Genomic DNA, 114,232 nt, shown 5'->3' on the forward strand with positions numbered 1-114,232 from the left:
CTGCTGGACTTCGCCGCGTGGGCCGCGGGCCTGGTGACCGTCCCCGTCTACCCGACCTCGTCCGTCTTCCAGACGCGCTGGATCCTCCAGGACTCGGGCGCGGTGGCGATCGCCGTCGAGCATGTGTCGCAGGCCGCCGCGCTCGGCCCCGAACGCGACCGGCTGCCCGACGTCCAGCACGTGTGGATCTTCGAGAAGGGGCACACGGACCGGCTCGCCGAGCTGGGCCGGGGCGTCCCCGACCAGGAGGTCGCCGTACGCCGCGGGGTACTCGGCCCCGACTCGCTCGCGACGGTCATGTACACCTCCGGCACCACCGGGCGCCCCAAGGGCTGCGCGCTGACCCACGGCAACTTCTTCGCCGAGGTCGACAACGCCGTCGAACTGCTCCACCCCGTCTTCAAGTCCACCTTCAAGGAGCCCGCGTCCACGCTCCTCTACCTCCCGCTGTCGCACGTCTTCGGCCGGATGGTCGCCGTCGCCTGCATGCGCGCCCGGGTACGCCTGGGCCATGCGCCGAGCATCCGTACGGAGGAACTGCTCACGGACCTCGCGGGGTTCGCCCCGACCTTCCTGCTGGCCATCCCGTACGTCCTGGAGAAGGTCTACAACAGCGGCCGCGCGACCGCCGAGAGGATGGGCCGCGCCGCCTCCTTCGACCGCGCCGCCCGGGTGGCCCGCGGCTACGGGGAGGCGCTGGAGGCCCAGCAGCACGGCACCGGCTCCGGGCCGAGCGCGAAACTCAGAGCGGCCCGCGCCCTCTACGACCCCCTCGTCTACCGCCGTATCCGCGCGGCCCTCGGCGGCAAGGTCCGCCAGGTGGTCTGCGGCGGCTCCCCCCTCGGCCGCCGCCTCGCCTCCTTCTACGCGGGCGCCGGCATCCAGGTGTACGAGGGCTACGGCCTGACCGAGACGACGGCCGCGGCGACCCTCACCTACCCGCACCGGCCGCGTCTGGGCACGGTCGGCTGGCCGCTGCCCGGCACCCGGGTGCGGATAGCCCAGGACGGCGAGATCCTGCTGAACGGCAACCAGGTGTTCCGCGGCTACTGGGACCCGCAGGCGGGCGGACTGGTCCCGGCCGCCCAGGACGGCTGGTTCGCCACCGGCGACATCGGTGAGCTGGACGACGACGGCTACCTCACGATCACCGGCCGCAAGAGGGACATCCTGATCACCACCAGCGGCAAGAACGTCGCGCCCGCGCCGCTGGAGGACTGGCTCCGCGCGCATCCCCTCATCAGCCAGTGCGTCGTCATCGGCGACAACCGCCCGTACATCACCGCGCTGGTCACCCTGGACGGCGAGGGCATGGCCCACTGGTGCCGGATGACCGGCAGGGCGGAGGTCCCGCCGGCCACGCTGGTCACCGACCCCGATCTGCTCACCGTCCTGCAGCGGGCGATCGACGACGCCAACCGCCTGGTCTCCCGCGCGGAATCGATCCGCCGCTTCACCGTCCTGCCCCTCAACTTCACGGAGACGGCCGGCCATCTGACCCCGACGATGAAACTGCGCCGGGCGGTGGTGACCCGGGAGTTCGCCGGGGAGATCGAGACGATGTACGACGGGGCACTCGGCAGCGAGTAGCCGGCAGGGAGGAAACGGGGGAGCGCGGGGGAAAAAGGCAGGAGCCCCTTCACCTGACGGTGTGGGGCTCCTTGGGTCTTGCTTCTAGTTCCGGATCAGAGTGCCGGGCTCGCGGAGCCCGGACTCAGCCGAAGGATCAGACGGGGGTGACGTTCTCCGCCTGCGGGCCCTTCGGACCCTGGGTCACGTCGAAGGTAACCGCCTGGTTCTCTTCGAGGGAGCGGAATCCGCTCGCGTTGATCGCGGAGTAGTGGACGAAGACGTCCGGGCCGCCGCCTTCCTGGGCGATGAAACCAAAGCCCTTTTCGGCGTTGAACCACTTCACGGTTCCGGTAGCCATAAGCCCTCCTTGGGCCCAAAGGGTTGCCCTGCTCCAGAACCTGCAAGGTGTAAACAAAAGCTTGTGAACAAAACCTTGTAAACAACCGCATTCGTCTGAAAACGACGAGAGCCCGCGGTCACATGCTCCGCAGGCTCTGTACTGCAAGGGAAACCAAACTGCAACTTGCGGACGACCTTACCCAGGAGGGCAGCCGAAAGCAATAGAGGGCAAGATCACGTCACCCGGAAGTTTGGCGGGTCCGCCAAAGGGGCTGACGTAGCGGTATCACTCGGTGTCACAGGGGTTGACACGGGAGGTTGAAGCGGTTTCGTACTCCACTCGGGCACCCTGGATCCTGCACCGTACCGCATGGGGGCTAGCCTCGCGATGTGGACAATTCTCCTGAGTCTCCCGAGGGGCGTCCCGACGCCCGCCGCTCACGGCCGCGCGTCGGCCACATCCAGTTCCTGAACTGCCTGCCCCTGTACTGGGGGCTCGCGAGGACGGGCACGCTGCTCGACTTCGAGCTCACCAAGGACACCCCGGAGAAGCTCAGCGAGCAGCTCGTGCGGGGCGATCTCGACATCGGGCCCATCACCCTCGTCGAGTTCCTCAAGCACGCCGACGAGCTGGTCGCCTTCCCCGACATCGCGGTCGGCTGCGACGGCCCCGTGATGTCCTGCGTGATCGTCTCCCAGGTCCCCCTGGACGAGCTCGACGGCGCCCGGGTCGCCCTCGGCTCGACCTCGCGCACGTCCGTACGCCTCGCGCAGCTCCTCCTGTCCGAGCGGTACGGCGTCGAGCCGTCCTACTACACCTGCCCGCCCGACCTCAGCCTGATGATGCAGGAGGCCGACGCGGCGGTGCTGATCGGCGACGCCGCTCTGCGCGCCAATCTGCTGGACGGCCCGCGCTACGGCCTCCAGGTGCACGACCTCGGCGCCCTCTGGAAGGAGTGGACGGGGCTGCCCTTCGTCTTCGCGGTCTGGGCCGCCCGCCGCGACTACCTGGAGCGCGAGCCGGTCCTCACCCGCAAGGTGCACGAGGCCTTCCTCGCCTCCCGCGACCTGTCGCTGGAGGAGGTCGGCAAGGTCGCCGAGCAGGCGGCCCGCTGGGAGGCCTTCGACGAGAAGGTCCTGGAGCGCTACTTCACGACGCTCGACTTCCGCTTCGGCGCACCGCAGCTGGAGGCGGTCACGGAGTTCGCACGCCGGGTCGGGCCGACGACCGGTTTCCCGGCGGACGTGAAGGTCGACCTGCTGGAGCCCTGAGCTGCCTGGCCCTGAGTGCGCGGGGCGTGCGGCACTACCCTGCAGGAGTGCGTGCGGCTCGTCCGGGGGACGACACCCGGGGACGACGGACAGACGCACACGGGTTTACGGGGCCATGGGTCCACGGGGGACGGGGGAGGTGCGGGCGCATGCGGCCGCTCGATGTCGATGAACCCACGGTGGTGGGGCCCTACCGGCTGCTCGGCCGGCTCGGCTCCGGCGGGATGGGCCGCGTCTATCTGGGCCGCAGCGCGGGCGGCCGTACCGTCGCGGTCAAGATCGTGCACCCGCATTTCGCGCTCGACGAGGAGTTCCGCGCCCGGTTCCGCCGCGAGGTGGAGGCGGCGCGGCGGGTGGGCGGCGCGTACACGGCCCCGGTCCTGGACGCCGACCCGGACGCCCGGATCCCGTGGGTGGCGACCGGTTACGCCGCCGGCCCCACACTGACCGCCGCGGTCACCGACAACGGCGCCCTCGCGGACCACTCGGTACGCGTCCTCGGCGCCGGCCTCGCCGAGGCGCTGACCGCCGTGCACGGCCTGGGCCTGGTCCACCGCGACGTCAAACCGTCGAACGTGCTGCTGACCCTCGACGGCCCCCTCCTCATCGACTTCGGCATCGCCCGCGCGACCGACGGCACGGCGTCCCTCACCTCGACGGGCGTCTCCATCGGCTCGCCCGGCTACATGTCGCCCGAGCAGATCCTCGGCAAGGGTGTCACCGGCGCGGCCGACGTCTTCTCCCTCGGCGCGGTGCTGGCGTACGCGGCGACGGGCTCGTCCCCGTTCCCCGGCGACTCCTCGGCCGCACTGCTCTACAAGGTGGTCCACGAGGAGCCCGAACTGGGCGCGCTGTCCGGCGCGTTGCGGGAGACGGTGGCCGGCTGCCTCGCCAAGGACCCGTCGGCCCGCCCCTCCCCGGCGGACCTCGCGACCGCACTGGCCCCTCAGGGCGCGGCCCGGCTGGTGGCGGCGGGATGGCTGCCGGGCCCCTTGGTGGAACAGGTCAGCCGCAGCGCCGTACGCCTGCTGAACCTGGAGGTGGCGGAGGGGGCGGCGGAGGGGGCGCCTTCGGGGGTGGTGGACTTCAGCAGGCCTTCGGTGGACAGCGCTTCGGAGGACGGTCCTTCGGCGGCCGGGGCACCCGAGGCACCCGAGGTGCCTGGGGTCTTCGGCCCGCCGGACCCCTCGTACGCGTCCTACTCGCCCTCGCCCTCCCCGTACTCGCCTTACGTCCCCGGTTCCCACAACGGGCCGCACACCCCGTACCCGGGCGCCGCCTCCACGTACGTACCGGAGCCGCGGGACGCCCCCGCTCCCGCCGCCGCTCCCGGCAAGGTGTCCGTCAGTGTGGCCGCGACCTCCGTGCCGGGGGCGGGCGGCCGGGGACGCAGGCTGAGCTGCACGGTCGCGCTCGCGGTGGCCGGTGCGCTGGCGGCGGTGACGTTCGGCTCGGTGTTCGTGTTCGACCTGCTGCCGGGCAGCGGCTCGGACGACACCAGCGACGCGGGGCCCGCCGGGACACCGCCCACGGCCAGCGCCGGGCCCTCGGCCGGGCGCAGCGCCGGCCCCAGCGGCAGCCCCACCACCGGTGAGGGCGCGATCCCGACGTCGTACCTCGGCACCTGGGAAGGCGACGGCTACGCCCTCGACGGGAAACTCCCCATGGGCACGTTCCGGGTGACGGTCGGCCAGGCGGCGAAGGGCGACCGGCTCGGCACGTTCCGCCAGACCGACCTCATCGGCGGCACCTGCGACACCGACCTCTACCTCAAGAAGGTGGCGGCCGGACAGCTGATCGCCACGAGCGTGGCCAAGCCGTCCACCACGTCCGAGTGCACGACGGGCCGCCACGAGGTCCGCCTGATCCCGGTCGGCGACGACCTGCGCTACGAGACGGACAACGCGGACGCGGGCGATCCGGTGGCTCGGATGTCGAAGGTGGGGTAGCGGGGGCGGCTGAAACGGCGGTGGGCCGGAGCGGTGTCCTGTGCGACACCCCTCCGGCCCACCGCCGTCTCCGGCCACCCGTCGTCTACAGCGGCACGGTGACCGTGATCGTCTCGCCGTTGCCCAGGTGCAGCATGCCCTTGCCGGGGGTGACCGGGCCGCCGACCATGCTGCGGGTCGTCCGGATGCCGATCAGTTCACCGGCGCCGGAGTCCTGCGGGGAGAGCAGCAGGCCGCGGCGGCCCTTCTTGGCCTCGACCTGCCAGCCGGAGAAGCCGCTGCACACCTCCTCCTCGTCACCGCCGATGACCAGCGCGAGGCCGCGGTCGGCGCCGCGCTGGACGAGCCGCTTCAGCTCGCGCTCGCAGTCCGCGTCCTCCAGGACCTCGCCGTCGTCGACGATGAGCACGACGGGCTCCTCGGGGCTCGCCGACTCGATCGCCTCGTTGAAGTCGTCGCTCTCGATGTCGTCGTCGGTGAAGACCTTCAACACGCCGTCCTGGCCGTCGAGTTCGCGCAGCGGGGACGGGCGCGGGGCCGCGATGACGAGCCGTACGCCCTGGAGGAGGTACGAGCGGGCGAGGTTCAACAGGGCCGTGCTGCGGCCGGACTTCGCCGGGCCCGCGACGACGAACGTCGGTACGCCCTGTGAGAGGTCCGGGCCGAACGCCATGATGTCGTCGCCGCCGATGCCCGCCAGACCCCACAGCCTGGACCGGGCGACCGCCGGATCCCGCATCTCCCAGGCCTCGGCGAAACCGATCCGGGAGGGCAGCGAGTCCACCCTGAACGGCCGTCGCGCACGCGGCACTTCGGTGTCCCGGGCCGTGGCCGCCTCACCGATCGTGGCGAGCGCGGCGGCCTGCCCCTGACCGCTCACGTCGTCGGAGAGCAGCGCGAACTGCGTCTCGATGGCCGACTCGTTCTTGAAGCCGCGGCCGGGCGGGATCTCCTCCGGCACCTTGCGCGCGTTGATGCCGAGCATCGTGAAGTCGGAACGGTCGGCGAGCCGCAGACCGTACTTCTCCTCGGTGAGCGAGGCCATCCGGCCGAGCAGCACCTGCCGGTCACCGGTGACGACGAGGTGGATGCCGACGCTCGCGCCCTCGCGCATCATCGTCTGCAACTCGTCGGTCAGCTCACCGTGGTTGTACTCGCCGAGCGTCGGCAGCCAGCCCTCCCACCGGTCGAGCAGCACGACGACGTGCGGCAGCCGCTCCTCCTCGGTGACGGACGCCCGCTGTTCGCCGATGTCGGCGAACCCCTTGTCGGACAGCAGGTCCTGACGCCGGGTCAGCTCGCCCTTGAGGCGGGTGATCAGCCGTACGGCCCGCTCCGTCTGGTTGCGCGCGACGACGGCTCCGCAGTGCGGCAGCCGCGTCAGGGCGTTGAGGGCGCCGTTGCCGCAGTCGATGCCGTAGAGGTGCACGTCCGCCGAGGAGTGCGTACGGGCGATCGAGCCGGCCAGGGTCCGCAGGATCTGCGAACGGCCGCTGCGGGGCGCGCCGCCCACGATGAGATGCCCGAAGGAGGAGAAGTCGACGACGACAGGGCGGCGGGCCTGGTCGGCGGGGATGTCCTCGACGCCGTACGGGGCCGGGGGGAGCTTCCCCGGTGCGAGCGCCGCGGCGGCGGGCACCTCGACCTCGTCGAGCAGCAGCGTCTCGGAGAGCGCGGGCAGCCAGGGGCTGTGCTGCGAGGGGATGCCGAGCGAGCGGTTGGCGTCCCGGACGGCGTCGACGAGCACCTTGAGGTCGGTGATCTCCTCTTCCTCCCGCGCCTCGACCTTGGGCTTGACCAGCGCGGCCCGTCCCAGGTCCGCCCACTCCAGCGGGCCCGCCCAGGGCGCGAGGAGCCGGGGGTCGGCGGCTCCGGGCCGCCGGCCGCCGACCCGTCCGGACTGGAAGGGCACGAGCGAGGCGTGGCCGAGCCGGACGTACGCGCGGCCGGGCGTGTTCTTGGAGATGTGTCCGGCCTCGGGGGAGTCGATGACGTCGCTCGACTCGCCGCCGTCCGTGACGCGCAGCGCGATACGGAGGTTGGTGTTGGCGCGGATCTCAGGGGAGACGACACCGCTCGGCCGCTGGGTGGCGAGCAGCAGGTGGATGCCGAGCGAACGGCCCCGCTGAGCGATGTTGACGAGCCCCGTCACGAAGTCGGGCAGATCGCGCACCATCGAGGCGAACTCGTCGATGACGATGAGCAGACGCGGCAGCGGCCGGTGGGACGGCTCCCGGCGTACGAGGTCCTGGTAGTCCTCGATGTCCTTGGCGTCGGCGGCCGCCAGGATGTGCTCGCGGCGGTGCAGTTCGGCGCCGAGGGACTCCAGCGCGCGCTCGACGAGGTGGGCGTCGAGGTCGGTGACCATGCCGACGGTGTGCGGCAGGTTGACGCAGTCCTTGAAGGCCGCGCCGCCCTTGTAGTCGACGAGGACGAACGTCATGTTCTCCGGCGTGTTGGCCACGGCGAGGGCCGCCACGATGGTCTGCAGCAGCTCCGACTTTCCGGAACCGGTCGTACCGGCGATCAGGCCGTGCGGCCCGTCCCGCCGGATGTCGATGCCGAAGGGTCCGTCGTACGACTCACCGACGACGGCCATCGTCGACTGCCCGCCCATGCGCCAGCGTGCGGCGACCGCGTCGCTCGTCGGCGGCTCCAGCTGGAGGACGTCGAGCAGCCGGCTGGAGCCGGGCAGCGCCGAGTCCTCCGTCTCGCCGCTGATGTCCCGGATGGGGGACAGGGCGCGGGACAGGCGCGCGCACCAGGCGGACGACACGAAGTCCGGCCGTACGTTCCTGACCCGGGCGGTGCCTGTCTGCTCGACGCGCAGCCGCAGTTCGAGCGGCTTCTCCTCGCCCTCCTGCCGGTCGTCGGCCTCGGCGGTGTGCCAGGCCTGGAAGGAGGGGAAGCCACCTGGGCCCGCCTGATAGCCGAGGCCGGCCGGGGCGGCCGGGACGCCCCCGGAGGCGCCGCGGTCCTGCGACTTCTCCCGTTCCCTGGGCTTCGGTTCGGCGATGACGATGGCCTGGCACTCGCCGGGCAGGAACCGCTCCTCCGCGTCCAGGCAGATCGCGTACATGCTGACGGCGGGGCCCTCGCGCAGCAGCCGTACGACGCCGGGCATGGACCGCAGACGGCGGGAGCCGTCCCAGACGACGACGATGTCCGGGTCGGTGAAGTTGGTCTGGCGGCCGTTCTCCTTGGCCGCCTTCTGGCGGGCGTCGAGGAGCTGGGTCAGCTCGCCGATGCGGGCGCCGACGGTCTCGGCGTCCGTACCGATCAGGACGTTGGTGTCCTGGGCGCCGGAGGGCCGGGAGTGCGGCAGCCACCGGACCCAGTCCCAGGTCTGCTGGGCGCTGTTCTCGGTGAGGACGTAGAACTGGACGTCGAGGGGGCTGTGCAGGACGGCGCTCTGCGCGACGATCCACCGCCCGATCGCCTGCGCCGAGTCGCCGGGTCCCGCGATGCCGACGACACCGCGTTCGCGCAGCGGTACGGCGACGGGGGCGTCCTCGATCTGCCAGGTGACCTCGCGCTTGTGGTCGTCCTGCTCGGGGTCGTCGAGCACGACCTCGGAGGGCAGCTGGCCCGTGCCGACCCTGAGGAGCAGATGGTCGGCGTCGGTGCGGCGCCGTTCCCACAGGCGGGTGCGAGGGCCGGTGCTCAGCGACAGCACGGAGGCCGGGTCGGGCACGGCCTGCCGTCGGTCGAGGCGTTCGTCGAGGAGGGCGTCCTGGGCGTCCTTCTCGATCCGCTCCTTGTGCTCCTTGTACTCCTTGACCTGCTTCGCATGGGACTTGCGCCCGTGCTTCTTGTCCATGAAGTAGTTGCCGAACAGGATGACCGGGCTCAGCAACGCCATGATCAGGTAGTACCAGCGCCCGAAGATCATCACGGCCACGACGGCGCCGACGAGCGGGGTCACCGCCATCAGCCAGGGCAGCGGCCGGGCCTCGAAGTCACGTGGCTTCGCCGGCAGCTTGAACCGGGTCTGGCGCTCGGGGGGCTGGAGCCGGGGCGGCCGGTTGTAGTCGAGGCCGGTGCCGTCCTCGGACCACTTCAGGGCGGCGTTCGGCGGGGAGTAGCGGTCGAGCTCGAAGAGGGTGTTGCCGACGGCGATCTGAGCGCCGAGAGGCCAGTCGGTCTTGGTCTTCCCGTCCTTCTCCTCAAGGGGCTCACCGTCGAGGGTGATGTTCCCCTTGTCCTCCCCGTGGAGGGCGACCTGGCAGGTTCCGTCCGTTGCAACTGACAACGTGAGCGCTCGCGCGGCCAGCTCGGGGTCGTCGACGCGGATGGAGGAGGCGGGGCCGCTGCCGATGTCGTACCGCCCGATGCCGAGCCGGTGCACGGCGCCCGCGGTGGGCCCGCTCGCCACGCGCAGTTCGACGAGCCCGGTCGGCTCGCCGGGCAGGCAGCCGGCGGGGTCGTACAGGCTGACGACGGCGCCTTCGCGCAGTGCGGAGGTCCCGACGGTGGCGCCCGGGTCGACGGGATGGCCGTCGACGTAGACGATCGGCGAGCCGCCGCCGGCCGGGGGCGTCCCGTGCTGCTGGCCGATGGGGATGATCTGGGCCCCACCGCTGTAGCCGACGTGTGAGGCCAGCTCCTTCGCTATGTCCCCCATGGAGGACTCAGGATCCGCGTCGAGCACCACGTCGGCGCTGGCGCCGCCGAGCGGATCGACGACGGTCAGAGTCAGGCGCACGATCGTCCTCCCGTATACCCCTGCTGCCAGCTCGGGGCTGCCGAATACCGCCCCGTGCACTGACCCGCGTACTGACCCGTGACGATATCCGCTCCACCCTTCCCACAGGCAACGGCGTATGTGCCGGTTCCCTGAAGGCTCTTGCCGGAACCGGGGTGTGCTGCTGCAAGCGTCCTGCGTAAGCTGCATGCTCAGCGGACGATCGCATCATCCGCAACGGGAGCCACGGGGGTTGGCCCTGCGGCAAGTCGAGTTGTTTCGGAGGACGCCACATGGCCGGCGGCAAAGATGCAGATATCACTTATGACGAGATGCACAAGGCGGCTACCAAGCTGACCGACGCCAAGGACAAGATCGACGAGAAGCTCGACGCCCTTGAGCGCTACATCCAGGGCCTCGTCAAGGACGGCTACACCACCCGCAAGGGCTCGCAGGCCTTCGAGGACTCCTTCACGGAGTTCAAGAAGGGCGCGAAGGACACGATCGACGGCCTGACGGGCATGTCCAAGTTCCTCACGAGCGCCGCGAAGGCGTACCAGGACCTGGATGACGAGCTGGCCAAGGGTGTCAAGGGCTGAGGCTGCTTTTGGGTGGTTTGCCGCCTTCGGGTGGCTGGGACAGCCCGGTGATCGTGTGAACTGGTGCGGTTGGGGCACGACAGTGCCCTGCCGCACCAGTTTGCGTTGGGGACGATGCGTTGACGGCAGGGCGCGAAGCAGGGGGTGACTGTGGGCGAATATACGCGAATCGAAGACCTTGAGGTGATTCGCGGCATGGGTCGAGGGCTCGGCAGCATCAAGAAGTCATTCGACGGCCTTGAGGATCTCAAAGGAAAGTATGACGAAGATTTCGGGGAGAACGATCTCAAGGAAAAGTTCGAAGATTTCGTCGACAACTGGAAGCTCAGCCGGAAAGAGCTGACGGAAGAGATCGACGCGCTGTCCCAGATCGCGAAAGCTGCTGCGGAGGCGTACGAGGCCATCGATCAGCAGTTGGCGGATGCGATTCGCGGTGCAGAGGAACCGAAGAAGAGTAAGCGGGGGTAGCGAAGATGAGTGGGCGACCGCGCGATTGGCATCCTCTGGCGGATGCCGACCCTGTTCCCGGCGATCCGGATCAGCTCGTGGGGCTCGGAAAGAAGCTGCGGAAGACAGCGGACGAGCTCGGTCGACAGGTCAGAAACCTCAAAGCGATCTCGAAGGTCGACTCGTGGGATTCTGATGCCGGAAAGGAGTTCCGAAAAAAGGCCGAGGGCAGCCAAGGGAAGCTGGAGGCCGCCTATAAAAGGTACGATGCGGCGGCCGTCGCAATCGGTTCCACCATCCACGAGGTGGGTGGCGGCTATCAGGACCAGTTGCATGCCCCGTCGACGAACTATGCATCCGATCTGAATCGAGCGCAGAAGATCGCCGATTCGGCGTTGAGGGAAGCGCGAGAAGCGGATGAGAGGAGGAGTGCGACCCGGAAGAGTATCGACGGTCTCTCGGGCAGTAACGTAAAAGAGGACAAGGAAAAGCTGGAAGGCAAGCTGGATCTGGCGTCCGGAGAAATCGAGGCGGCGCGAGAGAAGGTCGAGTCTGCGAAACAAATTCGAGATGATGCGGCAAGGAAAGCTCGTGAGGCCATCGATGGCATCATCTCTCACGATTCTTTGAAGGATGGCTATTGGGACAGCTTCCTTGATGAAGTGAACAACTGGTCGGCGAAAATTGCAACGGCTTGCGGTGTCGCTGCCATGCTTGTGGGCTGGATTCCGATCATCGGGCAGGCGCTTGCCGGGGTTCTGGGGACGATTGCCATGACTGCGAGCCTTATCGGGCTCGTCTGCACGGTGATTCAATTTGCCAGAGGTGACGCGGACTGGATGGACCTTGGGGTTGCCGCTCTCGGGTTTCTCGCGGCAGGTATCGGTAAGGCTTTCAGCAAGTATGCCGGAAAGTATCTCGCCAAGACGCTGCCCAGACTTCAGAGAGCCGTCAGCAGGCCAGGAGCGCGTGCAGCGGGAAATATCGCCAAGCGAGACAGGCAGAAGCTGAACCGACTTGCCGGACAGAGATCAAGCCTCACTGCCAGGGAAAAACTCAAGGCATTCGGAGAGCCTTTCAAGGATCATCTTCTCTCGCCGTCCGGACTCAAGGACTCTTGGAGCAACATCAAGGTTGTAGGAAGGCCTGAGTCGTGGAGAGGCATGAGACAGACTTTCGGAGCGCAAGGAGGATTCAAATCTTTCACGTTCCTGGATTCCGGAGTGGCCGCTGAGGTGAACGCGGCAAAAATTGCCGCGAAGGAGCTTCCAGAGATCTCTGCCATCAATAAAATCTCCAGTAAAGCAAGTGCTATTTCTCTTACTGGATCCGTGATCACTGTCGGTGGCCTTGCGGCCGACCCGGAAATCAACCCCCTACTGCCCGGCTGAGAGCTGAGAGGCGTACATGAGTAGCGACGACCTTGAGTACAGGTATTCACTTGACCTTGCGCCGGGCTGGGTGGACCTTACTTTGCCCGATGGATCCAAGGCGACAGCCCAGAAATTGGCTGCTGCTCGGGTTGCTCAGTTTAATCCGTTGAGTCTTGCTGTTCAGAAGACGTCGCTGGTCGACAGTATGGCTCGCGTGGCGATGAAGGCCCACGAGAGCGGCGCGGTCGTAGCGGGGACTTACTATACGGACTCGGGGGTCAGTATCGCCGATCTGGAACTCGCCGTCTTCGGTGATGATGGGGTGCAGCCCACGCCCGGGGATATTCAGCCCATGCTTCTCGAATGGGAAAACATGGAGGTGGTCGGCGATTCGGACGTGCGTTACGTGGATCTGTCGGCCGGGCCCGCGGTGCGGGTGCAAGCGGCCATGAAGGAGAAAAAGCTTTTCGGGCGAGGTCGGTTGTCCGAGTTCATCAGGTACGCCGTGTGCCCTGCGGTCAATGACGACGTGGTGTTGGTGACGGTTCGATGGACGACGGTCCAGTATTCCGAGGAGCTCGCACGCATGGTGGACAGCATGATTGACTCACTGAGTGTCGCACCGGTGCAGTCCGACGGGGAAGATTTCTGTGCCTGACGCAATCGAATGGGATTCCCCTCCCAAAGACTATGGTCTGATCGTCCCGGACGGCTGGTTCAAAATCCGGCTGGAGCCCGAACTCCGAGACCAGGGAATTGTTGCCCTTGCCGATCAGCAGTTCCGCGGTGTGGACAATGCTCCGCACGTCAAGGAACGGGTGATGCGTGATCTGCAGAAGCAGGCGAAGACGGCATTCCGGCGCGGCGGAATCGAGCTATACATTTCGACTCTGACGGTAGGAGATGTCCCTCTGGCCTCCTCGCTTCTGGTATCCATTTGCCCGCCTGATTCCTGGCCTCGCAACGCGACCGTTCATCAGCTGGCGGAATATCTGGAGGCGCCCGCCAAACACGTCGCACTGGTCGACCTTCCGGTGGCCGGAAAGGCTGCACGGGAAAGATACCGGGAGGATCCCGACCCTGAGGTGCAGATGGGTAACACCTTGCCCACCACAACCGTCGCCTTCCATATTCCCATCCCTGCCACCCGCAACGTGCTCAGCATGACCTTCTCGACGCCTGTCGATCCTTTGGCCGACCAGATGGTGGAGCTGTTCGACGCGGTGGCGGAAACGCTGCACTGGATCTGACGTCAAAAGGTGAACGTGTAGGGCAGTTCTGTTGGTGCGCTGACGACGTCGGCTCGGCAACCCGACTGTCCAGTCCGTCCGTCGACTGGTGGTCGGCCAATGTTCGGTGGCGACGTCCCTGTCGCCGACGGCCCTGCCTCATGGTCGCCCTGGCCAGTTATCCTCGTCCGAACCCCGTGAGGAATGGGAGAGTCCATGTCTGTCGGATCAGGGGCCGGGAAGCCCCGGGCGCAAAGCTCCGGGCGGTCGGTCGCGGGGAACGTCGCCTTCGGCGCCGGGCTGCTGCTCGTGCTGGCGACCATGACGCTCGGTGGCTATGCGGGCGTCGCCCTGGCCCTCGGCCTGGCCGACGACTCGTTCCTGTCGGCGGCGGTGCCGGACGACGGACGCAACGCCCTGGTCGTCGGCGGCATCGGCGCCGGCGGTCTGGCGGGCCTGCTGGTGCCGCTGATCCTGTTCGCGGCGGTCCGCGGGACCGAGGAGAAGCCCAGGACCGGACCCGGCGAGGCTCTCTTCAAGGTGATCGGCACCCTCCTCCTCGGCGTCTATCTGCTGCTGGTCTCCTTCGTCGTGGCGCAGCTCGGCCGGCTCCTGCCCGAGGGAGCGACCACCCTGGTGAGCGTCTTCGTCGTCGGCTTCAGCTGGATGCCGCTGGCGCTCGTGCCGTGGGAGCGGTTCGGGCTCGACGGCGTACAGGGACTGCTGGGTACGTCGCAGGGCACTTCCCGGGGCCGGGGGCGCGGGCAGGGCGACGCTTCAGACGAGTCGCACTGACTGCGCCAACTCGTCCGCCATCCGGCCCAGTTCCTCACCCAGCCCCAGGGCTCCCCAGAGCAGGCGGCACTCCAGTGCCGTGGGATGCGCCCGCGGCAGGACGTAGTGCGCCACACCCTCCAGTACCGTGCCGCTGTCGGCGCCCGGATCCGTCGGCTCCAGGCGGTGCACCCGCAGTGCGGCCCCCAGCGGCAGCTCCACCTCCGTGATCTCCGGCGGCCGGAAGAACGGCCCCTCGGCGCTCTCCGCCTCCGCGCGCAGCACGTCCAGGCGCAGCGACCCGGCGGGGATGCCCGCCAGTTCCCGTACGCAGTAGAAGGCGGCCACGCCACCGTCCTGAGGCGCGAGGAGCGCGGCGCAGAGCGCTTTCTGGCGGGCGGCGACATCGCGGTACCAGAGCACGTCCTGGGCGAACGCCGTACGCAGGTCGTCGGGTACGTCCGCCGCGAAGTGCTCGTCGGCCGCGGACCGGGCCCACTCACCGGGGCGTGGGGTGGCGAGGTCCAGTACGAGCCAGTTGTGCGCGGCGGGCAGCGTGACGCGGCACTGGTGCCAGTCGGCCGCCGCGGTCTCCGTGGCCGTGTCGGTGGTGGGCATCGGTGGCTACCTTCCCGCCAGTGAGGCGTCGGGGCCGGTCACGTCGATGTCGTCGCCCCCGAAGAGGCCGATGAAGCTCTTGGTGTCGGAGGTCGCCCCCGTTCCCGTCGCCCCGAGCGCCCACGAGTTGTACTGCATGGCCTGCTTGAACGCGTCGGGCGTACCGATGATGCTCAGGTCCGACGGGTCGATGTTCTTGATCCGGGAGAGCTCGTCGACCATTCCCGGGCCCACGTACATGCTGGCCAGGCCACGCGCACCGCCCGCGCGCCAGGCGTCACGGACGGCGGAGACGTTGTCGCCGACCTTGAGCAGGTCCCGCCAGTTGCCCCGGATCGTGCCGAGGTCGTCGGCGAAGGAGGTGCCGAGGCCCCTGAAGGCGGCTCCGAGGCCCACGTTGGGCGCGGCGGCCGACGCGGTCGCTCCGGCGCGCGCACCGACCATCTCGACGACCAGCGCGCGCCGCGCGGCCGCGTTGAGACCGGGGTTCCAGCCGCGTACGTACTGGGCCGCCGCGGTCCACACACGGCTGCGGCCGGCCGTGGCGGCGAGTTTGGCGCCGGCGGAGAAGACCCGGCCGATGCCGAAGGTCGCGAGGCCCAGTACGTCCATGGCGACGTCGCCCCACGATCCGTCGCCGTTGATGGCGAGGAGCAGATGACAGACCAGGGAGATGGCGGTCGCGATCAGTGCGATGGTGCCGAGGACACCTGCGATCGCCTGCCCGATGACCGGGATCCAGCCGACCAGGAGCGCCACCAGCCCGCAGACGGCCGCGACGGCTCCCGCGATGTCGGCGACGATCTTCAGGGTGTCGCGCAGCTCGTCCAGCCAGGAGTCGTTGAGGTCGTCGCCCTCGGTGATCTGGTGGATGCGTTTGGCGGCGGTGTTGCCCGCCGTGTCGTGACGGGTCTTGAGCGGGGCGAGTTTGTCGCGCAGGCCGTCGAGGTCGCCCTGCAGATCCGTCACTGCTCCGTCGAGCTTCTTCTGCCCGGCCTCGTCGGTGTCCTTGGGCGGGGTGTCGGCCTTCGACCTGGCGGTCGTCAGGTCTCCGCTCTTCGTCTCGGCCTGTCCGAGGAGCCGGTCCGCGTCCTCCTGGATCTCCTCAAGGGCCGTGTGGTACTCCTTCAGCGCGATACCGGCTTCCTCGTACCGCTTGTGCGCCTTGCTCACCGTCTTCGCGGTGTCGTCGGCCTTCTCGGCGAACTCCCGGCCCGCCTTGGAGTCCCAGCTCTTCTGGTCGCCGAGGCGGCGCAGCGCGGCGGCGGAGTCCGAGATCGTCTTCGCGGTGGCGGTGAAGCGCTTGGCGAGCGCCTTGAGGTCGTCCACGTCGCCGGGCACCGGGTCCCCGCTCTCGCCCAGCGCCTCCCAGCGGTGGTCGGCGGGGCGCGTCACTTCTTGTCCTTGCCGATGAGGGCTTTGTAGAGCTGATCGTCGATCTCGGTGTACGCCTCGCCCGCCGTCTTGGCCACCTCGCCGAGCCCCTTGATCTCCTCGATCATCTTCTCGCGGTTGTCGTTCCAGCCGTCGGAGAACTCCTGCAGCCGTTCCTGCAGCAGTTTGTGGCCGACGGTCCGGCGGTCGTACGCGTCCAGGAGCTTGTCGAGCCCCTCGAACTCCGTGGCCACCGACCGCAGTCCCACGCCTGCCGTGTGCAGATCGTCGGTGGAGACTCTGAGCCGCTCGTCACCCATCCGTGCTACCCCCGTGCTTCCACTGTTTTGCCAGGTGTTTTGCCTGCTGATTCGCCTGCTGATTCGCCTGCTGTTCTGTCAGGCCTTTTTCTGCCAGCGCAGAGTACTGGCGACCGCGTCGAAGAGTTCCGCCATCGCGTCGGCGATCGGCTCCAACGGGGTGCTGAACGTCAGCATGAGCACCTCGTCCCGGTCCGGTACGGGGACGAAGTACTCCACGACGGTGTCCTCGAACTCGGAGCCGAGCCGCCGCGCTTCCCGGGTCCGTTCCGTACGCCGCCGACGGACGGCCCGCCCGGCGGCCGGCAGGCGCACCTGGGAGGTCTCGCCCTTGTCGGACAGCGCCGAGACCGTGTCGAGGGCGTCGAACCGCCGCTGCAGGCGCGAGATCAGTAGGGAGGCCGACAGCGGAATCCCCGCCGCCTCCAGGAACGACAGGTAGAGCACCACTCCGCCCTGCTCGACGCCCGCCTCGGCCGCGCCCAGCAGCTGCTCCTGCGCCTGCCGCCGAAGCGCGGGCTGGTCGTCCACGCCCGCGAACTGCCTTTTGACCAGTGCGCTCACGGACGCTTCCCGACGGTCCTCGGGCTGGAGCGGGATGCGATACCAGTCCTCGGGCGTGATGAGCCCGAAGACGTTCTCACTCCCGGCGGCTTCGTTGCCGTCGTCGCTCCCGGGATTCTCTGCGCTGTCGGGGCTCTCGGCGCTCACGGCACTCCGGCTGGACGGCGGGGTCTGCTGCATGCCGACCGACGCTAGCCGTGGGGGGTGTGTTTTCGCCACAGCGAACTTTCCCGCGAGGAACCGCATAACGGCTCAATTCGGACTGGCAGGGCTGGTGGGGCTGGTGGGGCTGGGATCACCGTTCCGCGTACGCCGCCCGTCGAGGACCATGGCCACGGTGATCCACAGCGCGGCCGTGACGACAGTCGCCACCAACCCGACGGCCCACAGCCACGGCTGGGTACGGAAGGTCCAACTGGGCGGACTCGATACCCCGCGGCCCCACTTGCCCGTGTCCTGGGCGACGAAGATCAGCGATACGAGTTGCAGCATCACCGCTCCGCACGCGACGGCCAGCAGCGTGCGGCCGATCGAGCGGGCGGTGTGAGCCTTCCAGAACTGCCTGTTCAGCGGGGAGAGGGCCTTGATGAAGAGCACCAGGACGCAGGGCACGAGCGCTCCCATGAACACTGCGAAGCCGTACGTACCGCCCGGCCACTCGTCGGCGGCCCACTTTCATGTGTCGTCGCCCCAGTAACCGCTCGAAAGGGCGAGCAGGACGAACACGGCGGTGCAGGAGAGGAACACGAGGCACCCGAACAGTGTGCTGCTCTTGCCGGATCCCTTTTCCTCGCGCACCGACCTGCTGCCGGGGCGGTGTTCGTACTGCAGCGAGGCGGCGGCCGCTCTGCGTCGGCGGGGTTTGGCGGATCCTGCCATCTTGTTTCCCCCTGGATTGAATTCGTTGGAGAAGCGTCCTTGGAGGCTTACAAGTCGCCGGGAGCCGGTTCCGCCGCCTCTCCGGAGGCGTCCATCAGGATCGTTGACGTACTGAATACACCTTTTCCGGCTTTGGAGCGGGTTGGGACTTCGACGAGGACGATGCCGCTGGGCAGCCTGATGTACACGGGCGGGTGTGCGGTGCCGCGCAGGTGCGCCACGAATCGTGAGACCCGCTGGCGCTGTGCTTCCGTCAGGGCGCTTTCGGGTAGCGCCTCCATTTTTCCGCTGAGGATTCCGGCGAGTTTTTCGGCGCTTGTCGGGTTGCCGGTGAAGAGGCGGATCCAGGACTGGTCGGCGAAGGTGATGCGCACATCCGCGTTGATCTCGCTGAACGTCATCTGCCGGGCCGCGGTGACGGATTCCCGCGGAAAATCGCCCAGCACCTCGGCCTCGTCAGAAGCGCCGCTTCGGACGCCGAGGATGAGCAGTCGCCTGTTGGTCAGAACGAGATGTGTGCTGTATCCGTCCGGGCGGCGGCCGGGGTCCAGTTGCCACGGCACCGTACGTGCGAGGGTGCCGGGGGCGGCCCACAGCACGGGGAAGTCGTGGACCTCATTCTCCGGTTCCTCGGGTTCTCCTTGCCCGGACACGCCGCCGAACGGTGAACCCAGGGCTCCACCGATGTTGGCTACGAGGTTTGCAATGGCAGGGATGACGGTGAGGAAGCCACGGCCGGCACGCCGGGCGGTCCGGGCGCCCGCCGTACAGGGGGTGAAGACTGGGCCGGTGGGCCATCCCGTCAGCTCATTCTGGATGTCGTTGCGCTCGGTGTCCCGGAACCATCTGCTGCCGGACACCGCGGGTGACACACCGCTGGCGAACTTGACGGGGATACGGAAAAGAAGGTCTTCGTCGGGGGCGACATGCCAGTCCATCAGTGCGTCTCTCCTGCGTTGTCCCACAGTTCCGTGGATGAACTTTCGAAAATCTCGGAAAGAGGCCCGACGGAGACTGCGACGTAACTGAATCGGGTGGTGACGAGACCTACCGCCTCACCGCTCAGCCTGCTTCAACCGCGCTCCCCGGTGAATCCGCGAGCGGATCCGTGAAGGACACTGTCCGGAGCACGGCCCCCATCAGGTCGCAGAACTCCGCCCAGTAGTCCGTGGACGCCGTGTGGAGTGTGAAGACCGCAGTGAAGGGACCTGTGGGGAAAGGAACATGGACCTGGATCTGTCCCGTGAGGAGATCCACCGGCTCTCCGCTCTCTGTCAGTTCCGGCTTGATCTTGTACTCGCGCAGAGTTACGCAGGACACAGCAGGTCCACACGGCAGGTCGAGCCAACGGGCGTCGTTATGCGGGTCACCGGAGAGAATCGCGAGAATGCCCTGGGCCACGACATCGGTGTCGTCACTGTCCTGGTCCGTGGGTACCGCCGCGACAGTGAGGGCACACTGGGCGACACCGGCCGAGCCCTCGTGCCTGATCACCTCGGCGTCCGGCTCCTCGCTGTCTTCCTCCACCGTGGAGAACAGCCCCATCGCCGAGTACGAGATTCCTGTACCGGCCATGAGTTCGGCCATCGCCGCATAGTAGGGAGCGGCGGGCTCCCAGATGTTCTCGTTGCCGCGGGAATAGAGCTCCCGGACGAAGGAATGGGAGAGTTCGGCCCGCTCTTCGGGAGTGGCGGCGAGGGGGAGGGCGAAAAAACCTTCCGGTGCCAGGAACCAGATGGGTGGGGGTTCCTGGGCGTCGGAAGTACCGGGAAGGATGTCGGCGGGGCCGCTGGGCTGGGTCATACGGGGCGAGGCCGTTCTGTTCAAGTACGCAGGTGAGGGTCAGAAGTCTTCCGGGTGGTATTCCTCGGTATTCAGTTTCTTGCCGTCGGAATCCATGCTCAGAGAGCGACTGCCCGCGCCGAAAAGGGAAGTGAGCTCGCTGGGCACCAGAGCCTCGGCCCTGAAGTGACCACAGGGCCGACGAGTCACCACGGGCGTCCCGATGTCCGGCGCATGGGCAGTAGCCAAGAAGTCCTCGACAGCGCTGCGCTGAGCTGGTGTCAGGGCGTCCAGCGGGATCACTTCGAGAGGGCGCCGAAGATACCGAGTGAGTCTGGCCCGCTGGAAGCTGCTCAGCCTGCACCACGAGGCGTCCGTGAAAGTGATCTTTACATCGTGCCCGTCCTTGAAGTCCCGGTGCTCCACCCCGCTGATCGCGGACAGAGGCGTCTCCCAGAGAACTTCGTCCTCAATGATTTTGTCGTTCTTCTTCAGGTGAGGAAGGCCCACGATGACCAGTCGGCGGTCCGTGACAATCGCGTGCGTCCGGTAGTGCTTCTCGTCAGATCGGCCGGGATCCAGCTGCCAGGGCAATGTGCGGGCCGTCGTGCCGAGAGCGGCCCACATGACCGGAAAGTCCTCGACCTCGTTCTCGTGGTCGTCCGGCGTGTCCTTCCCGGAGTCGGGGCCGGAGCTGCCGCTGACGTTTCCGCCGGCGGAGCTGAGCACTGCCATGACGGCGACACCCAGAGCTGTTGCCGCGCCCTTGACGCCGATGCGCCCGATCGACTCGCCCGTTGAGCGGGGCACGTACACCGGACCCTCTGGCCAACCGGGCAACTCGCCCTGGATGTCTTTGCGGTCGGTGTCGCGGAACCAGCGCATGCCTTTGACGCGCGTGGCCGCACCGGACGCAAAGGTGACCGAAGAACGACTGAGGAGTGTCTCATCCGGTTCTGGCTGCCAGACGTTCATGTTCGTACGCGCCCTCTCACCTGGCTTGCTCGGCGAAACTGAGTCCGCTGTCCTGTGGGCCACTCTGCCATCCGCCGCAGGCGGCTCATCCACCCGAGGCTGATTTCTCGAACTGGTCACCGGGGAAGAGAGCCTCGCCGACATGCTGATGGATACTGGTGACCTTGGGCAAGATTTTCGCTCCGGCATCGATCGCGATTCCGGCGCCCAGCGGATTGATCGCCACTCCGGGCAGCAGGTTGAGTCCCTTGGAACCGAGCCACTGCCCCTCGTGATAGCCCGCGGCGGCAAGGCCCCCCATGCGGGATTTCAAACCGCTGGTCGCATGTTCGACTTTCCATACGTCGCCGGATTTTCCGCCGATCTTGATCAGACCGGCTTTGCCGAGACCGTGTTCAAGGCCCCGCGAGTTCTTGCCGAAAGCCATCAGGATGCGCGAGCTGCCGATTTCAGTGTATTGAAATCCCTTGCCGAGAGCGCCGGCGACTTCCACGGCTTTGGAGCCACCGACCACTTTGATGCCCTTGCTGAACATGCCGATACCCGGCATCATCCCCACCGCGTCGAGCCCCATTTGCATCCAGCTCACATCTGCACCGCCCCACTTGGCCAGCCCGTGGGCCGCCAACGCCAGGCCACTCGCGATGAGTGCCGCAGTACCGAAGATCGCCGCGAGCGGAGGGAAGGGAAGCGTGATGATGGCGAGCAGTCCCAGAACCGCGCTCAGGTCGCTCAGTAGGTCGCCGATCAGTTTGATCATGTCGGCGTGGTCCTTGACCCACTGACCGGTGGCGTCCCAAGCGTCGGCGACCCCCTTCGTGAGCTTGTCCCAGAAGCCCGGCTCGTCCGGGGCGATGTCGCCCGCCTTGTCGAGTTCCTTGCTGATCGCGCCGGCGGCCCGCTTGTAGCGGTCCTCCAGGTCGTGGACCTTGCCCGTGACCTCGTCGACCGCGCCGGAGGCCTTGCCCAGGTCCTCGCTGCCCTTGCCGTCGCCCTTCGCGTCGGCCTTCTGCTGGGCCGTCTCGCGTGCCTCCAGCTTCTCGCCGGCCGACTTCTCCAGGCGGTTCGCCTCGTCCTGGAAGTCCTGGAGTTCGTTCGCCCACCGGTGCAGGGCGCGCGAGGCCTTGTCGAAGGAGTCGTGGCTCTTGCTGATGAGCGGCGTGACGTCCTGGCCGACGTACTCGGTGAAGGCGACCGCGGTCTTGCCCTTCCAAGCCCCCGCCTCGATCCGCTCCAACTCCCGCAGAGTCGTGCTCAGATCGCTTGCCAGGCCCCCGAGCTTCTTCGCGAGGTCCCGGGTGTCGTCGACGTCTCCCGGCGTCGGATCCCAGCCTATGTGGGGGAAGGCGGGTCGCTTGCCGGCCACGTCTACTTGTCCTTCTTCTTCGTCTTGAGGGACTCGGCGAGGTCGTGGTCGAGCTTGCCGAACTCCTCGCCGATCTTGTTGATCATCTTCACGGCGCCCTGGGTGTGCTTGCCGAGCTGCTTGATGCCGTACCCCCAGTCGTCGGCGAACTCGTGCACGTCCTCGATGAGCCCGCTCTCGCCGACCGAGGAGCCGTCGGCCCCGCGGAGCGTGCGGCGCGCGCTGTCCATCCGGTCGCTGATCGTCGAGAAAGTCTTCTTCAGATCCTCGAAGACGGTGTCCTCAAGGCGCAGGTCACTCATGGGTACTCATAGCCCTTCACAGCCACTCATGTGGGGATGGACGGTCGGGCGGGGGAAGAGAGTCAGCGGTTCACCGACTGGATCTCCTCCACCGTGATGTTCTGCGTGGCCTCGATCGTGCCGTCCGGCATGCCGACCGCTCCCGCCTGGCCGGTGCCCGTCCAGCTGATCTCCCAGGTGAGGGCTGCCTTGAGGGGGAGCGTCTCGCCACCGGAGGAGCGGCGGTAGATGATCCCGCAGGGCGGTGTCTCCCCGGCCTTGCCCTTGGCGTAGGGCTCGCCGATCCTGCCGTCGACTATGGGGCAGCCGCCGTCGGCCGGGATCGTCGTCGCGTCCGCCGTACCCGGGCTGAGCGTCAGCGACTTCGGCTTCGCCGTCGTGGTCGCCTGGATGTTGAAGCCGGGGACGTTGATCGCGGCCGTCGCCTGGACCTCGTCGAACACCGCCTCGTCCAGCCACGCCCACGTCGGCAGATTCACCTTGGTGATCGCCTCAGGGGCGAGCGTCACCTTGGTGCCGGGCAGTTCCATGTGCTGGTACGCGAGTGCCGCCAGCATCTCCGGAGTGATGGCCTCCTCGTACTGCGGCGGCGGGGCCTCGCCGTTGTCGACCCAGAAGGGCAGGTCGCTGCACGAGGTGCGCTTGAGGTAGTCCGGCTCGTTCGGGTTCTCGACGCCGGCCCAGAACATCCCCTCGCCGTCCTTGTCGACGTTGTAGTCCTTGTAGCCGGGGGTGTCGGTCCAGCCGTAGTCGTCCTCGTAGTGGCGTTGCGTCTCACCGAGCGCCGCGCCCGCGTGACCGGTCATGCCGGGCTTGCCCATCTCGGTCTTGAGGTTCTCGGACATCTCCTTCTTGAAGTCCTTCGCACCCAGGTACGGGGCGTACCAGCAGGAAGGGGGCGTCCAGTTGACGTCGGCGGACGATACGTTGCCGGTGCCGCCGCTCTTGGTCACGGCTCCGGAGAACTGGACGCTGGCGGCGGCGTAGATGCCAGTGGAGTCCTTCCCGCCTTTTTCATCGGCGCTGGCGCCGGTGCCATCGCGGGGTCCTCCCGCCGCATGGGCCGGTGCCGCGAGGACAAGAGTGCCAAAGACCAGAGTCAAGGCCGTCGAACTGATGCCGAGGGATGTGCGCCGCGCTGCGTTCACTGGCACTTCGTCGCCTCCTCCACGAACACCTTGGACGCCTGCCACAACTGGTCGCTCGTCGGGTACTTGACCATGATGATCTTGAAATAGCTGAAGTCCTCAAGACTGGGTTCGGTCTTCAGAACCTTTCCCGTCTTGACCTCTTTGGCGTAAAACTTGCTGGAATCAGTACAAAAGGCTACTTCTACGGAATTGCCATTGGCGGTGGAGCGCGTAGTGGCGTCGTAGTTACGTCGGGTGCCGGTAGCGGTCCAGTCGCCCTTGAGCCACTCGTTGATCTGGACTTCCGCGTAGCGCAGTCCCTCACCGGTGGAGTAGGCGGTTACGGCTGCATCCTCGGCGGTGCGCTTGCCTACGCCCCGGTAGAGGGCGCGAACGTAGTTGGCGGCGTCGTCCATCGCCGCTACCTCGTTCTTCGCCTTCGGTTCGTCCCAGTCGAAGACCAGGTTCAGCTTCATGTCCTTGGGCAGGGACACGTCCACCCCGTCGGGGCTGTCCTCGCTCGACCCCGCCGGCTCCGCCGACTTCGTCGGCTTCTTCGATTCCTGGTCGGCGCCCGCGATCTTGTCGTTGTCGCTGGACTTGTCGTCCCCGCCGCCGCACGCCGTGAGCAGCAGGGCTGCGGTTGCGGCGAGCGCGGCAGCAACGGGCAAAGAGCGGCGCGTCACAGTGAACCCCCGTGAGATTTAGATGCATTCAAGAGCCACGACGGTATCCGTGGGGTGCACGCTTTCGCTACCGCGAACTTCCCGGTGCGGACGGTCGGACCTGGAGGAACCGGGGCAAGTCGATGGTTCGAGTGACCCGATCGTGTCTGAGTGCACAGCGGACCCGGACGTGCTCCCGGGTACGCCTCGGGCCCCGGACGCCGGCCTGCGTCCGGGGCCCGACGCGCCTCAGTTCTGCTGAGCCGCTCCGCGCTCCGGCGCCCGGCAGCGCGGGCACCCGCACGGCGGATACGCCGACGTCTGCGGCAGTGGCGGCGGCAGCGGGCCCGCTCCTCCGCCGGTCCGGATCTCGACCCTGCTCCGCTCTCCGGTCACGGCGCCCCGCGCGTCGACCGTGTACACGCGCAGGGTGAGGCGCGCGCTCCGGTGAGGGGGTCGCGTGAGTTCCGGTACGTCCGTCGTCGGCGGGTACTGGTCCGCGCACTCCGGGCACGCGTACACGTTGAAGCCGGGTCCCGTCGCCGCGTATACCTCGTGGACCAGTACCGGCTGGGCCGTCACCCGGTGGCAGCGGGCGCACATCCGCACCGCGGGGCGCGTCATCGGGCGGCCACCGGGACGCCGTGAATGCCGTGTTCCGCTGCGCGGCGGCTGCGGACCGAGGCGAAGCGGGGCGGGGGGACCGGGATGAATCGGAGGGGTGGGAGTGACCCCAGGCGGTGACGGCCGCTCGGGCGCGGGGTGCACAGGTTCAGCACCCGGGCGAGGAGGCGGAGAGTAGGGTCCAGCACGTTGACGCTCCTTGGAGGCGTTGGCCAAGCCCCGGGACGGTTGCCGCCGTCGCCGGGGTTCTTCACGTAACAAGCACGCTACAGGGTATAGCTGGGCAGTGTATAGCGGTTTGCAGTGCTCCAAGGAGCCGTGCAGTTGCCTGCTGTCGTACGTTGTTCGATATGACACCAGAGGCAGGGCAGTCGCCGATCGACCCGACGAAGATTGCTTACGTCTATATGCAGATGGCGGACCACATCGAGGCCCGCATCCGCTCCGGGGAACTGTCGCCCGGGGCGCGCCTGCCGGGTGAGCGTGACCTGGCGGAGGAGTACGGGGTCGCGCACCTGACCGCTCGCCGGGCGACGCGCGAACTCCGCGAACGCGGCCTCGTCGTCACCCTCCCCGCCAAGGGCACCTTCGTCGCGTACCCCGAGACGACAGGCGACGGCCAGGAGCCGTAGGGGAGCCGGAGGAGTTCGCGTTCACCGCACGTGGGCACAAAACAGGCATGCCATGCTGCCTCGCCGCCCCGCACGCCCTCCTCCGAGCCCTCCACTCCGCAGCCCGCCGCGGTACGGCGCAGGCGCGCCACCTTCACGACCCCGACCCCGACCCCGATCACGCCCCCGACGCCGTCTCCGCCGTCAATCTGGAACTCGTGACCCTCACCGAGGACCGGGCCGTCATCACCTGGCACACCGGTGTGGCGGGCAGCGACGACGGGTTCGGGCGGATGCTCCCCGCGGTGACCGAGGGCGAGGTCGTCTACGGCACCCATCCCGCCCACCTGAACCGGACCGCCGCCGAGGACCGCGACACCGCACACCACTACGTGGAGCTGACGGACCTCGAACCCGGCCAGACGTACTACTACCAGGCCCGTTCCCGCGGATCGGCGGCCACGCCCACACCCCTGCACCTGGTGAAGGGGAACGCCGTCGGCACCTCCCTCCACGGCTTCGGCACCCACGCGGGCCCGTACTCCTTCACCACGCCCCAACCCCCTCCCGGCCGTCACCTGTTGTCGATCGCCCTCTGCAACGACCTCCACCTCGGCGAGACCACCGCCGGACTGGTGACGGGCATGCCGTTGATGCGCGGCATCTCCCAGCGGCTCGGCCTCGGCCCGTACCCGGAGATCATGGGCAGGGCCCTGGTGGAGGAGGCGCACCGGCGCGGTGCCCGCCTTCTGCTGGCCGCCGGGGACATATCCGCTGGCGGGGCGCCGCGCGATCTGTCGGAGGCCCGGCGGCTCCTGGACGGATTCGGCACGCACGGACAGGACTACTTCGTCGTACGCGGAAACCACGACCGGCGCGGTCGACAGGGCCTTCATGAAGAGGGCGGGGACAACTTCCTGGACGCCTTCCCCGCCTCCGACGGCGGCTCGGGCGACGGGCCCGCGTACTTCGCCCGCGACCTCGGCGGCCTGCGCGTCCTCGGACTGGACACGTACGAGAAGAGAGGGAACGGGGCCGGGTCGGGCGGGCTCTCCGACGAGCAACTCGCCTGGTTCCGGGCCGACGTGCGGGCGCACAAGGACCAGCCCACCGTGGTCTTCGGGCACCACCCGCTGACCGTACGCAACTCGCCGTTCCCCGTGACGAGCGGACAGCGCCTCAACCGCCGCCAGGCCCGCGCGATCCTCGACGCGTACGCCGCCGCCCCCGGCGTCTTCCTCCACCACGCGGGCCACACCCACCGCAACAAGCGCACGCTCCTCCCGCAGGCGCGGCACGTCACCCTGCAGGAGGTGGGCGCCGTGAAGGAGTACCCGGGCGGTTTCTGCCTGCTGCGGATCCACACGGGCGGCTACGCCCTCAACTACTACAAGACCAGCAGCGCCCCGGCCCGCGAATGGAGCGAACGCAGCCGCCGCGTGGCGGCTGGCCTGTGGCCGCAGTACGCGCTGGGCCGCTCGGTCCGCGACCGCAACAGCGTCACACCCCGCGACCTGTCGGGCATCACACCGGCGGCGGCGAGGATCTCCGCCGCACAGGGCTGACCGTCCGGGCCGAGGGCGTCGTTGGCCTACTTCGGCGAACCGCCGAGCGCGGAGGGCGGGAAGTGGCGCAACCTCCGCAGCTCCTCCTGTTCGTCGGGCGAGTAGTCCTCCCAGTGGTACTCGACGGGCTCGACCTCAGCGCCTTCGGCGTCGATGAGTACGTCCCGCTCGGAGATTCCGAAGAACCCGTGAGCGGTGCTCGGCGCGACCGCGGCCACCCGGTAGCAGCCGCACAGGTTCCGAGTGATCACCGGAGCTCCGGCATCCGGTGCCCGCGCGGCCACGAAGGCTTCGGCCGTGTCGCGCTGGGCCGGCGTGAGCGAGTCCAGCGGTACGAGGTCGGGCTGGTCGACGATGTGACGGGTGAGGCCCTCGCGCTTGAAGCTGTTGAGCCGGCACCAGGAGCCGTCGGCGAAGACGATCTTCACGTCGTGGCTGCCCTTGAAGTTCCGTCGCTCGATCGTGCTGATGGCGGACAGCGGGGTCTCCCACAGCACCTCGTCCTCGACGGTTTCCGAGTTCCTCTCCTCGAAGGGCAGGCCCACGACGACCAGACGGCGGTCGGTGACGATCGCGTGGGTGCGGTAGTGCTTCTGCTTCGCGCGACCGGGGTCCAGCTGCCAGGGGAGAGTGCGGGCGACGGTGCCGGGAGCGGCCCACATCACGGGGAAGTCGTCGATCTCGTCGGCGCGGTCGTCGGTACGGTTCGAGCTTGGGCTCCCGTCCACGGTCAGTCCTCCGAAGGAGCTGATGACGCCCACGACGAGGTTGCCCAGGGTGAGCGCGACAGCCCTGAGAATGCCGAGCCCCAGCGCGCCGCCACCCGAACGCGCCGCGTACCCCCGGCCTGCGGGCCAGCCCGGTAGCTCGTTCTGGATGTCATTGCGCTCGGTGTCGCGGAACCACCGCATGCCTCTGACGCGCATGGCGGCACCCGAGGCGAAGGTGACCGGGGTACGGGTCAGCAGGACTTCTCCCGGACCGGGCTGCCAGTAGTCCATCTCCGTGCGCACGCATCCTCGGGTTCGCGGTCGACGGTCCGGGGCCCCCGGACCTCGCCTCACTCTGACACTTCGCCCGGTACGTCGCCGGGGCCGGGTCCGGACCGGCACACGACCTCGTAGGCTCTCCCGGGGTTACGGACGTCAGTTCGCGTCGTGGCCTTCGCAGACTTCGTGACCGTCATGCCCGACCGGGGGAGTACAGCCGACATGGCCCGCTACATGGAAACGCTCACCATCGAGCGCGGTGGTTTTCGGATCAAGGTGCCGGAGTCGTGGTGGGAGTTCGACGTGCGGCCCGAGTCGCGGGGCGACTCGATCCGGCGCATGGTCGACGAACGCGTGCGGCAGCAGCCCGAGGTGCGCAAGTACAAGGACACTTACACCGCCTTCCTGCAGAAGGCCGCGGCGGACGCCTGGAAGTCGGGCGCGCTGTACTGCGGCTGCATGGCCGAGAGCTTCGGCGGTGACGTCCCGATCACCGGGTCGATCACGGTCTCCCTCGTCGGCGGCCGTACGAAGGACGGCGAGCCCCTCTCCACCGACCCGCAGGTCATGGCGGGCCAGCTCGCCGTGCGCGAGGCCAAGAAGGAGGGTGACGCGTGGCGCAAGGTGACCACGGTCGACATTCCGGACGTCGGCCCGGCCGCGAGGACGTACGGCATCGAGGACATCCCCGTACCCGACGACGCCCTCAAGCGCACCATCCGTGCCGTGCTGATGCAAACGTTCATTCCCGTCCCCGGCCAGGAGGGCAAGGTCGCCCTCGTCGCCGGAAGCAGCCAGGTGCTCGACCTCGCCGACTCCTTCTTCGACATCTTCGACGCGATCACGTCGACGTTCCGCTTCGCGGAGTAGGGCGACTCCCGGCAGACATCGTGGCCTTTTCACCGAACGCCTGGATCGATGTGGGTCGGAGAGCATGAACTCGGAAGTCTTCGTCAGCCTTGTTCGGCGTACTACACAGGAAGACCCACGGCTGCGTGAAAGGGCGGCCGATGAGGTCACTGACCGGGTGAACGGCTATTCGGAGGCCGAGGCTGTGACACTTGCGACGCTGCTTTCGGCGAGTGCGGCCCATGAAGCGAACGCCACCGTCCTTGAGGCCCAGCTCCACGCGATTGTGGAACTCACCTCTACGGGGCATGTGAAGGTGGAGCATCTCCACTATCTGCGTGAGATCGACTGTTCCAAAATTCCCACTTCTCTTGGGGAATATGTTGTAGATCTGCTTGAAGAGTAATGAGATGATGCGTGACTTGAATGCCGAACTGAGTCGGATGTCCGACCTCGGCCAGCTCACCGGGCAGGCCGTGGAGTCGGTTCTCGTTGCCTGCGGCTGGGCGGGGGAGCGCAGGAATCCGGCGAAGGAATGGGCGACCACCTGGAGTCGTGATGGCGCCGCCGCGTGGATTCAGAGTGACGGGCCGTCCGTGGAAGTGGAGTTCACGCTCTGGTACCGCGAGGTCGGCGAGGAGCGGCTTGACCTCGACGCGTACATGGACGAGTTGTACGACGCCGCTGTCGCCGAACTGCCGCCCGTCGTGGAGCGACTGCTGTCCGGGGCACTCGTGCCCCGGCTCGAAGCCTCCGACGAGGACCTGACCGGTGGCGCGGACTTCATCGAGCACTCCGCGTGGAGAGTCGCGGACAAGGTCGTGCTGGCCGGAGTGAAGCAGGACGACACGGATACTCCCGTGCAACTGGTCGTCGTGCTGCGCGAATACGGCACGGACCAGGTCCGCCGCTCGCGTGGCGGCGTCCGTGCCGCTTCGGTCAGCCCCGCTCCCGCGCCGCCTCCTCCTCCAGCAACCCCCGCAACGGCGCCGACAGTTCCGGTACGGGCGTGCCCGTCGACTGGGCCGCTGTGAGGGTCCGTACGTACTCCAGTGCCGCTTCCCGGAGGCGTTGGCGTTCGCGGCCCTGTCTCGCTCCTGCCAGCCAGGTCGTCAGTGCGAAAGCGGTGGCGAGGGTCGCGGCCAGGTAGCCGGCCGGGTTCTCCTCGGAGTAGGCCCAGGCCGCGCCGCCGATGGCTGCTAGCAGCAGCAGGCAGCCCGTCTCGTCGTGCCAGCCGCCCTCGTCCGCCATCGCCTCGTACGCCGCGACCGCCGCGGGCTTCGCGGGCACGGCCGCGGGCACCGGAGGGGTATCCGGCACCGCGACCGGCGGCGTCACCCTTTCGACTGGTTGGGCGGACGCCGACTCCGTCGGCAGCGTCGCCACCTCCCCGTACACCGGAACCGGCACCGTCTCCCGGTTCCCGCTCAGTGGGCGGCCCACCAGCCAGTGTGGGACGTGTGTCACCGGGACCCCGTGTGCGCGGGCCAGGCCCAGGACGTGGCGGTAGCCCGTCAGTCGCGGGTGCAGCAGCTCGCGCTTCCAGCGGCGCCGTACGTACGTCAGGCACGCCACGGCCGTCACGAGCAGCGGGCCCGCCGGGCCGTACGCCAGTTCCGGGCGGCCGTCGAAGGCGGGCATCGCAGAGCCCGCGAACGGCCACACGACAGCCGCGACCAGCAACAGCGCGCCCAGCCACATCAGGGGCCCGTGTTCCGCGGCGGCCACCGTGCGCCGGTGGCGCTCCAGCAGGGCCGCCGTCGCCGCGTCGTCCGTGTAGTCGAAGTCGATGCCCGGCCGGGTCCCGACGTCACGCACGGAGGCGAGGAGCCGGGGGTCCCTGGACAGGGCCGCACCACTCACGGGCAGAAGTCCCGTCACCGCCACCGCACACCAACTCCCCGTCTCCCCGTCACCGGCGGACACCCGCCGGCCACCCATGGCTGAAGATCGTCCCACGGCCCCCGCCAGCCCCCCGTGAGCATGTCGTGCAGGGACCATGGACACAGCGTGACCGGGACCCGGCGGGGCGGGGGCGGGTGATTCGCTGGTGCACAGCGGTGGTCCGGGATGCGATCCCGTGCGCGGCACCTCGCGTGACCTGGAACCGAACGCCCCGCGTTGCGCGTGGACAACGTCGTGGAGTGTGAGGTTCGCGGTCGTGGTCGAGCCTTGAGGGGCTTATGTGCTGCTGATACGGTGCGGTGGCTTGACACTCGTTCCGGCCATGGCTATTCGGCAGCATTTCGACGGCTGTCCGACCAGGTCGGGCGGTACGCCCGGTGAGGGCCCAGTGCTCGAAGTGCGTCAAGCGTGCCAGATGTGCCAAGTGTGCCAAGTGTGCCAAGTGTCCTGAATGACGAAAACCTTCTTGGGTGTACGGGGAGCGGTTGCGTGAAGATCCAAGAGCGTACGGGGGCGGGCAACAACCGTTCCTCCGCGCCGGTTCAGCCGACGATGGGGGAGCGCCTTCCCTCGCCGCCTCGCGAGCGCAAACCGGCACTGGCCGCGCTCGCGGTGCTGCTGATCCTCGTGGGTGCGCTCGGGGCGACCATGCTCGTACTGCGCGCCGGTGACCGCATCGAGGTCGTCAAGGTGACCGCCGACATCCAGGCCGGTGAGTCCGTCGGCAACAAGGTGGAATCGGTGCTGGTGGCCGACGACGCCGGGGTCAACTACGTCAAGTGGAACCAGATCAACGCCCTCAAGAAGCTCAAGGCCAAGTCCACGATCTACGCGGGCACCCTCGTCATCGGCCAGATGTTCGGCACCGAGGCCAGCGTCCCGGCCGGCAAGGCCGTCGTCGGTCTCTCCCTCAAGGAGGGGCAGTACCCGGAGGGCATCGAGGTCGGTGATCTCGTGGCCGCCTACCAGGTCGGCAACAACTCCTCCTCGAACTCCGGCTCGGACGACAAGACGGGCTCCGGCGCCACCGGTTCCACCGACACCGCGATCGTCGACGACGCCCGCGTCACCAAGGTGCCGGACGGCAGCGGCGACAGCACCATCAGCAGCACCAACCAGCGCGTCACCGTGACCGTCGACGAGAGCGATGCCGCCGCGCTGACCCGCGCCGCCGCGGCGAACCAGGTCGCCCTCGTCAAGGTCCCCGGCAACTAGCGGCGGAGAGTCACACACACCATGGCCCTCATCGCCCTCGCCGCGGACAAAGGCTCCCCCGGCGTCACCACGACCGCCGTCGCCCTCGCGGCGGTATGGCCGCGCCGCGTGCTGCTCGCCGAGACCGACCCGGCCGGCGGCGACCTCGTGTACCGCAGCGCCGCGGCCCACGGCGGACCGCTGAACCCGAACACCGGCATGCTGTCCATAGCCGCCACGGCCCGCCGCGGCCTCGTACCGGACCAGATCTGGGACCACGTACAGCCGTTGAGCGGTGGGCTCGACGTGCTCGTCGGGCTCGCGCACGCCGAGCAGGCGGCCGGACTCGCCGGGCTGTGGCCCACCCTCGGCCGCGCCTTCGCACAGCTCGCCGACTCCGAGCACGCGCCCGCCGACGTCATCGCGGACTGCGGACGGATCAGCGGGGACTCCCCGGCCGTCGAGATGTTCTCGCAGGCCGCGCTCGTCCTGCTGGTGTCGCGCACCGAGCCGGAGGCCATCGCGCGGGTGCGCGACCGGGCCGCCGCGCTCACCGTCAAGCTGCACGGCGGACCGCGTGGCGCGGGCGCGCTCGGCACGCCCCTCATCGGCGTCCTGCTGATCACCGACCCGGGCGACTCCGCCAAGATCGTCCACCAGGTCGACGACATGCTGATGGCCTCGCAGGCCGGCGCCCGCGTCGTCGGCACGATCGCCGCGGACGCCACCGGCGCCGACCAGTTGGCCGGCCGCAAGCGCGGACGCCTCGACAAGTCGCTGCTCATCCGCTCGGCGCGCAAGGTGACCTCGGACCTCTACCAGCAGTTCGGCGCGGCCTGGTCCGTACCGGCGGGCGGTTCCCACGGGCAGCCCACCGCCGGAGCCGGCCGATGACCGCCGTCGACCATCAGCTCGTCAAGCGGTTCCGGCAGGACGCCGGTGACCGGATCGCCGAGCAGCGCCGCCTCGACCAGGTCTCCGGCGTCACGCCGATGTCCAACGAGGACGAGCGGCAGTACGCCCGCGCGGTCATCGCCCAGATCCTGGAGGACTACGCCCGCACGGAGATCAACTCCGGGCGTACGCCGCTGGACGCCGAGACCGAGGAGCAGTACGCGGCCGCCGTGCACGCCGCGCTCTTCGGGGTCGGCCGCCTGCAGCCCCTGCTGGACAACCCCGAGGTCGAGAACATCGACATCAACGGGTACGACCAGGTCTTCGTCGGCTACGCGAACGGCGAGGAGGTCAAGGCCGAGCCGGTCGCCGAGACCGACGAGGAGCTCATCGAGCTGATCCAGATCCTCGGCGCGTACTCGGGTCTGTCCTCCCGGCCCTTCGACTCCGCGAACCCGCAGCTCGACCTGCGGCTGCCGGACGGTTCGCGACTGTCCGCCGTCATGGACGTGACCCGCAGACCCGCGCTGTCCATCCGCCGTGCCCGCCTGGGCAAGGTCTTCATGTCGGACCTCGTCGGCAACGGCACGCTCACCCCCGAGGTCGGGCACTTCCTCGCCTGCGCGGTCCGGGCCCGTAAGAACATCATGATCGCGGGGGCCACCAACGCGGGAAAGACGACGCTCCTGCGCGCGCTCGCCAACGAGATCCCGCCGCAGGAACGCCTCATCACCGTCGAGCGCGCCCTGGAGCTGGGCCTCGACACCTTCGCCGATCTGCACCCGAACGTCGTCGCGTTCGAGGAGCGGCTGCCCAACTCCGAGGGTCAGGGCATGATCTCGATGGCCGAACTGGTCCGGCGGTCGCTGCGTATGAACCCCTCGCGCGTCATCGTCGGTGAGGTCCTCGGCGACGAGATCGTGACCATGCTGAACGCGATGTCGCAGGGCAACGACGGTTCGCTGTCCACGATCCACGCCAACAGCTCCCACGAGGTCTTCAACCGCATCTCCACCTACGCGCTCCAGGCCACCGAACGCCTGCCCATCGAGGCCAGCCAGATGCTCGTCGCGGGCGCGGTGAACTTCGTCGTCTTCGTCCAGCGGCGCAACAACTTCGAGTCGGGCGGCCGCCTCCAGCGCGTGGTCACCTCCATCCGCGAGGTCAACGGCGTCGACGGACGCGTCCTGTCCAGCGAGGTGTTCGCCGAGACACCGGACGGCCGGGTCCTGCCGCACGCGCCCATCGCCTGCCTCGAAGACCTGATCCAGTACGGCTATCGCCTGCCCGGCGGGAACTGGGGGTGACCTGACCATGCACGAACCGACCATGACACCGGCCATGACCACGGGGCGGCCGAGCATGACGCTGGCCGCTCTCGACTCGCTCGGCTCCATGGGCGGACTGTTCTCCACGACCGTCCTGTACGCGCTCGCGTGCGGGATCGCGGTGGGCGGCGGCCTCGCCCTGCTCGCCGTCGCGGTCCGCGGCCTGCCCGCCAAGCCCGAGCACGAGAAGCAGAAGGCGAGCGAACGGGCCTCCGAGCTCGTACGGTTCGCCGGCCGGCGCGGTTCGATCGCCGCCATCGCGGGCATCGTCGTCCTGCTGCTCACCCGGTGGGCCGTCGCCGGAATCGCGACCGCCGTCCTCGTCTTCTTCTGGGACAAGCTCTTCGGCGGCGCCTCCGAGGAGAAGGCCGCCATGAAGCGCGTGGAGGCCCTCGCGTCCTGGACCGAGTCGCTGCGCGACACCATCGCGGGCGCGGTCGGCCTCGAACAGGCCATCCCCGCCTCCGCCCGCGCCTCCGCGCCGGTCCTGCGCCCGCACCTCGACGCCCTCGTGGACCGCCTGCGCTCCCGTACGCCGCTGCCCGAAGCCCTGCAGCAGCTCGCCGACGAGATCGACGACGCGTCCGCCGACATCATCGTGGCCGCGCTGATCCTCAACGCGCGGCTGCGCGGCCCGGGTCTGCGCCAGGTCCTCGGCGCGCTCGCCAAGTCGGCGCGCGAAGAGGTCGACATGCGCCAGCGCGTGATGGCCCAGCGCGCCTCGACCCGCCGCTCGGTGCAGATCGTCGTGGCCGTGTCGATCGCCTTCGTGCTCGGTCTGTCCATCTTCAACCGCGAGTTCGTCGAACCGTACGGAACGGCCGTCGGCCAGCTCGTACTCGCGTGTGTCTGCGGTCTGTTCGCCCTCGGCTTCTGGTGGCTGCGCAAGCTGTCGACGATCGAGACGCCGGAGCGGTTCCTGGTGCGGGACGAGTCGTCGGTCCAGTTCGTCCGCCCCCGCACCGCTCCCGGCTCCCAGCCGCCGTCCCCGCAGCAGTCGCTGCCGCTGTCGTCGCCGGAGGAGGGGGTACGCCGATGAGCTCGACCCTGACCCTGCCCATCCTGGTCGGTGCCGTCCTGGGCCTGGGCCTCTACGTCCTGGTCCGCGCGCTCATGCCGACCAGGCGCAGCGCGGTCGCCCAGGTCGCCCGCATCGACGCGATGAGGGCGCGGGGAGCGGCGTACGAGTCCGCGCACCGCACCTCGGACGGCGACGGCGGACGGCTCGCCGGCGTACGGGCCCGGGTCGGACAGCGCGTCGCCGAGCTGTACCTGCAACAGGGCTGGGAACAGCGCTCGCTGCGGGCCGACCTCGCGGTGCTCGACCGGAGCTGGGAGAACTTCCTCGCCACGAAGGTCCTCCTCGGGGCCGCGGGGGTGTTCTTCGGGCCGCTCATGTTCGCGGTGGTCTGGACGCTCGGCTTCGGCCGCAGCCCCGCCATCCCGGTCTGGCTCGCCCTGCTCTTCGCGCTCGTCTTCTTCTTCCTGCCGGACCTCGAAGTGCGGCGGGACGCGGCCGAGAAGCGGCGCGACCTGCGGCGCGTGATCGGCGCGTACCTCGACCTGGTGTCGATGAGCCTGGCGGGCGGACGGGGTCTGCCCGAGGCCCTGATGGCGGCGGCCGAGGTCTCCGACGGCTGGGCCACGCAGCGCATCCGCAACGCGCTCGCGGACGCCCGGATCACCGGCATCAGCCAGTGGCAGGCCCTCGGATCGCTGGGGGAGGAGATCGGCGTCGAGGAGCTGAAGGACCTGTCGGCGTCGCTGGCACTGGTCGCGGACGACGGCGCGAAGGTGCGCGAGTCGCTCGCCTCGCGCGCCGAGACCATGCGGCACCGCGAACTCGCCGAGATCGAGGGCAGCGCGGGCGAGAAGTCGCAGTCGATGCTCGTGGCGCAGCTGCTGCTCTGCGCCGGTTTCCTGGTCTTCCTGATCTTCCCGGCGGCGATGCGCGTGTTCCAGGTCTGAGCCCGGCAACCGCTTCCGCGACAACTGCATCCGTGAACTGCCCCGCACTGTCTTGAACTGTTTCGAGAGGACAACTCACCATGAACGGACGGAACTACAGCACCGGGATCCCGGGGGTGGACTTCCTGATCACCTTCCTCCAGGGCCGGGTGCAGCGCGCCCGCTCCGGCGAACTCGACCGCGGTGCGTCCGCGGTGGAGTGGGTCATCATCTCGGCGGTCGTCGTGGCGATCGTCGGCGTGGTCGCCGCGATCATCAACGCCGCGCTCAGCGACGGCGCCAACAAGGTCGGCGACTGCATCAAGGGCGCGGACGCGGGCAGCACCTGCTGATCCGGTTGCCGCCGATCGGCAGCTCTCGCTGCCGACTTCTCTCACGTACACGGGGTTGCTGGTGAGCGCACGACGCCTGGTCCGCTGGGTACGCCGCCGGGTGGAGGCCGCCTCCGCCCGCGGTGACTCCGGCATGACCGCGATCGAGTTCGTGCTGCTCACGCCGGTCCTCTTCTTCATGATCTTCGCGACGGTGCAGTTCGCGCTGTACTTCTTCGCCGACCACGTGGCCCAGGCGGCGGCCCAGGCCGGTGCGCGCAAGGCCCGTGCCACGGCCGACGAGTCCCCGGGCGCGTGGCGCGGCGACGCGCGGGACGTCGTGGACAGCTACATCGCGCAGCTGGGGCCGCAGCTGGTGCTCGGACCGGACGTGAAGACGCTTCAGCCGGACCCGGACTCGGTCGGGGTGGAGATCACGGCGAAGGTGCCGTCGGTGTTCCCCGGGCTGGATCTGACCGTGCACGCGCAGTCGGTGGGACCGGTGGAGCGGTTCGTCGAGGATGACGGGAACTAGATGCGTCCAGTGGTGAGGCGACTGCTGTCGCGCGGCGCCGACCTCGGTGACCGGGGGCTGTCCACCGTGGAGGTGGTGATCCTCGCCCCGGTGATGATCCTCTTCATCCTGGTGCTGGTGGCCTTCGGGCAACTGGTGGACGGGCGTGGGGCACTGGACGGGGCGGCCAGGGACGCGGCCCGCTCCGGTTCGCTCCAGCGCGACCAGGGTTCCGCGATGGCGGAGGCGCAGAAGGCCGCGGACGCCGACCTGGCGGACGTGTGCGCGGGTCCGGTGACGGTGAACAAGACCAGCGCCGGTTTCGAGGACGCGGACCTCTTCACGGTGGAGGTCAGCTGCGAGGTGCGGGGGCTCGCGATGCTGGGTCTGGACGTACCGACCCGCCTTGAGGCGTCGTTCACCTCGCCGCTGGACCCCTTCAAGAGGAAGGCGTGACGGTGCGCGTGAAGGACACCTTGGGCGCGTGGGCGGCGGCGCGCCGCGCGCGCCTCGACGACCGCGGGTCGGGCGCCGGCGCGGTCATCATCTTCGCGCTCGTGTTCCTGTCCCTGTCGGCCTTCGTCATCGACGGCGGCCTGTCCATCTCCAAGCGCGAACGCGCCGCCGACATCGCGGAACAGGCCGCCCGGTACGCGGCCCAGGACGTCGACCTCGACGCGCTGTACGAGAACGAGGGCGGCGGCGCCCCGATCCTCTTCGAGAACTGCGGCGCCCGTGTGAAGGCCTTCGCCCAGGAGATGGGCATGACCGGCGCCGACATAGCCGCCACGAACTGCGTCGCCGCCAACGCCGACCAGGTGGAGGTGGAGGTCCAGCTCACCTACTCACCGGTCTTCACCGGCATGTTCTACGGCGGCGACGTGACGGTCCGGGGGCGGGCCGTGGCGGAGAACGAGGTGGGCTGACCCGGCGGAGGACGCCCGCCGGGCCGGCGGGCGGCACCCCTCGGCCGCCCCGCGGGGCGGCTACTCGCCGCCGTCCTTCTTGCCGCCCTCGCCGCCCTTGCCGTCGGACTTCACACCCTCGGAGACCTGCTTCGCCAGGTCGTCGTCGAGCTTCTTGAACTCGCGGACGATCGCCTCGGACATCTGGGCCAGGGCGTCGAGCTGCTGGTTGATGTCCTCGCGGCCGTCCTCCCAGTTGGACTCGAAGTCCTCCAGCTTGTCGTAGACGCCGCCGTCGCCGATGTCGTCCCTGTAGGACTCGAAGAGCTTCTTGGTGTGGTTCATCCGCGTCTTGATGTCACGCAGCCGGGTGCCGTAGTCCTCCAGGTCACTGAGCGGCAGCGCGAGGTCGGGCTTTCCCATGAACGATCCCCCTGTCGTGTCCGTGCCTCGGCGTCACGCGTCCGTGCGCCGTCCGACGCCTGCGCACGAGGTGACGCCTGCGCACGAGGTGACGCCTGTGCACGAGGTGATGCCCGTGCACGGTCCGACTATACGAAGCGGAGGCGCACCGGCTCCGGGGGATTGTGTGGGGATCGTGAGGGGTGCGCCCGTGGCAGTTGCGAAGCCGTACCGATTCGGACGGCGTCGGACAGGTCGCCGACCGGGCGAATCGGGCTTAGGTCGCAGATGGTGATGAACCCGCCGCGGTGGGGGCTCGCTCCCTCTCCTTACCCTTCGACAGGCTCAATACGATCTAAGTAGGCTCAGCACACCCCCGTTCTCCCTCCCTCCCCACACGACATCAGGACACCCGCCATGGCGCGACGTACCACTTCCAACTCGTCGGGAAGCTCGCCGGGCTCGGCGGGCTCGCCGGGTCCGAGGAATCGGACGCCGCAGCCCCTGCCCCGGCGCCGCCGCACGGCGGGGGACTTCGTCAAGGCGTTCCTCGCCTTCGTCGCCCTGCTCGTGCTGCTCGTCGGCGTGCCCGGCGCGCTCGCCCTGCAGATCGGCTGGCCGCTGCCCTCCGGGGCGCCGTCGACGGAGTGGCTCCAGCAGGAGATCACCGTCGGCACGTTCATCAACGTGCTGACCGTGGTCGTCTGGCTGGCCTGGGCCCAGTTCACCGCCTGTGTGCTCGTCGAGATGAAGGCCGCGCTGTCCGGTGTGGGCCTGCCCAACCGCGTGCCCGGGGCCGGCCCGAGCCAGCTGCTCGCACGGCAGCTCGTCGCCGCGCTGCTGCTGGTCGGCGCCGCCGCGGCGAGCTTCACGCCGGGGCTGTCGCAGCTGGGCCAGCAGTTGGAGGGGAACCAGCGGCCCGCCGTCGCCGCGGCGGCCCAGCAGACCCCGGGCGGGCTGCTGGCGCAGCAGCAGGCGCAGACCGCCGCGAGCGCCGCCGCGCTGGCCGAGCAGGCCGCCGACGCCGCCGCGCACGCGGAGAGCGGCAGCGGCCAGGTGTCCGAGGACGCCACGAAGTTCTACCGGATCCAGCCGCCCGAGGGCCGCCATCACGACTCCCTCTGGGAGGTCGCCGAGCGCCACCTCGGTGACGGACGCCGGTACAAGGAGATCTACCAGCTCAACAAGGACCGCGCGCAGCCCGACGGTTCGAAGCTCTCCGAGGCCAGTCTCATCCGGCCCGGCTGGATCATGGAGATGCCCGGCGACGCCCGCGGCGGCGAACTGGTCGAGATGCCCGACGAGGCCCCGAAGGTCTCGCCGGACGTCCAGCGGCAGATCTCCGACTACGCGAGGACCGGCGCGCAGGAGCAGGGCAGGCCCGGCCAGCAGGGGGCGGGACAGCAGGGCGGCGGGTCCGGTGCGCAGGACCGCGACACCGCGCACATCAGCCTTCCCGAGCAGCGCCCCGGTCAGGGACAGCAGGGACAGCAGGGCGGGCAGGAGCACGCCGCGCCCGCCGCCGGTGAGGGCAGCGGGTTCGGGCTGCCGCAGGCACTCCTCGGCGCGCCCCTCCTCGCCGCCGGGCTGCTCGGCGCCCTCGGCAGGCGCCGCCGCCAGGCGCTGTGGCAGTCCGCGCTCGGTGCCGTCGGCGGGCGCCGCGGCATGGAGCCGCCCACGCCCACCGGTGCCGCCGCCGACGCGCAGGACGCGCTGCTGGTGGGGGCCGACCCCGAGGGCGTACGGCTGCTGGACCGGTCGTTGCGCGGGCTCGCCGCGTCGCTGGCGGGGGAGTCCCGTCCGCTGCCGACCGTGTACGCGGCCTGGATGGGCGGCAACGGCGATCTGCACCTCCAGCTCGCCCAGCCGGCCGGCCGACCGCCCTCGCCGTGGCAGCTCGGGCAGGACCAGACGTTCTGGATGCTGGCCCGCGCCGACGCCGAGCGGTACGAGGACGTGGACACGGCCGCCCCCTACCCCGGGCTCGTCAGCCTCGGCACGATGGACGACTCGCGGCTGCTGCTCAACCTGGAGTCGGTGCCCGGCATCGTCTCGCTGAGCGGCCGCAAGCAGGACCGGGCGGGCGTCTTCGCCTCCGTGGCCGCCGAGCTGGCGACCAACGGCTGGTCCGACCGCATGACCATCACCCTCGTCGGCTTCGGCGAGGACCTGACGCCGCTCGCCCCCAACCGGCTCCGCCACCTCGACGACGTCGAGGCGCTGGTGGAGACCATGGAGGCCGAGACGCGCCAGCGGCGCGGCGCGCTGGGAGCGGCCGGTCAGGACTCGGTGCTCACCGGACGTACGGGCCCGGCCCAGCACACCCGTTGGGCCCCGCACCTCGTCCTGCTCGCCGCCGAGCCGTCCGCCGAGGACGCCGTCAAGCTCGCCGAACTCGCCGCCGACGCCAGCCGGCTGGGCATCGGCTACCTCGTCGGCACGCAGTCGGGCGACCTGCCCGGCGCCGCCTGGGAGATGGAGATCACCAGCGAGGGCAAGCTCCTCGCACCGCTCCTCGGCCTCGAACTCGACGCGCAGCTCCTGCCGGTGTCCCAGCAGCGTGCCGTCGTCGAGCTGTTCACCGACGCCGACCCCGAGCGCGACGACGACCGCCCGGCCACCGCGCCGCCGTTCCTCGTCGACATCAGCGAGCAGGGGCGTCCCGCGGTGTACGCGCGACTCGTCGGCCCGTACGAGATCATCGGGCTCGACACACCGGACGGTGAGCGCAGCCCGCTGCTCCACGAGGCGCTGGCGCTGCTGCTCCTGCACCGCGAGGGCGTGCACCCGCGGGTGCTGTCCTCCGCGCTGTGGCCGCGCGGGGTCACCGACGACGTACGGGACGCGCTCGTCGAGCGGCTGCGCGCCTGGCTCGGCGCCGACCCCGACGGCACCCCGCGGCTCGCCGCCGACGCGACCGGGCGGCTCAAGCTCGCCAAGTCCGTGGTGTCCGACCTGGACGTGCTGCGCTCGCTCTACCACGAGGCCACCCAGGGCCGGGGCGCCGGCAGCCGTGCGGTGCGCGGCCGGCTGCTCACCGACGCGCTGGTGCTCGTACGGGGTCCGCTGCTGGCCGAGCGGCCCGAGGGGCGGTACGGCTGGCTGACCCACGAGATCATCGACGCCCAACTGCCGCTGCTCGTCGCCGACATCGGCCTCGCCCTCTCCGCGTTCCACCTGGAGAAGGACCGGGCCGAGAAGGCGATCGAGGCGCTCGACGCGGCGCTTGGCTCCGCGCCCGGCGACGAGCGGCTGTGGCACGAGCTGCTGCGGGCCACGCACGCGACCGGCGACAGTGACCGGCTGAAGCGGCGCGCGGCGGACCTCGTCGCCCGCAGCGGCGCGCGCGGGCTGCCGCCGCGGACCGAGGCGCTCCTCGACGAACTGCTGCCGACCTGGCGCAGCGGCGTCGCCGCCGCGGGATGAACGGTCTCGCGCCGATCGACCTGATGGTGATCGCCGGCGCCGTCCTGTGGGGCGGCGCCGCCGGTCTGTTCGTGCCCCGCCCCGCGTACCGCTTCTCCGTCGACCCCGACGAGCCGTGGGCGGACCGGTGCCCCGAGGGGCATCCCGTCGCCGGACGGTTCGGCGGCTGGATCGGCCTCGCCCGCTGCCGGGAGTGCGGCGGGCGTACGTACGGGCCCGGCACCCTCCCCGTCGCCCTCGCGACCGCGCTCGTGTGCGGTGCCCTCGCCGCGGCCACCGGTACCCGGCCCGAACTGGCCGTCTGGCTGCTGCTCGCGCCCCTCGGCGTCCTCCTCGCCGTCGTCGACTTCCGCGTCCAGCGCCTGCCGGACGTGCTGACGCTGTCCCTCGCGGGCGCCGCGCTGGTGCTGCTCGCGGGCGCCTGGGCCGCGCCCGAGCACGCGGGCCACTGGCCGACCGCGCTGTACGGCTCCCTGGCCCTCGGCGGCGGCTACTTCGTCCTCTTCCTGATCAGCCCCAACGGCATGGGCTTCGGCGATGTGAAACTCGCCCTCGGCCTCGGCGCCGTCCTCGGCTGGTACGGCTGGGGGACCGTGCTGCTCGGCACGTTCGCGGGATTCCTGTACGGCGGGCTGTACGGGATGGCGCTCGTCGTGGTCCGCAGAGCCGGACGCAAGACGTCCATCCCCTTCGGCCCCTTCCTGATCGCGGGCGGCTTCACGGGCCTGCTCATCGGGGCCTTCGCCGCCTGACGTCGAGTGATCGTTCGGGTGTGCACCGCCTGACGTCGGATGATCGTTCGGGCTGGCGTACGCTGGATCAGTCCGTCCACACCCCTATGAAAGGGACCGCTCCGGTGACCGAGAAGGCCGACCTCCAGTCCGTCCTCGACCGTGCCGCCGAGGGTGGGCGGATCACCCCGGAAGAGGCGCTCGACCTCTACCGCGACGCCCCGCTGCACGCGCTCGGCTCCGCGGCCGACGCCGTACGCCGCCGCAGGTACGCCGGTACGGAGCACATCGCGACGTACATCATCGAGCGGAACATCAACTACACGAACGTCTGCGTCACGGCGTGCAAGTTCTGCGCGTTCTACGCCCCGCCGAAGGCCAAGGACAAGGGCTGGACGCGCGACCTCGACGACATCCTGCGCCGCTGCGCGGAGACCGTCGAGCTGGGCGGCACGCAGATCATGTTCCAGGGCGGGCACCACCCGGACTTCGGCGTCGAGTACTACGAGGAGCACTTCTCCGCGATCAAGGCCGCGTACCCGCAGCTCGTCATCCACAGCCTGGGGGCGAGCGAGGTCGAGCACATGGCCCGGATCTCCAAGGTCAGCGCGAAGGAGGCGATCGAGCGCATCCACGCCGCCGGTCTCGACTCCTTCGCCGGCGCGGGCGCGGAACTGCTTCCGGCCCGTCCCCGTAAGGCCATCGCCCCGCTCAAGGAGAGCGGCGAGCGCTGGCTGGAGATCATGGAGATCGCGCACAACCTGGGTGTGGAGTCCACGTCCACCATGCTCATGGGCACCGGCGAGACCAACGCCGAGCGCATCGAGCACCTGCGGATGATCCGCGACGTACAGGACCGGACAGGCGGCTTCCGCGCCTTCATCCCGTACACGTACCAGCCCGAGAACAACCACCTCAAGGGCCGTACGCAGGCCACGCTCTTCGAGTACCTGCGGATGATCGCCATCGCGCGGCTGTTCATGGACAACGTGGCCCACATCCAGGGCTCCTGGCTCACCACCGGCAAGGAGGTCGGCCAGCTGTCGCTGCACTACGGCGCGGACGACCTCGGCTCGATCATGCTGGAGGAGAACGTCGTCTCGTCGGCCGGTGCCAAGCACCGCTCGAACCGCATGGAGATCATCGACCTGATCCGCAAGGCGGGTCGCGTCCCGGCGCAGCGGGCCACGACGTACGAGCACCTGGTCGTCCACGACGACCCGGCGAACGACCCCGTCGACGACCGGGTGCAGTCGCACATCTCGTCGACCGCGATCGCGGGCGGGACCGCTCACCCCGAGCTGAAGCTGCTCGCCTCCAACTAGGTCCGCGGCGGAGGGGTTTCGGTCCGGTGGCGCTGACCATCCACGCGGCGGACGAGCTGCGGTACAGCTGGGACGACTCCGGTCCCGGCTCCGGCTCCGGTCCCGGTTCCGTCATGGGTGGGGCCGTCGCGGTGAAGGGGGACCGGGTCGCCGCGACGGGTTCCCTGGCGGAGCTGCGTGAGCGGTTTCCCGGTGCGCGGGTGCGGGTGTGGCCCGGGGTGCTCGGGCCGGGGCTGGTTCACCTGGGGCCCGTGCCGGACGCGCCGACCCCGCGTGAGCGGGTGCATGCTCTGCTGAAGTCGGGGGCGGTGGCCGTGCTGGCCGAGTATGCCGATGCGGCGGGGTTGCGGGCGGCGGCCGAGCGCACGGACGTGGTCGTGCTGGCCGGTGCCGTGCCGTGCGTGATCCGGCCGGCGGGGCGGGCCGATCTCGCGGTCTTCGGCGAGGACGGGGAGTGTCTGGCGACTGTGTGCGCGGGGCGGCTTGTGCATCGGCGCCGTTAGCTCCGCGGTGCGCTCCGCTGGTTGGGCCTGTGTGTTGGCTGCGGGTGCGTCGTGGCTGGTCGCGCAGTTCCCCGCGCCCCTGAAGGCGCGCCCCTAGGGGGCCTCTGTCGGCGGGGTGAAGAAGTTGATGAGGTTGCCGTCCGGGTCTCGGAGCAGGAGGGAGCGATTGCCCCAGGGCATCGTCGTGGGCTCGGTCACGAAGTCGGTGACGTACCCGGTCAGGTTCTTGTGGACGGCGTCCACGTCGTCGACGAGGAACTCGGTGATCACGCTGTGGTTCTCCGCCGGGCGCGCCGACCCCGGGGCGAACAGCGGAACCGTGCGGGTGCTCGCGATCGCGAGGGTGGCAGTGGGCGTGCTCAGCTCGGCGAAGTCGTCGTTGGCCCAGGCCGCCTTCAGCCCCGTGACCCGTTCGTAGAACGCGACGAGGCGGGCCACGTCGCCGGTGATGATGCGGATCGAGACGAAGTTCACGGGGGTCTCCTCAGGTGTGCTGCCGGGGCGGTACGTCTCGCAGGCTAGGACAGATAGAGGACAGATTCGGCCCGGTATCGGCGCTAGGCTGCGGACATGCCCAGACCCGCCGGCCGTGTACTGACCCTCCTGGAGCTGCTGCAGTCCGGCGGCACCCGGACCGTGGCCGAACTGGCCGAGCGGCTCGGCGTCGACGGACGTACCGTGCGGCGGTACGTGGGTCAGCTGATCGACCTCGACGTGCCGGTGGAGTCGGTGCGCGGCCGGTACGGCGGCTACCGGCTGGGCCCCGGACATCGCCTCCCGCCGCTCATGCTCAGCGACGACGAGGCGCTGGCCGTGCTGCTCGGCCTGGTCGCCGGCCGCCGGACGGGGCTGGTGACGGCGGGGCGCACCGCGAGCGAGACGGCGTCGGCGAAGATCCGCCGGGTGCTGCCCCGGCAGGTGGCCCGCCGGCTCGACGTACTCCTGGACTCGCTGGCCTTCACGGACCGGCCCGGTGAGTTCGACACCCCGGACGCCGACGTCCTGCTCACCCTCGCCGACGCGGTGGGCCACCGCCGGCCGGTCGCGATGAGATACACCGGCGGCGACGGCCGGCGCAGCGAACGCACGCTGCACGCCTACGGGATCGTCGCCCACGCGGGCCGGTGGTACGTCACGGGGCAGGACGCGGCCGGCGGCGAGGACCGTACGTTCCGGCTCGACCGCATCGCGGACGCGCGGACGCTGCCGGGCTCGTTCGAACCGCCCGAGGGGGCGGACCCGGCCCAGCGGGTGGTGTCCGGGTTCGCGACGGCCGAGTACCGCTACGAGGTGGCCCTGCGGATCCAGGGGACGACCGAGCAGATCCGCGCCCGCCTTCCCGCGAGCGTGGCCACCCTGGAGGAGGCCGACGAGGGCTGGCTACGGGTCCGGATCCGGGCAGAGCACCTCGACTGGCTCCCCCCGGTCCTGGCCTCCCTCGACCGCCCCTTCGTCATCGAGACCCCGGATGAACTACGCACCCTCACCACCGAATTCGCCGCCCGCCTGACCTCTTACGCCGGTCACCCCTGACCCAAGGGGCGCAGCCCTGAAGGGGCGCGGGGAACGGCGCAGTCTTTCGGTTTTCAGGGGCGCGGGAAACGGCGCGATCTTTTGTCTTTCAGGGGCGCGGGGAACTGCGCGACCAGCCACAGCGCACCCGCACCCGAAGAACCACGCCCAGCCGCCCCAAGACCCCGGCTCACCCCGTGAACGCCTCCGCGAACGCCCCCGCCTCCTGCTCGACCCCGCTGCAGTTGGTCGCCGCGTCGTCCGAGTCGGCGTCGTCCCCCTCGCATCGCTGGTCCCGGAACGTCGACCACATCGACACCCACGCGATCCCCTTCTCCTCCGCGAACGCCCGTACCTCCGCGGCGTCCGCCAGGGAGAACGTCTCGTTGTCCACGTCGTTGACGCCGAGCATCGAGGTGAGGGCGAGCCCCTTCCACGCGCCCTCGTCCGACAGCCCGAAGACCTCCTCCAGCTGGTCGTGTGCCGCCCGCGCCGACGTCTTCGCGTAGTCGCCCATGTCCTCGTCGTACGAACTGCCGTAGTTCATGGTCATGATGTTGACCGTGGAGACCACGACACCCTTGTCGTTGGCGGACTCCAGCAGCGCCACGCTGTCGTCGTCGAGGCCGGACGGCATGACGGGTAGCGTGAAGGTGACCGACAGGTCCTCGCGCTCCTTCTGCAGCAGCGCGATCGCCTCGGAGCGCAGCGCCACCGAGGCGGAGTCGGTCAACTGCGTGCCCTCCACGTCGAAGTCGGCCTCCGTGGCCCCGGCCGCGTCGAGCGCCTTCCCATAGGCGGCGGCCAGCTCCGAGGCGCTGTCACAGGTGGAGGCCAGCTCCTTCCCGGACGCCCCGCCGAAGGAGACCCGCACGGCCGAACCCGCATCCGTCAGCGCAGAGATACGGGATTTCACCGCCGGGTCGCCGATCGCGGTCGTGCCGTTCCACGAAGGCGTACAGGCGCTGCCGTCCGCGATGACGAAGGCGAGGTTGTACGTCGACGGGGAGCCGGCCGAGTCGTTGTCGGAGGCGGTGGTGGCGCTGACGTACGGGGCGTACGCGGTCCCCGACGAGCCGGCCGATGCGCTCCCGGAGGGTGACGGGCTGCTCTGCGGACGGCTCGTGGAGGACGAGCCGGAGGAGTCGTCCGTCCCCGAGGAACACCCCGCGGTGGCCAGGGCGATCACACAGACGAGCCCGGCAGCCGGCTTCAGGAAAGTCCTCATCGCGCATGCTCCCACTCTCGTGATTCTCGTCTCAGGATGGAAACAAACCGCGTTTCCGAAAGGGAAATGTCTCACGGGCGGCCCCGCCGCACGAAGACAGCGAATTCAGGGGAAGCGCACGGAAACGGCCCGGCAAAAAGGATCAACCGGGCATCTATATGCGGACATTGGGCATCTTCTCGGCGGGCCACGCCCTGTCCGGCGATCAAGGATTCTCTCAGGGAAAAGACAGACTCGGTCGTTTCTCATGGCCGTCTCACAACAGAATCAGAGTTTCGGACACATAAAGGCTCCCTAATATCCGGGGAATGCATTCCGAGCCTGCCATCGAATCCCGCGCCGCCGTGCGCGGCCGCCGCCGCAAACGCGGCAACGGGCCCGAGGACGGTCCCGTGTTCGTTGACAACTCCGGCCGCAGGGCCAGGTTTCTGCGCCGGATCGGCATCCTCCTCGGCGTCGTCTGTATCGGGTACGCGGTCGTGCTCGGCATGGCGTTCATGGGGTGGGGCCCCTCGCTCACTCCGTCCTCGCTGCTGCCCTTCGGGGGCGGCGGGCCGAACGGCGGTCAGAACTCCGGACCCGGCGGCGGGCTCCAGCCGCAGGGCGGTACCGGCAGTCCGCCCGCGCGGCCCACCGGCGCCCCGCCCTCGGGCGTCGCGACCGGCGCGGCACCCACCGCCGCCCCGTCGGCGTCCGTCTCCGCCCCGTCCGCGTCCGCCTCCGCGGCCGCCAACTGACCGGAACGGACCCACACCCATGGCTACTACGACGCCCTCGCGCGGCCGCCGGCGGGCCCCCTCCCGCATGACCCGGGCCGCGGGCAAGGCAGCGGCGCTGCAGAAACCTCGTGTCATCCTCGCCCTGCTGCTCCTTCTCGCGCTCACCAGCGTGATGCTGCTGGACGGCTATCTGCGCTCGGAGGTCGGCGGCGACGAGCGCGTCCGCAGCGACGCCAGCTCCAGCGAGGTCCCGGACTCCGTCATCGACGGCGGTCCGATCCTCTCCTTCAGGAACGGCGAGGCCCGGTCCCGGTCCGTCCCGGAGAAGACCATCGCGCTCACCTTCGACGACGGCCCCAACCCCACGTGGACGCCGCAGATCCTGAAGATCCTGGAGGAGAACGACGTCCCGGGTACGTTCTTCCTGGTCGGCTCGATGGTCTCGCGCTACCCGTCGATCGTGAACGACCTGGTGGACCAGGGCAACGAGGTCGGCATCCACACCTTCACGCACGTCGACCTCTCGTACCAGAGCAGTGCCCGGATCGAGCGGGAGATGGACCAGACGCAGCTCGCCCTGGCGGGTGCGGCGGGCATCACGACGACGCTGTTCCGTGCCCCGTACTCCTCGGAGACGGACGCCATCGACAACTACAGCTGGCCCGTCTACAAGAAGCTCGGTGCCGAGGGCTACACCAGCGTCTTCGTCGACACCGACAGCGACGACTGGAAGCGGCCCGGGGTCTCGAAGATCATCAAGTGGGCCACTCCGTCGAAGAACAAGGGCGCCTCGGTGCTCTTCCACGACGCGGGCGGCGAGCGGTCGCAGACGGTGAAGGCGCTCGGTACGTACATCAAGAAGATGAAGGCGAAGGGCTACACCTTCACCACCATCAGCGGTGCCACCCAACTGGCGGACGCCGCCGAGGCGCCCGGCGGTCAGCAGGGTCAGGGGCCGGAGGGCCAGGGCCAGGGCCAGGGGCAGCAGGGCCAGGGCGGCAACGCGCTCCAGGCCGCCCACCGCACCGCCACCGGCACCACCCTCTACGAGGGCAAGGCGCTCGTCGCGGCGGTCGCCGTCGCCGAGTGGACCGTACCGGGGCTCGCGACCGGGCTCGCGATCGTCGGCGTCGCCGTCATGGGCCGCTTCGGGATGATGCTGGTCCTCGCCCGCAGGCACTACCGCAAACGCAACAGACGCCGGTTCAGCTGGGGGGAGCCCGTCACCCGGCCGGTCAGCGTGATCGTGCCCGCGTACAACGAGAAGGAGTGCATCGCCAACACCCTGAGGTCGCTGGCGCAGAGCACCCATCCGATCGAGATCATCGTGGTGGACGACGGTTCCACGGACGGCACCAAGGAGATCGCCGAGGCGCTCGGCATGCCGAACGTGCGCGTCATCCGCCAGGAGAACGCGGGCAAACCGGCCGCCCTCAACAACGGGGTGCGCAACGCTAGCTACGACATCGTCGTGATGATGGACGGCGACACCGTCTTCGAGGCGGACACCGTACGCCAGCTGGTCCAGCCCTTCGCCGACCCCGGCGTGGGCGCGGTCGCGGGCAACGCCAAGGTCGGCAACCGCAACACGATCATCGGCGCCTGGCAGCACATCGAGTACGTGATGGGCTTCAACCTCGACCGACGCATGTACGACCTGCTGCGCTGCATGCCCACCATCCCGGGCGCGATCGGCGCGTTCCGCCGGGAGGCCGTGCTCGCGGTCGGCGGGATGAGCGAGGACACCCTCGCCGAGGACACCGACATCACCATCGCCATGCACCGCGAGGGCTGGCGGGTCGTCTACCAGGAGCACGCCAAGGCCTGGACCGAGGCGCCCGGCTCCCTCAAGCAGCTGTGGTCCCAGCGCTACCGCTGGTCGTACGGGACCATGCAGGCGCTGTGGAAGCACCGCAAGTCCCTGACCGACAAGGGGCCCTCGGGCCGCTTCGGCCGGGTCGGGATGCCGCTGGTGGTGATCTTCCAGATCGTCACGCCCGTCTTCGCCCCGCTGATCGACGTGTTCACCGTCTACTCGATGATCTTCATCGACTTCAAGGCGTCGCTGCTCGCCTGGCTGGCCGTCCTCGCGGTCCAGCTCGTCTGCGCGGCGTACGCGTTCCGGCTCGACCGGGAGAAGTACAGGTATCTGCTGATGATGCCGCTGCAGCAGCTCGCGTACCGGCAGATGATGTACCTCGTCCTGATCCACTCCTGCATCACGGCCCTCACGGGCGGCCGGCTGCGCTGGCAGAAGCTGAAGCGCACCGGAGAGGTCGGCACACCGGCGGGGGTGGGCTGATGGGCTCGCACCGTCGGGGCGGCCCCCCGGTCGCCGGGTCCGCCGCGGTCGCGGACACGGCCCGCCTGCCGCGGGTGGAGCCGGAGCCCTTGCCGCAGTCCCCGTCGGAAGCCCCGTCGGAAGCCCCGTCGGAAGCCCGGTCGGAGGCCCCGCCCAAGGCGCGTACCGGGAAGGGGCGCGACCGGTACTTCGACACCCTCCGGGCCGTCGCCCTCGTCCGTGTCGTGACCTACCACACCTTCGGCTGGGCCTGGGCGGGCATGGTCCTGCCCTCCATGGGGATCATGTTCGCGCTCGCCGGCACCCTGATGGCGAAGTCCCTGGAGCGGCCCGCCCTCAAGGTGATCAGGAGCCGGATCCGCCGGCTCCTGCCGCCCTTCTGGTTCTGGGGCTTCTTCGTCGTCGTCGCGATGCTGATCCACGGCTGGATGCCGGGCCGGCAGATCGTGTACTGGGTCGTGCCGCTCGGCGACCCGCCGGGCAACGCGTGGGGCGAGCAGGCCTGGGAGATCCTCTGGTACCTGCGCACCTACCTCTGGTTCGTCCTGCTGTCGCCCCTGCTGCTGAGGGTCTTCCGGCTGGCCCCGGTCGCCGTCCTGGTCCTCTCGCTCGCCCCGATCGTGGTCCTGCAGTTCCTCTGGGAGCCGCCGGACGACCGCTTCGGCGTCGGGCTGCTCGACCTGGCCACGTACCTGTTCTGCTGGGTCCTCGGCTTCGCGCACCGCGACGGCGTCCTGGAGCGGCTGAAACCGTTCGCCGTCGTCGTCCTGTCGCTCGCCGCGATCGGGTACGGCGGCTGGTACGCCTTCACGCACCAGGCGGAGACCGGCTCGTACGACCTCGACGACATCCCGTACGCGCAGGCGTTCTGGTCGGCCGGGTTCGTGACCCTGCTGATGTACGCGAAGGCCCGCCTCGGGATCGACTTCGCGTGGCTGGCCCGCTTCAGGCGCCTCGACCGGATCGTGCGGATCTTCAACGCCCGCGCGGTGACCATCTACCTCTGGCACGAGCTGGCGCTGATCCTCGCCATCCCGCTGATCGACCAGTTCTGGAACGTCCCGGCCTTCGAGACGTATCTGCCGCTGGAGAGCCAGTGGTTCATGTTCGGCATCGGCTGGATCCTCATCGGCGTGTTCGTCCTGCTGTGCGGATGGGTGGAGGACGTGGCGGCGAAGGCGAAGCCGAGACTGCTGCCCTGAGCCGTGTTCCTGGGATGCGTACTGCCACAATGGGACCGTGACCCGCGCATCCCTGAACAAACAGCCGCACGAAGTCGCCTCGATGTTCGACGACGTCGCGGAACGCTACGACCTGACGAACGACGTGCTGTCGCTGGGCCAGGACCGGGTGTGGCGCAAGGAGGTCGCGAAGGCGGTCGACGCGCGGCCCGCGCAGAAGATCCTGGACCTCGCGGCGGGCACCGCCACCTCCTCCCTGCCCTTCGCGCGCACGGGGGCGTACGTGGTCCCCTGCGACTTCTCCCTGGGGATGCTCAGGGTCGGCAAGAAGAACCACCCCTGGCTGCCGCTCACGGCGGGCGACGCGACGAAGCTGCCGTTCAAGGACGACACCTTCGACGCGGTGACGATCTCCTTCGGGCTGCGCAACGTGCAGGACACGGACACCGCGCTGCGGGAGCTGTACCGGGTGACGAAGCCCGGCGGACGTGTGGTGATCTGCGAGTTCTCGCACCCGACCTGGGCGCCGTTCCGCACGGTCTACACCGAGTACCTGATGCGCGCCCTGCCGCCGGTGGCCCGCGCGGTCTCCTCGAACCCCGAGGCGTACGTCTATCTCGCCGAGTCGATCCGTGAATGGCCCGACCAGCCCGCCCTCGCCGAGCGGCTGATCAAGGCCGGCTGGTCCAAGGTGGCCTGGCGGAACCTCTCGGGCGGCATCGTCGCGCTGCACCGCGGCTTCAAGCAGGGCTAGAGCTTCTCCGGGCGGCCGCCCGGCGCTCACCCGAGGAGTGCGAAGGGGTCGTGCGGGGGGTCGAGCTCGCGTTGCAGGCCGCCCGACGGCGGCTGGGGCAGTCGCGGTTCGCGCACCCCCGCGCCCCCGCCGCCCTCACCCTCGCCGAGATCGAACCACACCGTCACGACTGCCCCGCGCGGCACCTCGGAACCGGGCAGCGGGTACTGGCGTACGACGTAGTCGACGACCGTCAGGTCGAAGTCGGGCCGGTCGGGCGCGGCGAGGAACACCCCACGCGCCTCGGCCGTCTCGCGCGCGTCCACGGCCATCAGGCCGACGAGCCGCGGTACGCGCACTTCGGGTGTCTTGCGTGGTATGCGCACAGACGTCACCCCCAGCGGTACCGGCAGGGTAAGCCCATGCCGGGCCCCGCCGGAAGGCGTCGTCAGGGCGGGCCGCCGGTGGCCCGGGCCCCTCAGAGAGCCAGCCGGTAGCAGTGCCCGAACTGCTTCGACGTCGGCGTGGTGAACGTTTCCGCCAGCTCCATGCCCAGGCGTCTGGTCACGGCGATCGAGCGTTCGTTGCGGGAGTTCACCATGGCCACCACGCTCGTGACGCCCGTCGCGCGCACCCGCTCCAGCGTCGACTGCGCCGCCGCGGTCACGTACCCCTTGCCCCAGTACTCCCGGCCGAGCCGCCAGCCGATCTCGATCTCGCCCTTGGGCCCCCACTCGTGGGGCCACGGCTGGGCGCCGGTGAAGCCGATGACCCGGCCCTCCTCGTCGAGCATGGTCCAGAAGCAGAAACCGTGCTCGGCGTCGTGCCGGCGCTGGCGGGCGGTCAGCTCCTCGTACACGGACAGTTCGGCGGACTTCCCTCCGTGGAACTCCATCACGTCCGGGTGGTCGAAGGCCCGGTGCCAGGCGAAGGCGTCCTCGTCGGTGGGGACGCGCAGGTGTACCACGGGGAGAGCTCGGTTCACGGGGCAGCCCTTCAGCCAGGTGATCAGTACCGCTGCATAGACTGCCCATGTCCCGTGCCCGTCAGCACGCGGATTTCGAGACTTCGCGTTGTGAGATTTTCGAGCCTTGGGGAGACCCTGCCGTGACCGAGTCCCAGTCCCAGCCCCTCTCCGAACACGCCGCGCCCCTGTCGGAACACTCCGCCGACGTCATCGTCGTCGGGGCGGGGCCGGCCGGTTCCACCACGGCGTACTACCTGGCCAAGGCCGGACTTGATGTCCTGCTCCTCGAAAAGACGGCGTTCCCGCGGGAGAAGGTGTGCGGCGACGGACTGACGCCCCGCGCCACCAAACAGCTCGTCTCCATGGGGATCGACATCTCGGAGGAGGCGGGCTGGCTCCGGAACAAGGGGCTCCGCATCATCGGCGGCGGCGTCCGCCTCCAGCTGGACTGGCCGGAACTCGCCTCCTACCCGGACTACGGACTCGTCCGCAAGCGCGACGACTTCGACGAGCAGCTGGCCCGCCAGGCGCAGAAGGCCGGCGCGCGGCTGTACGAGCGCTGCAACGTCGGCGCCCCGATCGTCGACGACCGCACGGGCCGTATCACGGGCGTCCACGCGAAGCTCGGCGACGCCGACTCCAAGGAGAAGCGCGAGGTCACCTTCCACGCGCCCCTGGTCGTCGCCGCCGACGGGAACTCCACCCGGCTGTCCCTGGCGATGGGCCTGCACCGCCGCGAGGACCGCCCGATGGGCGTCGCCGTGCGTACGTACTTCACGTCCCCGCGCCACGACGACGACTACCTGGAGTCGTGGCTGGAACTGTGGGACCGCCGCGGCCCGGGCGAGGACCGGCTGCTGCCGGGCTACGGCTGGATCTTCGGCATGGGCGACGGCACGTCCAACGTCGGTCTGGGCGTCCTCAACACCTCGGCCGCCTTCAAGGAACTGGACTGGCGCGAGGTCCTCAAGGCGTGGTGCGCCTCGATGCCGGCGGACTGGGGCTACACCCCGGAGAACATGACGATCCCGATCCGCGGGGCCGCCCTGCCGATGGCCTTCAACCGCCAGCCCCACTACACGAAGGGCCTGCTGCTCGTCGGCGACGCGGGCGGCATGGTGAACCCCTTCAACGGCGAGGGCATCGCGTACGCCATGGAGTCCGGGCAGATCGCCGCGGACGTCATCGTCCAGGCGCAGGCCCGGGCGACCCCCGCCCAGCGCGAACTCGCCCTCCAGCGCTACCCGAAGGTCCTCAAGGACACCTACGGCGGCTACTACACGCTCGGCCGCGCCTTCGTGAAGCTCATCGGCAACCCGAAGGTCATGAAGATCGCCGCGCAGCGCGGTCTCACGCACCCCATGCTGATGAAGTTCACGCTGAAGATGCTCGCCAACCTGACGGACCCGACGGGCGGCGACGCGATGGACCGCATCATCAACGGCCTGACGAAGGTGGCCCCGAGGGCCTGACGGGACCGGGGCCCGACCGGGCCCCTTTCTCGTGTCCCCGTACACGCGCATGCTTGTGGGCCGTTTCCCCCGCCGGGGAAACGGCCCACAAAAGCATTCAAAAGGTGTGACCCAAGGCGTGTGACCGAAGGTCAGAGCACCCGGACCGCACCGCTCGCCGGGTAACCCGACAGGTCCTGGATGACGACGCCCTTCGAGGGGTTCGCCGCGTCCAGGTACTGGCCGCCGCCGATGTAGACGCCCACGTGGTACGCCGAGCCCGCGCCACCCCAGTACAGGATGTCGCCGACCTGGATGTTGGACAGCGAGACCGGGGTGCCGGCCACGGACTGGTCCTGGGAGACGCGCGGCAGGTCGACACCGACCTGCTTGAACGCCGCCTGGACCAGGCTGGAGCAGTCCCACGCGTCGGGACCGGAGGCGCCCATGACGTAGGCGTCGCCGACCTGAGCCTTCAGGAAGCTGATGACGGTCCCGACGCTGCCGCTGGCGGGAGCCACGGCGTCGCTGCTGGCGGCCGTGGAGGCCGTCGTGAGGGTCGTCCGGCCCGCGGAGCGGGTGGCGCGCTCGGCGGCCTCCTTGCGGGCCGCCTCGGCCTTCTCCTTGGCCTCGGCCTTCTTCTTCGCGTCCGCGAGGTCCGACTTGGCCTGCTTCGCGGCCTTCTGGGCGGCGGCGTCACGCTCGGCACGCAGCTGGTAGTCGGCCGCGGCCTGCTGGGTCACCTCCGCGGACTCGGCGACCTGAGCGGTCATGTCTGCCGTGAGGGTGGGCAGCTCGATGGTCTGGGTCACCGGCTCGGCCGCGTTGGCCGTTCCGGCGGCACCGGCCACTGCCAGGGTGCCGAGGACGCCACCGGCAACTCCGGCGCGCATCGCGAGCGCCGAACTGCTGCGAGGCCGGGGTTTCCGGTGGCTTCGTATGTGAGCGGTGTGGGACATAGGGACAACCGGTATCAGGGGCTCCTCCATACCTTCAAGAAACGTGTGGTGCGCCACAATTGTTCAACGGACGCGCGAATCGGGGTCGTGACGCCCTTTATTGACGCCGTAACGGGCAATCTGGACAGTGCCCGACGCGCCTGTGATCACGGCCTTTTCGCGTTACGTCCGAATTGCCCGCGACCTACCACTCGTTGAGCCGGTTGGCCAAGCCCGGTTGTTTCCGGCCTGTTACCCATGTGACGCACGTCACGGAACGGTAGCCCCGGCGACCGCGTTGCGCGTGCGGATCGTGGGGAGACTCGGCACCGATCCGGAGGGTGACCCGCGATCGGGCCGACACCGGCCCCCGCTCGTGAACGGATGCACGCACCCGCGCCGTCCACAACGGACATCCCAACTCCCCCCGAGGTGTGAACGAGTTCCTCTATCAAGCGACCCCGTCCAACGCCAATTTGCCTTGGATCCGCCTGGCTTGATAGTGCGCCAAGGCCCGGACCAGCGGCGACGATCGGGAATGTCACCTCTGGTGATCACTCGGACGCTTCTCGTACGAAGATCGGCACTCATCCGACTTCATGATCCTTCACCGGGTGGTGGAGATCACAAAGGCGTTGTCGTACCCCGTGTCGCAGATCACAGACCGGCAGGCATAGGATGCGGGGCAGTTGGGCTTGTGACCTGCTTCACATGTGCGCGATCTTCGTGTGAGCCGCACGGGGTTCCGCACATCTCACGACGGTCGTGAGGTTCGTGGAGCGGGGGCGACGCCTGATGCAACCGCCAGCAGTCAATGCCGACTGAGAGGAGCGAGGAGCGGTGAACGCGTATGCGCCCATCCTCGTACTGGGAGCCCTCGGGGCAGGCTTTGCGATCTTCTCCGTGGTCATGGCCACGCTTATCGGTCCAAAGCGATACAACCGGGCCAAGCTTGAGGCCTACGAGTGCGGGATCGAGCCGACCCCCACGCCGGCGGGCGGCGGGCGGTTCCCCATCAAGTACTACCTGACGGCGATGCTCTTCATCATTTTCGATATCGAGATCGTCTTCCTCTATCCCTGGGCCGTCACCTTCGACGCGCTCGGGGTCTTCGGGCTCGTGGAGATGCTGCTCTTCGTGCTCACCGTCTTCGTCGCCTACGCGTACGTGTGGCGGCGCGGCGGCCTGGAATGGGACTGAACCCCGCATGGGACCGACACCCGCAAGGGCCCCGTATGGGACTGACCCCCGCAAGGGACTGAGCCCCGTATAGGGGACAGAGGAGCCATTGAGCATGGGACTCGAAGAAAAGCTGCCGAGCGGCTTCCTGCTGACCACCGTCGAGCAGGCCGCGGGGTGGGTGCGCAAGTCGTCCGTCTTTCCCGCCACCTTCGGCCTCGCCTGCTGCGCCATCGAGATGATGACGACAGGGGCGGGCCGCTACGACCTGGCGCGCTTCGGCATGGAGGTCTTCCGCGGCTCGCCGCGGCAGGCCGACCTGATGATCGTCGCCGGGCGTGTCAGCCAGAAGATGGCACCGGTTCTGAGGCAGGTCTACGACCAGATGCCGAACCCCAAGTGGGTGATCTCCATGGGGGTCTGCGCCTCTTCGGGCGGCATGTTCAACAACTACGCGATCGTGCAGGGCGTCGATCACATCGTCCCCGTCGACATCTACCTCCCGGGCTGCCCGCCGCGGCCCGAGATGCTGATGGACGCGATCCTCAAGCTCCACCAGAAGATCCAGTCCTCGAAGCTCGGCGTGAACGCCGAGGAAGCGGCCCGTGAGGCGGAGGAAGCGGCGCTCAAGGCGCTCCCCACCATCGAGATGAAGGGGCTGCTGCGGTGAGCGACGCGAACGGCAACGGCACGAACGGCGCCAATCCCGAGAAGGACCTCGGCGCCTCCAACCTCCCGGGCCAGCGCGGCGACGGCGGCGAGGAGATCCGCGTCCAGCGCGGAATGTTCGGCGCCAACAACGGCGGGGACACCTCCGGATACGGCGGCCTGGTCCGCTCGGTGCGCCTCCCCGGCCCGGCCTCCCGCCCGTACGGCGGCTGGTTCGACGAGGTCGCCGACGAACTCGAAGGCGCCCTGGAGGAACAGGGACTGGTCCCGGAGAACGCGATCGAGAAGACGATCGTCGACCGCGACGAGCTCACCTTCCACGTCGAGCGCGAGCATCTGCTCCAGGTCGCCCGGACCCTGCGCGACGACCCGGCCCTGCGCTTCGAGCTCTGCACCGGAGTGAGCGGGGTGCACTACCCGGCCGACAAGGGCCGCGAGCTGCACGCCGTCTACCACCTGCGCTCGCTCACCCACAACCGGCTGATCCGCCTCGAAGTCAGTGCCCCCGACAGCGACCCGCGCATCCCGTCCCTGGTCGCGGTCTATCCGACCAACGACTGGCACGAGCGCGAGACGTACGACTTCTTCGGCATCGTCTTCGAAGGTCACCCGGCGCTGACGCGGATCATGATGCCGGACGACTGGCAGGGCTTCCCGCAGCGCAAGGACTATCCCCTCGGCGGTATCGCCGTCGAGTACAAGGGCGCCCAGATCCCGGCTCCGGACCAGCGGAGGTCGTACTCATGAGCACGCAGTCAACGAGCGCGCAGTCGGCGGACGCGCAGTCGGCATCGGCGCGGGAGACCACCGAGGGGACCGTCTACACGGTCACCGGCGGCGACTGGGACGAGGTCGTCGAGACCGCGGCCAGGGCCGACGACGAGCGCATCGTCGTCAACATGGGCCCCCAGCACCCCTCCACCCACGGTGTGCTCCGGCTCATCCTGGAGATCGAGGGCGAGACGGTCACCGAGGCCCGCTGCGGCATCGGCTACCTGCACACCGGCATCGAGAAGAACCTCGAATACCGGACGTGGACCCAGGGCACCACCTTCGTGACGCGCATGGACTACCTGACGTCCTTCTTCAACGAGACCGCGTACTGTCTCGCCGTCGAGAAGCTCCTCGGCATCGAGGACCAGGTCCCGGACCGCGCGACGATCATCCGGGTGCTCCTGATGGAGCTGAACCGGCTCTCCTCGCACCTGGTGTGCATCGCCACCGGCGGCATGGAGCTCGGCGCCACCACGATCATGATCTACGGCTTCCGTGATCGTGAACTCATTCTCGACATCTACGAACTCATCACCGGCCTGCGCATGAACCACGCGTTCATCCGGCCCGGCGGCCTCGCCCAGGACCTGCCCCCGGGCGCGGTGGACCACATCCGCGAGTTCGTGAAGAAGATGCAGAAGAACCTTCCCGAGTACGACAAGCTCGCCACCGGGAACCCCATCTTCAAGGCCCGTATGCAGGACGTCGGCCACCTGGACCTGACCGGCTGCATGGCCCTCGGCGCCACCGGACCGATCCTGCGGTCCGCCGGCCTCCCGCACGACCTGCGCAAGGCCCAGCCGTACTGCGGCTACGAGACGTACGACTTCGACGTCCCGACCACGGACACCGCCGACGCGTACGGGCGCTTCCTCATCCGTCTTGAGGAGATGCGCCAGTCCCTCGCGATCGTCGAGCAGTGCCTGGACCGGCTCCAGCCCGGCCCGGTCATGGTCACCGACAAGAAGATCGCCTGGCCCGCCCAGCTCGCGCTCGGCCCCGACGGCCTCGGCAACTCGCTCGACCACATCAAGAAGATCATGGGCACCTCCATGGAGGCCCTGATCCACCACTTCAAGCTGGTGACCGAGGGCTTCCGCGTCCCGCCGGGACAGGCGTACGCGGCCGTCGAGTCACCCAAGGGGGAACTCGGGGTGCACGCCGTGTCCGACGGAGGCACCCGCCCCTACCGGGTCCACTACCGGGACCCGTCCTTCACCAACCTGCAGGCCATGGCGGCGATGTGCGAGGGCGGCCAGGTCGCCGACGTCATCGTGGCCGTCGCCTCCATCGACCCCGTGATGGGAGGCGTCGACCGGTGACCACCATTCCTTCCGGGCCGGGCGTACAGCCACAGGGCAGCACACAGCCGCAGGGCCCGGGGCCGCAGGGCGTCAGCCTGGGCATGCCCCAACTGCCCGCTCCCGACTATCCGGCCGACGTCCGGACCCGGCTCGAAGCGGACGCGCGCGAGGTCATCGCCCGCTACCCGGACTCCCGGTCCGCCCTCCTTCCGCTGCTGCACCTCGTGCAGTCGGAGGAAGGCCATGTCACGCGCACGGGGCAACGGTTCTGCGCGGAGATGCTCGGCCTCACCACCGCCGAGGTGACCGCGGTCGCGACCTTCTACTCCATGTACCGCCGCAAGCCGAGCGGCGACTACCAGGTGGGCGTCTGCACCAACACGCTGTGCGCGGTCATGGGCGGCGACGCGATCTTCGAAGCCCTCCAGGAGCACCTGGGCGTCGGCAACGGCGAGACCACCGACGACGGCAAGGTCACCCTGGAGCACATCGAGTGCAACGCGGCCTGCGACTTCGCTCCGGTCGTGATGGTCAACTGGGAGTTCTTCGACAACCAGACCGTGGCCAGCGCGAAGGGCCTCGTCGACGACCTGCGCGCGGGCACCGGGGTCGAGCCGACCCGCGGCGCCCCCCTGTGCACCTTCAAGGACACCGCCCGCATCCTGGCGGGCTTCCCCGACGAGCGCCCCGGCGCGGTCGAGGCGAGCGGCGGCGCGGGCCCCGCCTCGCTGGTCGGCCTGCGGCTGGCCAAGGGGGAGACGGGTCCCGCGCGCGTGGTGCATCCGCGCGGGTCCAAGACTCCCGGATCGTCCGCGGCCCCCGGCTCCTCCCGTGACGGGGCTCCGTCCGACCCGTCACCGGCCGACCCGTCGCCGTCCGGCCAGCCCTCGTCCAAGCACCTCAGCTCGCACGACGCACCGCAGGACACGTCGGCGTCCGACCCGGACCACCCGGCCGGGCCCGCCGCCGAGGAGGGGGAGTGATGACCTTGTCCACTCAGTACGGGGGCACCTCCCGGCCGGAGACCGGAGCGGACCCCGAGAAGGTGCTCGCACCGGTGCTGTCGGCCTTCTGGGACGAGGACAAGTCCTGGACGCTGGACACCTACCGGCGGCACGACGGGTACGAGGGCCTGCGCAAGGCGCTCGCCATGTCACCGGACGACCTCATCGCCTATGTGAAGGAATCCGGACTGCGCGGCCGCGGCGGCGCCGGATTCCCGACGGGAATGAAGTGGCAGTTCATTCCCCAGGGCGACGGAAAGCCTCACTATCTAGTTGTCAACGCCGACGAATCGGAGCCCGGGACCTGCAAGGACATCCCGCTCCTCTTCGCGAACCCGCACAGCCTCATCGAGGGCATCGTGATCGCCTGTTACGCGATCCGGTCTTCGCATGCGTTCATCTATCTGCGGGGTGAAGTCGTCCCCGTACTGCGGCGGTTGCACGAAGCTGTGCGCGAGGCCCACGAGGCGGGCTACCTGGGGGAGAACATCCTGGGCAGCGGACTCGATCTCCAGCTCACCGTGCACGCGGGCGCGGGCGCGTACATCTGCGGTGAGGAGACCGCACTCCTCGACTCGCTCGAAGGCCGCCGTGGGCAGCCGCGACTCCGTCCCCCCTTCCCTGCGGTCGCGGGACTTTATGCCTGTCCCACTGTGGTGAACAACGTCGAGTCGATCGCGTCGGTTCCCGCGATTCTCCACAAGGGCAAGGAATGGTTCCGCTCGATGGGGAGCGAGAAGTCCCCGGGCTTCACGCTCTACTCGCTCAGCGGCCATGTCACGAGCCCCGGCCAGTACGAGGCCCCGCTCGGCATCACCCTCCGTCAGCTCCTCGACATGAGCGGCGGCATCAGGGCCGGACACCGCCTCAAGTTCTGGACGCCGGGCGGCTCCTCGACCCCGATGTTCACCGACGAACACCTCGACGTCCCCCTCGACTACGAAGGAGTGGGCGCCGCGGGTTCCATGCTCGGCACGAAAGCACTCCAGTGCTTCGACGAGACGACCTGTGTCGTTCGGGCCGTCACCCGGTGGACCGAGTTCTACGCCCACGAGTCCTGCGGCAAGTGCACACCCTGCCGCGAAGGGACGTACTGGCTCGTGCAGTTGCTGCGCGACATCGAGGCAGGCAAGGGCGTCATGTCCGACCTCGACAAGCTGAACGACATCGCCGACAACATCAACGGCAAGTCCTTCTGCGCCCTCGGAGACGGCGCCGCCTCACCGATCTTCTCCTCCCTCAAGTACTTCCGCGCGGAGTACGAGGAGCACATCACGGGCCGCGGCTGCCCCTTCGACCCCGCCAAATCGACGCTCTGGGCCGACAAGGACAAGCACACGGAGGTGAACGCATGACCGTGACCACCAGCGCTCCCTCCGGAGGCGGGGAAGCGGCGGTCCCGCCGGAGGACCTCGTCTCGCTGACCATCGACGGCGTCGAGATCAGCGTGCCCAAGGGCACCCTGGTCATCCGCGCCGCCGAACAGCTCGGCATCGAGATCCCCCGCTTCTGCGACCACCCCCTCCTCGACCCGGCCGGCGCCTGCCGCCAGTGCATCGTCGAGGTCGAGGGCCAGCGCAAGCCCATGGCGTCCTGCACGATCACCTGCACGGACGGGATGGTCGTCAAGACCCATCTCACCTCTCCCGTCGCCGAGAAGGCCCAGAAGGGTGTGATGGAGCTGCTGCTCATCAACCACCCGCTGGACTGCCCCGTCTGCGACAAGGGCGGCGAGTGCCCGCTGCAGAACCAGGCCATGTCGCACGGCGACTCCGAGTCCCGCTTCGAGGGAAAGAAGCGGACGTACGAGAAGCCCGTCCCGATCTCCACCCAGGTACTGCTCGACCGTGAGCGGTGCGTGCTCTGCGCCCGCTGCACCCGCTTCTCCAACCAGGTCGCGGGCGACCCGATGATCGAACTGATCGAGCGGGGCGCCCTCCAGCAGGTCGGCACCGGCGAGGGCGACCCCTTCGAGTCGTACTTCTCCGGGAACACCATCCAGATCTGCCCGGTCGGAGCCCTCACCTCGGCGGCGTACCGATTCCGCTCGCGCCCCTTCGACCTCGTGTCCTCGCCCTCGGTGTGCGAGCACTGCTCCGGCGGCTGCGCGACCCGCACCGACCACCGGCGCGGCAAGGTCATGCGGCGCATCGCGGCCGACGACCCCGAGGTCAACGAGGAGTGGATCTGCGACAAGGGGCGCTTCGGCTTCCGGTACGCGCAGCAGCGGGACCGGCTGACGACCCCCCTGGTGCGCGGCGGATCCGGTGAGCTGGAGCCCGCCTCGTGGCCCGAGGCACTGGAGGCGGCGGCCCGGGGACTCCTCGCGGCCCGCTCCCGCGCCGGCGTCCTCACCGGCGGCCGGCTGACCGTCGAGGACTCCTACGCGTACAGCAAGTTCGCGCGCGTGGCCCTCGACACGAACGACATCGACTTCCGTGCGCGCGTGCACAGCGCCGAGGAGGCCGACTTCCTGGCCGCCCGCGTCGCGGGCCGCGGCCGGGACCTCGACGGTACGGGCGTCACGTACACGGCACTGGAGAAGGCGCCCGCGGTCCTGCTCGCCGGATTCGAGTCCGAGGAGGAGGCGCCCGGCGTCTTCCTGCGGCTCCGCAAGGCCTGGCGCGGACACGGGCAGCGCACCTTCTCGCTGGCCACGCACGCGACCCGCGGCCTGGAGAAGGCGGGCGGCACCCTGCTGTCGGCCGCCCCCGGCACCGAGACCGCGTGGCTGGACGCGCTCGCCTCCGGCACCGGTCTGGAGGACGACGGGGCGAAGGCCGCCGAGGCACTGCGCCTGGCGGGCGCCGTGATCGTCGTCGGTGAACGGCTGGCCTCCGTGGCGGGCGGACTCACCGCCGCCGTACGGGCCGCCGCCGCCACCGGCGCCCAGTTGGTGTGGATCCCGCGCAGGGCCGGGGAACGCGGCGCGATCGAGGCGGGGGCGATGCCCTCGCTGCTGCCCGGCGGACGCCCCGCCACCGACCCGCGCGCGCGGGACGAGGTCATCGGGGCCTGGAGGATCGGCGCGCTGCCGCACCGGCACGGCCGCGACACCGGACAGATCGTCGAGGCCGCCGCCACCGGTGAACTCTCCGCGCTCGTCGTGGCGGGCGTGGAGGTCGCCGACCTCCCCGATCCCACGCGCGCGCGTGCCGCCCTGTCCGAAGTGGGCTTCCTGGTGTCGCTGGAACTGCGTCCCAGTGAGATCACCGAACACGCGGACGTCGTGTTCCCGGTCGCCGCGGTCGCCGAGAAGGCGGGCACCTTCCTCAACTGGGAGGGCCGCGCACGTCTCTTCGAGGCCGCTCTCAAGCCCGACCAGATGACCCGCCGGGTGGCGCCCACCGACGCGCGCGTCCTGCAGATGCTGGCCGACGCCATGGACGTCCACCTGGGCCTGCCCGACCTGCGGACCGTGCGCGCCGAACTGGACCGGCTCGGCGCCTGGGACGGGCCGCGGGCCACCGAACCGCTGGAGACCGCGGCGCAGTCGCCGCGGCCCGCCGCCGGGGAGGCCGTCCTCGCCGGACACCGGCTGCTGCTCGACCAGGGACGCCTCCAGGAGGGCGACGAGGCGCTCGCCGGGACCCGGCACGACGCCCACGCGCGCGTGTCGCCCGCCACGGCCGCCGAGGCGGGCGTCAAGGACGGCGACACGCTGGCCGTCACCGGGCCCTCGGGAGCGGTCGAACTCCCGCTGCGGATCACGCAGATGCCCGACTGGGTGGTCTGGCTCCCGCTGAACTCCGCCGGGGGAGGCGTCGCCTCGGACACGGGCGCGACCCCCGGCGCACTCGTCCGCATCGGACCGGCGACGCTCGCCGGCGAGGCCCCCAAGGAGGTGGAGGCATGACCCCGAACCTCACCGCGTCGGTCCACCTGGCCGCGGAGGACCTCTCCGTGTTCGGCCGGGACGTCTGGTGGCTCGTCGTCATCAAGGCGGTCTTCTGCTTCGCCTTCCTGATGCTGACCGTGCTCTTCTCCATCGTGTGGGAGCGCAAGGTCGTCGCCTGGATGCAGCTGCGCATCGGCCCCAACCGGCACGGCCCCTGGGGCATGCTCCAGTCGCTCGCCGACGGCATCAAGCTGATGCTCAAGGAAGACCTGATCGTCAAGCGCGCGGACAAGGTCGTCTACATCCTCGCGCCGATCGTGGCGGCCATCCCGGCCTTCATGGCGATCGCCGTGATCCCCTTCGGGCCGGCCGGCAACGAGATCTCGATCTTCGGCCAGCGCACCACGATGCAGCTCACCGACCTGCCGATCGCGATGCTCTACATCCTCGCGGTCGCCTCGGTCGGCATCTACGGCATCGTGCTCGCGGGCTGGTCCTCCGGGTCCACGTATCCGCTGCTCGGCGGCCTGCGCTCGTGTGCGCAGATGATCTCCTACGAGATCGCCATGGGCGCCGCGTTCGCGTCGGTGTTCCTGTACTCCGGCTCGATGTCCACCTCGGAGATCGTCGCCCAGCAGCAGGACCGCTGGTTCGTCGTCCTGCTGCCGGTGTCGTTCCTGATCTACATCGTGACGATGGTCGGCGAGACCAACCGCGCCCCCTTCGACATGCCGGAGTCCGAGGGCGACCTCGTCGGCGGCTTCAACACCGAGTACTCGTCCATCAAGTTCGCGCTGTTCATGCTCGCCGAGTACGTGAACATGGTGACCGTCTCGGCGGTCTCCGTGACGCTCTTCCTGGGCGGCTGGCGGGCCCCCTGGCCGATCAGCACCTTCTGGGAGGGCGCCAACCACGGCTGGTGGCCGATGCTGTGGTTCGTCATCAAGGTGCAGCTGCTGCTGTTCTTCTTCATCTGGCTGCGCGGCACGCTGCCCCGCGTCCGCTACGACCAGCTGATGAAGCTCGGCTGGAAGGTCCTGATCCCGGTCTCCGTGGTCTGGCTGATGCTCGTGGCGACCGTACGGACCCTGCGCAACGAGAACTACGACTTCGCCGACATCGCCCTGTACGTGGGCGGCGGGGTCCTCGTCCTGCTGCTGCTCTCGTTCGTCGCCGACATGTTCCGCGAACGCAAGGACGCCGAGGGCGCCCGCCAGGCGCTGGACGACACCGCCGCCTTCGACCCGATGGCGGGCGGCTATCCCGTGCCGCCGCTGCCCGGACAGGAGTTGCCGCCGGTGCCCCGGCGCCGCCCGCGCCGGGAGCGGGAGTTGATTGTCAGTGGTGGCGTGAATACTGACAGTGACGGATCCGATGGACCTCGTGACGGAAAGGAGGCGTCCGATGGCTGACGAGCAGAAGGAGACCAAACCCGGTTTCCAGAATCCCGTCGCAGGCTTCGGCGTGACCTTCAAGGCCATGTTCAAGAAGCGGCTGACCGAGCAGTATCCGGAGCAGCAGAAGACCACCGCACCGCGCTTCCACGGCCGGCACCAGCTCAACCGGCATCCGGACGGCCTGGAGAAGTGCGTCGGCTGCGAGCTGTGCGCCTGGGCGTGTCCCGCCGACGCCATCTATGTGGAGGGCGCGGACAACACCGAGGAGGAGCGCTACTCCCCGGGCGAGCGGTACGGACGCGTCTACCAGATCAACTACGCCCGCTGCATCCTGTGCGGCCTGTGCATCGAGGCGTGCCCCACGCGCGCGCTGACGATGACCAACGAGTTCGAGCTGGCCGACAGCAGCCGCGCCAACCTCATCTACACCAAGGAGCAGCTGCTCGCCGGTCTGGAGGAGGGCATGGTCGAGTCGCCGCACTCGATCTTCCCGGGCACGGACGAGCAGGACTACTACCGTGGCCTGGTCACCGAGGCCGCGCCGGGCACGGTGCCGCAGGTCGCCGTCTCCAAGGGCGAGGTCCCGCAGGAGAGCGGGTCCACCTCCGGTCCGGACGAGCCCGCGTCGGAGCAGGTGATCGGCCGATGACCGCCCAACCGGCCGCCCACTTCGGCTCCCTGGCCGTCGACGCCGGCACCTCGCTGGCGGCCTACTCGACCTCCACGGGCGAGGCCGTCCAGTTCTGGATCCTCGGTACGGTCGCCGTGATCGGCGCCCTGTGCACGGTCCTCATGAAGAAGTCCGTGCACAGCGCGCTCTGCCTCGCCGGGACCATGATCATCCTGGCGGTGTTCTACCTCGCCAACGGCGCCTACTTCCTGGGCATCGTGCAGGTCGTCGTCTACACCGGCGCGATCATGATGCTGTTCCTCTTCGTGGTCATGCTCGTCGGTGTCACCGCGGCGGACTCCCTGAAGGAGACCATCAAGGGCCAGCGCTGGCTGGCCCTCCTGTGCGGCCTCGGCTTCGGCATCCTGCTGTGCGCGGGCATCGGCAACGCGTCGCTGAACGAGTTCGAGGGCCTTGCCCAGGCCAACGCCGGCGGCAACGTGGAGGGCCTGGCCGCCCTCATCTTCACGAAGTACGTCTTCGCCTTCGAGATCACCGGCGCCCTGCTCATCACGGCCGCCGTCGGCGCCATGGTGCTCACCCACCGCGAGCGCACCGAGCGGGCCAAGACCCAGCGAGAGCTGGCCGAGGAACGCGTACGGGCGAACAAGCAGCTCCCGCCGCTGCCCGCACCCGGTGTGTACGCCCGGCACAACGCGGTGGACATCGCCGGTCTCCTCCCGGACGGCACCCCGTCCGAACTGACCGTCATCAGCACGCTGCGCGAGCGCGGCCAGATCCGCGATGTGTCGGACGAGGCCATCAAGGACCTGAAGGCGCTCGAACAGCGTTCCGGGGAGCGGCTCGGCCGCGAAGGCCGCGAAGAGGAGGCCGCGAAGTGAACCCCGTCAACTACCTGTACCTCGCCGCCCTGTTGTTCACGATCGGCGCCTCGGGTGTCCTGATCAGGCGGAACGCGATCGTGGTGTTCATGTGCATCGAGCTCATGCTCAACGCCTGCAACCTCGCGTTCGTCGCCTTCTCCCGGATGCACGGCAATCTCGACGGACAGATCATCGCCTTCTTCACGATGGTCGTCGCCGCCGCGGAGGTCGTGGTCGGGCTCGCGATCATCGTGTCGCTGTTCCGTTCCCGCCACTCGGCCTCGGTCGACGACGCCAGCCTGATGAAGCTGTAAGGGGTCGCTGAATCGTGGAGAATCTGATTGCGCTGCTGGTGGCAGCGCCTCTGCTCGGAGCGGCCGTACTGCTGTGCGGCGGCAGGCGGCTCGATGCCGTCGGCCACTGGATCGGCACGGTCCTCGCGTCCGCCTCCTTCGTGATCGGCGCGATCCTCTTCGCCGACATGCTGGGCAAGGACGCGGAGCACCGGGCCCTCGCGCAGCACCTGTTCAGCTGGATCCCCGTCGAGGGCTTCCAGGCGGACGTCGCCTTCCAGCTCGACCAGCTGTCGATGACGTTCGTCCTGCTGATCACCGGCGTCGGCTCGCTCATCCACGTGTACTCGATCGGGTACATGGAGCACGACGAGCGCCGCCGCCGCTTCTTCGGCTATCTGAACCTGTTCCTCGCGGCGATGCTGCTGCTCGTCCTCGCCGACAACTACCTGCTGCTGTACGTCGGCTGGGAGGGCGTGGGCCTCGCCTCGTACCTGCTCATCGGCTTCTGGCAGCACAAGCCCAGTGCCGCGACCGCCGCGAAGAAGGCCTTCCTGGTCAACCGCGTCGGCGACATGGGCCTGTCGATCGCCATCATGCTGATGTTCACCACCTTCGGGACCTTCGCCTTCGGGCCGGTCCTGGAGGCCACCGGTGAGACCGGCGAGGGCAAGCTCACCGCCATCGGGCTGATGCTGCTGCTCGCCGCGTGCGGCAAGTCCGCCCAGGTGCCGCTGCAGTCCTGGCTCGGGGACGCGATGGAGGGCCCGACCCCGGTCTCGGCCCTCATCCACGCCGCGACCATGGTGACCGCGGGTGTGTACCTGATCGTCCGCTCCGGGGAGATCTTCAACGCCGCGCCGGACGCCCAGCTCGTCACCACCGTCGTCGGAGCGGTCACGCTCCTGTTCGGTGCGATCGTCGGTTGCGCCAAGGACGACATCAAGAAGGCGCTCGCCGGTTCGACCATGTCGCAGATCGGCTACATGATTCTCGCGGCGGGCCTCGGCCCGATCGGGTACGTCTTCGCGATCATGCACCTGGTGACGCATGGCTTCTTCAAGGCCGGGCTCTTCCTCGGCGCCGGTTCGGTCATGCACGGCATGAACGACGAGGTCGACATGCGCAAGTACGGCGGCCTGCGCAAGCACATGCCCGTCACCTTCGTGACGTTCGGCCTCGGCTACCTCGCCATCATCGGCTTCCCGGGCCTGTCCGGCTTCTTCTCCAAGGACAAGATCATCGAGGCCGCCTTCGCCAAGGGCGGCACCGAGGGCTGGATCCTCGGCGGCGTGGCCCTGCTGGGCGCGGCCATCACCGCGTTCTACATGACGCGCGTGATGCTGATGACGTTCTTCGGCGAGAAGCGCTGGCAGCCGGACGAGCACGGCCACGAGCCGCACCCGCACGAGTCGCCGCGGTCCATGACGATCCCCATGATCGTGCTGGCCTTCGGATCGGTCTTCGCGGGCGGCTTCTTCGGCGTCGGCGACCGCTTCCTGCACTGGCTGGAGCCCGTCACCGAGCACGCGCACGGACACCCGCCGATCGGCGCGACCACCGTCACCCTCTCCACGATGGTCGTGCTCGTCATCGGCGTCGGCCTCGCCTGGCTCCAGTACGGGCGCCGTCCCGTCCCGGTCGTCGCCCCGCGCGGCTCCCTGCTCACCCGGGCCGCCCGCCGCGACCTCCTCCAGGACGACTTCAACCACGTCGTCCTGGTGCGCGGCGGCGAGCACCTCACGCGCTCCCTGGTGTACGTCGACCACACCCTGGTCGACGGGGTCGTCAACGGCACGGCGGCCTCGATGGGCGGTCTGTCCGGACGGCTCCGCAAGCTGCAGAACGGCTACGCGCGCTCGTACGCCGTCTCGATGTTCGGCGGTGCGGCGATCCTCATCGCCGCGACCCTGCTGATGAGGGCGGTCTGATACCGATGTCCTTTCCTCTGCTGACAGCGACGGCGGCCCTCCCGGCGATCGGGGCGATCGCCACGGCCGCCGTGCCGGCCGCCCGCCGCACCGCCGCCAAATGGCTGGCGCTGCTCGTCTCGCTCGCCACCCTCGCCCTCGCCGTCGTCGTCCTGGTCCGCTTCGACCCCGTCGGCGACCGCTACCAGCTCACCGAATCGCACTCCTGGATCAAGGACTTCGGGGTGCGGTACGAACTGGGCGTGGACGGCATCGCGGTGGCGCTGATCGCGCTGACCGCCCTGCTCATCCCGTTCGTGATCCTCGCGGGCTGGCACGACGCCGACCCGCTGGAGACCCACAGCAGCCGGTGGCGGCCGACCCAGGGCTTCTTCGCCCTGATCCTCGCCGTCGAGGCGATGGTGATCATCTCTTTCGAGGCCACCGACGTCTTCCTCTTCTACATCTTCTTCGAAGCCATGCTCATCCCGATGTACTTCCTCATCGGCGGCTTCGGGGACCGGGCCCACGCGGGCTCGGACGAACACGCGGCGGCACAGCGTTCGTACGCCGCCGTGAAGTTCCTCCTCTACAACCTGGCCGGCGGCCTGATCATGCTGGCCGCCGTGATCGGCCTCTACGTGGTGGCGGGGAACTTCTCGCTCCAGGAGATCGCCGAGGCCCGGGCCAACGGCTCGCTGGACATGGCGACCAACACCGAACGATGGCTGTTCCTGGGCTTCTTCTTCGCCTTCGCGGTGAAGGCGCCCCTGTGGCCGCTGCACACCTGGCTGCCCAACGCCATGGGGGAGTCCACCGCCCCGGTCGCCGTCCTGATCACCGCGGTGGTCGACAAGGTCGGCACCTTCGCGATGCTGCGCTTCTGCCTCCAGCTCTTCCCGGAGGCCTCGAAGTGGGCGACGCCCGTGATCCTCGTCCTCGCCCTGATCAGCATCGTCTACGGGGCGCTGCTCGCGGTCGGCCAGCGGGACATCAAGCGCCTGGTGGCGTACGCGTCGATCTCCCACTTCGGGTTCATCATCATGGGCATCTTCGCGATGACCAGCCAGGGGCAGTCGGGCGCGACGCTCTACATGGTCAACCACGGGATCTCGACCGCCGCGCTGATGCTGGTGGCCGGCTTCCTGATCACACGGCGCGGCTCGCGTCTGATCGCCGACTACGGAGGGGTGCAGAAGGTCGCCCCGGTGCTCGCGGGCACCTTCCTGATCGGCAGCCTGGCGACGCTGTCGCTGCCGGGACTCGCGCCGTTCGTGAGTGAGTTCCTGGTCCTGATCGGCACGTTCGCGCGCTATCCGGTGATCGGGATCATCGCCACCTTCGGCATCGTCCTCGCCGCGCTCTACACACTCGTCCTCTACCAGCGGACGATGACGGGCCCGGTGAAGCCCGAGGTCTCGGCCATGCCCGACCTCAAGGTGCGCGAGCTCGTGGTGGTCGCCCCGCTGATCGCCCTGCTGATCTTCCTCGGCGTCTACCCGAAGCCCCTCACCGACATCGTCAACCCGGCGGTCAAGCAGACCATGTCCGACGTACACAAGAAGGACCCCAAGCCCGAGGTGGAGGCCGCCAAGTGAGCGCTACAGCCGTCCACAGCCTGTGGACAACGGCGGCCGATCCGATCCAGAAGATCGACGCGCCGAACATCGAGTACGGGCAACTGTCGCCCACCCTGATCGTCATCGGGGCGGCGGTGATCGGCATCCTGGTCGAGGCCTTCGTGCCCCGCAGGTCCCGCTACTACGTGCAGGTCTTCGTGTCCGTCGTCGCCCTCGCCGCCGCGTTCGCCGCGGTGGTCGCCCTCGCGGCGAGCGGCTACGGCACCACGAAGGCCGGTATCGCCGCGATGGGCGCCGTCGCGGTCGACGGTCCCGCGCTCTTCCTGCAGGGCGTCATCCTGCTGGCCGGTGTACTGGGCGTGTTCACGTTCGCCGAACGGCGCCTCGATCCCGTGGCGCACGGCAACCGCGTCGACTCGTTCGCGGCGCAGGCCGCCTCCGTACCGGGCAGTGACAGCGAGAAGGCCGCGGTCAAGGCGGGATTCACCACCACCGAGGTGTTCCCGCTGCTGCTCTTCGCCATCGGCGGCATGCTCGTCTTCCCGGCGGCGAACGACCTGCTGACCCTCTTCATCGCGCTGGAGGTCTTCTCGCTGCCGCTCTACCTGCTGTGCGCCGTGGCCCGCCGCAAGCGGATCATGTCGCAGGAGGCCGCGGTCAAGTACTTCCTGCTCGGCGCGTTCGCCTCCGCGTTCACCCTCTTCGGCATCGCCCTGCTCTACGGCTACGCCGGCTCCGTGTCGTACGCGACGATCGCCCAGGTCGTCGACGGCACGGTCGAGACGGTGAACCCTGCCCTCGCCGACACCATGGGCAACGACGCGCTGCTGCTCGTCGGCGCCGCGATGGTCGTCATGGGCCTGCTGTTCAAGGTCGGCGCGGTGCCGTTCCACATGTGGACCCCGGACGTCTACCAGGGCGCTCCGACCCCGGTGACCGGCTTCATGGCCGCCGCGACCAAGGTGGCCGCCTTCGGCGCGCTGCTGCGGCTCCTGTACGTCGTCCTGCCGGGCCTGCGCTGGGACTGGCGGCCGGTGATGATGGGCGTCGCGGTCGTCACCATGCTGGGCGGCGCGATCGTCGCGATCACCCAGACCGACATCAAGCGGCTCCTCGCGTACTCGTCCATCGCGCACGCGGGATTCATCCTCGCGGGTGTCATCGCGATGACACCGGACGGTGTGTCGTCGGTGCTCTTCTACCTGGGCGCCTACTCGTTCGTGACGATCGGCGCGTTCGCGGTGGTCACCCTCGTCCGTGACGCGGGCGGCGAGGCCACGCACCTGTCCAAGTGGGCCGGCCTCGGACGCAGGTCACCGCTGGTGGCGGCCGTGTTCGCGGTCTATCTGCTGGCCTTCGCGGGCATCCCGCTGACCTCCGGCTTCGCGGGCAAGTTCGCCGTGTTCAAGGCGGCGGCCGAGGGCGGCGCGGGCGCGCTGGTCGTGGTCGGTGTGATCTCGTCGGCCATCGCGGCGTTCTTCTACATCCGCGTGATCGTGCTGATGTTCTTCAGCGAGCCGCGTCCGGAGGGACCCACGGTCGCCGTGCCGTCGCCCCTGACGATGACGGCCATCGCGGTGGGCGTGGCGGTCACGCTGGTGCTCGGTGTGGCGCCGCAGTACTTCCTGGACCTGGCGGGGCAGGCGGGCGTCTTCGTCCGCTGAGGTCTCCCGGTCCGTGGGCCCCGGTTCCGCCCGGAACCGGGCCCCCACGCCGTTGTCCGGGCGCCGTCCGGCGGACACGTGGCGCAGATACTCCGTCGCAGCCTGTGGATAACTCCGACGCTGTCGGTGCGGACCCCTATCGTGGACGCAGTGGTCGAGGCGCGACGCACGGGGGACGGGACGATGGGCGGGACGGGTGTGATGACAGAGGTGGCGGAGAGCGAAGCGCTCGGAACGCTCCACCGGGTCTTCGGTTACGAGGCCTTCCGCGGCGAGCAGGAAGCCGTCATCGAGCATGTGGTGAGCGGCGGGGACGCGGTCGTCCTCATGCCCACGGGCGGCGGAAAGTCGCTCTGCTACCAGATTCCGGCCCTGGTCAGACCGGGTACGGGGGTGGTGGTCTCCCCGCTCATCGCGCTGATGCAGGACCAGGTGGACGCGCTGCGGGCACTGGGCGTGCGCGCCGGGTTCATGAACTCCACGCAGGACTTCGACGAGCGGCGCACGGTCGAGGCGGAGTTCCTCGCGGGCGAGCTCGACCTGATCTATCTCGCGCCGGAGCGGCTGCGCCTGGAGTCCACGCTCGACCTCCTCAAGCGCGGCGACATCTCCGTCTTCGCCATCGACGAGGCGCACTGCGTGTCCTCGTGGGGCCACGACTTCCGTCCCGACTACCTCTCGCTCTCCCTGCTGGGCGAGCGCTGGCCGGACGTCCCGCGCATCGCGCTGACCGCGACGGCCACGCACGCGACGCACACGGAGATCACCGAGCGTCTGGGCATGCCGGACGCCCGCCACTTCGTGGCCAGCTTCGACCGGCCCAACATCCAGTACCGGATCGTGCCGAAGGCCGACCCCAAGAAGCAGCTGCTGGCCTTCCTCAAGGAGGAGCACGCGGGCGACGCGGGCATCGTGTACTGCCTGTCGCGCAACTCGGTGGAGAAGACGGCCGAGTTCCTCGCCCGCAACGGCATCGCGGCGGTGCCGTACCACGCGGGCCTCGACGCGGGCACGCGCGCCGCCCATCAGTCGCGGTTCCTGCGTGAGGAGGGCCTGGTGGTGTGCGCGACCATCGCCTTCGGCATGGGCATCGACAAGCCGGACGTCCGGTTCGTCGCCCACCTCGACCTGCCCAAGTCCGTCGAGGGCTACTACCAGGAGACGGGCCGCGCGGGCCGTGACGGAATGCCGTCCACGGCCTGGATGGCCTACGGCCTGAACGACGTCATACAACAGCGCAAGATGATCCAGTCGAGCGAGGGCGACGAGGCGTTCCGCCGCCGGGCCGCCGCGCATCTCGAAGCGATGCTCGCGCTGTGCGAGACCGCCCGGTGCCGGCGCGGTCAGCTGCTCGCCTACTTCGGCCAGGACGACGTGGCCGAGGCGTGCGGGAACTGCGACACCTGTCTGGCCCCGCCCGAGACCTGGGACGGCACGGTCGCGGCGCAGAAGGTGCTGTCCACGGTGGTGCGGTTGCAGCGTGAACGGGGGCAGAAGTTCGGGGCGATCCAGATCGTCGACATCCTGCTCGGGCGCAAGACGGCCAAGGTCATCCAGTTCGACCACGACCAGCTGTCCGTCTTCGGTATCGGCGAGGAGCTGGACGAGGGCGCGTGGCGCGGTGTCGTCCGGCAGATGCTGGCCCAGGGCCTCCTTGCGGTCGAGGGCGCCTACGGGACGCTGGTGCTGACGGAGGCTAGCGGCACGGTGCTGCGGCGCGAGCGGGAGGTGCCGCTCCGCAAGGAGCAGCCGAAGCCGGCGACGTCCCGCGGCTCGTCCTCCTCGTCCGGTTCCGGCCGGGCCGAGCGCAAGGCCAAGGCGGCGGCCGCGGCGGCCGAGATGCCCTCCGAACTGCTCCCCGCCTTCGAGGCGCTGCGCAGCTGGCGCGCGGGCCAGGCCAAGGAACAGGGAGTCCCGGCGTACGTCATCTTCCACGACGCGACGCTCCGCGAGATCGCCACCCTGTGGCCCACCTCCGTCCCGGAGCTGGGCGGCATCAGCGGCATCGGCGAGAAGAAGCTCGCGACGTACGGGGAGGGCGTGGTCGGTGTCCTGGCGTCCCTGGAGAAGCCCGCGGGCACCCAGGAGCCGACCCCTGAGCGACGCAGCGACGGAGACCCCGACCTCCACTGGCCGGAAATGGAACCGGAGCCGGAACCGGAGGACTGGATGTAGCGGGCGCCCCGCGCCCCTGAAGGGGCGCGGGGAACTGCGCGACAAGCCCCCACCGGCCCGCAGCTACGAACAAGCTCGCCGCAGGCGTACGGCTACGCGCCCGCCACGACGCGCCCGGTCACCTCACCGAGACCGACCCGCGTGCCGTCAGGGCCGGGAGCCCACGCCGTCAGCGTCACGACATCCCCGTCCTCCAGGAACGTCCGCTTGCCGGTGGGGAGTTCGAGAACGTCCCGGCCGTTCCAGGTCAGTTCGAGGAGCGACCCCCGTTCCCCGTCAGAGGCCCCGCTCACCGTGCCCGACCCGTACAGATCACCCGTACGCAGCGAGGCCCCGTTCACGGTCATGTGGGCCAACTGCTGCGCGGCCGTCCAGTACATCGTGGAGAACGGCGGCTCGGACACCACATGTCCGTTGACGGCGACGGAGATGCGCAGGTCGTAGCCGCCCGGGTCCTCCGAGGCGTCCTCGGAGGTGTCGTCCAGGTAGGGCAGGAGGGGGTGCGTGCGCGCCGGGGGCGCGACCCGGGCGTCCTCCAGCGCGTCGAGCGGAGTGATCCAGGCCGACACCGACGTGGCGAAGGACTTGCCGAGGAAGGGGCCGAGAGGGACGTACTCCCAGGCCTGGAGGTCGCGCGCGGACCAGTCGTTGAGGAGGCAGAGGCCGAAGACGTGGTCGCGGAAGTCGCCCAGCGGCACCGGCGTGCCCATCGGGGAGGGCGTGCCGACGACGAAGCCGACCTCCGCCTCGATGTCCAGTCGGACGGACGGGCCGAAGACCGGCGCCGGGTCCGCCGGGGCCTTGCGCTGGCCGGCGGGGCGTACGACGTCGGTCCCGGAGACCACGACCGTGCCCGACCGGCCGTGGTAACCGATGGGCAGGTGCTTCCAGTTGGGGGTGAGGGAGTCCTCGGCGTCGGGCCGGAAGATCTGGCCGACGTTCCGGGCGTGGTTCTCGGAGGCGTAGAAGTCGACGTAGTCGGCCACCTCGAAGGGGAGATGGAGGGTCACCTCGGAGAGCGGGTGGATCAGCGGCGCGACGGTCTCGCGGTGGGCGGGCACCGTCACCCACGCGGTGAGCGCCCGCCGGACGTCCGACCACGCCGTGCGGCCGGCCGCGAGGAGCGGGTTGAGGGTGGGGCGGGCGAGCAGGGCGGCGTACGGGGAGCCCAGTTCCACCGCGGCGGCCCCCGCGTCCAGGACGTGGTCGCCCAGCCGCACGCCCACACTCCGGCGACCGGCGCCGTCCGGGGAGCCGTCCGGGGCGTTGTTCAGGGAGAAGACGCCGTACGGAAGATTGTGCGGGCCGAAGGGATCGCCCTCGGGGACATCGAAGGGGGGCATGGGGTGCTGCCTCGCTTTCCGTGTGGGTGGAGCACACGTTACGGGGAGGCGCGGCCTGAGGGCAGTGTCTAAAGAGTTCGCAATGTCCGATTAAGGGTGGGGTCGGAGGGGTTCATTCCGGCTTAGCTTCCTTCAGGGGGGCACGGACGGGGTGGGTCCGGGTCCAGGGATGTGTGGGACACGTGGGGGGACCCGTGGCCAAAAGCACTGCCAGCGTGCCGTTGTATCCGGATCGGGAAGTACCCGGCCTGATCGTGAAGTTCGGCGACTACCCGCTCCATCACGGCGGAGTGGGCGCGATCCGCAGCCTCGGCCGGCTGGGCGTGCCGATGTACGCGATCACCGAGGACAGATACACGCCTGCCGCGGTCTCGCGCCATCTGCGGCGCGCGTTCGTCTGGCCGACCACGGGGACGGAGCGGGCGGAGCGGCTCGTCGAGGGGCTGCTGCGTGTCGGGCGTGGGATCGGCCGCCCCGCGGTCCTCATCCCGACCGACGAGGAGGCCGTGGTCCTGATCGCCGAGCACCAGGCCGAACTCACGGGAAGCTTTCTGTTCCCCAGGGTGGCGGCCGGGCTGCCCCGGCGCCTGGCCAGCAAGCAGGGACTGCACGAGCTCTGCGTCGAGCACGGCGTACCCAGCCCGGAGGCGGCGTTCCCGGAGTCGTACGGGGAGATCGAGGACTTCGCGGCGAAGGCGAGGTTCCCGCTCGTGGCGAAGAACCGCGAGGCGTTCGTGCGCCGCGCGCGGCCGGCCGTGCACGGGACGACGCGCATCGCCACCCAGGAGGGCCTGTTACGGCTCGCCCGCGACTGGGGTGAGCCGCCGGGCGTCATCCTTCAGGAGTATCTGCCGCGGGAGGACGCCGAGGACTGGATCGTGCACGCCTACTTCGACGCGGACTCGGCGCCGCTCGCGATGTTCACCGGCGTCAAGGTCCGCTCCTGGCCCCCGCACGCGGGCATGACGGCGAACGCGTACGTCGTCGACAACCCCGAACTGGCGGACCTGGCGGCGCGGTTCATCAAACAGATCGGCTTCAGCGGCGTCGTCGACCTCGATCTGCGCTTCGACCGCCGCGACGGCCGGTACAAACTGCTCGACTTCAATCCGCGGATGGGCGCCCAGTTCCGGCTCTTCGAGAACGAGTCGGGGATCGACGTCATCCGCGCCATGCATCTGGATCTGACCGGACGGGCCGTTCCGGAGGGGGAACAGCTCGCCGGCCGGCGCTACATCGTGGAGAACATCGACCTGCCGGCCCTGCTCGCGTACCGCCGCAGCGGCTATACGACCCCGCACGCTCCCGACCGCCCGAGCGGTACGGAGCTGGCGTGGCTGGCGGCGGACGACCTGCGGCCGTTCTTCACGATGCTCGCGCGCTTCGTACGGCCCGGCGCGAAGCATCTGTACCAGCTGTGGAGGGACGGCCGCCGCGGAGCCCGGGTGGCATCCGGCCACCGATGACCACGGCCGGACCGCAGCCGGACCGCGGCCGGACCACGACGGGCCGGCGGAGCAGAGGAGAAGGGGGCCCGCAGCCGTGGGAGGGCGGGTGCGGGGTGATCGAGCAATGACGAAGTGGCGTTCTGGGGAGGGGACTTCGTGATGGAGCCGGTGGCAGTGATCGGTGCCGGGCCTTTCGGCCTGTCCACCGCCGCGCATCTGAGGGCGCGCGGCATTCCGGTACGGGTGTTCGGTGAACCCATGGTGAGCTGGCGGGCGAACATGCCCCAGGGGATGCTCCTCAAATCGACGCCGGCCGCCTCGAACATCGACGCCCCGCAGCCGGGGCACGACCTCGTCGACTACTGCGACGCGGCGGGCGTTCCCCGCCTGGTCACGGACGAGGACATCATCCCGGTCGAGACGTTCGTCGCGTACGGGGAGTGGTTCCGGCAGCGGCTCGTGCCGGAACTGGAACGGGTGCGCGTCGTCTCGGTCGACCGCCGCTCCGACCTGCGGGGCTTCGAACTCAAGCTGGACTCGGGGGAGGTGTTCACCGCGCGGGCGGTCGTCGTGGCGACCGGTCTGTCCGGCCTCGCGCATCTGCCCCGCGAACTGGCCGGGGCCGCGCCCGACGGGCCGACGCCCACCGGCCCCGTCTCGCACAGCTCGCAACTGCACGACCTGTCCCGGTTCTCCGGCAGGGAACTGATCGTCGTCGGCGCGGGCCAGTCCGCCCTGGAGACGGCGGCGCTCGCCGCCGAGGCGGGCGCACAGGTGCGCGTGGTGGCGCGCGGAAAGGGGTCTGTCGACTTCGGCGCGCCCCCGTGGCAGCAGCCGTTGCTGCGCCCCGAGTCACCCTTCGGCCGGGCCTGGTCCTTGTGGGCCCTCACCTACTACCCGCACCCGTACCGTCATCTGCCGCCGGGAATCCGGCACTTCCTGGTCCGCAGCGTCCTCGGCCCCCTCGGCGCCTGGTGGCTGCGCGACCGGTTCGAGGGAAAAGTGCGGGTGAACGAGGTGGCGCGGATCCTGCGCGCCTCCGGGGAGACGGCCGGGCGGCCCGCCCTCACCGTCCGGACCCTCGGCGGCCGCGTCGAGGAACTGTCCGCGGACCACATCGTCGCCGCCACCGGCTACCGCGTCGACCTCGCCGCGATGGACTTCCTCGGCCATGAGCTGCGGACCCGGCTGGCCGTCAGCCGCGGAACACCGAGGCTGGGCGCCGGATTCAGCTCCTCCGTGCCCGGTCTGTACTTCACCGGACTGCCGGCCGCGGCCTCGTACGGGCCGGTGATGCGGTTCGTGTGCGGGACGGAGTTCGCCTCGCCGCGGCTGGTCCGGCATCTGGCGGCACGGCACCGCTGAACCAGGGGCGCGAACGCACGCGGTGGGAGCGCGCGGGCGCACGCGGGCGGTCGGGAAAGGGGCGTGAATCGGGTCGGCACAGTGGCCGATATGTCATGGGATCGACCTGAACTCCAGGGGTCTGCTGAGGCCCGCGACGACGTGTGGGGCGGTCGAGGTGCCGGACGACGTCCGGTTCCCGTCGAGTCGCTGGGGGATTCGATCCGTATTCTCTGATCATGGCCCCACCGATTGCATATTCACTCATCGCCACTGACCTGGACGGGACGCTGCTGCGCGGCGACGACACCCTCTCGGACCGGTCGCGCGCGGCGCTGGCGATGGCGGTCGGGGCAGGCGCCCGGCACCTCGTCGTGACGGGGCGCCCCGCTCCGCGCGTACGGCCACTGCTGGACGAACTCGGCAGCCAGGGGCTCGCGGTGTGCGGACAGGGCGCGCAGTTGTACGACGCCGGCGCGGACCGCATGGTGTGGTCCGTCACACTGGAACGTGAGCTGGCCGAGGTGGCTCTCGGCAAGATCGAGGCGGAGGTCGGTGAGGTGTACGCGGCCGTCGACCAGGACGGCGTCGACGGACTCACGCTCATCGAGCCGGGTTACGAGATGCCCCACCCGACGCTGCCGGCGGTACGGGTGCCGCGGCGCGACGACCTCTGGACCCGGCCCATCAGTAAGGTGCTGCTGCGGCATCCCCTGCTCTCCGACGACGAGTTGGCGTCCGCCGCCCGTGGAGCGGTCGGTTCCCTCGCCACCGTGACGATGTCCGGGCCCGGTACCGTCGAACTCCAGCCATGCGGCATCACGAAGGCCACGGGCCTCGCCCTCGCCGCCGGCCGGCTGGGCCTGACGTCGGCGCAGACCATCGCCTTCGGGGACATGCCGAACGACATCCCGATGTTCGACTGGGCGGCGCGCGGGGTCGCCATGGCCAACGCGCATCCCGAACTCAAGTCCGTCGCCGACGAGATCACCCTCTCGAACGAGGACGACGGCATCGCGGTGGTCCTGGAGCGCATGTTCTCCACCGACCGCACCGACCGCACCGACCGCACCGACCGCACCGACCGCACCGACCGGACGGGCCCCCGGGTCGGCCGGCAGGCCGGTCCGGGGGCCCGCTCGGGCGTCGGTCAGTAGGCGCCGAAGACGTTGTCGATCGAGCCGTAGCGCGCGGCGGCGTAGTTGCACGCCGCCGTGATGTTGGCGACCGGGTCGAAGGGGTCCAGCGACGTACCGGTCACGTGGTACGCCGAGAAGGTCGGGTCGATGACCTGCAGGAGCCCCTTCGACGGCGTACCGGCGACCGCGTTGGAGTCCCAGTTGTTCATGGCCTGCGGGTTGCCCGACGACTCGCGGATGATGTTGCGGTGGATGCCGTCGTAGGTGCCCGGGATGCCCTGCTGGGCCATGACGTCCAGCGACTCCCTGATCCAGCCGTCGAGGTCGTCCGTGTAGGTCTTCGCCGAGGCAGGGGTGACGGCGGACGCCGTGGAGGCCTTGGACGCCGTGGCGGTCTTCGCCGAGGTCCCGCCGTTCTTCGTGCCCACGGTCAGCTTCAGGCCCGGCCGAATGGTCGACGGGTCGTCGCCGATGACCGCGCGGTTGGCCTTGTACAGCTTCTTCCAGTCGCCCGTGGTGTGCGCCTTGGCGATCTTGGACAGGGTGTCGCCCTCGACCACCTTGTAGGTGACCAGCGAGACCTGCGGGACCGCGTTCGGGGTGGCGGCCTGGGCGCCGGTGGCCCCCACGAGGGGGAGCGCGAGCGCGGCTCCGCCCGTCCCGGCGGCGACGATGCCACGGGTGAGGGTGCTGTTTCTGGGGCGGCGGTGCTTGCCTCGTGCGGGCATGGCGAATGTCCTCTCCGGCGCCTGCGAGGTGAGCTGTCGGGTTCGGACTGGAGATGCCCGGCCGCGTGGTGTGCGCGACTTGACCCCTAGCCGTTCCGATTTCCGGTCCGGCGGCTTACCTGGGTCCCCCGCTCCTGCCGTACGCGAGTGAATGGATGACTGGGATTTCCGGGCGGCGGCAGGATTAGGCGATCCGTCCGGAGTGACGTGAACGTATGCGAGAGCACATGCCGTGAACAAGCCCCGAATTCGCGCAGCGACGGCTTTGAACTGCCATGTCGGGCGAATATCTCTTGATCAAAGCGGAAGGCGAAGTTCAACTTGCTTTCCGCAAAGGGAAATCGGCGGGACCGGAAAAACGATCACTTCGCGCGGGCGTGACTCAATTCACTGGCGCGGGCGGCCAATGTCCATAAAAAAGGTGATACGCAATATTCTGTCGACGCCGAATGCGGGCGGGATGCCGGTCGCCGTGGGCGGTTCCAGGGGCAGGCGAACTCGGCGAACTCGGCCCGGCTCAACCCGCCGTACGCGGAATCCGTTTCTCCCAGGTGCGGTGGAACACCACTTCGTCGCCGTCCTTGCAGATCACTTCGTTCGAGGTGATGAAGTCCGTCTCGTCGCAGGTGATTTCGGAGTGTGTCTCGACGCTCGCGTCCCACGGCATTTCCGGCCGGTGCAGCCGGACGGACCAGTCGGACCTGGTGTGCGCGGACAACGGGTCCGCCTCATTGATCGTGTATGTCTCCAGCGCGTCCTCGGTGAATTCGAGACCGTCCGGATAGACACGGGTGCCGCCGTACCGCGGATCCACTTCCAGGCGCCATTCACCCTTGGCGACATCGCGGACCACGAGGCGTTCGGGGCGCGGCTCGTCCAGTGTGGCGGGGAAGTTCACGCCCAGCGGAGCCGACTGCTCCGGTTCCTCGAAGACGATGGCGGGGTCCGACTCCTGGGCGCGGAGCGGGAGTTCCAGCACGCTGCCCGACGGGGTGAGGGTGAAGCCCGCCTCCGAGCCAGGCTGGGGCCAGATCCATGGCCAGTACGCGGAGGAGACGGCGAGCCGGATGCGATGGCCCGGCGGGAAGGCGTGGCCGATGCCGTTCAGTTCGAAGAGCACATCCTCCGTAGAGTCCGGTTCCCAGGGGACCACCTGGTCACGGCCGTGACGGGCTGTCAGGTTCAGGACTCCTCGGGTGACCAGGGTCGAGGAGCCGTCGGGTGCCACGTCGCACAGACGGGCCACTACATGTCCACGTTTCACCGGCGAGGTGAGCCTCAGGCGCACGCGCGGGCGGCCCAGTACCCAGATCTCCTCCGGGACCTCGAACTCGAAGCACACCGACCGCGCGTCCTCCTCCCGCTGGTCCGGCGGCAGGTCCGCGTCGTTGCCGAAGGGGAAGAAGCGGCCGGCGTCCAGCCCGGTGTGCTGGGGGGAGCGCACCACCACGGGGGCGCCCTGGAGCGCGTACGGGACGTGGGCGACCAGGGGGGAGGGCCAGGCGGGATCGCCGACCCAGCGGCCGGGCAGTACCGGGTACACCGTCGCGGGAGGGTGCGAGTCGCTGACGTACGAGCGGAGGAGCGGCTCGGACATCACCCTGGAGCCGGAGCCGGAGCCGGAGCCGGAGCCGGAGCCGGAGCCGGAGCCGCTGTCGCTGTCGCTGTCGGAGCCGGTGTCGGTCTCGGTGCCGGTCCCGGTCCCGGTGTCCTTCAGCCAGTGGTCCCACCAGCGCAGCGTCTCCTGGAGGAAGCCGATGGCGGGGCCCGGCGGCAGCCCCCGGTCGGGGTACTGGTGCGACCAGGGCCCGATCAGGCCGCGTACGCGGTCCGGCGGGAGGTGTTCCACGAGGCGCAGCACGGTGTCCCGGTACGGGTCGTGCCAGCCGCCGACCGCGAGCACGGCCGCCCGGATGGCCGAGTAGTCCTCGCAGACGCTGCCGCGGCGCCACTGCTCGTCCCTCGTCTGGTGGGCGAGCCAGGTGTGCAGGAACGGATCGACGGACTCCAGTCGTTGCACCCACAGATCGCGCCAGGACCCGCCCACGTATGCGGGATCGGGCGGGCGCGCCACGAACGCGAGCATGGTCGCCGCCCACGCGTGCATGTCGACGGCGAGTACGGAACCACCCATGTAGTGCACGTCGTTGTCGTAGCGGTCGTCCGACGAGCAGACCGTGACGACGGCCTTGAGCGGTTCGGGTGCGAGGGCCGCGATCTGGAGGGAGTTGAAGCCGCCCCAGGAGATGCCGAACATACCGACCTTGCCGGAGCACCAGGGCCGGGCGGCGAGCCACTCGACGACCTCGACCCCGTCGGCCAGTTCCGTCGCGGAGTACTCGTCGCCCGGCAGGCCCTCGGAGTTGCCGTGCCCGCGGACGTCCACGCGCACGGAGGCGTAGCCGTGGCCCGCGTACCAGGGGTGGCGCTGCCAGTCGCGCGGGGCGGTCCAGTCGGTCAGCCGGTAGGGGAGGTATTCGAGCAGTGCCGGTACGGGTTCTTCGGTGACGGGACGCCACACGCGCGCGTAGAGCTTGGTTCCGTCCGCGAGGGGAACGCGGATGTCCTCGTGAAACGTCTCGCAGGGGAAGGACGTACGGATGCGCATGGGTGTCACCTCAGTGGACGGGGTGCATCGTGCGGCGCAGCCAGGGCGCCGCGGCGATCACGAGCAGACCGGCGGCCACGGCGATCGCGCCGTTGACACCGAAGTACGCGGGCTTGGAGACGTCGTCGTAGAGCTTCACGGTCTGGGCCTGGATGCCGTTGGCGAGGGCCAGCGAGAGGAACCAGAGGGACATGGTCTGGCTGGCGAAGGCCTTCGGGGCGAGTTTCGTGGTGGCCGACATGCCGGAGGTCTCCAGGAGGATGTCGCCGAGCCCCAGCAGGAAGTACGAGCCGACGATCCACCAGACGGACATCAGGTAGTCGTCGCCGTCGTGGCCGGAGGTCGGCAGCGCCATCAGCAGGAACGACAGTCCTCCCAGCACCACGCCGAACGCGATCTTGTTGGAGGCGTGCGGCTGGCGGTGCCCCATCCGCACCCAGAGCGCGGCCACCACGGGGGCCAGCGCGACCTCGAAGGCGCCCAGGGCGGACGCGTACCAGCCGGCGGGGAAGTCGAAGCCGAGGATCGTCGTCTCGGCGTTCGAGGCGGCCAGCAGGATCATCGTCGAGTACGCCTGGAAGAGGATGAAGTTGAAGACCGTGGAGGCCAGGAAGAGCACGATGTACGGGCGCAGCCGGCCCCGTTCCTCGGGGGTCACCCGCGGGCTGCGGAACATCACCGCGAAGTACACCACCGGCGCGATCACCGAGATCAGCGTCAGCAGGTCCACGAAGCGGTCCATGGTGAGCACTCCGGAGAGGGCCAGTATGACCGCGAGAACGGCCGCGACGAGGAGCCCCAGGACGATCAGCCGGACCGCGCGGCGCATGGCGCGGGGCGGCAGCGCGAACTCGGCCGCCCGTCCGCGTCCGGCCAGGTGACGGCGGCCCGCGACGTACTGGATCAGACCGAGGGTCATGCCGACGGCCGCCGCGGAGAAGCCCCAGTGCCAGCCCCGGTGGTCGCCGAGCCAACCGGTGATCAGCGGTCCCGCGAAGGCGCCCGTGTTGATGGCCATGTAGTAGAGCGCGAAACCGGCGTCGCGGCGGTCGTCGTCGGTGCGGTAGAGCTTGCCGACCATGGTGGCGACGTTCGGCTTCAGCAGGCCCGTGCCCGCGCTGATCAGGCCGAGGCCGGCCCAGGTGGCCGCGGCGGTGGGCACCGCCATCGCGTAGTGGCCGCAGGCGATCAGGATCCCGCCCCACAGGACCGCCCGGTAGGAGCCGAGGACCCGGTCGGCGAGCCAGCCGCCGGCCACCGAGACCAGATAGACCAGCGTCCCGTACGCGGCCGACACGGAGGCCGCCGTTCCGGCGGACATGCCCAGGCCTCCGTGGGCGACCGTGTCCGCGAAGTACAGGACGAGGATCGCCTGCATCCCGAGGAACGAGAAGCGCTCCCAGACCTCAAGCCCGGACAGGGTCAGCAGGCCCCTGGGCTGGCCGAAGAAGGCGTGGTCGTCCGCGGGGTCCGGGGGCTCGTCCCCGGGCTCCGGATCGGGTGCGGAGCCGGTTTCGATCGCACTGTGGGACAAGATCCACCACTTCCCGCACCACGTCCTGAAAAGCCATCCTCTTTCAGGAGCTATCCATCAGTTCTCGGTCATATCGACAGATCACGAACATACCCTCCGTGGTTCGATACCGCCCGGCCTGACCGAAGGGGCAAAAGGGATCAGCCGGCGGGTGTCCGGCAGGGTGGTGGCAGGTGACGGGCGGGCGCTCATCGTGATCGAAAGACGACCGGATACGCTGACTTGAGTGCCAGCAGCGACACATCGACAAACACCCACAGCACAGAGCACACCCAGAGCATCCAGAGACCGCCGTTGAGAGCGTCAGCAGACAGGAGACCCTCGTGACCGTCGTCGGGCCGTTCGGGCTGAGCGTGCGGGACCAGGCTCTCGAAGCCGATGTCCAGGCCGGATTGGCGGCTGTCGAGGAGGGACTGCTCGAAGCGACCAAGAGCGAGGTCCCGTTCATCACGGAGGCCGCGCAGCACCTCGTGCGCGCGGGCGGCAAGCGGTTCCGGCCGCTGCTCGTGATGCTCGCCGCCCAGTTCGGTGATCCGTACGCGCCGGGGATCGTGCCCTCGGCGGTCGTCGTCGAGCTGACCCATCTCGCCACGCTGTACCACGACGACGTGATGGACGAGGCGGACGTGCGCCGCGGGGTGCCCAGCGCCAACAGCCGCTGGGACAACTCGGTCGCGGTCCTCACCGGCGACTTCCTCTTCGCGCGCGCCTCGCACATCCTGGCCGACCTGGGCCCCGAGGCCGTACGGGTCCAGGCGGAGGCGTTCGAGCGGCTGGTCACCGGCCAGATCCTGGAGACGGCGGGACCGCGCGACGGACGCGACCCGGTCGACCACTACATGGACGTGCTCGGCGGCAAGACCGGCTCCCTGATCGCCGTGGCCGGCCGGTTCGGCGCGATGATGTCGGGCGCCGACGAGACGGTCGTCGACGTGCTGACGCAGTACGGGGAGCGGCTCGGTGTCGCCTTCCAGCTCGCCGACGACGTGCTGGACATCGCGAGCGACTCGCACGAGTCCGGCAAGACCCCGGGCACCGATCTGCGCGAGGGCATTCCGACGCTGCCCGTCCTGCGGCTGCGTGAGCGCGTCGAGCGGCGGGGACTCGCCGAGGACATCGCCCTCGCCGAACTGCTCGCCTCCGACCTGACGGACGACGCCCGGCACGCGGAGGCGCTGGCCAGGCTGCGCGTCCACCCCGCGCTGGACCACGCCCGCCGCGACACCGTGCGGTACGCGGAGGACGCCCGCGCCACGCTGGCGCCGCTCCCGGAGTGCGACGCGAAGGCGGCTCTGGTGGAGCTGTGCGACGCGGTGGTGCACCGCGCGGGCTGACCTGCGGGTCTCTTCCGCTCTCTCCGCTTGCGGCGCGATCGTCCGATGGTGGGCCCTCGCCGTGTGGCGCAGGTCACACATCTGGATTAAGTCCAGTCTGAGATTCGTTCCGTAATCCGTGCAGAGGCCGACGCAGGGGGCGTCGGCGGGATTACGGGGAGAAAAAGAATCATGGGGACGATCGTCACGTTCGCACAGCGCCGCAGGAAGCTCGTCATGACCGGTGTCGCGGTGGCCGCCGCGGCCGGTGTCGCCGCCGCCGTGCTTCCCGCGATGGCCGACAGCGGCAGCTCCGGCAGGGGCGCGCATTCGAGCAAGGGCGCGGATCGCGCGGCGCACGCGGGTCACGGCGAAGGATCCATCGGGGTGCGGAGCGGCTCGCTCGCCGGCGGCAAGGGCGGCACCATCCTCGCCGCCAGCCTGAACGGCGCGAACGAGGTACCGGTCCAGGGCGGCCCCGCCGTCGGCGACAAGGACGGCGCGGCGCTCGAATTCGTCAAGGTCAAGGGCGACAAGGTGTCCGTCGCCGTCAAGTGGCGCGGCACCGGCAAGCCGGTCATGCTCCACATCCACCAGGGCGCCAAGGGTGTCAACGGCGGCGTCAAGGTCGACTTCACCAAGCTGCTGGACGACGCCCGGGGACGCACGGTCACCGGGACGGTCAAGGTGAAGGACGCGGCCCTGCTCGGGAAGCTGAAGGCCGACCCGGGCAGCTTCTACGCCAACCTGCACACCGCCGAGTTCCCGGGCGGCGCCGTCCGTGGCCAGCTCCACAAGGTCACCACGGACTTCGACTTCCGGCACGCGCTGAACAACTTCCAGGCCTCCGTCATCAAGGGCAAGCAGATCTACGAGTGCAAGAAGTCGGCCGACGGCACCAAGGCCTTCGCGCAGCGTGATGTGAGCGCCGTGCTCGGCGGGCCCATCGCCCACTCGTTCGTGAAGCCCAACTCGGGTACTCCGCAGTGGATCGCGGCCGACCGCAGCGCGGTGACCGGTGCGCTGATCTCCAAGACCCCGAACGGCGACAGGAACATCCCCGAACTGGACCTCAGGGCCACGCAGTCCGGCAAGCACCGGGGTCTGCTCGCGGGCACGGCGGAGATCCTGCGCCTGAACACCGTGGGCGGGGTGGCCCCGGCCGGCTCCTGCAAGGTGGGGACGATCGTGGGAGTGCCGTACGGGGCGGACTACGTCTTCGTGAACCGGTAGCAACCCGTGAACGGAGAGGCGTTCGTGAACCGGTAGCAACCGGTGAACGGAGAGGCGTTCGTGAACCGGTAGGCGAAGAGAAGGCCCCCGAGGGCGGGCGAAGGGTTTCAGCGTGCCCCGGCGAGTCACACGGACGGTGTCTCCCCGCGCGACCCCTACGGGTCGGGGGGGCGGCGCCGTCCACCCATGTCATACCCCAGGTGTACAAGGAGTTGGCTCCGAGGTCTGACGCTTTCGGCCGACCGATTTGGTCAGATGGGACACACCACTTCACAGCAGTTCGGGTGACAATGGCGGCCAGGGTGGACGAGTGCGTGGACGGTTAGCCGCCGCCGACAACGGAGGTAGGGCACACATGGCACCGTACGGATCCGACGACAGCACGACCGAGGACGAGGCGGACGACAGGCGCGGCGGCCGGCAGAAGGCCGCGCGGTATGTCGTCCCCGTCGCGGTGGTGGGGGTGGCAGCGGCGACCATCGGGCTGGTCCCGGCGTTCGCGGGCTCCGGCGACCCCGACCTGCCGAAGGTCAGCGCCCAGCAGCTCATCGAGAAGATCGCCGCCTCGGACGTACAGCAGCTGTCCGGCACGGTGAAGATCAGCACGGACCTCGGCCTGCCGGACCTCGGCGGCCTGGAGAGCAGCCTCGGCGGGGCTGCCACTGGCGGCGGGCGCGACGGCTCGTCCGCGGACCCCTCGTCCAAGCTGATGGAACTGGCGTCCGGTACGCACACCCTGCGGGTCGCGTCCGACGGCGAGGACAAGCAGAAGCTGTCGCTCCTCGACAAGGCCGCCGAGTACAGCGTGATCCACAACGGCGACGAGGTGTGGGCGTACGACAGCAAGTCGAACGAGGCCTACCACGTGAAGGACGCCGCCGCCTCCTCCGACTCCGCGGAGAAGGGGGCGAAGGGCAGGTCCGGAGATGTGCCGGCCACGCCCAAGGAGCTGGCCGAGGAGGCGCTGAAGGCGTCGGACGACACGACGTCCGTGACCGTCGACGGTACGGCGCGGATCGCCGGGCGGGACGCCTACAAGCTGCTGATCGAGCCGAAGCAGTCCGGTTCGACGGTCGGCGCGATCTCCATCGCCGTGGACGCCAAGACCGGCCTGCCGCTGAAGTTCACCCTCACCCCGGCGAGCGGCGGCGCGGCCGTCGTCGACGCGGGCTTCACCAAGGTCGACTTCTCCAGGCCGGCCGCCTCCACCTTCGACTTCACCCCGCCGAAGGGCGCGAAGGTCACCGAGGGCGACGAGTCGAAGTCCGGCGGCCCGGCGGGCAGGGGCGACGTGGACAAGGGGGACAAGGCCCGTCCCGGAAGCGGCAAGGGCGGCGAGGACCTGGGCAAGGAGTTCCAGGGCCTGAACGTCATAGGCGAGGGCTGGAGCTCCATCGCCCAATTCGACACCGGCGGCGAGGGCCTGCCGTCGGAGGGCTCCGGCGGGGGCGACGCGGGCCGGTTCCTGGACTCGCTGGGCGACCAGGTGAGCGGCGAGTTCGGCTCGGGCACGGTCTTCTCGACCCGCCTGGTGAACGCGCTGATCACGGACGACGGCAAGGTCTACGCGGGCGCGGTCACCAAGGACGCGCTGGTGAAGGCGGCCGACGCGGCGAAGTAGGTCCCGCCGTCACCTGCCGACACCCGTCGGCCCCGTGACCGCGGGTCCCCGAGGGCAAGGCGAAGTGAGGGAGTCGATGGCGGAACTGTCCACCGCGGACGGGCACACGACGGGTGAGGGCGGCACGAAGGCCCCACGTGACACGGGTGACACGGGTGACACCGTGATCGCCACCCGCGCGCTGACCAAGCGCTACCGCGGTGGACAGCTCGCCGTCGACGGCCTCGACCTGGCCGTCCCGGCGGGCAGCGTCTTCGGCTTCCTCGGACCGAACGGCTCGGGCAAGACCACCACCATCAGAATGCTGATGGGGCTGATCGAGCCGACCTCCGGCACGGCCCGCGTCCTGGGCAGGCCCATGCCGCGCGCCACGGCGGCCGTGCTCCCGCATGTGGGCGCGCTCATCGAGGGCCCCGCGCTCTACGGCTTCCTCTCCGGCCGCGACAACCTCCTGCGGTACGACTCCGCCGACCCGGCCGCCGACCCGCGCACCCGGCGCACGCGCGTGGCGAGCGCGCTCGACCGGGTCGGGCTGACGGCCGCCGCCGGCAAGAAGGCGAAGGCCTACTCGCTGGGGATGAAGCAGCGGCTCGGGCTCGCTGCCGCGCTGCTGCAGCCCCGGAAGCTGCTCGTGCTGGACGAACCGACCAACGGACTCGATCCGCAGGGGATGCGGGAGATCCGCGCCCTGGTCCGTGAGCTGGCCTCGGACGGCACGACCGTGTTCCTCTCCTCGCATCTGCTCGACGAGATCGAGCAGGTCTGCACGCACGCCGCGGTGATGGCGCAGGGCCGGCTGATCACCCAGGGCCCGGTGGCCGAGCTGGCGGCTGGCGCGCGCAGCCGGCTCGTCGTGACCACACCCGATCCGGGCGACGCGGCCCGGGTGCTGAAGGAGCAGGGGCTGAGCGATGTCGTGGTTGCCGAGGACCGGGTGAGCGCCGATCCACCGGACCGCGAGCTCGCCGAGGTGAACGCGGCACTGGTCACGGCGGGCGTCCGCGTCCGCGGCTTCGGGATCGAACGGGCCTCGCTGGAGGACGCGTTCGTGGCGCTCACCGGGGAGGGCTTCGATGTCGCGGGCTGAGACCGCCGAGCCGTCGGCGACGGAGAAGAGCACGGGAGGAGCCGCCGCGGGCCGGGCGCCGAGCCCGCTGTGGACCCTCGGACTGCTGCGCAACGAACTGGCCACCACGCTCCGCCGCTGGCGGACGATCGCACTGCTCGGGGTGCTCGCCGCGGTGCCGGTGCTCGTCGGCATCGCGGTCAAGATCGAGACGAGCGACGGGTCGTCCGCCGGAGGCGGCGGGGGAGAGGGGCCCGCGTTCATCGCGCAGATCACCAACAACGGACTGTTCCTGGTGTTCACCGCGCTGGCCGCCACGCTGCCGTTCTTCCTGCCGATGGCGGTCGGCGTCATCGCGGGCGACGCGATCGCGGGCGAGGCCAACGCGGGGACGCTGCGCTATCTGCTGGTCGCACCGGCGGGCCGGACACGCCTGCTGATCACCAAGTACGCGACCACGCTGGCCTTCTGCGTCATCGCCACCCTCGTCGTGGCGACCTCGGCGCTCGTCGTCGGCGCGCTCCTGTTCCCGCTGGGCGAGCTGACGACGATCTCCGGCACCCGTATCAGTTTCGGCGAGGGGCTGGGCCGGGCCCTGCTGATCGCGCTGATCGTGGCCGCGTCGCTGGTCGGGATCGCTGCGCTGGGGCTGTTCGTCTCGACGCTCACGAACAGCGGGATCGCGGCGATGGCGACGACCGTAGGTCTGCTCATCACCGTGCAGATCCTCGACCAGATCCCCCAGCTGCACGCGATACAGCCGTACATCTTCTCGCACTACTGGCTGTCCTTCGCCGACCTCATGCGCGACCCCGTCTACTGGGACGACCTGATACGCAACCTGGAACTCCAGGCGCTGTACGCGGCGGTGTTCGGCGCGGCGGCCTGGGCGCGGTTCACGGCGAAGGACATCACCGCGTAGCGAGCGGCAAGCGGCCCCTCGGAGCCGGCCCTCGGAGCCGGCTCAACTCTCGTAGGGGAAGCGGGCGAGCGGGGGTTCCTGGGCGAAGAACGTCTTGGCGGCGGCCAGGGCACCGGAGTCGTTCAGTACGTCCCCGGGCTTGCTGCCGTTGCCGAGGAGGACGCCGCCGAAGCGCATCCCCAGGTAGGCGGCCGAGTGGTTGAGGGTGCCGATGAGGGGACCGGCGACCTCTTCCTCCTCGTGCGCGAGCGCCGTGACGCCCCACAGGGTGCGGCCGGCCATCGTCTCCTTGAAGTCGATGCCGGGGGTGCGCAGCCAGCCCGACCAGTGGTCGAGGTAGCGCTTGGTGGACGCGGACACGGAGTACCAGTACAGCGGTGAGGCGATGACGAGGTCCGTCGCCGCGAGCGTCGCGTCGAGGAGCGTCGCCCGGTGGTCGCCGGACGGCCGGACGTGGTCGCTGTCGTGGCGCAGGTCCTCGAAGTCGGGGAGGGGGTGCTCGGCCAGATCGATCCAGCGCCGGGTGACATCGGCGGGCAGCTGCTCGGCGGCCCTGCGGGCCAGCAGTTCCGTATTGCCGTTGCCGCGGCTGCTGCCCAGGAGGAAGAGGAAGTGGCGGGTCATGAGGGCTCCGTCATGTAGGGCGTCCGACGACTACACGCGTATGCAGTATATGCACACGCATGCAGTCGTCGGTAGGTCCTACCCCCGGAGCGGGCCGGGCCGGGCTACTCCGACAGCTCCCACACCGCGTACGTGAGGGCGTCGCTGTTGCGGTCCAGGGCGGTGTCGTTGATGTTCGTCGTCGTGTCGCACGAGGAGTGGTAGCAGCGGTCGAACGCCACGCCCGCCGTGCCGCCCCACTTGGTCACCTGGGCCGCGGTCTTGCGGGTGCTGGCGCCGGTGAAGAGGCCGCCGACGGGGATGCCCGCGCTCTTGAAGTAGGCGTGGTCCGAGCGGCCGTCGCCCTCGGTCTCGATCTCGGTCGCGACACCGAGGCCGGTGAAGTAGTCCTTGAAGGTCTTCTCGATGGCCGGGTCGTCGTCGTAGACGAAGTAGCCGGGGTTCGGCGACCCGATCATGTCGAAGTTCAGATAGCCGCTGATCTTCGCGCGGTTGGCGGTGGTGAGGCTGTTGACGTAGTAGCGCGAGCCGACCATGCCCAGCTCCTCCGCTCCCCACCAGGCGAACCGCAGATGCTTGGTGGGCTGGTACTGCGCCCGGGACACGGCGAGCGCGGCCTCCAGGACGGCCGCCGAACCGGAGCCGTTGTCGTTGATGCCGGGTCCCGCGGAGACGCTGTCGAGGTGGGAGCCCGACATGACGACCTGGTTGGTGTCGCCGCCGGGCCAGTCGGCGATCAGGTTGTAGCCGGTGCTGCCGGAGGAGGTGAACTGCTGGATGGCGGTGGTGAATCCGGCCGCGTCCAGCTTGGCCTTCACGTAGTCGAGGGAGGCCTTGTAGCCGGCGCGGCCGTGGGCGCGGTTGCCGCCGTTGGCGGTGGCGATGGACTGCAGCTGGGTGAGATGGGCCTTGACGTTGGCCACGGGTATGTCCGGTGCGGCGGCCACGCGCGCGGGCGCGGCGTCGGCTATCGCGCTCGTCGTGAGCAACGCGGCGATCGCCAGAGCGGCGGCACCCGTGGCGCGTCCGGGAACGGAGAGCTTCATGTGGGGGGCTCCGAATTCCTTTGGATTCCTTGGATTCCTTGCGGAAATTGGTGCCTGATGGTGAAGCTGAGGTTGACGTTCCGTCAAGAGCACAATCCGGTCAGCGGCGTTCGCATAGCGGATGCGGCTCAGTGGAGGCAGAACTCGTTGCCCTCCGGGTCCGCCATCACCACCCACTCGCCCGACGGTTCCCTCACCTCGCGGACGACCGTCGCCCCGAGCCCGGTCAGCCGCGCCACCTCCGCGTCCCGCTTCCCGGCCTCGGTGTGCAGATCGATGTGCAGCCGGTTCTTCACGGTCTTCGGCTCCGGTACGCGCTGGAACAGCAGCCGCCGCCCGAGCCCCACGCCGGTCTCCTCCTGGTACGGGTCCTGCGGGTGCCGTACGCCGGTCGCGTCCCGCCAGGCATGGCGGCCGTGCGACTCGACGACCAGCTCGGGAGGTGCGGCGCCGACGCTCAGCAGTCGCTCGATCAGCGAACTGTGGTCCTCGACGAGGTAGTTGAGGGCGGCGCCCCAGAAATCGGCCTGGGCGTGCGGGTCGGCGGCGTCGACGACGAGTTTCCAGTGCAGTGGTTCGGTCATGGTGACCATTTATAGGCGGAACCTGTGCGAGGTGGGACCCATTGGGCGTGCTGGGGCGGGCCTTAACGATTGCGCAGTTCCCCGCGCCCCTGAGTTGTTCAGCCCTTCGGCGTTCGAGGAGCGAGGGTTCGTCTGCGGGTCCGGTGGGGGCGGGCCTCAACGATTGCGCAGTTCCCCGCGCCCCTGAGTGGTTCAGCCTCTCCGGCGTTTGAGGAGCGGGGGTTCGGGGGCGGAGCCCCTGAGGCAGGGACGGGAACGGGTAGGGGCGGCGGGGGCGAGGAAAACCCCTCAGGCGCTCCCCTCGAACTCGCCATACTGTTCGTATGACCGCAGACGCCCCCGCCTCCGCCCAACGCACCCGCGTAGTCGTCGTGGGCGCAGGCCCCGCCGGGCTCACGCTGGCCAACATCCTGCGGGCCGCCTCCGTGGACTGCGTGGTGCTGGAGAACGAGAGCAGGCAGTTCATCGAGCAGCGTCCGCGCGCGGGCTTCCTGGAGGAATGGGCGGTACGCGCGCTGGACGGCCGGGGCCTCGCGGACCGGCTGCTGCAGAACACGGTGGTGCACACCGAGTGCGAGTTCCGGTTCGCGGGGGAGAGCCACCGGTTCCCGTACACGGGTGTGTCGGGGCAGCGGCACTACGTCTATCCGCAGCCGCTCCTGGTGACCGACCTGGTGCGTGAGTACGCGGACGTCCGCGGCGGCGACATCCGCTTCGGCGTCCGTGACGTCGAGCCGGCCGGGACGGACACCGACCGGCCCTCGGTGGCGTACACGGATCCGGAGACGGGCGAACGCGTACGGCTCGACTGCGACTTCGTCGCGGGGTGCGACGGCGCACGCGGTGTGACCCGCGACCACATGCCGGCGGAGCACGTCTCGATCGCCCGGCACGACCTCGGCGTCGGCTGGCTGGCCCTCCTCGCCGAGGCGCCCCCGTCCTCCGACTGCGTGGTCTTCGGGATCCATCCGCGCGGGTTCGCCGGGCACATGGCCCGCAGCCCGCAGGTCACCCGCTACTACCTGGAGTGCCCGCCGGGCGACGACCCGGAGAACTGGTCGCACGACCGCGTCTGGTCCGAGCTGCACGAACGGCTCGCGGCGGAGGGGGCCCGGCCGCTCGTCGAGGGCGAGCTGATCGAGAAGCGGGTCCTGGCCATGCACAACTACGTGGTGGAGCCGATGGCGTACGGGCGGCTGTATCTGGTGGGGGACGCGGCCCATCTGCTCGCACCGATCGGCGCGAAGGGCATGAACCTCGCGATCCACGACTCCCTGCTGCTCGGCGACGCGCTCGTCGCCCACTACGGCAAGGGGGACGACAGCGGGCTGCGCGACTACTCGCAGAGGTGTCTGCGGCGGGTGTGGCAGTACCAGGAGTTCTCGCAGTGGCTGTCCGAGGTGTACCACGGTGTCTCGTCCGGCGATCCGTTCCGTGCGGGGGTCGCGCTGGCGAGGATGCGGCGGACCCTCGGCTCGCCCGCCGCCGCGGCCGGATTCGCCGAGCTGTTCCTCGGCAAGGACACCGACTACTGAGGGCGGCCCGCCTGCTCCTGCCCGGCCACCTCGGTGACCCCGGCCGCCGACGCCTCGGCTGACGCCGACGCCTCCGCAGACGCCTCCGCGGTCGCGGACGCCGCGGCGATCGCCGCGTTCCGCAGGGCCGTCCGCGACCGGCGGGCCGTGCGCAGCGCGTCCCAGGTCAGCAGCGACAGCGCGGCCCACACCAGGGCGAACCCGGCCCACCGCTCGGGGGGCATCGCCTCGTGGAAGTACAGGATGCCGAGCAGGAACTGGAGCACGGGCGCCAGATACTGGAGCAGTCCCAGCGTGGACAGCGGCACCCGGATCGCCGCCGCGCCGAAGCAGACGAGCGGCAGGGCGGTGACGACACCGGTCGCGGCCAGCAGCACCGCGTGCCCGGCGCCTTCACCGCCGAAGGTCGCGTCGCCCCGGGCCGACAGCCACACCAGATAGCCGAGCGCGGGCAGGAACTGGACGGCGGTCTCCGCGGCCAGCGACTCCAGGCCGCCGAGGTTGAGCTTCTTCTTCACCAGGCCGTACGTGGCGAAGGAGAAGGCGAGACACAGGGAGATCCACGGCGGCTGGCCGTAGCCGACGGTCAGGACGAGCACCGCGGCGAAGCCGGTGCCGACCGCCGCCCACTGGGCGGGCCGCAGCCTTTCCTTCAGGAGCAGGACGCCGATCGCGATGGTGACGAGCGGATTGATGAAGTACCCGAGCGACGCCTCCACCACATGGCCGCTGTTCACGGCCCAGATGTAGACGCCCCAGTTGATGGTGATCACGCCCGCCGCGACGGTGATCAGGCCCAGCTTGCGCGGCTGACGCAGCAGGGGGAGGGCCCAGGCCCAGCGCCGCATCACCACGAGGGCGATCAGCACGAAACCGAGGGACCAGACCATGCGGTGGGCGAGGATCTCTCCGGCGCCCGCGGGTTCGAGGAACGGCCAGAAGAGGGGGACGAGCCCCCACATGCCGTACGCCGCGAAACCGTTCAGCAGGCCGATCCGCTGTTCGCCCTTGGACTCCGGACCCGTGTCCGGACCTATGTGCTTCTCGCCCTCGGACTCCACCGGCACGGCCCTTCTTTCGTTGTGGCTGCAAACTCCAAGAAGGTAGCGCCAAGAACCCCCGCACGTCATGCCCGTATCGCCATACGGTCATGACAGGCGGGGGTTACGCGGTCCCGGGAGGGCCGTGACCGGACCCGTGACCGGACCCGGGACTGGATCCGTGACCGGGACCGGCGAGGGGCCTCAGCCCTTGAGCGCCGCCGCGACCGACTCCGCGATCGGCGTGGTCGGACGGCCGGTCAGCCGGGAGAGGTCGCCCGTGTCGACGATCAGCTCGCCCTTCTCGATGGACACGTCGACACCGGCCAGGATCTCGGCGAACGGCGCGGGCAGGCCGGCACCGGTCAGGATGCCCTTGAACGTCTCGGCGGGGACGGCGTTGTACGCGATCTCCTTGCCGGACGCCTGCGCCACCACGGCGGCGTACTCGGCGAAGCCGAAGGCGGTGTCGCCGCCCAGCTCGTACGTCTTGTTCTCGTGGCCCTCACCGGTCAGCACGGCCACGGCGGCGGCCGCGTAGTCCGCGCGGGAGGCGGTGGAGATCCGGCCCTCGCCGGCGGCCTGGACGACGGCGCCGTGTTCGAGGACGGGGGCGAGGTTCTCGGTGTAGTTCTCGTTGTACCAGCCGTTGCGCAGCAGGACGTACGGCACACCGGACTCCAGGACCGCCGCCTCGGTGCCCCGGTGGTCGTCGGCCAGCGCCGCGGTCAGCGTGCCGGGGGCGCTGGTGTACGCGAAGAGCGCGACCCCGGCGGCCTTGGCGGCGTCGAGGACGACCTTGTGCTGGGCGACGCGGCCCTTGTCGAACTCGTTGCCGGAGACGAGCAGCACCCGGTCGCCGGCGGAGAAGACGCTGTCGAACGTCTCGGGAGCGTTGTAGTCGGCGACCGCGATGCGCACGCCGCGGGCGGCGAAGTCCGCCGCCTTCTCCTTGTTGCGGACGACGGCGACGACCTGGTCGGCCGGGACCTTCTCCAGCAGCCCCGCGATGACGTGCTTGCCGAGGTGTCCGGTGGCTCCGGTGACGACGATGCTCATGGTGGAAACAACTCCTTGTGGGGTGGGTACGTACTCACCATAGGAGCTGCACTAACTCTGGGAAAGTACCCACTTTGAAGTAAGGTACCTCCATGACGGTAAGTGCATCGGAAGAGAGCAGCCCGGCGGCGACCGGCCCGGCGGCGGGTCCGGCGGCGAGTCCGATCGTGGACAAGTACTCCACCGGCGAGGGGATGTGTCCCTACCGCCTCGTCCTGGAGCACGTCACCAGTCGCTGGGGCGTCCTCGTCCTGATCGAGCTGAGGGAGCGCCCGCACCGCTTCAGCGAGCTGCGCCGGGCGATCGGCAGGGTCAGCGAGAAGATGCTCACCCAGACCCTGCAGACCCTGGAACGCGACGGCCTCGTACACCGCGACGCCAAGCCGGTCATACCCCCGCGCGTCGACTACTCCCTCACCGACCTGGGCAGGGAGGCCGCCGAACAGGTCCTGGCCCTGGCCCTGTGGACCGAACAACGGATGGACGCGGTGGAAAAAGCACGCCAGGCATACGACGAGGCCCGGTCGTAGACGGAACGACCGGGCCCCGCCCCGTCAGGGGCGCGGGGAACTGCGCGACCGGCCACGACGCACCCGCAGCCATCGAGCCGACCTCTCCGCGGAGCGGCAGGAAAAACCCCTATCCGACAACCGTCCACGCATCCCCACCCGTGAGCAGCGCGGACAGATCCCCCTTGCCGTTCTGCTCGATGGCGGAGTCGAGCTGATCGGCCATCTGCGTGTCGTAGACAGCCCGGTCCACGGCCCGCAGCACCCCGATCGGCGTGTGGTGCAGTGTGTCCGGATCGGCGAGCCGGGACAGTGCGAACGCCGTCGTCGGTGAGGCGGCGTGCGCGTCGTGGACGAGGATCAGCGGCTCGTTCTCCGGCGTGACGGTGACGACCTTCAGATCCCCGGTCACCGCGTCGCGTACGACGCCCTTGGAGCCGAGGCCGTCCTCCAGCGGGGCGCCGAAGCGGATCGGCCGCCCGTGCTCCAGGCGGATCACCGCCTCCTCGGCCTGCCGGCGGTCCTTGAGGACCTCGAAGGCGCCGTCGTTGAAGATGTTGCAGTTCTGGTAGATCTCCACGAGGGCGGTGCCCGGGTGGGCGGCGGCCTGCCGCAGGACCTCGGTGAGGTGCTTGCGGTCGGAGTCCACGGTCCGCGCCACGAAGGACGCCTCCGCGCCGATCGCCAGCGACACCGGGTTGAAGGGCGCGTCGAGCGAGCCCATCGGCGTGGACTTGGTGATCTTCCCGACCTCGGAGGTCGGCGAGTACTGGCCCTTGGTGAGTCCGTAGATCCGGTTGTTGAACAGCAGGATCTTCAGGTTCACGTTGCGCCGCAGCGCGTGGATCAGGTGGTTGCCGCCGATGGACAGCGCGTCGCCGTCACCGGTGACGACCCACACCGACAGGTCCTGCCGTGACGAGGCGAGCCCGGTGGCGATGGCGGGCGCGCGGCCGTGGATGGAGTGCATCCCGTAGGTGTTCATGTAGTACGGGAAGCGGGACGAGCATCCGATGCCCGAGACGAAGACGATGTTCTCCTTCGCCAGGCCGAGTTCGGGCATGAAGCCCTGGACGGCGGCGAGGATCGCGTAGTCGCCGCAGCCGGGGCACCAGCGCACTTCCTGATCGGACTTGAAGTCCTTCATGGACTGCCTGGCCTCGGCTTTGGGCACCAGAGTGAGCGCCTCGATCGTGCCCGAGCCTTCCGTGGTCGTCTCAGCCATCGATGGCCTCCTTGAGAGCCGTGGCGAGCTGCTCAGCCTTGAACGGCATGCCGTTCACCTGGTTGTACGAGTGGGCGTCCACCAGGTACTTCGCCCTGACCAGCGTGGCCAGCTGGCCGAGGTTCATCTCGGGGATGACCACTTTGTCGTAACGCCCCAGCACCGCGGCGAGATTGCGCGGGAAGGGGTTGAGGTGACGCAGGTGGGCCTGCGCGATGTGCTCCCCGGCGGCCCGCAGCCGGCGTACCGCGGCGGTGATCGGTCCGTAGGTCGAACCCCAGCCCAGGACCAGCGTGTTCGCCGTCCCGGTGAGGTCGTCGACCTCCACGTCGGGGACGTCGATGCCGTCGATCTTCGCCTGGCGGGTGCGGACCATGAAGTCGTGGTTGGCCGGGTCGTAGCTGATGTTGCCCGTGCCGTCCTGCTTCTCGATGCCGCCGATGCGGTGCTCAAGACCCGGCGTGCCCGGGATCGCCCACGGCCGGGCCAGCGTCTTGGGGTCGCGCTTGTAGGGCCAGAAGACCTCGGTGCCGTCGTCCAGCGTGTGGTTGGGCCCCTGCGCGAACTGCACCCGCAGATCGGGCAGTTCGTCGGTCTCGGGGATGCGCCACGGCTCCGAGCCGTTGGCCAGGTAGCCGTCGGAGAGCAGCAGTACGGGCGTGCGGTACGCGAGCGCGATGCGGGCCGCCTCGACGGCCGCGTCGAAACAGTCGGCGGGTGTGCGGGGCGCCACGATCGGCACCGGAGCCTCGCCGTTGCGCCCGTACATCGCCTGCAGCAGGTCGGCCTGCTCGGTCTTGGTCGGCAGCCCGGTCGAGGGCCCGCCGCGCTGGATGTCGATGACCAGCAGCGGCAGTTCGAGGGAGACGGCGAGCCCGATCGTCTCGCTCTTGAGCGCCACGCCAGGACCGGACGTCGTGGTCACCGCGAGCGACCCGCCGAAGGCCGCGCCCAGCGCCGCCCCGATCCCCGCGATCTCGTCCTCGGCCTGGAAGGTGCGTACACCGAAGTTCTTGTGCTTGCTCAGCTCGTGCAGGATGTCGGAGGCGGGAGTGATCGGGTACGAGCCCAGGTACAGCGGCAGGTCGGCCTGCCGGGAGGCGGCGATCAGCCCGTACGACAGTGCCAGGTTCCCGGAGATGTTCCGGTAGGTGCCCGTCGGGAACGCCTGGGTGGCCGGCGCGATCTCGTACGAGACGGCGAAGTCCTCGGTCGTCTCGCCGAAGTTCCAGCCCGCCCGGAACGCGGCGATGTTCGCCGCCGCGATGTCCGGCTTCCTGGCGAACTTGGTCCGCAGGAACTTCTCGGTGCCCTCGGTCGGCCGGTGGTACATCCACGACAGCAGGCCCAGCGCGAACATGTTCTTGCTGCGCTCGGCCTCCTTGCGGGTGAGGTCGAACGACTTCAGGGCCTCGACGGTCAGCGTGGTCAGCGGCACCGGGTGCACGGAGAACCCGTCCAGCGAACCGTCCTCCAGCGGGCTGGCCGCGTACCCGACCTTCGACATCGCCCGTTTGGTGAACTCGTCCGTGTTGACGATGATCTCCGCGCCGCGCGGAACATCGGCGATGTTCGCCTTCAGCGCGGCCGGATTCATCGCCACCAGCACGTTGGGCGCATCGCCCGGCGTGAGGATGTCGTGGTCGGCGAAATGCAGCTGAAAAGAAGAAACGCCCGGCAGTGTTCCTGCGGGCGCACGGATCTCGGCGGGGAAGTTCGGCAGTGTCGAAAGGTCGTTCCCGAACGATGCCGTCTCGGAGGTGAAACGGTCTCCGGTGAGCTGCATACCGTCACCCGAGTCCCCCGCGAACCGGATGATCACCCGATCGAGCCGGCGTACGTCCTTCTCACCCGCCGGTTTGCGCTGTTCTCCTACGACGGCTCCGTCGGCCTGCTCAGCTGGACTGCTGACCTGACTGGTCACTGAAGTGAACCTCCTTCGAGGCGGCTGTCCGGGTGTGGCCCTCACGCAGGCTTCCACCCCGGGCCCAACCCTACGTCGGCAAGGGGTGCCCGCCCCGGGAAGCGCTCATGACGGACGCCGTTTCGAGACTGTCGTACATCCTGTTTTGCCACGATTGCTCCGCCCCCCGGAGTTACCTATGAAGACGCTCCGTACACATTCTCGGTTCTCACACTCGGACCACGCTGTACCTCTGACGCGGGCCGCCGACACCGACCCCTGGCACCGACCCCTGACCCCTGACACCTGGCACCGACTCCTGACACCGACCCCTGGCACAGTGTCAGCTTCCCGGGGCATCAGGTAGCTCTCGGGACTTCGGGCGGCTCAGGACTTCAGGTAGGTCAGGACCGCGAGCACGCGCCGGTGGTCCCCGTCGCTCTGGGACAGGCCCAGTTTCATGAAGATGTTGCTCACGTGCTTCTCGACCGCGCCGTCGCTGACCACGAGCTGCCGGGCGACCGCGGAGTTGGTCCGCCCCTCGGCCATCAGCCCCAGGACCTCCCTCTCGCGCGGGGTGAGCCCCGCGAGGACGTCCTGCTTCCGGCTGCGCCCGAGCAGCTGCGCGACGACCTCGGGGTCGAGAGCGGTGCCGCCGCGGGCCACGCGGACGACCGCGTCCACGAACTCCCGCACTTCGGCTACCCGGTCCTTGAGGAGATAGCCGACGCCGGTGGTGGAACCGGCCAGCAGTTCGGTGGCGTACTGCTCCTCCACGTACTGCGACAGCACCAGGACGCCCAGCCCCGGATGCTGCCTGCGCAACTGCACGGCCGCCTTCACGCCCTCGTCCGTGTGGGTCGGCGGCATCCGGACGTCCGCGACGACGACGTCCGGCAGCGCGTCCTGCGCCGCGAACTCCGTGATCGTCTTGATCAGCGCCTCCCCGTCCCCGACGCCGGCGATCACCTCGTGCCCGCGGTCGGTCAGCAACCGGGTCAGGCCCTCCCGAAGCAGCACTGAATCCTCGGCGATGACCACGCGCACTCTGTCCTCCACGATTCTCGGCCCCCCAGCCCGTCCCGCACAAACGTCCGCACCCAGCATCCCAGCATCGGGGCTTGTGCGCGGCACGTTTCCCCTCGCGGGGCGAGCGCGGAGTGGCCGGCAGCGCAGTTCCCCGCGCCCCCATCCAGGGGCGCGGGGAACTGCGCAATCTTTCAGTCTTTGAGGGGGGCAGGGGGCGAAGCCCCCGGTTTCGGGAAGGGGCGGGGCCGGGGAAGAAAAACCCGCCTCCCCGGGAGCAGAACCTCAGGCCGCCCGCCAGGGCAACTCCGCGGTCACCCGAGTGGGCCCGGCCGCGGGCGAATCGACCACGAGAATCCCGTCCACCGCGTCGAGCCGCCCAGCGAGCCCCGCAAGCCCGGACCCCGCCCCGGCATCCGCCCCACCGACCCCGTTGTCGACGACCTGGATCATCAGCCGGTTCTCGATCCGCCAGACATCGACCGTCGCCCGGGTGGCCCGCGAGTGCTTGCTGATGTTCTGCAGCAGCTCGGACACCGTGAAGTACGCGATCCCCTCGATGGCGGGCACCGGCCGGGCCGGCAGATCGACCTCGACCTGCACGGGCACGGTGCACCGGGAGGCGACCGACGACAGCGCGGCGTCAAGACCCCGGTCGGTCAGCACGGCGGGATGGATCCCGCGGGCGAGATCCCGCAGCTCCTGCAACGCCGTCTTCACCTCACCGTGCGCCTCGCCCACCATCCGCGCCGCCGCCTCCGGATCCTCCGCCAGCTTCTCCTTCGCCAGCCCCAGATCCATCGCCAGCGCCACCAGCCGGGCCTGCGCCCCGTCGTGCAGGTCGCGTTCGATGCGCCGCAGGTCGGCCGCCGCCGTGTCGACCACGACACCCCGGTCCGACTCCAGCTCCACCACGCGGGTGGCCAGCTTCGAAGGGCCCAGCAGCCCGCCCACGAGGAGTCGGTCCACCAGGGTCAGCGACCGAATGATCCACGGCGTCGCGAGGGTGAGCAGCAGGCCGACCAGCGCGGTCACGGTGATCTCGAAGGGGTTGTCCAGGTAGACGCGGTGCGCCTCGTCCCCGTACAGCTGCAGTCCGTCCTGTCCACCGGACATGGGGAAGACCCAGAACCACAGCGGGTACGTCAGCAGGGTCCAGCCGGTCGTCCAGAGGGTGATGGCCACGGAGAAGGCGAACACGGCCCACGGGAAGTGGATGACCGTGTAAAGGAGGTGGCGCCAGGACGCGCCGCTCTTCAGCGTGGCCCCCATCCACCCCATGGGGCTCTGCTTGCGCATCCGCAGGGGTTCCGGCGCGGCGACGTCGAGCCCCAGCAGGCCGCGGGCGCGCGCCCGTTCCAGCGCGCCGAGTCCGCGGCAGCCGGCGAGTCCCGCGGCGAGCACCGGGACGCCGAGGAAGGTGATCAGCAGGCCCGCGCCGAGCGACATCATCGTCACGGCGAAGGTGAACATGAAGATGCTGATCGGCAGACTCAGCAGCAGGTAGACGAACTCACGCAGGCTGCGGCCCTCGATCGGCGCCCGCAGCGCGGCGGGGAGCCGGTGCCACCGCTCCCCGGTGCCCTCCCCCCGGAATCCGGGGCCGTCGTCCCACCCGTATCCCTGTCCGTACTCCGTGGCCATGGCCGCCGTCCGTTCCTGTCCGTCAGCTGCTCGCGTTCGTTCAGCTGAGCCGTCCGCTGGTGTAACTCCACTCTGCTGGGTGCGGCGCCCGCGGAACATGGAGCGCGTCGGCGTCTCGGGAGGGGGGTTTTCCCTACCCCGGGGGACGGGCGCACGTACATACGCCCCCGAACGCGCCCCGGGCGAGGGCGTTCGGGGGCGTCAGGGGGCGTCGCCCCTCCTGAGGGCTGCCGCATGATCAGGGCTTCCCCCTGGGTGTCACTCCGTCCGGTCCCGCCACGGCAGCTCCGCCGTGATCGTCGTCGGTCCGCCGACCGGCGAGTCGATGACGAACAGGCCGTCCACCGCGCCGAGCCGGTCCGCGAGCCCCGCCATCCCCGTACCGCCGTCGAGGGAGGCGCCCCCGCGGCCGTCGTCCCAGACCTGTATGAGCAGGCGGTTCTCCGAACGCCACACGTCGACCGAGGCGGACCGCGCCCCGCTGTGCTTGCTGACGTTCTGCAGGAGTTCGGAGACGGTGAAGTACGCGATGCCCTCGATGGCCGCGGCCGGGCGGGCCGGGAGGTCGGCCGTCACCTTCACCGGCACCGTGCAGCGGGCGCCGACCGAGGACAGCGCCGCGTCCAGACCGCGGTCGGTGAGGACCGCCGGGTGGATACCGCGTGCCAGGTCCCGCAGTTCCTGCAACGCCAGTTTCACCTCGCCGTGCGCCTCGTCGACCATCGCCGCGACGGTCTCGTCGGCCTGTCCCTCCAGCAGCTTCTCCTTCGCCAGGCCGAGCCCCATCGCGAGGTTCACCAGCCGGGCCTGCGCCCCGTCGTGCAGGTCCCGCTCGATGCGCCGCAGGTCGGCCGCGGCCGTGTCGACGACCACCCCGCGGTCAGACTCCAGTTCGGCGATCCGCTGTTCCAGCTCGTCGGAGGGCGACAGCAGGGCACGCACCATGGCCCGGTCGGCGTTGGCGAGGCCGCGCGCGAGGAACGGCAGCACCGGCCACAGCACGAACAACGACGTCAGCATGAGGGTGAAGGTGATGATGCTCCACGGCAGTCGCATCAGCTCGTAGAGCACGGTCCGCCAGCCGACCGGATCCTTCAGCGCCATCCACAGCCAGCCGAAGAACCCGCCCCGCCCGCGGAACGGCAACGGGCTCGGCTCGTCCACCCGCACCCCGAGCAGCCCCCTGGCCCGCATCCGCTCGAACTTCCCCAGCTGGCGCGCGCCCAGCAGCCCGAACGCCAGCACCGGCAGCCCGATCACCGTCACCGTCAGCCCCGCTCCCAGGAACAGCACGGTGACGACATAGGTGAAGCCGACGAGGGACGACGGCAGGTTGGCCAGGAGATGCGCGATCTCCTTCCAGGTGTGCCGGTCGTAGGCGAAGCGCGGGGGTGGCGGCCTGTCGGTGCCGATGCCCAGGGTGTCGACGGCCGGAATGCGTTCGGTCATAGGCGCCACTTTGTCGAACCGCGGCCCGCGGCGCCATGAGGTGGGCCGCCTCCGTCTCCGGGGGAAAACCCCACCATCGACGGCTCCGGCCCCCTTCGACCGCGGCCCGGGAACCCAACCGCACCATGCCTAACCGTGACGGGCTGCTTACGGTCCCTTTAGCAGGCCCTAGACTCCGGTGCGTACAGATCGTCGAACGCGGCGCACCGCACGGCGCGCACGCAGGCGCACGCGTGGTCCTGCGGACTCGTACGGGCTCGTCGTACGGAGTCGCACAGGCCTGTCGTGCGGAGTCGTACGGGCTTGTCGCACGAGATCACACCAGGTCACACGAGGTCATCCAGGCCAGGGAGCGAGGGGCGGACGTGCCGGAACCGACCATGGTCGCGGCGACCGGAACCACGGGAACCGGAGCCGGTGACTCGGCCGCCGGTACCTCTCTCGCGGCGGACTACTTCCAGTCCTACTCCGTCGTCGGACTGCTCGCCGTGGTCGGCGTGCTGTTCGTCGCCGTCGCCTTCGGAGCGGGCCGCCTGCTGCGCCCCGTCGTCCCGACCCCCGAGAAGCTCATGACGTACGAGTGCGGGGTCGACCCCGTCGGCGAGGGCTGGGCCCACACCCAGGTCCGCTACTACGTCTACGCGTTCCTGTACGTGATCTTCGCCGTCGACTCGATCTTCCTCTTCCCCTGGGCGACGGTCTTCGCCGCGCCGGGCTACGGCGCGGCGACGCTCGTGGAGATGTTCATCTTCCTCGGCTTCCTGGCCGTCGGTCTGCTGTACGCATACAAGAAGGGCGTCCTCACATGGACGTGACCCCCACGGCCGCCTCGACCCCGTCGACGTCCTCGGCCGCCCCGGCCCCGTCGGCCCCGTCGGCTCCCGAGCCGGTGCTGCTGCCTGAGCCGAAGCGGCTGGGCGCGCTCGCCCGGCTGGCCCCCGAGCCGATGAAGGTGGTCCTGAACTGGGGCCGCCGCTACTCGCTCTGGGTCTTCAACTTCGGACTCGCCTGCTGCGCGATCGAGTTCATCGCGGCGTCGATGGCCCGTCACGACTTCATCCGCCTCGGTGTCATCCCGTTCGCACCGGGCCCGCGCCAGGCCGACCTGATGGTGGTCTCCGGCACGGTCACCGACAAGATGGCCCCGGCCGTGAAGCGCCTGTACGAGCAGATGCCCGAGCCGAAGTACGTCATCTCCTTCGGCGCCTGCTCGAACTGCGGCGGCCCGTACTGGGACTCGTACTCCGTCACGAAGGGCGTCGACCAGATCATCCCCGTCGACGTGTACGTACCGGGCTGCCCGCCCCGCCCGGAGGCGCTGCTCCAGGGCATCCTCAAGCTCCAGGAGAAGATCGCCCGCGAGTCCCTGGGGGAGCGGTACGCGTCCTCCGGCGCCGGCCGCCCCTCCGTGGCCGCGCTGCAGAGCGGCCTCGTACAGCCGCCGGCCGCGGCGCCCACATCGGCTCCGGCCGAGACGACGACCACGGCTTCGGCCGAGGCGACGGCAACGGCTTCGGCCGCGGGGCCGACCACGGCTTCGGCCGCGGAGGACGCCCGATGACCGGGGCGACCGGGGCGACCGGGTGGCTCCCCGCTCCCGTGACGGAGCTCTTCGGCCCGGACGCCACGGCCGAGGAGTCGTACGAACTGCTGACGGTCGACGTGCCCCCGGCCGCCTGGCTCGCCTCCCTGCGGAGCGCGCGTGACGCCCTGGGCTGCACCTACTTCGACTGGCTGAGCGCCGTCGACGAACCCGGCACGGAACCGGGCGCCGGCTTCCGCGTCTCGGCCCACGTCGTGGCGCTGGCCCCCGTACGCCGTCTCCTCGTCCGCACGACGGTCCCGCACTCCTCACCCGTCCTCCCCTCCGCCGTCGAGGTCTACGCGGGCGCCGCCTGGCACGAACGCGAGACCCACGAGATGTTCGGCGTCACCTTCGAGGGCCATCCCGGCCTGGACCCGCTCCTGCTGCCCGAGGGCTTCGAGGGCCACCCCCTGCGCAAGGACTTCGTCCTGGCGGCCCGCGTGGCGAAGGCCTGGCCGGGCGCGAAGGAGCCGGGGGAGTCGGAGCACGGCGGCCCGAAACGCCGCCAGATGCTCCCGCCGGGAGTCCCCGACCCGAACGAATGGGGCCCCCTCAAGGGCCAACTCCCCCCGGCCCCCGCCCGCCCGGCCCGAGGCGCGGGCCGCGCGGCGGGTGCGAGGGGAGCGGCGGGCGCGCCCGGCGCGACCGGCGAACGCCCGCCGCGACGGACCCGCACGGCGGCCGGCGGCTCGGCGAGCCAGACGCCGACGCCACCGTCGCCGCCACCGCCTGCCACGGCTTCGGCCGCACCTGAGCCTGCGCCCGCACCCACGGCGCCGACCGAACCGATCGCTCCGACCGAGCCGAAAGCGTCCGCCGAGTCAAAGGCACCCGAGCCAAACGCCTCCGCCGAGCCGAAGGCGCCCGCAGCGCCGCGCGGTTCGGATGCCCCGTGGCACCAGGCCCGCCCGGCTTTCGACGAGCCCGCAGCACCGACGGAGCCACGGTCCGGCAAGCCTTCGCCAGACCCGGACGCCCCCGACGCCTCCGACGCACCTGACTCTCCTGGCGACACCGACAACAACCCCGACGATCCCGACGATTCCGAAAGCCCCACAGGAGGCGCGCAGTGAACGACGCGCTCGACGTCGCCCTGCGACTCCTCGTCGTCTTCGTCGTGTTCCTGACGTTCCCCCTGATCGTGGGTCAGGCCGAGCACAAGGTGATGGCCCATATGCAGGGCCGCCTCGGCCCCATGTACGCGGGCGGCTTCCACGGCTGGGCCCAACTCGTCGCGGACGGCGTGAAGTTCGCCCAGAAGGAAGACGTGGTCCCGGCCGGCGCGGACCGCCGCGTCTTCCAGCTCGCCCCCGCCGTGGCCCTCCTCCCGTACCTCATGGTCCTCCTCGTCATCCCGATCGGCCCGGGCGAGGGCGCGGTCGGCGAGGTCGTCGACGCGGGCGTCTTCTTCGTCCTCGCCGTGATGGGCGTCAGCGTCCTCGGCTCGCTCATGGCGGGCTGGGCCTCGGCCAACAAGTTCTCCCTCCTCGGCGGTCTGCGCACCGCCGCCCAGCTCCTCGCGTACGAACTCCCCATGCTGCTGACCGCCGCCTCGGTCGCCATGGCGGCCGGCACGGTCTCCCTGCCCGGCATCGTCGACGCCTTCGAGTGGTGGTGGCTGCCCTGGCAGATCGTCGGCGCGATCGTCTTCTTCGTGGCGGGCCTCGCCGAACTCCAGCGCCCGCCCTTCGACATGCCGGTCGCCGACTCGGAGATCATCTTCGGCGCGTACACCGAGTACACCGGTCTGCGCTTCGCCCTGTTCCTCCTCGCCGAGTACGCCGGGATCGTCGTCCTGTGCGGCCTGACCACCGTGCTCTTCCTGGGCGGCTGGCACGGCCCGTGGGGCGCCGACGGCCTCGGCTGGGTCTGGACCCTGCTGAAGGCGGCCGTCCTCGCCTTCGTCGTCATCTGGCTGCGCGTCACCTACCCCCGCTTGCGCGAGGACCAGCTCCAGAAACTCGCCTGGACCCTCCTCGTCCCCCTCTCCCTCGCCCAGATCGCCCTCACCGGCATCGTCAAGGTGGTGATCGCGTAACCATGTCCCCCTTTCCCGGCTCCGGCCTGGCCAAGGGCCTGGCCGTCACCCTGCGCACGATGACGAAGAAGACCGTCACCGCGCAGTACCCCGACGCCCAGCCCGAACTCCCGCCCCGCACCCGCGGAGTCATCGGGCTCTTCGAGGAGAACTGCACGGTCTGCATGCTGTGCGCCCGCGAGTGCCCGGACTGGTGCATCTACATCGACTCCCACAAGGAGACGGTCCCGGCCGCCGCCCCCGGTGGCCGCGAGCGCAGCCGCAACGTCCTCGACCGCTTCGCCATCGACTTCTCCCTCTGCATGTACTGCGGTATCTGCATCGAGGTCTGCCCGTTCGACGCCCTCTTCTGGTCCCCCGAGTTCGAGTACGCCGAGACCGACATCCACGAACTCACCCACGAACGCGACAAGCTCCGCGACTGGATGTGGACCGTCCCGGCCCCGCCGGCCCTCGACCCCGGCGCCGAGGAACCCAAGGAGATCGCCGCCGCCCGCAAGACCGCCGAGAAACTCGCCACGGCCCAGGCGCAGGCCGAGGCCCAGGCGCAGGCGCAGGCCGAGGCAGCAGCCCAGGCCGAGGCAGCGCCCCAGGAAACGCCCCAGGCACAGCCGCAGGCCGAGCCCACCGACCCCACCGACCCGCCGCAGGGAGGCGCATCGTGACTCCCGCCGCGGCCACCGTCTCGGCGGCACGGGCCACGACCACCGCCGCCGAGGCGCACGGCTTCCTCTCCCCGACCGGCGTCGAGATCGCCTTCCTCCTCGTCGGCCTGGTCACCTTCGGCGCCGCCGTGGTCACGGTCACCACGAAGCAACTGGTGCACGCCGCCCTGTGGCTGGTCGTCGCCCTCGGCGGCCTCGCCGTCGAATACCTCCTCCTCACGGCCGAGTTCATCGCCTGGGTGCAGGTCCTCATCTACGTCGGTTCCGTCGTCGTCCTCCTCCTCTTCGGTCTGATGCTCACCAGGGCGCCCATCGGCCGCTCCCCGGACGCCGACTCCGGCAACCGCTGGGCCGCCCTCGCCGTCGCGCTCGCCGCGGCCGCCGCCCTCGTCTGGGTGGTCGTCGACGCCTTCCGGACGACCTGGATCGACCTGGACGGCGCCGCCGCCGGCTCCACCGCGGTCACCGGCGCGAGCATCTTCCAGAGCTGGGTGCTCCCCTTCGAGGCCCTCTCGGTCCTGCTGCTCGCCGCACTGGTCGGCGCGATCGTCCTCTCCCGCAAGGCGAAGGCGAAGGCGCAGGAGACGGCCCGGGGAGCGACCGCCGCGAGCCCCCCGCGTCCTGCGAGCCCGCGAACCGGCGCCACCCGGAGCGCCGCCACCCGGAGCGACAGCGACAAGGAAGGCGCCCGCTGATGCACCTCGCCTACCCGGCCGTACTCTCCGCCCTCCTCTTCTGCACCGGCCTCTACGGAGTCCTCGCCCGCCGCAACGCGATCCTGGTCCTGATGTCCGTCGAGCTGATGCTCAACGCCGTCAACCTCAACCTCGTCGCCTTCGACGTCTGGCTCAGCAAGACCGCCCGGGACACACTGCACTCCGGCCAGGCCCTGACCCTGTTCACCATCGCCATCGCCGCCGCCGAGATCGGCATCGGCCTCGCGATCGTCCTCGCCGTCCACCGCAACCGCGGCACCGCGGACATCGACAGGCTCCGCGACACCGCCGAGCCCGGCGATGACGACGACCCCGACGACGACTCCGACCACTCCGAGTCCGCCCGGAGCGAACCGGCCGAGAAGGCTGAGGCCACCGCGTGACCACGACCACCCTCGCCGTCCTCGTCCCCCTCCTCCCGTTCCTGGGCGCCGTGGCCGGCCTGCTCCTGGGCCGCACGGCCCCCGGCTTCGCCCGCCCCCTCGCCGTCCTGACCTCCGTCGCCGCCCTCGCACTCGCCGCGGTCGTCGCCGTGCGCCAGGGCGGCGGACAGGCCGTGGACGCGGCGACCGAGCTCACCCCCACCGGCTCGGTCCCCGTCGAACTCGCCCTGCACATCGACGGCTTCGCCGCCCTCGTCGCGATCCTCGTCGGCCTGGTCGCGACCTGCGTGCAGATCTACTCCACGGGCTACCTGCGCCACGACCCGCGCTACTCCTCGTACGCCGCTCTCGTCTCCCTCTTCACCTCCGCCATGCTGCTCGTCGTCTACTCCGGCGACCTGATGGTGCTGCTGGTCGGCTGGGAGATCATGGGCATCTGCTCGTACTTCCTCGTCGGCCACTACTGGGAGACCCCGGAGGCACGCGCCGCCTCCATCAAGGCCTTCCTCGTCACCAAGCTCGGGGACGTCCCCTTCCTGATCGGCCTGTTCGCGCTCGCCGCCGACACCGGTTCGTTCCGCATCACGAAGATCCTCGGCAACGTCGCGAGCGGCGGACTCGACCACCCCACGCTGATCGCCCTGCTGCTCCTCGCCGGAGTGGCGGGCAAGTCGGCGCAGTTCCCGCTCCACACCTGGCTCCCCGACGCGATGGCGGGCCCCACGCCCGTCTCCGCGCTGATCCACGCCGCGACGATGGTCGCCGCCGGTGTCTACTTCATCGCCCGGCTCCTCCCGGTCTTCGCCGCCTCCGCGGCCGCACTGGTCGTCCTCGCCGTGATGGCCGCCGTGACGATGGCCGGCTCGGCCCTCGCCGCGCTCGCCCAGGACGACATCAAGCGGGTCCTCGCCTACTCGACGATCGGCCAGCTCGGCTACATGACCGGCGCCCTCGCCGTCGGCGACCGCGGTGCCGCCGTCTTCCACCTCCTCGCCCACGGCGCCTTCAAGGCGCTGCTGTTCCTCGCGGCCGGCGTGATCATCCACGCCGCCGGCACCAACTCGCTGGCCGCCATGTCCCGGATGAAGGACCTGCGCGCCCGCGTCCCCGACGCCTACTGGACGATGAGCGTGGCGCTCCTCGCGCTCGCCGCGATCCCGCCCTTCAGCGGCTTCTTCTCCAAGGAGTCCGTCCTCGGAGCCGCCGAGCACGCCGCCGTCGGCCACGCCGAGAGCGTCCCCGGAGCCGCAGGCTGGATCGTCCTCGTCTCCGCCCTGGTGACGGCCCTGCTCACCGCCGCCTACGCGATGCGCCTGTGGCTGCTCGCCTTCCACGGCCACGGCACCGAGGCCCCCGACCACGGCAAGCAGCCCGTCGCCATGAACTCCGTGCTGTGGCTGCTCGCCCTCCCGTCACTGGCTTTCGGACTCGCCACCGGCGTGCTCCCCGACTGGTTCGACGGCCGGGACCTCACCCCGACCCTCACCACCGCCGTCCTCGGCACGGGTGTCGCCCTGGTCGGCGGCATCGTCACGTACGGCGCGTGGCGGCACACCACCGCCATGGCCGGCCGTGTCCCGCTGGGCGCGGTCGCCGCCCACCCGGACGCCGACGGCGGCCTGGTCGAGGCCGAGGCCATCGCCAGCCACGAACCCGCGTACGGCGACGTGGCCTCCGCACCCGACCCGTCGGACCCCGGCCGCCTGCTGCTCGGCCCGCTGCACCGCCACGCGGCCGTCGGCTTCCACCTCGACGCGGTGTACGCGGCGCTCTTCGTCCGCCCGGTCCAGGCCGCGGCCGCACTCGTCCGGTTCCTCGACCGCGAGGTCGTCGACACCTACGTGCGCGGCGCGGGCGCCCTGCCCCGCTGGCTCGGCGCCGCCGTCCGGCGCGCCCAGACCGGCAATCTGCAGACCTATGTGAGCGCGCTGCTCGCCGGCACCGTCGTCCTGGTGGTCGCCGCCCTCCTCGTCGCCACCGCGGGAGCGTGAGCAGGCGTGATCGATATCAACGAGTCCGTGATGCAGTTTCTTCTGGCGTTCATCGTCGTCGCTCCGCTCATCGGGGCCGCCGCAGCTCTCCTGCCGGCCCCGCCCGGGCTGAAGGGGAAGTCGCCCGAGCAGGCCGTGCTGCGGCACGGCACGACCGTCACCGGCGCCGTACTCATCGCCGCGATCGTCCTCACGCTCGGCTTCGACCACGACCATCCGTCGAAGATGCAGGCCACGACGGACATCAGCTGGATCCCCGCACTCGACGTGCGGATCCACCTCGGCATCGACGGCATCTCCCTCCCCCTCCTCGTGCTGACCGCGCTGCTGACCTTCCTGTGCGCGCTGTACTCCTACTTCAAAATGCCGTCGGGCCCGTCCCCGAAGGCATTCGTGGCGCTCGTCCTCGTGCTGGAGTCCGGCACCCTCGCGACCTTCGCCGTCCTCGACCTGCTGCTGTTCTTCCTCGCGTTCGAGATGGTGCTCATCCCGATGTACTTCCTCATCGCCCGCTGGGGCGGTGAGCAACGGCAGGCCGCCGCCTGGAAGTTCATCCTCTACACACTGCTCGGTTCCGTGATCATGCTGCTGGGCCTGCTCCTGATCGGAATCAAGGCGGGCACTTTCGACATGGTGGCACTCGCCACTGACAATCACCCCGCGCTGACCACATCGGTGCAGGTCATCGCCGTTCTGGCGGTCGGGATCGGGCTCGCGGTCAAGACGCCGATGTGGCCGCTCCACAGCTGGCTGCCGGACGCGCACACCGCCGCCCCGACCGTCGGCTCGGTCCTGCTGGCCGGAGTCCTGCTGAAGATGGGCACGTACGGGTTCGTCCGGATCCTGCTGCCGATCACGCCGGACGGCATGAGCACCTTCGCCCCGTATCTCGCGGCCTTCGCGGTCGTCGGGATCGTCTACGGTTCGCTGGCCTGCCTGGCGCTCGCCAAGCAGGGCGCGAAGGGCGACCTCAAACGCCTCATCGCGTACTCCTCGGTCGGCCACATGGGCTTCGTGCTCCTCGGCATCGCGTCGATGACCCCGACCGGCGTGAACGGCGCGCTGTTCGCGAACATCGCCCACGGCCTCATCACCGGCCTGCTCTTCTTCCTCGTCGGCGCGCTCAAGGACCGCACGGGCACGACCGACCTCGACACCCTGGCGCGGACGACCGGGGCCGCGCTCTACGGCAGGGCCCCGCGCCTCGGCGGGCTGCTCGCCTTCGCCGCCGTCGCCTCGCTCGGACTGCCGGGCCTCGCCGGGTTCTGGGGCGAGATGCTCGCGCTGTTCGGCGCGTTCGACCCGGCGGACGGTCTCAGCAGGCCCGCGTTCCTGACGTTCATGGCGATCGCCGCGTTCGGCACCCTGCTCACGGCCGCGTACATGCTCGTCGTGGTCCGCCGGGTCTGCATGGGCGACACCTCGCAGCACTCGGAGCACTCCGGGTACTCGGAGCAGGGGAGCCCGAAGCTCCCCGACGTCCGGACGTACGAGTTCGCCGCCTGGACCCCGCTCGTCGTCCTCACCGTCGTCGCCGGGCTCTGGCCCAAGGCACTCCTCGGCCTGACCGACCCGGCCGTGCAGCAGCTCCTCTCAGGAGGCACCCGATGAGCCCCCAGGCTCAGGACCAGGCAGCGTCCCTGGTGCAGTCCGTCGACTGGCTCGCGATCGCCCCGCCCACCATCGCGGCGGTCGTCGCACTCGCGGTGCTCGTGGCCGACCTCTTCGTGGACGGCAGAAAGAAGGCCCTGCTCGGCTGGGTCTCCGTCGCGGGGCTCGCCCTCGCCGCGCTGGCTCTGCTGCCCCTCCTGGACGGCGACCGTTCCACGTTCTGCCTGACGGGCGACGCGGACGTGTGCAGCTACACGGCAGACCGGTTCACGCTGGTCGTCCAGTTCCTCGTCCTCGGCGGCGCGCTCCTCGCGGCACTCCTGTCGATGACCACCCTGAAGGACGCGGGCAAGGACGCCGGTGGAGGCGCTGACGCCGGTGGAGACGCCGACAAGGCCTTCCCCGAAGGGGAGTTCTGGTTCCTGCTGCTCTCCTCGGCCGCCGGCGCAGCCCTGCTGCCCGCCTCGCGCGATCTGGCCACGCTGATCGTCGCCCTGGAGGTCGCCTCCCTGCCCGCCTTCGCCCTCGTCGGCATCAAGCACGGCGACCGGAAGTCCTCCGAAGCGGCCCTCAAGTTCTTCCTGTCCTCGGTCACCGCGACCGCCGTGAGCCTCATGGGCGTCAGCTTCGTCTACGCGTCGACCGGCACCCTGTACCTCACGGAGATCGCCACCAGGATCGAGGAAGTCGACCCGCAACTGCACACGCTCGCCCAGGCGGGCGTCGTCCTG

Annotated in this window: 106 protein-coding genes and 1 riboswitch (2 of these 107 cut by a window edge); of the genes, 68 read left to right on the top strand and 38 right to left on the bottom strand. The window is 69.8% G+C overall.

Translation table 11 applies throughout. From position 1 onward, the window contains the following. Positions 1–1,590, top strand: the 3' portion of a protein-coding gene (locus tag J8N05_RS09045) for an AMP-dependent synthetase/ligase (RefSeq protein WP_210881908.1). The gene continues 327 nt to the left of window position 1, outside the view; the window shows 1,590 of its 1,917 coding nt (coding positions 328–1,917); its start codon lies off the left edge, out of view; it ends in the stop codon at positions 1,588–1,590. 136 nt (positions 1,591–1,726) lie between these two features. On the opposite strand, the gene J8N05_RS09050 is transcribed toward J8N05_RS09045, so the two are convergent. Further along, positions 1,727–1,930, bottom strand: coding sequence for a cold-shock protein (locus J8N05_RS09050; protein ID WP_033319512.1), 204 nt, complete (start codon positions 1,928–1,930; stop codon positions 1,727–1,729). A 371-nt stretch (positions 1,931–2,301) separates the two neighbouring features. Between J8N05_RS09050 and J8N05_RS09055 the strand changes: the two genes are divergently transcribed. After that, positions 2,302–3,183 carry a menaquinone biosynthetic enzyme MqnA/MqnD family protein gene (locus J8N05_RS09055; RefSeq protein WP_210881909.1) on the top strand — a complete coding sequence of 294 codons (882 nt, stop codon included), beginning with the start codon at positions 2,302–2,304 and terminating at the stop codon, positions 3,181–3,183. Between the two features lie 149 nt (positions 3,184–3,332). Then, positions 3,333–5,132: a serine/threonine-protein kinase gene (locus J8N05_RS09060; protein WP_210881910.1), complete on the top strand. Its 1,800-nt coding sequence runs from the start codon at positions 3,333–3,335 to the stop codon at positions 5,130–5,132. Between the two features lie 85 nt (positions 5,133–5,217). Here the strand turns inward: J8N05_RS09060 and J8N05_RS09065 are convergent, their stop codons facing one another. Continuing rightward, entirely contained in the window at positions 5,218–9,837 is a 4,620-nt protein-coding gene (locus J8N05_RS09065) for an FtsK/SpoIIIE domain-containing protein (protein ID WP_210881911.1), read from the bottom strand. A 272-nt stretch (positions 9,838–10,109) separates the two neighbouring features. Here J8N05_RS09065 and J8N05_RS09070 point away from each other — a divergent pair, with 272 nt between their 5' ends. The 6 genes from J8N05_RS09070 (at position 10,110) to J8N05_RS09095 (ending at position 14,259) form a co-directional block, all read left to right on the top strand. Then, complete coding sequence (locus J8N05_RS09070; RefSeq protein WP_210881912.1) at positions 10,110–10,415, top strand: WXG100 family type VII secretion target; 306 nt, start codon at positions 10,110–10,112, stop codon at positions 10,413–10,415. Between the two features lie 150 nt (positions 10,416–10,565). Then, positions 10,566–10,883, top strand: a complete 318-nt coding sequence (locus tag J8N05_RS09075; protein WP_210881913.1) for a hypothetical protein — start codon at positions 10,566–10,568, stop codon at positions 10,881–10,883. A gap of 5 nt (positions 10,884–10,888) precedes the next feature. Continuing rightward, positions 10,889–12,253 carry a hypothetical protein gene (locus J8N05_RS09080; RefSeq protein WP_210881914.1) on the top strand — a complete coding sequence of 455 codons (1,365 nt, stop codon included), beginning with the start codon at positions 10,889–10,891 and terminating at the stop codon, positions 12,251–12,253. 16 nt (positions 12,254–12,269) lie between these two features. Then, the gene (locus J8N05_RS09085) at positions 12,270–12,893 is read left to right on the top strand and encodes a hypothetical protein (protein WP_210881915.1); all 624 of its coding nucleotides are present in this window, start codon (positions 12,270–12,272) and stop codon (positions 12,891–12,893) included. After that, entirely contained in the window at positions 12,886–13,485 is a 600-nt protein-coding gene (locus J8N05_RS09090) for a hypothetical protein (protein WP_210881916.1), read from the top strand. Before J8N05_RS09085 ends, J8N05_RS09090 begins: the two co-directional genes overlap by 8 nt. A 195-nt stretch (positions 13,486–13,680) precedes the next feature. Continuing rightward, positions 13,681–14,259: a hypothetical protein gene (locus J8N05_RS09095; protein WP_210881917.1), complete on the top strand. Its 579-nt coding sequence runs from the start codon at positions 13,681–13,683 to the stop codon at positions 14,257–14,259. On the opposite strand, the gene J8N05_RS09100 is transcribed toward J8N05_RS09095, so the two are convergent. From J8N05_RS09100 to J8N05_RS09165, 14 genes are all read right to left on the bottom strand, one after another. Beyond that, positions 14,242–14,856, bottom strand: coding sequence for a hypothetical protein (locus J8N05_RS09100; protein WP_210881918.1), 615 nt, complete (start codon positions 14,854–14,856; stop codon positions 14,242–14,244). The genes J8N05_RS09095 and J8N05_RS09100 overlap by 18 nt on opposite strands. A gap of 6 nt (positions 14,857–14,862) precedes the next feature. Next, positions 14,863–16,251, bottom strand: coding sequence for an AAA family ATPase (locus tag J8N05_RS09105; RefSeq protein WP_210881919.1), 1,389 nt, complete (start codon positions 16,249–16,251; stop codon positions 14,863–14,865). Next, positions 16,248–16,550, bottom strand: a complete 303-nt coding sequence (locus J8N05_RS09110; RefSeq protein ID WP_210881920.1) for a hypothetical protein — start codon at positions 16,548–16,550, stop codon at positions 16,248–16,250. The genes J8N05_RS09105 and J8N05_RS09110 overlap by 4 nt, the downstream gene beginning before the upstream one ends. 78 nt (positions 16,551–16,628) lie before the next feature. After that, a complete protein-coding gene (locus J8N05_RS09115) occupies positions 16,629–17,294 on the bottom strand; it encodes a hypothetical protein (RefSeq protein ID WP_210881921.1) in 666 nt (221 codons plus the stop codon). Between the two features lie 72 nt (positions 17,295–17,366). Beyond that, on the bottom strand, positions 17,367–17,738 hold the full coding sequence (locus J8N05_RS09120) for a hypothetical protein (protein WP_210881922.1): 372 nt from the start codon (positions 17,736–17,738) through the stop codon (positions 17,367–17,369). A 51-nt stretch (positions 17,739–17,789) separates the two neighbouring features. After that, the gene (locus tag J8N05_RS09125; protein WP_210881923.1) at positions 17,790–17,993 is read right to left on the bottom strand and encodes a hypothetical protein; all 204 of its coding nucleotides are present in this window, start codon (positions 17,991–17,993) and stop codon (positions 17,790–17,792) included. 47 nt (positions 17,994–18,040) lie between these two features. Beyond that, positions 18,041–18,931, bottom strand: coding sequence for a hypothetical protein (locus tag J8N05_RS09130; RefSeq protein WP_210881924.1), 891 nt, complete (start codon positions 18,929–18,931; stop codon positions 18,041–18,043). A 124-nt stretch (positions 18,932–19,055) separates the two neighbouring features. Beyond that, entirely contained in the window at positions 19,056–19,580 is a 525-nt protein-coding gene (locus tag J8N05_RS09135) for a hypothetical protein (protein ID WP_247706210.1), read from the bottom strand. Between the two features lie 255 nt (positions 19,581–19,835). Further along, positions 19,836–20,750, bottom strand: a complete 915-nt coding sequence (locus J8N05_RS09140; protein WP_210881926.1) for a hypothetical protein — start codon at positions 20,748–20,750, stop codon at positions 19,836–19,838. 85 nt (positions 20,751–20,835) lie between these two features. Continuing rightward, the gene (locus J8N05_RS09145) at positions 20,836–22,116 is read right to left on the bottom strand and encodes a WXG100 family type VII secretion target (protein ID WP_210881928.1); all 1,281 of its coding nucleotides are present in this window, start codon (positions 22,114–22,116) and stop codon (positions 20,836–20,838) included. 2 nt (positions 22,117–22,118) lie between these two features. Beyond that, entirely contained in the window at positions 22,119–22,418 is a 300-nt protein-coding gene (locus tag J8N05_RS09150) for a hypothetical protein (RefSeq protein WP_210881929.1), read from the bottom strand. A gap of 62 nt (positions 22,419–22,480) precedes the next feature. After that, a complete protein-coding gene (locus tag J8N05_RS09155; protein WP_210890094.1) occupies positions 22,481–23,566 on the bottom strand; it encodes a hypothetical protein in 1,086 nt (361 codons plus the stop codon). After that, entirely contained in the window at positions 23,563–24,234 is a 672-nt protein-coding gene (locus J8N05_RS09160) for a hypothetical protein (protein WP_210881931.1), read from the bottom strand. Before J8N05_RS09160 ends, J8N05_RS09155 begins: the two co-directional genes overlap by 4 nt. Before the next feature lie 228 nt (positions 24,235–24,462). Next, positions 24,463–24,837, bottom strand: a complete 375-nt coding sequence (locus tag J8N05_RS09165) for a hypothetical protein (RefSeq protein WP_210890603.1) — start codon at positions 24,835–24,837, stop codon at positions 24,463–24,465. 350 nt (positions 24,838–25,187) lie between these two features. On the opposite strand from J8N05_RS09165, the gene J8N05_RS09170 reads away from it, so the two are divergent. Together J8N05_RS09170 and J8N05_RS09175 are read left to right on the top strand one after the other, a co-directional pair. Then, a complete protein-coding gene (locus J8N05_RS09170) occupies positions 25,188–25,469 on the top strand; it encodes a winged helix-turn-helix domain-containing protein (protein ID WP_210881932.1) in 282 nt (93 codons plus the stop codon). 47 nt (positions 25,470–25,516) lie between these two features. Next, positions 25,517–27,013: a purple acid phosphatase family protein gene (locus tag J8N05_RS09175; protein WP_210881934.1), complete on the top strand. Its 1,497-nt coding sequence runs from the start codon at positions 25,517–25,519 to the stop codon at positions 27,011–27,013. Between the two features lie 26 nt (positions 27,014–27,039). Here J8N05_RS09175 and J8N05_RS09180 read toward each other — a convergent pair whose 3' ends face one another. Next, on the bottom strand, positions 27,040–28,026 hold the full coding sequence (locus tag J8N05_RS09180; RefSeq protein ID WP_210881936.1) for a hypothetical protein: 987 nt from the start codon (positions 28,024–28,026) through the stop codon (positions 27,040–27,042). 198 nt (positions 28,027–28,224) lie between these two features. On the opposite strand from J8N05_RS09180, the gene J8N05_RS09185 reads away from it, so the two are divergent. The 3 genes from J8N05_RS09185 (at position 28,225) to J8N05_RS09195 (ending at position 29,885) form a co-directional block, all read left to right on the top strand. Next, positions 28,225–28,872: a hypothetical protein gene (locus J8N05_RS09185; protein WP_210890095.1), complete on the top strand. Its 648-nt coding sequence runs from the start codon at positions 28,225–28,227 to the stop codon at positions 28,870–28,872. 64 nt (positions 28,873–28,936) lie between these two features. Further along, positions 28,937–29,257 (top strand): hypothetical protein, encoded by a 321-nt coding sequence (locus J8N05_RS09190; RefSeq protein WP_210881938.1) that lies wholly within the window; start codon positions 28,937–28,939, stop codon positions 29,255–29,257. 4 nt (positions 29,258–29,261) lie between these two features. Continuing rightward, positions 29,262–29,885, top strand: a complete 624-nt coding sequence (locus J8N05_RS09195) for a hypothetical protein (protein WP_210881939.1) — start codon at positions 29,262–29,264, stop codon at positions 29,883–29,885. Here the strand turns inward: J8N05_RS09195 and J8N05_RS09200 are convergent. Then, complete coding sequence (locus J8N05_RS09200) at positions 29,791–30,714, bottom strand: hypothetical protein (protein ID WP_247706211.1); 924 nt, start codon at positions 30,712–30,714, stop codon at positions 29,791–29,793. The genes J8N05_RS09195 and J8N05_RS09200 overlap by 95 nt on opposite strands. A gap of 531 nt (positions 30,715–31,245) precedes the next feature. Between J8N05_RS09200 and J8N05_RS09205 the strand changes: the two genes are divergently transcribed. The 9 genes from J8N05_RS09205 to J8N05_RS09245 all read left to right on the top strand — a co-directional run bounded on the left by J8N05_RS09205 (position 31,246) and on the right by J8N05_RS09245 (position 37,891). Further along, positions 31,246–31,971, top strand: coding sequence for a hypothetical protein (locus tag J8N05_RS09205; protein WP_210881940.1), 726 nt, complete (start codon positions 31,246–31,248; stop codon positions 31,969–31,971). 21 nt (positions 31,972–31,992) lie between these two features. Continuing rightward, entirely contained in the window at positions 31,993–32,844 is an 852-nt protein-coding gene (locus J8N05_RS09210; RefSeq protein ID WP_210881941.1) for a hypothetical protein, read from the top strand. Then, complete coding sequence (locus J8N05_RS09215) at positions 32,841–34,151, top strand: CpaF family protein (RefSeq protein ID WP_210881942.1); 1,311 nt, start codon at positions 32,841–32,843, stop codon at positions 34,149–34,151. Before J8N05_RS09210 ends, J8N05_RS09215 begins: the two co-directional genes overlap by 4 nt. 55 nt (positions 34,152–34,206) lie before the next feature. Then, on the top strand, positions 34,207–35,211 hold the full coding sequence (locus J8N05_RS09220; RefSeq protein ID WP_383937972.1) for a type II secretion system F family protein: 1,005 nt from the start codon (positions 34,207–34,209) through the stop codon (positions 35,209–35,211). Next, complete coding sequence (locus J8N05_RS09225; RefSeq protein WP_210881943.1) at positions 35,208–36,140, top strand: type II secretion system F family protein; 933 nt, start codon at positions 35,208–35,210, stop codon at positions 36,138–36,140. Before J8N05_RS09220 ends, J8N05_RS09225 begins: the two co-directional genes overlap by 4 nt. Positions 36,141–36,220: 80 nt before the next feature. Next, the gene (locus tag J8N05_RS09230) at positions 36,221–36,472 is read left to right on the top strand and encodes a hypothetical protein (RefSeq protein ID WP_055509289.1); all 252 of its coding nucleotides are present in this window, start codon (positions 36,221–36,223) and stop codon (positions 36,470–36,472) included. 133 nt (positions 36,473–36,605) lie between these two features. Then, complete coding sequence (locus tag J8N05_RS09235) at positions 36,606–36,986, top strand: TadE family protein (protein WP_210890098.1); 381 nt, start codon at positions 36,606–36,608, stop codon at positions 36,984–36,986. Continuing rightward, positions 36,987–37,421, top strand: coding sequence for a TadE/TadG family type IV pilus assembly protein (locus J8N05_RS09240; RefSeq protein ID WP_210881945.1), 435 nt, complete (start codon positions 36,987–36,989; stop codon positions 37,419–37,421). It abuts the gene before it with no gap. Further along, entirely contained in the window at positions 37,418–37,891 is a 474-nt protein-coding gene (locus J8N05_RS09245; RefSeq protein WP_247706212.1) for a pilus assembly protein TadG-related protein, read from the top strand. The genes J8N05_RS09240 and J8N05_RS09245 overlap by 4 nt, the downstream gene beginning before the upstream one ends. 60 nt (positions 37,892–37,951) lie before the next feature. On the opposite strand, the gene J8N05_RS09250 is transcribed toward J8N05_RS09245, so the two are convergent. Further along, the gene (locus tag J8N05_RS09250) at positions 37,952–38,293 is read right to left on the bottom strand and encodes a hypothetical protein (RefSeq protein WP_210881947.1); all 342 of its coding nucleotides are present in this window, start codon (positions 38,291–38,293) and stop codon (positions 37,952–37,954) included. A gap of 396 nt (positions 38,294–38,689) precedes the next feature. Between J8N05_RS09250 and J8N05_RS09255 the strand changes: the two genes are divergently transcribed. The 4 genes from J8N05_RS09255 (at position 38,690) to J8N05_RS09270 (ending at position 44,257) form a co-directional block, all read left to right on the top strand. Then, positions 38,690–41,698, top strand: coding sequence for a BTAD domain-containing putative transcriptional regulator (locus J8N05_RS09255; RefSeq protein ID WP_210881948.1), 3,009 nt, complete (start codon positions 38,690–38,692; stop codon positions 41,696–41,698). Continuing rightward, positions 41,695–42,450, top strand: coding sequence for a prepilin peptidase (locus J8N05_RS09260; protein ID WP_210881950.1), 756 nt, complete (start codon positions 41,695–41,697; stop codon positions 42,448–42,450). Before J8N05_RS09255 ends, J8N05_RS09260 begins: the two co-directional genes overlap by 4 nt. 104 nt (positions 42,451–42,554) lie before the next feature. Further along, positions 42,555–43,754 carry a cyclic dehypoxanthinyl futalosine synthase gene (gene mqnC, locus J8N05_RS09265; protein WP_210881952.1) on the top strand — a complete coding sequence of 400 codons (1,200 nt, stop codon included), beginning with the start codon at positions 42,555–42,557 and terminating at the stop codon, positions 43,752–43,754. 26 nt (positions 43,755–43,780) lie between these two features. Then, entirely contained in the window at positions 43,781–44,257 is a 477-nt protein-coding gene (locus J8N05_RS09270) for an imidazolonepropionase-like domain-containing protein (RefSeq protein ID WP_407699891.1), read from the top strand. A 93-nt stretch (positions 44,258–44,350) separates the two neighbouring features. Here the strand turns inward: J8N05_RS09270 and J8N05_RS09275 are convergent, their stop codons facing one another. Next, positions 44,351–44,731 carry a VOC family protein gene (locus J8N05_RS09275; protein WP_210881954.1) on the bottom strand — a complete coding sequence of 127 codons (381 nt, stop codon included), beginning with the start codon at positions 44,729–44,731 and terminating at the stop codon, positions 44,351–44,353. Positions 44,732–44,827: 96 nt separating this feature from the next. Here J8N05_RS09275 and J8N05_RS09280 point away from each other — a divergent pair, with 96 nt between their 5' ends. Beyond that, the gene (locus tag J8N05_RS09280) at positions 44,828–45,790 is read left to right on the top strand and encodes a helix-turn-helix transcriptional regulator (protein ID WP_210881956.1); all 963 of its coding nucleotides are present in this window, start codon (positions 44,828–44,830) and stop codon (positions 45,788–45,790) included. A gap of 169 nt (positions 45,791–45,959) precedes the next feature. On the opposite strand, the gene J8N05_RS09285 is transcribed toward J8N05_RS09280, so the two are convergent. Continuing rightward, positions 45,960–46,997, bottom strand: coding sequence for a chitinase (locus tag J8N05_RS09285; protein ID WP_210881957.1), 1,038 nt, complete (start codon positions 46,995–46,997; stop codon positions 45,960–45,962). Between the two features lie 308 nt (positions 46,998–47,305). Here J8N05_RS09285 and J8N05_RS09290 point away from each other — a divergent pair, with 308 nt between their 5' ends. Genes J8N05_RS09290 through J8N05_RS09305 form a run of 4 tightly spaced genes read left to right on the top strand, consistent with a single transcriptional unit; the run spans position 47,306 to position 51,953 of the window. Further along, the gene (locus tag J8N05_RS09290) at positions 47,306–47,734 is read left to right on the top strand and encodes a hypothetical protein (protein ID WP_210881958.1); all 429 of its coding nucleotides are present in this window, start codon (positions 47,306–47,308) and stop codon (positions 47,732–47,734) included. A gap of 19 nt (positions 47,735–47,753) precedes the next feature. Continuing rightward, positions 47,754–50,018 (top strand): bifunctional polysaccharide deacetylase/glycosyltransferase family 2 protein, encoded by a 2,265-nt coding sequence (locus tag J8N05_RS09295; RefSeq protein ID WP_210881959.1) that lies wholly within the window; start codon positions 47,754–47,756, stop codon positions 50,016–50,018. After that, on the top strand, positions 50,018–51,220 hold the full coding sequence (locus J8N05_RS09300; protein WP_210881960.1) for an acyltransferase family protein: 1,203 nt from the start codon (positions 50,018–50,020) through the stop codon (positions 51,218–51,220). Before J8N05_RS09295 ends, J8N05_RS09300 begins: the two co-directional genes overlap by 1 nt. Before the next feature lie 37 nt (positions 51,221–51,257). Beyond that, positions 51,258–51,953 (top strand): demethylmenaquinone methyltransferase, encoded by a 696-nt coding sequence (locus J8N05_RS09305; RefSeq protein WP_107020917.1) that lies wholly within the window; start codon positions 51,258–51,260, stop codon positions 51,951–51,953. A gap of 26 nt (positions 51,954–51,979) precedes the next feature. On the opposite strand, the gene J8N05_RS09310 is transcribed toward J8N05_RS09305, so the two are convergent. Next, entirely contained in the window at positions 51,980–52,327 is a 348-nt protein-coding gene (locus J8N05_RS09310) for a PASTA domain-containing protein (RefSeq protein ID WP_383937923.1), read from the bottom strand. Positions 52,328–52,410: 83 nt separating this feature from the next. Next, complete coding sequence (locus J8N05_RS09315; RefSeq protein WP_210881961.1) at positions 52,411–52,917, bottom strand: GNAT family N-acetyltransferase; 507 nt, start codon at positions 52,915–52,917, stop codon at positions 52,411–52,413. Positions 52,918–53,039: 122 nt separating this feature from the next. Here J8N05_RS09315 and J8N05_RS09320 point away from each other — a divergent pair, with 122 nt between their 5' ends. After that, on the top strand, positions 53,040–54,371 hold the full coding sequence (locus tag J8N05_RS09320; protein ID WP_210881962.1) for a geranylgeranyl reductase family protein: 1,332 nt from the start codon (positions 53,040–53,042) through the stop codon (positions 54,369–54,371). Between the two features lie 131 nt (positions 54,372–54,502). Here the strand turns inward: J8N05_RS09320 and J8N05_RS09325 are convergent, their stop codons facing one another. Continuing rightward, a complete protein-coding gene (locus J8N05_RS09325; protein ID WP_210881963.1) occupies positions 54,503–55,339 on the bottom strand; it encodes a C40 family peptidase in 837 nt (278 codons plus the stop codon). A 789-nt stretch (positions 55,340–56,128) separates the two neighbouring features. Here J8N05_RS09325 and J8N05_RS09330 point away from each other — a divergent pair. From J8N05_RS09330 to recQ, 15 genes are all read left to right on the top strand, one after another. Next, positions 56,129–56,488, top strand: a complete 360-nt coding sequence (locus J8N05_RS09330; protein WP_033319564.1) for an NADH-quinone oxidoreductase subunit A — start codon at positions 56,129–56,131, stop codon at positions 56,486–56,488. A 94-nt stretch (positions 56,489–56,582) separates the two neighbouring features. Then, positions 56,583–57,137 (top strand): NuoB/complex I 20 kDa subunit family protein, encoded by a 555-nt coding sequence (locus tag J8N05_RS09335; protein WP_018528252.1) that lies wholly within the window; start codon positions 56,583–56,585, stop codon positions 57,135–57,137. Continuing rightward, a complete protein-coding gene (locus J8N05_RS09340; protein ID WP_210881964.1) occupies positions 57,134–57,883 on the top strand; it encodes an NADH-quinone oxidoreductase subunit C in 750 nt (249 codons plus the stop codon). The genes J8N05_RS09335 and J8N05_RS09340 overlap by 4 nt, the downstream gene beginning before the upstream one ends. Then, positions 57,880–59,232, top strand: a complete 1,353-nt coding sequence (locus J8N05_RS09345) for an NADH-quinone oxidoreductase subunit D (RefSeq protein ID WP_210881965.1) — start codon at positions 57,880–57,882, stop codon at positions 59,230–59,232. Before J8N05_RS09340 ends, J8N05_RS09345 begins: the two co-directional genes overlap by 4 nt. 83 nt (positions 59,233–59,315) lie before the next feature. Then, complete coding sequence (gene nuoE / locus J8N05_RS09350) at positions 59,316–60,197, top strand: NADH-quinone oxidoreductase subunit NuoE (RefSeq protein WP_210890102.1); 882 nt, start codon at positions 59,316–59,318, stop codon at positions 60,195–60,197. Then, positions 60,197–61,573, top strand: a complete 1,377-nt coding sequence (gene nuoF, locus J8N05_RS09355; RefSeq protein ID WP_189776993.1) for an NADH-quinone oxidoreductase subunit NuoF — start codon at positions 60,197–60,199, stop codon at positions 61,571–61,573. The genes nuoE and nuoF overlap by 1 nt, the downstream gene beginning before the upstream one ends. Beyond that, complete coding sequence (locus tag J8N05_RS09360) at positions 61,570–64,074, top strand: NADH-quinone oxidoreductase subunit G (RefSeq protein WP_210881966.1); 2,505 nt, start codon at positions 61,570–61,572, stop codon at positions 64,072–64,074. Before nuoF ends, J8N05_RS09360 begins: the two co-directional genes overlap by 4 nt. Beyond that, positions 64,071–65,468, top strand: a complete 1,398-nt coding sequence (gene nuoH, locus J8N05_RS09365) for an NADH-quinone oxidoreductase subunit NuoH (RefSeq protein ID WP_210881967.1) — start codon at positions 64,071–64,073, stop codon at positions 65,466–65,468. The genes J8N05_RS09360 and nuoH overlap by 4 nt, the downstream gene beginning before the upstream one ends. Beyond that, positions 65,461–66,102: an NADH-quinone oxidoreductase subunit NuoI gene (nuoI, locus tag J8N05_RS09370; protein WP_210881968.1), complete on the top strand. Its 642-nt coding sequence runs from the start codon at positions 65,461–65,463 to the stop codon at positions 66,100–66,102. The genes nuoH and nuoI overlap by 8 nt, the downstream gene beginning before the upstream one ends. Further along, a complete protein-coding gene (locus tag J8N05_RS09375; protein ID WP_210881970.1) occupies positions 66,099–66,965 on the top strand; it encodes an NADH-quinone oxidoreductase subunit J in 867 nt (288 codons plus the stop codon). Before nuoI ends, J8N05_RS09375 begins: the two co-directional genes overlap by 4 nt. Next, positions 66,962–67,261, top strand: a complete 300-nt coding sequence (gene nuoK / locus J8N05_RS09380; RefSeq protein ID WP_069171239.1) for an NADH-quinone oxidoreductase subunit NuoK — start codon at positions 66,962–66,964, stop codon at positions 67,259–67,261. The genes J8N05_RS09375 and nuoK (J8N05_RS09380) overlap by 4 nt, the downstream gene beginning before the upstream one ends. A gap of 14 nt (positions 67,262–67,275) precedes the next feature. Then, the gene (gene nuoL, locus J8N05_RS09385) at positions 67,276–69,171 is read left to right on the top strand and encodes an NADH-quinone oxidoreductase subunit L (RefSeq protein WP_210881971.1); all 1,896 of its coding nucleotides are present in this window, start codon (positions 67,276–67,278) and stop codon (positions 69,169–69,171) included. 5 nt (positions 69,172–69,176) lie between these two features. Beyond that, positions 69,177–70,748 carry an NADH-quinone oxidoreductase subunit M gene (locus J8N05_RS09390; protein ID WP_210881972.1) on the top strand — a complete coding sequence of 524 codons (1,572 nt, stop codon included), beginning with the start codon at positions 69,177–69,179 and terminating at the stop codon, positions 70,746–70,748. Then, entirely contained in the window at positions 70,745–72,394 is a 1,650-nt protein-coding gene (nuoN, locus tag J8N05_RS09395; protein WP_210881973.1) for an NADH-quinone oxidoreductase subunit NuoN, read from the top strand. The genes J8N05_RS09390 and nuoN overlap by 4 nt, the downstream gene beginning before the upstream one ends. A 183-nt stretch (positions 72,395–72,577) precedes the next feature. Further along, positions 72,578–74,569: a DNA helicase RecQ gene (recQ, locus tag J8N05_RS09400; RefSeq protein WP_210890103.1), complete on the top strand. Its 1,992-nt coding sequence runs from the start codon at positions 72,578–72,580 to the stop codon at positions 74,567–74,569. 92 nt (positions 74,570–74,661) lie between these two features. Here the strand turns inward: recQ and fahA are convergent, their stop codons facing one another. Continuing rightward, a complete protein-coding gene (gene fahA, locus J8N05_RS09405) occupies positions 74,662–75,912 on the bottom strand; it encodes a fumarylacetoacetase (protein ID WP_210881974.1) in 1,251 nt (416 codons plus the stop codon). A gap of 194 nt (positions 75,913–76,106) precedes the next feature. Between fahA and J8N05_RS09410 the strand changes: the two genes are divergently transcribed. The 3 genes from J8N05_RS09410 to J8N05_RS09420 all read left to right on the top strand — a co-directional run bounded on the left by J8N05_RS09410 (position 76,107) and on the right by J8N05_RS09420 (position 79,861). Next, the gene (locus J8N05_RS09410) at positions 76,107–77,378 is read left to right on the top strand and encodes a carboxylate--amine ligase (protein WP_210881975.1); all 1,272 of its coding nucleotides are present in this window, start codon (positions 76,107–76,109) and stop codon (positions 77,376–77,378) included. A 138-nt stretch (positions 77,379–77,516) separates the two neighbouring features. After that, a complete protein-coding gene (locus tag J8N05_RS09415) occupies positions 77,517–78,725 on the top strand; it encodes an FAD-dependent oxidoreductase (RefSeq protein WP_210881976.1) in 1,209 nt (402 codons plus the stop codon). Positions 78,726–78,943: 218 nt separating this feature from the next. Beyond that, positions 78,944–79,861 carry an HAD family hydrolase gene (locus J8N05_RS09420; RefSeq protein ID WP_210881977.1) on the top strand — a complete coding sequence of 306 codons (918 nt, stop codon included), beginning with the start codon at positions 78,944–78,946 and terminating at the stop codon, positions 79,859–79,861. Here J8N05_RS09420 and J8N05_RS09425 read toward each other — a convergent pair. From J8N05_RS09425 to J8N05_RS09435, 3 genes are all read right to left on the bottom strand, one after another. Then, positions 79,855–80,571 (bottom strand): transglycosylase SLT domain-containing protein, encoded by a 717-nt coding sequence (locus J8N05_RS09425; protein WP_210881978.1) that lies wholly within the window; start codon positions 80,569–80,571, stop codon positions 79,855–79,857. The two genes, J8N05_RS09420 and J8N05_RS09425, sit on opposite strands and share 7 nt — an antisense overlap. 3 nt (positions 80,572–80,574) lie before the next feature. Further along, positions 80,575–80,727: riboswitch (cyclic di-AMP (ydaO/yuaA leader) on the bottom strand. A gap of 361 nt (positions 80,728–81,088) precedes the next feature. After that, on the bottom strand, positions 81,089–83,179 hold the full coding sequence (locus J8N05_RS09430; RefSeq protein ID WP_210881979.1) for a CocE/NonD family hydrolase: 2,091 nt from the start codon (positions 83,177–83,179) through the stop codon (positions 81,089–81,091). Positions 83,180–83,189: 10 nt separating this feature from the next. Continuing rightward, complete coding sequence (locus tag J8N05_RS09435) at positions 83,190–84,713, bottom strand: peptide MFS transporter (protein ID WP_407699892.1); 1,524 nt, start codon at positions 84,711–84,713, stop codon at positions 83,190–83,192. Between the two features lie 323 nt (positions 84,714–85,036). Between J8N05_RS09435 and J8N05_RS09440 the strand changes: the two genes are divergently transcribed. From J8N05_RS09440 to J8N05_RS09460, 5 genes are all read left to right on the top strand, one after another. Beyond that, positions 85,037–86,047: a polyprenyl synthetase family protein gene (locus J8N05_RS09440; protein ID WP_210881980.1), complete on the top strand. Its 1,011-nt coding sequence runs from the start codon at positions 85,037–85,039 to the stop codon at positions 86,045–86,047. Between the two features lie 171 nt (positions 86,048–86,218). After that, positions 86,219–87,259 carry a CHRD domain-containing protein gene (locus J8N05_RS09445; protein ID WP_210881981.1) on the top strand — a complete coding sequence of 347 codons (1,041 nt, stop codon included), beginning with the start codon at positions 86,219–86,221 and terminating at the stop codon, positions 87,257–87,259. Between the two features lie 355 nt (positions 87,260–87,614). Then, on the top strand, positions 87,615–88,880 hold the full coding sequence (locus tag J8N05_RS09450) for a LolA family protein (protein WP_210881982.1): 1,266 nt from the start codon (positions 87,615–87,617) through the stop codon (positions 88,878–88,880). Between the two features lie 76 nt (positions 88,881–88,956). Then, positions 88,957–89,967, top strand: a complete 1,011-nt coding sequence (locus J8N05_RS09455; RefSeq protein WP_247706214.1) for an ABC transporter ATP-binding protein — start codon at positions 88,957–88,959, stop codon at positions 89,965–89,967. After that, entirely contained in the window at positions 89,954–90,868 is a 915-nt protein-coding gene (locus J8N05_RS09460; RefSeq protein WP_210881983.1) for an ABC transporter permease, read from the top strand. Before J8N05_RS09455 ends, J8N05_RS09460 begins: the two co-directional genes overlap by 14 nt. Positions 90,869–90,910: 42 nt before the next feature. Here the strand turns inward: J8N05_RS09460 and J8N05_RS09465 are convergent, their stop codons facing one another. The 3 genes from J8N05_RS09465 to J8N05_RS09475 all read right to left on the bottom strand — a co-directional run bounded on the left by J8N05_RS09465 (position 90,911) and on the right by J8N05_RS09475 (position 93,131). Next, positions 90,911–91,492, bottom strand: a complete 582-nt coding sequence (locus tag J8N05_RS09465) for a flavodoxin family protein (protein ID WP_210881984.1) — start codon at positions 91,490–91,492, stop codon at positions 90,911–90,913. A gap of 104 nt (positions 91,493–91,596) precedes the next feature. Then, entirely contained in the window at positions 91,597–92,538 is a 942-nt protein-coding gene (locus J8N05_RS09470) for a M28 family metallopeptidase (protein WP_210881985.1), read from the bottom strand. A gap of 128 nt (positions 92,539–92,666) precedes the next feature. Beyond that, a complete protein-coding gene (locus J8N05_RS09475) occupies positions 92,667–93,131 on the bottom strand; it encodes a VOC family protein (RefSeq protein WP_384272367.1) in 465 nt (154 codons plus the stop codon). A gap of 314 nt (positions 93,132–93,445) precedes the next feature. Between J8N05_RS09475 and J8N05_RS09480 the strand changes: the two genes are divergently transcribed. Then, entirely contained in the window at positions 93,446–94,657 is a 1,212-nt protein-coding gene (locus tag J8N05_RS09480; RefSeq protein ID WP_210881987.1) for a 4-hydroxybenzoate 3-monooxygenase, read from the top strand. On the opposite strand, the gene rarD is transcribed toward J8N05_RS09480, so the two are convergent. Continuing rightward, positions 94,651–95,724, bottom strand: a complete 1,074-nt coding sequence (rarD, locus tag J8N05_RS09485) for an EamA family transporter RarD (RefSeq protein ID WP_407699893.1) — start codon at positions 95,722–95,724, stop codon at positions 94,651–94,653. The two genes, J8N05_RS09480 and rarD, sit on opposite strands and share 7 nt — an antisense overlap. Before the next feature lie 177 nt (positions 95,725–95,901). Further along, positions 95,902–96,756 (bottom strand): SDR family oxidoreductase, encoded by an 855-nt coding sequence (locus J8N05_RS09490; protein WP_210881989.1) that lies wholly within the window; start codon positions 96,754–96,756, stop codon positions 95,902–95,904. Positions 96,757–96,950: 194 nt separating this feature from the next. Here J8N05_RS09490 and J8N05_RS09495 point away from each other — a divergent pair, with 194 nt between their 5' ends. Then, positions 96,951–97,286 carry a winged helix-turn-helix transcriptional regulator gene (locus tag J8N05_RS09495; protein ID WP_247706694.1) on the top strand — a complete coding sequence of 112 codons (336 nt, stop codon included), beginning with the start codon at positions 96,951–96,953 and terminating at the stop codon, positions 97,284–97,286. A 109-nt stretch (positions 97,287–97,395) separates the two neighbouring features. On the opposite strand, the gene J8N05_RS09500 is transcribed toward J8N05_RS09495, so the two are convergent. The 5 genes from J8N05_RS09500 to J8N05_RS09520 form a co-directional block, all read right to left on the bottom strand. Beyond that, positions 97,396–98,490: a 2-oxoacid:ferredoxin oxidoreductase subunit beta gene (locus tag J8N05_RS09500; RefSeq protein ID WP_210881991.1), complete on the bottom strand. Its 1,095-nt coding sequence runs from the start codon at positions 98,488–98,490 to the stop codon at positions 97,396–97,398. After that, positions 98,483–100,414 (bottom strand): 2-oxoacid:acceptor oxidoreductase subunit alpha, encoded by a 1,932-nt coding sequence (locus tag J8N05_RS09505; protein WP_210881992.1) that lies wholly within the window; start codon positions 100,412–100,414, stop codon positions 98,483–98,485. The genes J8N05_RS09500 and J8N05_RS09505 overlap by 8 nt, the downstream gene beginning before the upstream one ends. Positions 100,415–100,780: 366 nt before the next feature. Continuing rightward, a complete protein-coding gene (locus J8N05_RS09510; protein ID WP_210881993.1) occupies positions 100,781–101,452 on the bottom strand; it encodes a response regulator transcription factor in 672 nt (223 codons plus the stop codon). A 252-nt stretch (positions 101,453–101,704) separates the two neighbouring features. Beyond that, entirely contained in the window at positions 101,705–103,063 is a 1,359-nt protein-coding gene (locus J8N05_RS09515) for a sensor histidine kinase (protein ID WP_210881994.1), read from the bottom strand. A 258-nt stretch (positions 103,064–103,321) separates the two neighbouring features. Next, positions 103,322–104,512, bottom strand: coding sequence for a sensor histidine kinase (locus J8N05_RS09520; RefSeq protein WP_210881995.1), 1,191 nt, complete (start codon positions 104,510–104,512; stop codon positions 103,322–103,324). A 365-nt stretch (positions 104,513–104,877) separates the two neighbouring features. On the opposite strand from J8N05_RS09520, the gene J8N05_RS09525 reads away from it, so the two are divergent. The 10 genes in view from J8N05_RS09525 to J8N05_RS09570 are tightly spaced (at most 6 nt apart) and all read left to right on the top strand, a layout consistent with a single transcriptional unit that may run on beyond the window. After that, positions 104,878–105,327, top strand: a complete 450-nt coding sequence (locus tag J8N05_RS09525; protein ID WP_384272374.1) for an NADH-quinone oxidoreductase subunit A — start codon at positions 104,878–104,880, stop codon at positions 105,325–105,327. Then, positions 105,318–106,073: an NADH-quinone oxidoreductase subunit B gene (locus J8N05_RS09530; RefSeq protein ID WP_247706215.1), complete on the top strand. Its 756-nt coding sequence runs from the start codon at positions 105,318–105,320 to the stop codon at positions 106,071–106,073. The genes J8N05_RS09525 and J8N05_RS09530 overlap by 10 nt, the downstream gene beginning before the upstream one ends. After that, on the top strand, positions 106,070–107,170 hold the full coding sequence (locus J8N05_RS09535) for an NADH-quinone oxidoreductase subunit C (protein WP_210881996.1): 1,101 nt from the start codon (positions 106,070–106,072) through the stop codon (positions 107,168–107,170). Before J8N05_RS09530 ends, J8N05_RS09535 begins: the two co-directional genes overlap by 4 nt. Continuing rightward, entirely contained in the window at positions 107,167–108,135 is a 969-nt protein-coding gene (locus J8N05_RS09540; RefSeq protein ID WP_210881997.1) for a complex I subunit 1/NuoH family protein, read from the top strand. Before J8N05_RS09535 ends, J8N05_RS09540 begins: the two co-directional genes overlap by 4 nt. Before the next feature lie 2 nt (positions 108,136–108,137). Beyond that, a complete protein-coding gene (locus J8N05_RS09545; protein ID WP_210881998.1) occupies positions 108,138–108,800 on the top strand; it encodes a NuoI/complex I 23 kDa subunit family protein in 663 nt (220 codons plus the stop codon). Then, on the top strand, positions 108,797–109,495 hold the full coding sequence (locus J8N05_RS09550; protein WP_247706216.1) for an NADH-quinone oxidoreductase subunit J family protein: 699 nt from the start codon (positions 108,797–108,799) through the stop codon (positions 109,493–109,495). The genes J8N05_RS09545 and J8N05_RS09550 overlap by 4 nt, the downstream gene beginning before the upstream one ends. Next, positions 109,495–109,899 (top strand): NADH-quinone oxidoreductase subunit NuoK, encoded by a 405-nt coding sequence (nuoK, locus tag J8N05_RS09555; RefSeq protein ID WP_210881999.1) that lies wholly within the window; start codon positions 109,495–109,497, stop codon positions 109,897–109,899. Before J8N05_RS09550 ends, nuoK (J8N05_RS09555) begins: the two co-directional genes overlap by 1 nt. Next, complete coding sequence (locus tag J8N05_RS09560) at positions 109,896–111,890, top strand: NADH-quinone oxidoreductase subunit 5 family protein (RefSeq protein ID WP_210882000.1); 1,995 nt, start codon at positions 109,896–109,898, stop codon at positions 111,888–111,890. Before nuoK (J8N05_RS09555) ends, J8N05_RS09560 begins: the two co-directional genes overlap by 4 nt. Positions 111,891–111,896: 6 nt before the next feature. Further along, complete coding sequence (locus tag J8N05_RS09565) at positions 111,897–113,501, top strand: NADH-quinone oxidoreductase subunit M (RefSeq protein ID WP_210882001.1); 1,605 nt, start codon at positions 111,897–111,899, stop codon at positions 113,499–113,501. After that, positions 113,498–114,232, top strand: the 5' portion of a protein-coding gene (locus J8N05_RS09570; protein WP_210882002.1) for an NADH-quinone oxidoreductase subunit N. Its footprint extends 831 nt past the window's final position; the window shows 735 of its 1,566 coding nt (coding positions 1–735); it begins with the start codon at positions 113,498–113,500; its stop codon lies beyond the right edge, outside the window. Before J8N05_RS09565 ends, J8N05_RS09570 begins: the two co-directional genes overlap by 4 nt.

Source organism: Streptomyces liliiviolaceus (assembly GCF_018070025.1).
Classification (GTDB): domain Bacteria; phylum Actinomycetota; class Actinomycetes; order Streptomycetales; family Streptomycetaceae; genus Streptomyces; species Streptomyces liliiviolaceus.

What these genes read in the sequence shown, in the direction of transcription:
- J8N05_RS09050 (WP_033319512.1), bottom strand. Translation starts at nt 1,930, where the DNA reads ATGGCTACCGGAACCGTGAAGTGGTTCAACGCCGAAAAGGGCTTTGGT.
- J8N05_RS09060 (WP_210881910.1), top strand. Translation starts at nt 3,333, where the DNA reads ATGCGGCCGCTCGATGTCGATGAACCCACGGTGGTGGGGCCCTACCGG.
- J8N05_RS09070 (WP_210881912.1), top strand. Translation starts at nt 10,110, where the DNA reads ATGGCCGGCGGCAAAGATGCAGATATCACTTATGACGAGATGCACAAG.
- J8N05_RS09080 (WP_210881914.1), top strand. Translation starts at nt 10,889, where the DNA reads ATGAGTGGGCGACCGCGCGATTGGCATCCTCTGGCGGATGCCGACCCT.
- J8N05_RS09085 (WP_210881915.1), top strand. Translation starts at nt 12,270, where the DNA reads ATGAGTAGCGACGACCTTGAGTACAGGTATTCACTTGACCTTGCGCCG.
- J8N05_RS09095 (WP_210881917.1), top strand. Translation starts at nt 13,681, where the DNA reads ATGTCTGTCGGATCAGGGGCCGGGAAGCCCCGGGCGCAAAGCTCCGGG.
- J8N05_RS09100 (WP_210881918.1), bottom strand. Translation starts at nt 14,856, where the DNA reads ATGCCCACCACCGACACGGCCACGGAGACCGCGGCGGCCGACTGGCAC.
- J8N05_RS09110 (WP_210881920.1), bottom strand. Translation starts at nt 16,550, where the DNA reads ATGGGTGACGAGCGGCTCAGAGTCTCCACCGACGATCTGCACACGGCA.
- J8N05_RS09115 (WP_210881921.1), bottom strand. Translation starts at nt 17,294, where the DNA reads ATGCAGCAGACCCCGCCGTCCAGCCGGAGTGCCGTGAGCGCCGAGAGC.
- J8N05_RS09120 (WP_210881922.1), bottom strand. Translation starts at nt 17,738, where the DNA reads ATGGGAGCGCTCGTGCCCTGCGTCCTGGTGCTCTTCATCAAGGCCCTC.
- J8N05_RS09125 (WP_210881923.1), bottom strand. Translation starts at nt 17,993, where the DNA reads ATGGCAGGATCCGCCAAACCCCGCCGACGCAGAGCGGCCGCCGCCTCG.
- J8N05_RS09130 (WP_210881924.1), bottom strand. Translation starts at nt 18,931, where the DNA reads ATGGACTGGCATGTCGCCCCCGACGAAGACCTTCTTTTCCGTATCCCC.
- J8N05_RS09135 (WP_247706210.1), bottom strand. Translation starts at nt 19,580, where the DNA reads ATGGCCGAACTCATGGCCGGTACAGGAATCTCGTACTCGGCGATGGGG.
- J8N05_RS09140 (WP_210881926.1), bottom strand. Translation starts at nt 20,750, where the DNA reads ATGAACGTCTGGCAGCCAGAACCGGATGAGACACTCCTCAGTCGTTCT.
- J8N05_RS09150 (WP_210881929.1), bottom strand. Translation starts at nt 22,418, where the DNA reads ATGAGTGACCTGCGCCTTGAGGACACCGTCTTCGAGGATCTGAAGAAG.
- J8N05_RS09165 (WP_210890603.1), bottom strand. Translation starts at nt 24,837, where the DNA reads ATGACGCGCCCCGCGGTGCGGATGTGCGCCCGCTGCCACCGGGTGACG.
- J8N05_RS09170 (WP_210881932.1), top strand. Translation starts at nt 25,188, where the DNA reads ATGACACCAGAGGCAGGGCAGTCGCCGATCGACCCGACGAAGATTGCT.
- J8N05_RS09175 (WP_210881934.1), top strand. Translation starts at nt 25,517, where the DNA reads ATGCCATGCTGCCTCGCCGCCCCGCACGCCCTCCTCCGAGCCCTCCAC.
- J8N05_RS09185 (WP_210890095.1), top strand. Translation starts at nt 28,225, where the DNA reads ATGGCCCGCTACATGGAAACGCTCACCATCGAGCGCGGTGGTTTTCGG.
- J8N05_RS09190 (WP_210881938.1), top strand. Translation starts at nt 28,937, where the DNA reads ATGAACTCGGAAGTCTTCGTCAGCCTTGTTCGGCGTACTACACAGGAA.
- J8N05_RS09195 (WP_210881939.1), top strand. Translation starts at nt 29,262, where the DNA reads ATGATGCGTGACTTGAATGCCGAACTGAGTCGGATGTCCGACCTCGGC.
- J8N05_RS09210 (WP_210881941.1), top strand. Translation starts at nt 31,993, where the DNA reads ATGGCCCTCATCGCCCTCGCCGCGGACAAAGGCTCCCCCGGCGTCACC.
- J8N05_RS09215 (WP_210881942.1), top strand. Translation starts at nt 32,841, where the DNA reads ATGACCGCCGTCGACCATCAGCTCGTCAAGCGGTTCCGGCAGGACGCC.
- J8N05_RS09220 (WP_383937972.1), top strand. Translation starts at nt 34,207, where the DNA reads ATGACGCTGGCCGCTCTCGACTCGCTCGGCTCCATGGGCGGACTGTTC.
- J8N05_RS09225 (WP_210881943.1), top strand. Translation starts at nt 35,208, where the DNA reads ATGAGCTCGACCCTGACCCTGCCCATCCTGGTCGGTGCCGTCCTGGGC.
- J8N05_RS09230 (WP_055509289.1), top strand. Translation starts at nt 36,221, where the DNA reads ATGAACGGACGGAACTACAGCACCGGGATCCCGGGGGTGGACTTCCTG.
- J8N05_RS09235 (WP_210890098.1), top strand. Translation starts at nt 36,606, where the DNA reads ATGACCGCGATCGAGTTCGTGCTGCTCACGCCGGTCCTCTTCTTCATG.
- J8N05_RS09240 (WP_210881945.1), top strand. Translation starts at nt 36,987, where the DNA reads ATGCGTCCAGTGGTGAGGCGACTGCTGTCGCGCGGCGCCGACCTCGGT.
- J8N05_RS09250 (WP_210881947.1), bottom strand. Translation starts at nt 38,293, where the DNA reads ATGGGAAAGCCCGACCTCGCGCTGCCGCTCAGTGACCTGGAGGACTAC.
- J8N05_RS09255 (WP_210881948.1), top strand. Translation starts at nt 38,690, where the DNA reads ATGGCGCGACGTACCACTTCCAACTCGTCGGGAAGCTCGCCGGGCTCG.
- J8N05_RS09260 (WP_210881950.1), top strand. Translation starts at nt 41,695, where the DNA reads ATGAACGGTCTCGCGCCGATCGACCTGATGGTGATCGCCGGCGCCGTC.
- J8N05_RS09280 (WP_210881956.1), top strand. Translation starts at nt 44,828, where the DNA reads ATGCCCAGACCCGCCGGCCGTGTACTGACCCTCCTGGAGCTGCTGCAG.
- J8N05_RS09285 (WP_210881957.1), bottom strand. Translation starts at nt 46,997, where the DNA reads ATGAGGACTTTCCTGAAGCCGGCTGCCGGGCTCGTCTGTGTGATCGCC.
- J8N05_RS09290 (WP_210881958.1), top strand. Translation starts at nt 47,306, where the DNA reads ATGCATTCCGAGCCTGCCATCGAATCCCGCGCCGCCGTGCGCGGCCGC.
- J8N05_RS09295 (WP_210881959.1), top strand. Translation starts at nt 47,754, where the DNA reads ATGGCTACTACGACGCCCTCGCGCGGCCGCCGGCGGGCCCCCTCCCGC.
- J8N05_RS09300 (WP_210881960.1), top strand. Translation starts at nt 50,018, where the DNA reads ATGGGCTCGCACCGTCGGGGCGGCCCCCCGGTCGCCGGGTCCGCCGCG.
- J8N05_RS09325 (WP_210881963.1), bottom strand. Translation starts at nt 55,339, where the DNA reads ATGGAGGAGCCCCTGATACCGGTTGTCCCTATGTCCCACACCGCTCAC.
- J8N05_RS09335 (WP_018528252.1), top strand. Translation starts at nt 56,583, where the DNA reads ATGGGACTCGAAGAAAAGCTGCCGAGCGGCTTCCTGCTGACCACCGTC.
- J8N05_RS09345 (WP_210881965.1), top strand. Translation starts at nt 57,880, where the DNA reads ATGAGCACGCAGTCAACGAGCGCGCAGTCGGCGGACGCGCAGTCGGCA.
- nuoE (WP_210890102.1), top strand. Translation starts at nt 59,316, where the DNA reads ATGCCCCAACTGCCCGCTCCCGACTATCCGGCCGACGTCCGGACCCGG.
- nuoF (WP_189776993.1), top strand. Translation starts at nt 60,197, where the DNA reads ATGACCTTGTCCACTCAGTACGGGGGCACCTCCCGGCCGGAGACCGGA.
- J8N05_RS09360 (WP_210881966.1), top strand. Translation starts at nt 61,570, where the DNA reads ATGACCGTGACCACCAGCGCTCCCTCCGGAGGCGGGGAAGCGGCGGTC.
- nuoH (WP_210881967.1), top strand. Translation starts at nt 64,071, where the DNA reads ATGACCCCGAACCTCACCGCGTCGGTCCACCTGGCCGCGGAGGACCTC.
- nuoI (WP_210881968.1), top strand. Translation starts at nt 65,461, where the DNA reads ATGGCTGACGAGCAGAAGGAGACCAAACCCGGTTTCCAGAATCCCGTC.
- J8N05_RS09375 (WP_210881970.1), top strand. Translation starts at nt 66,099, where the DNA reads ATGACCGCCCAACCGGCCGCCCACTTCGGCTCCCTGGCCGTCGACGCC.
- J8N05_RS09390 (WP_210881972.1), top strand. Translation starts at nt 69,177, where the DNA reads ATGTCCTTTCCTCTGCTGACAGCGACGGCGGCCCTCCCGGCGATCGGG.
- recQ (WP_210890103.1), top strand. Translation starts at nt 72,578, where the DNA reads ATGGGCGGGACGGGTGTGATGACAGAGGTGGCGGAGAGCGAAGCGCTC.
- fahA (WP_210881974.1), bottom strand. Translation starts at nt 75,912, where the DNA reads ATGCCCCCCTTCGATGTCCCCGAGGGCGATCCCTTCGGCCCGCACAAT.
- J8N05_RS09420 (WP_210881977.1), top strand. Translation starts at nt 78,944, where the DNA reads ATGGCCCCACCGATTGCATATTCACTCATCGCCACTGACCTGGACGGG.
- J8N05_RS09425 (WP_210881978.1), bottom strand. Translation starts at nt 80,571, where the DNA reads ATGCCCGCACGAGGCAAGCACCGCCGCCCCAGAAACAGCACCCTCACC.
- J8N05_RS09430 (WP_210881979.1), bottom strand. Translation starts at nt 83,179, where the DNA reads ATGCGCATCCGTACGTCCTTCCCCTGCGAGACGTTTCACGAGGACATC.
- J8N05_RS09445 (WP_210881981.1), top strand. Translation starts at nt 86,219, where the DNA reads ATGGGGACGATCGTCACGTTCGCACAGCGCCGCAGGAAGCTCGTCATG.
- J8N05_RS09450 (WP_210881982.1), top strand. Translation starts at nt 87,615, where the DNA reads ATGGCACCGTACGGATCCGACGACAGCACGACCGAGGACGAGGCGGAC.
- J8N05_RS09455 (WP_247706214.1), top strand. Translation starts at nt 88,957, where the DNA reads ATGGCGGAACTGTCCACCGCGGACGGGCACACGACGGGTGAGGGCGGC.
- J8N05_RS09460 (WP_210881983.1), top strand. Translation starts at nt 89,954, where the DNA reads ATGTCGCGGGCTGAGACCGCCGAGCCGTCGGCGACGGAGAAGAGCACG.
- J8N05_RS09465 (WP_210881984.1), bottom strand. Translation starts at nt 91,492, where the DNA reads ATGACCCGCCACTTCCTCTTCCTCCTGGGCAGCAGCCGCGGCAACGGC.
- J8N05_RS09470 (WP_210881985.1), bottom strand. Translation starts at nt 92,538, where the DNA reads ATGAAGCTCTCCGTTCCCGGACGCGCCACGGGTGCCGCCGCTCTGGCG.
- J8N05_RS09475 (WP_384272367.1), bottom strand. Translation starts at nt 93,131, where the DNA reads ATGGTCACCATGACCGAACCACTGCACTGGAAACTCGTCGTCGACGCC.
- J8N05_RS09480 (WP_210881987.1), top strand. Translation starts at nt 93,446, where the DNA reads ATGACCGCAGACGCCCCCGCCTCCGCCCAACGCACCCGCGTAGTCGTC.
- J8N05_RS09490 (WP_210881989.1), bottom strand. Translation starts at nt 96,756, where the DNA reads ATGAGCATCGTCGTCACCGGAGCCACCGGACACCTCGGCAAGCACGTC.
- J8N05_RS09495 (WP_247706694.1), top strand. Translation starts at nt 96,951, where the DNA reads ATGTGTCCCTACCGCCTCGTCCTGGAGCACGTCACCAGTCGCTGGGGC.
- J8N05_RS09500 (WP_210881991.1), bottom strand. Translation starts at nt 98,490, where the DNA reads ATGGCTGAGACGACCACGGAAGGCTCGGGCACGATCGAGGCGCTCACT.
- J8N05_RS09515 (WP_210881994.1), bottom strand. Translation starts at nt 103,063, where the DNA reads ATGGCCACGGAGTACGGACAGGGATACGGGTGGGACGACGGCCCCGGA.
- J8N05_RS09520 (WP_210881995.1), bottom strand. Translation starts at nt 104,512, where the DNA reads ATGACCGAACGCATTCCGGCCGTCGACACCCTGGGCATCGGCACCGAC.
- J8N05_RS09530 (WP_247706215.1), top strand. Translation starts at nt 105,318, where the DNA reads ATGGACGTGACCCCCACGGCCGCCTCGACCCCGTCGACGTCCTCGGCC.
- J8N05_RS09535 (WP_210881996.1), top strand. Translation starts at nt 106,070, where the DNA reads ATGACCGGGGCGACCGGGGCGACCGGGTGGCTCCCCGCTCCCGTGACG.
- J8N05_RS09545 (WP_210881998.1), top strand. Translation starts at nt 108,138, where the DNA reads ATGTCCCCCTTTCCCGGCTCCGGCCTGGCCAAGGGCCTGGCCGTCACC.
- nuoK (WP_210881999.1), top strand. Translation starts at nt 109,495, where the DNA reads ATGCACCTCGCCTACCCGGCCGTACTCTCCGCCCTCCTCTTCTGCACC.